This window comes from Actinomycetospora rhizophila (assembly GCF_042657905.1).
Taxonomy (GTDB): Bacteria; Actinomycetota; Actinomycetes; order Mycobacteriales; family Pseudonocardiaceae; genus Actinomycetospora; species Actinomycetospora rhizophila.
This window is the reverse complement of the sequence record NZ_JBHSKG010000006.1, coordinates 1-113944: the sequence shown is the minus strand read 5'-3', so window position 1 is coordinate 113944 and position 113944 is coordinate 1. Positions and strand designations below refer to the sequence as shown.

Sequence of the window (113944 nt, the reverse complement as noted above, 5' to 3'; positions counted from 1 at the left end):
CGAGCCGGCTCGACAGGTACGCCGCGCCGCCCGCGGCGTGGGCGGTGAGCTCGGGGTCGCGCAGGCGCTCGCCCATCACCGAGAGCGCGTAGACGATCCCGGACTGGCCCTCGCCCATCCCGTGGCGGTAGGACGGCGCGCCGCCGCCCCCGACGTCGGCCCACGACCAGCGGCATCGCTGCGGGCAGGGGAGCCCGTCGACGCCCTCGGCGCGGTCGAGCACCCACCGCAGCGACGCGCGAGCGCCCTCGCGGAAGCGCTCCTCGCCGGTGGCCTCGCCGATCCGCCAGAGCACCTCGGCGATGCCGGCCGCGCCGTCGTCGAACGAGGTGTAGGCGCGGTCGGCGGGACCGCCGGGGTCGACGTAGTCGGGGACGCGGCCGTCGCGCGAGGCCGCGAGCAGGAAGTCCCCGGCGCCGCGTGCCCCGCCGAGCCAGCGCTCGCGGGCGGCGGGGTCGGGCGTCGCCGCGGCCAGCGCGAGGAACCCGTGCGCGACCCCGGCGGCGCCGACGTCGCGGTCGGTCTGGCGGTGCGGGGCCTGGATGGAGCTGGTCCACGCCCACGCGCCGGACAGGTCCGCGGGCACGTCGTCGCCGAGCGGGTCGGGCACGGCGTCGTCGAGGAGGCGCTGGGCGAACTCCTCGGGGAGGCCGGACCCCGGGGCCGCGGAGCCCGATCGTGCCGACGACCCCGACGGGAACCGCTCCGCGGCCGGCGCGGGCGCGCACGCCGCGAGCAGCCCGACGGCCAGCACGAACAGCAGCACGCGCATCACGGGACCACGGCCGCGCGCGAGCCCCCGTTGAGGGGGGAGGGCACCGGCGAGGGGGCGACCACGCCGAACACGAAGCCGCGGGCGCGCAGCTCGTCGATCGCGCGCGGCAGGTAGTCCAGCTGCGCGGGCGGGCAGCCGATCGTGTCGCCGGCGTCGTGGAGCAGGATCATCGCCTGGTCGGTGGCCTCGGTGACGACGTAGTCGACCAGGGCGTCGGCGCCCGGGCACTGGAAGTCGCCGGGCTTGTTCGACGTCCACTTCCAGTGGACCCCGTTCGACATGCCCAGGCGGGCGAGCACGGCGTCGCCGTCGGGCGAGGGCTGGCCGAAGGGGTAGCGGAACAGGGTGGGCCGGACGCCGGTGATGTCCTGGAGCACCTCGTTCGTGCGCGTGATCTCCTCCTCCGCCTCGGCCGCCGTGAGGTCGGGGAACCAGGCGTGGTCCCAGGCGTGGTTGGCGACGACGTGTCCCTCCCGGTGGATGCGCTCGACGAGCTCGGGGCGGGCCTCGGTGTTGTCGCCCTGGAGGAAGAAGGTGGCCCGGACCCGCTTGGCGGCCAGCACGTCGAGGATGTACGGCGTGAGCTGCGGCGACGGGCCGTCGTCGAAGGTCAGCGCCACCCGCGGGCCCGGGCGGGCCTCGGGGTTCGGCGGGAGCGCCTGGTCCTGCGCCGTCGGGGAGTAGCGGGGTCCGAGGGCGACGTCGCGGTCCGCGGCGCCGGCGAAGGAGCCGGCGAAGGACAGCACGACGGTGCCCAGGAGGGCCACCAGGAAGAACAGCAACGAGCGGACGTTGCGCCGGCGGTCGTCGAACGACACGCGGTCAGCGACGGAGGCGGGCGCCGCGGCGCACGATCCGCACGAGCAACATCGCGGTGAACAGCACGGTCACCGCCATCAGCACCATCGCCATCGCGTTGATGCCCGTCGCCGCCGCCAGGGCGAGGCCGGTGCTGCCGCCGCCGACCACGCTGGTGAGGTACATCGAGTGCTCGCCGTACATCCCTGCGTCCGTCCCCTTCCGATACGCTCGACTACTCGCGACTACCAGGCCTGGCGCCGTGCGTTGAGGCAGCGCCAGGCCGCCGTCACCGCGCACAGCTCCAGGAAGAACCCGTAGAAGTCCTCGACCACCAGGACCGCCACCAGCGCCACGTCGCGCCAGCTGCGCTCCGGCAATCGCCACATCGACGTCATCCGCTCCAGCCACATCACGGCGAGCGGGATCAGCCCGACCAGCGCGTACCGGAACGGCACCGCGTAGACGATCATCAGCGTGAGCATCGCGAGGAACAGCACGCGGAAGAACACGCTGAACGCGAAGAGCACGTAGGACAGGCAGTCGATCCGCGTGGCGGGCGACCACCCGCGCTTGAGCACCTCGTCCATGCCGCCGCGCCCCCAGCGCAGCCGCTGCTGCCACAGCGAGCGCCAGGTGGTCGGCGGGTCGGTGTAGACGTGCGCACCGCGCGCCGCCGCGACGCGCCAGCCGCGGGCCTTCAGCTCGAGGGTCAGCGCGTAGTCCTCGATGAGAGAGACGCCGTCCCACGGCTCGCCGGCCTCGCGGGCCGCCGCGACCGCCGCCAGCGCCGCCGTTCGGTACATCGCGGCCGCGCCGCTCGCGACGGAGACGCGCCAGCCCCGGAGGTCGCGCAGGTCGTCGTAGCGAGTGTACTCGAGGCGCTGCAGCCGCCAGAGCAGGCCGCGGCCGGACGAGGCCCAGTAGCGCGCGCAGACCGCGCCGAGGACGGCGTTGCCGCGCAGCTCGCCGGCCATCGCCGCGACGGTGTCGGGCAGGAGGACGGTGTCCGCGTCCATCGTGAGCACGAAGTCGGCGTCCTGGGCGGCGACGCGCCAGCCGTGGTTGAGCGCGCCGGCCTTCTTGTCCGGGTTGTCCGGCATCTCCAGGACCGTCACCGGGTAGCGGCGGGCGATCTCGGCGGTGCGGTCGGTGCAGTTGTTGGCGACGACGACGATGCCGGAGATCTCCAGCCACTCGGGGACCTGCTGCTCGAGCAGGCCCTCGACGGTGGCGACGATCCCCTCCTCCTCGTTGTGCGCCGGGACGAGGACCGCGACCGTGGTCGTCTGCGTCCGGGGGCGGCGCGTCGTGGCCGTCGTGCTCCCCGCGCGCCCGGTGCCCGTGGAGCCCGTCGGGCCCACGGCCTGCCGGGCCGCCTCGCGCGCGAGCATCGCCGCGCGCAGCGTGATGGTGGTGGCATCCGGGTCGTGGGAGCGGCGCGCGGCCGGTCGGCGCGGAGCCGGTCGGTGCGGAGCCGATCGGTGCGGGGCCTCGGGACGGGGGCGGGACGGCGTGCGCACGCGACCGGTCGCCGGGTCGGCAGAGGCCAAGGTGTGCGGCGGTGCCCCGCTCGCCTGCCTGCTCCGCACAGCCTGGCTGCTCGCCACGTCACCTCACCTGCGTCGTCGGTCGGTCCCTCGAACGGTCATCACCCGATCGGTGGGCCGCTCGACGGACATACCGTACACAGGCGGGATTTCGTTACACCATCGTGAGAAATCGGGTGTTCCGAGTGACACCGGGATGTCACTCCGTGGTGGCCCCCTGGTCCATCTCCCGGCCCTCGACGAGCACCCGGGTGACGCTCAGTGTGTCCTCCAGGAGGACGAGATCCGCGGAGGCGCCGGGCGTGAGGCGGCCCACGTCGCCGCGGCCGAGGAGCCGGGCGGGCACCGTCGTCGCAGCGCCGACCGCCGCCACGAGGTCCACCCCGGCCGCGACGGCCGTCCGGACCCCGCGGATCAGGGGCGCCGCCGCCCCGGCCAGCCCGCCCGCCGCGTTGCGCACCGCCCCGTCGGCGAGCGTCACCGGCACCCCGGACAGCCGGAACGGGCCCTCGGGCATCCCGGTCGCCGCGGTCGCGTCGGTGACCAGCGCCCAGCGTCCGGGGGCGGCGGCCGCGGCCAGGCGCAGCATCTCGGGGGCGACGTGGTGGCCGTCGGCGATCAGCGTCGCCGTCACCTCGGGGCGGGTCAGGGCGACCGCCGCGAGGCCCGGCGCGCGGTGGGAGAGCCCGCTCATGGCGTTGTACAGGTGCGTCACGGCACGCACGCCGCGGTCGACCGCCGCGTGCGCGGCCGGGGCGTCGGCGTCGCTGTGCCCGGCGGCGACGAGGACACCGCGCGCCCGGAGCCGGTCGACGAGCGTCCCGGCGCCGGGGAGCTCGGGGGCCAGGGTGACGACGTCGACCCGGCCGGCGTCGAGCAGGCGAGTGAGCAGGTCGGGGTCCGGGTCGCGGCGGTGCTCGGGCGGGTGGGTGCCGATCCGGGCCGCGGCGAGGAACGGGCCCTCGAGGTGGGCCCCCAGGAGGCGCGCGCCCAGAGGCCGGGCGTCCAGCGTGTCGATCGCCCGCGCGGCGTCGAGGCGGCCGAGCGCGGCGACCGTCCGCTCGGGGGCGTCGGTGAGCAGCGCCGGGCACAGGGCGGTCGTGCCGTCGCGGGCGGCGGCCGCGCGGACCGTGGCCACGTCCTCGACCGACGCGCCCGCCAGGTCCACCCCGGCGTAGCCGTGGCAGAGCAGGTCGACCAGGCCGGGGACCGCGATCCGCCCGCCCCGCGCGGCCGGGAGGCCGACCGCGGCGACCCGGCCGTCGGCGACGTCCACGTCGCCCGGGCACCAGGCACCGTCGACCACCGCTCCGGAGACGCCCAGCCGCACGGCTCCAGTCCTACCCCGGACCCGCCCTACCCTGGACGCGGTGACCGCCATCGAGATCGTCGGCTTCGTCGTCTCGCCCGCGCACGCGTACGAGGGCCGTCCCTCCGACGGGCCGCGGCCGGTGGCGACGACGACGCCCGACACGATCACGATCCGCGCCGGCCACGGTGTCGTGGGCGACCGCTACGCGGGACGGGCGGCGCACCGGGACGCGGAGGTCACGCTGCTCGCGGTCGAGGCGCTCGAGGCGGTGGCCGCGGAGCTCGGGGTGGCGCCGTTCGACCCGGTCGCCGCGCGGCGCACGATCCTCACGCGCGGTCTCGAGGTCGAGGCCCTGCGCGGGCGGGAGTTCGCGATCGACGCCGGTGACGGGCCCGTGCGCCTCGGCGGCGGCCGCCCGGCCGCACCGTGCGCCTGGATGGACGTGGTCCTCGCGCCCGGCGCCCACGCGGCGCTGCGCGGGCGTGCCGGCATCCGGTGCGCGGCGCTGTCGTCCGGGACCCTGCGCCGCGGGCCGGCGACCGTCACCGTGTCCGACGACCTCGGCGAGCCGGACCCCGCCCGCGCCGGACTGCCGCACCGCCGCCGCACGCGCGCGTGAAGACGGCGTGGGATCCGTCTCGACCATGAGCCCCGGACACCATCGACGGGGCAGGGTCGTGCGGTGAGCGCCGAGACCGGAACCGCGGCCGAGACGTCGCCCCCGACCATCGGGCGCGCCCGCACGCTGCTGCTCGCGGTGCTGTGCGGCGCCGCCGTCGCGAACATCTACTACGCGCAGCCGCTGCTGACCACGATCGGCGAGGCGTTCGGGGTCGGCGACGGCACGGCCGGGCTGCTGGTCACCGCCTCGCAGGTCGGGTACGCCACCGCGCTGGCCCTGCTCGTCCCGCTCGGTGACCTGCTCGAGCGGCGCCGCCTGGTGACGGTGCTGCTCGCGGCGTGCGCCGTCGTCCTCGCGCTCGCCGCGGCCGCGCCCGGCTTCGGGCTGCTCGCCGCCGCGATCGCGCTGGTCGGCGTCACGTCCGCGGTGGCCCAGATCGCTGTGCCGCTGGCCGCGTCGCTGGCCGGCGACCACGAGCGAGGCCAGGTCGTCGGCACCGTCATGAGCGGGCTGCTCATCGGCATCCTCGGCGCCCGCACGGTGGCGGGGTTCGTGGCGGAGGCCGGCGGGTGGCGCTGGGTGTTCGGGGCCGCGGCGGGCGTCATGGTGCTGCTCGCGGTGGTCGTGCGCCTCGGGCTGCCGGTGGTGCCGCCCACCGAGTCCGCGACCTACCCGCGCCTGCTGCGCTCGGTGCTCGGCCTGGTGCGCCGCGAGCCCGAGCTGCGCCGTCGCATGGCGCTGGGCGCGGTCGGCATGGGGTGCTTCACGATCCTGTGGACCTCGATCGACTTCCTTCTCTCGGCCCCGCCGTACGGCTACGGCCCGGCGATCGTGGGCCTCTTCGGGCTCGCGGGCCTCGCCGGGGCGGGCATGGCGGTGCTGGCCGGGAAGCTCGCCGACCGCGGGCACCAGCGGCTGGTGGTCACGCTCGGGCTGCTCGTGCTGGCCGGGAGCTGGGCGCTGCTCGGGCTCGGCGGGGTGTCGCTGCTCGCGCTGATCGCCGGGGTGGTCGCGCTCGACCTCGCCCAGCAGGCGCTGCAGATCAGCCACCAGAGCGTCATCTACGCGCTGGCCCCGCAGGCGCGCAGCCGGGTGACGACGGCGTTCATGGTCTCGACGTTCGCCGGGGGCACGCTGGCCTCCGGCGCGACGGTGCTGGTGTACCCGGCCGGCGGCTGGGCCGGCGTCTGCGTGCTCGGCGGGGTGATCGCGCTGCTCGGCGTCGGGATCTGGTTCCTGCCCCGTACGTGAGCGAACTTCGGGGCAATAGCCCCGAAGTTCGCTCACATGGGGCGGGAGGCGAGCCGGGCGGAGAGGTCGGTGGCCGCCGCGGCCGTGGCGGCGGCGTGCCCGGCGAGGTGGGGGCGCAGGCGCCGCGCCGGCCCGGAGACGGTCAGCGCGGCGACGATGCCGCCGTGGAAGCCGCGCACCGGGGCGGCGGCGCCGGCGAGGTCCGGGTCGAACTCGCCGTCGACCACCGCGTACCCGGCCGCGCGGACCCGCTCGAGCACCCCCGGCTCGGCGCCCACCGCGCGGGCGGCGGCCGCGTCGCGCTCGCTGAGCAGGACCCGCCCGGTGGAGGTCGTCGCGACCGGGATCTCGTCGACGTCGAACCGGGGCCGCGCGGGCCCGCCGCCCCCGTCCGCGGTCAGCACGGTCGCGACCCGGGTGCCGTGCAGCCGGCACAGCGACGCGTTCTCCCCGGTCCGCGCGGCCAGCGACACCAGCGCGGGCCCGGCGACGTGCACCAGGCGGGCCTCGGTGGTGCGCGCGGCCAGGGCGTAGAGCCGCCAGCCCAGGCCGTAGCGCCGGCTCGCGGTGTCCCGCTCGACGAGCCCCTCGGCCTCCAGCGCGGCCAGGGCCCGCGACACCTGGCTGGCCCCGCGCCCGGTGAGGCCGGCCAGGCGCACCACGCCGAGCCCGCCCGCCTGGGCCTCGGGGGAGGCCAGCGCGTCGAGCAGCTCCATGTCGCGGCGCAGCCCCGCGGACAGCGCGGTGCGGGGCCGTGTCACGCCAGCACCAGCATCACCAGCGCGACCACCCCGCCGAGGCTCCACGCCGCCGTCCGCCACCAGTTGGTGCGGGTGAGGCGGGCGAGGACGTCCGGGTCGTAGCCCTGCGCCAGCCGCTCGTGGCACGGCACCGAGATCGCCAGGGTCACGGCCACCGTCGCCGCCCCGCAGACCCCGGCGGCGAGCGCGGCGACGAGGGGGACGCCGGGCGGGCGCCACACCAGCAGCACCGCGCAGGTCAGCCCCTGCACCAGCCACGGCCCGCCGATGATGAGCCCCATGAGGCGGGTGTGGCGCTGGTGGAGCGCGACCCAGCCGGTCCGCTCCATGACCGCGAAGCCCGGGTAGACGAGCAGCTGGATGATCCAGACCAGGCCCGTGCAGAACCACACGGCGGCGATGTGGGTGCCCAGCAGCAGCGTCCCGGCCAGGTCATTTGCGCTCACCGCACGGATTCTTGCCGACCGGTCGCGGCGGCGCCTGTACTGAGCGGGACCGACCCCGGAGAGACGCACCGTGAAGATCACCGACATCCGCCTCGAGCACCGCGAGACCGTGCTCGACCCGCCCTGCCACGCGGCCTGGGACCCCGAGCCGCGCACCCGGTTCGCCGCCACGATCGTCCGCGTCGAGACCGACGAGGGCGTCGTGGGCGTCGGTTCGGGCGACACGATGGCCGGCTTCGACGACCACCGCGAGCTCTTCCTCGGCACCGACCCGCTGGCCACCGAGGTCCAGGTGCGGCGCATCGAGTCGGTCGGCTTCCACGCCGGGCGCTTCTGGCCCCTCGAGGCCGCGATCTGGGACATCGTCGGCCAGGTCGCCGGGCTGCCGGTGGCCACGCTGTTCGGCGGGGTCACCGACCGCCTGCCGGTCTACGCGTCGTGGTGCTCGGAGCAGGCGCCGGGCCGCCGCGCCGAGGACGCCCACCGGCTCGTCGAGCAGGGCATCCGCGCCGTGAAGATCCGCGCGCACCCCCGGCGGCTGCGCCAGGGCGTCGCCGCCGTCGCCGCGGTCCGCGAGGCCGTCGGCGACCGCCTCGACATCATGGTCGACCTCAACCAGGCCTGGCGGATGGCCGGCGACGTCACCGAGCCCCTCGAGCTCGCCGACGTCCGCCGCGTGGTGCGCCGCCTCGCCGAGTACGACGTCGCGTGGGTCGAGGAGCCGCTGCCCTACGCCGACGCCGCGGGCCACCGGATGCTGCGCGCCGACAACCCGGGGCTGCGGATCGCGGCGGGGGAGATGCTCGACTCGCTGCCGCAGACCCTGGCGCTGCTCGAGGCCGACGCGCTCGACGTCTACCAGGCCGACGTGGTGCTCGCGCTGGGCATGACCCGGGCGCGCCAGCTCGCCGAGGCCGCCCGGGCGCGGCACCGCCGCTTCACCCCGCACACCTGGACCAACGGGCTCGGCCTGCTGGCGAACCTGCACGTCGCGGCCGGCGTCGGCGCCGGGCCGTACCTGGAGTTCCCCGACGACCCGGCCGGCGGCTGGACCCCCGAACGCCGTGACTTCCTGCTCGCCGAGCCGCTGCGCCCCGACGCCGACGGCATGCTGGTCGTCCCCGACGCGCCCGGCCTGGGCGCCGTGCTCGCCTGACCACCCCACGATCGCGAGGAGCACCGTGACCGGTCCCGTGACCACCTCTCCGTGCGCCGGCGTCGCCGCCGGCACCTTCCTGTCCGGCTCCGGGCCGGTCGTCGACTTCGGGCCCGGCGCGGTGGTCCGGATTCCCGACCACCTGGCCGCGCAGGGCGCCCGGCGGGTGCTCGTGGTGACCGACCCCGGCCTGCGCGCCGCGGGCGTCGTGGACGCGGCCACGGCCCCCGTGCGCGCGGCCGGGGTCGCGGTCGAGGTGTACGACGCCGTGCGCGGCAACCCCTCGGTCGAGGTCGTCGAGCGGGGCGCCGAGCACGCGCGGGCCCTGGACCTCGACGCCGTCCTGGCGCTGGGCGGCGGGTCGAGCCTCGACGCGGCCAAGGGGATCGCGCTGCTGGCGCCGAGCCCGGGTGCGCGCGCCGACGGCAGCGGGGCGATGCCCGCGCCGGGCCTGCCGGTGGTGGCCGTGCCGACCACCGCCGGCACCGGGGCGGAGACCAACGGGTTCGGCGTGCTGGAGGACGCGGCCACCCGGCAGAAGGTCTACTGCGGCGACGCCAGCGTCGTGCCGCGCGTCGCGGTGCTCGACCCCGAGCTCACCCACGGGCTGCCCGCGGCGCCCACCGCGGCGACGGGCGTCGACGCGCTGGTGCACGGGCTCGAGTCGCTGGCCTCGCGGGGACGCGACCCGATGTCGGAGGCGTTCGCCGCCGAGGCCGTGCGCCGGGCGTGGACCTGGCTGCCCGTCGCCGTCGCCGACGCGGGGGAGACGCAGCGAAGCGGAGCTCGACCCGATGAGACCGGCCGCCGGGCACGCGCCGAGATGCTCGTCGCCGCCCACCTCGCGGGGCAGGCGCTCACGCGCAGCGGCCTGGGGCTGGTGCACGGGCTCGCGCACGCGTTGTCCCTGCACACCGGCGCGGTCCATGGCCTGGCGCTCGCCGCCGTGCTGCCCGAGGTCGTGGGCTGGTCGCTCGACGCCGACCCCGCCGGCTGGGGACGCGCCGCCGAGGCGGCCGGGCTGCCGTCCGCCGCGGCGCTGCCCGACGCGCTGGCCGGGATGCTCGACGCCACCGGCACGCGGGTCTCGGTCGCCGACCTGCACGCCGGGCCCGACCTCCACGCGCCGCTGGCGCGCACGGCGCTGGCCGACCCGGTCAGCCGCAACGCCCCGCGTCACCCGGCATCGGCGGACGAACTGGCCGATCTGCTGGGCCGTTGCTGACTCGCGGGCCCCGTTCGCCCGGTTTTTGGGTTGTGCAACAGGTTTTCGTCCGGAGTCCTCGCTGTGCGCGTAGAGCCGGGGGCAAGGCGGTCCTTACCGTCGGGAGCGTGATCAGTCGAGAGCCCGACCTCCGAGTTGCTCGACACGCTCCCCCGGACTCCTCAGGAGGCCATGTGACCGCCCTCGAGATGATTCCCGAGCACATCACGCGCATCAACGACGCGAAGACGCCGACCGGTCCGGGCCGCCCGGGTGCCAGCACCGCGCACATCACGCCGTCCACCGAGCACCTGAGCACCGACGACATCGAGCGCCTCGGCGCCGAGCTCGAGGCGATCCGCGACCGCGTGATGTCCTCGCTGGGCGACGACGACGCGCGCTACATCCGCCGGGTCATCCGCTCGCAGCGCGGCTTCGAGGCCGCGGGCCGCATCCTGCTGCTCGGCGCGCTCTTCCCGCCGGCGTTCCTCGCGGGCACCGCGTCGCTCGCCCTGGCGAAGATCCTCGAGAACATGGAGATCGGCCACAACGTCCTGCACGGCCAGTGGGACTGGATGCGCGACCCCGAGATCAACTCGACGACGTGGGAGTGGGACCACGTCTCGACGGCCAAGAGCTGGCAGCAGACCCACAACTACCTGCACCACACGTACACCAACGTGCACGGCAAGGACCGGGACATCGGCTACAACGTGCTCCGGGTCGACCCGGAGCAGGAGTGGCACCCGATCTACCTGTTCCAGACCTTCACGAACGCCGGTCTGGCCATGATCTTCGAGTGGGGCATCGCGGCCTTCGACCTCGAGCTGGACGAGATCCAGCGCGGCGAGAAGACCTGGAAGGACAAGCTCCCCGAGCTCAAGAAGATGGGGCGCAAGGCCGGCAAGCAGGCGCTCAAGGACTTCGTGGTGTTCCCGGCGCTGTCCGGGCCCTCGTTCGTCCCGGCCCTGGTCGGCAGCGTGCTGGCCAACATCATCCGCAACGTGTGGTCGCACGCGGTGATCTTCTGCGGGCACTTCCCGGTCGAGGTCGAGACCTTCGACGAGGAGCGCCTCGAGAACGAGTCGCAGGCCGAGTGGTACGTCCGCCAGATGCTCGGCTCGGCCAACATCGACGGCTCGGTCCTGCTGCACGTCATGACCGGGAACCTGTCGCACCAGATCGAGCACCACCTCTTCCCGGACATGCCCTCGCGGCGCTACCGCACCATCGCGCCCGAGATCCGCGACATCTGCCGCCGCTACGGCCTGCCCTACCACTCGGGGCCGATGTGGAAGCAGTACGGCGGGGTCCTCGCGAAGATCGCGCGGCTGTCCTTCCCCGGCGGCCACCAGCGCACGATGAAGCAGCGCCTCAAGGCCCTGCCCTTCGGTCGCCGGCGGGCCGAGTCGCTCGGCGCCACGGCCACCCCGGCGGCCGCCTGACACCCGCTCCGCCTGACACCTGTTCCGGCGGCCCCGACCTCAGCCCTCGGCGAGGGTCGGGCCGCCGGCACGCAGGGCCAGCGCGACCTCGAGGCGCCCGGCCGGGTCGTCCAGGACGCCCGCGAACGCCTCCTTGAGGCGCGCGAGCCGGTAGCGCACGGTCTGCGGGTGCACGTGCAGGGTCGTGGCCGCCTCGGCCACGTCGCCGTGCGCGTCGAGCCACGCGGTCAGCGTGGTGACGGCCCGGTCGCGCGCCGCCGACGTCATGCGCCGCAGTGGCTCGAGGCGCTGGGCGACCAGGTCGGCCGTGAGGGTGACGTCGGCGTGCAGGAGCAGGACGAGCAGGTGGTCCTCGCTGCGCACCAGGCCGTCGCCGGGCAGGTGCCCGTCGAGCTGCAGCGCCCGCGCGGCCCGGGCGCGCGTGACGGTGCGCGGGACCTGGTCGAGCGGCACCGTCGGCCCGAGGACCGCCGGGGTGCCGCGCACGGCGTCGGCGACGGCGTCGACGCGCCCCGGCCCGTCGGGGTCCGGCACGAACACGATCCCGACCCGGTCGACCACCGACGCGGCGACCTCGGGCGGCAGGCGCCGGCACGCGACGCCCAGCGCCTCCTCGGCGATCACCAGCGCGCCCACCGACTTCGGCGCCGTCCACCCCGCCTCGCGGGCGAGGGACTCGAGCTCCGCGGGCTCGGGGGCCGGCGCGCGGCAGAGGCGCTCGACCAGCGCGTGCTGGCGCGCCTGGCGTGACCCGGCCACCAGCGACTGCTCGTAGGCGTAGCCCGAGACCGACGCGGCGGCGAGCTGCTCGATGTAGGCGAACAGGGCCTCGGCGAGCCGGAAGATGTCGTCGGCGCCGAGGCCCAGGTCGTCGGGCCCGCCCGTCCCGTTCGTGGCGCTCCCGTCGCTGGCCGCGGCGATGCGGCGCCACAGCACCCGCGAGCCGATCCGGTAGGCGCTCTGCAGGGCGTCCATCGTGCGCCCGTGGCGGTGCTCGACGCGCCCGAGCTCGAAGTAGACGGTGGTGTCGGGCAGCGCGTCGTCGGTGCCGAGCAGGTCGAGGAACTGGTCGAGCGCGAACCCGACGCCCAGCCGGATGCGGCGCCCGAACTCGCCGTCCATCGACAGCGCGTACTCGGCGATCTCGGCCCGCACCGTCGCGATGATCTCGTCGCCGGTGCCGAGCACCACGGGGCGCAGCCGGTCGCCCGCCGTCGCGGGGACGTCGGCCCACGGATGCCGTCGCGATGCGTCCGTCACCGGGCACACACCGTCGCTCACGAGCCCAGTGTCGCAGGATCGCGGGCAGACGCCAGGTTCCGCGCACGGCGACGGCCGCGACGTGGCGCACGTGACTCGCGTGCGCGGTGGTCGGGGCCACGGTCCACGATGGTCCGGTGCCCGGTGCGTCGCGACGTCCGTTACGACGTCCGTGGCGACGTCCGTGGCGGCGAGTGGCGCACCGCCGTGTGCGCACCCTGCTCGCGGGGCTCCGGGTCCGGCTCGCCGACGGGCTCCGCGCTCCCGGCGCGCGCACGTCGCTGCTGGTGGGGGCCGTGGCCGCCCTGGTCGCCGCGTCCGGGCTGCGGCCGCTGACCCGGCGCTGGCCCGCGGCCGTGGTGGGGAGCCTGCTGTCGTCGACGGCCACCGAGACCCCGCGGGCGACGGCCCTGCTGGTCGGCGCGGGGGCGGGGGTGGCGCTGCGGCGCGGGGCGGCGGGCAACCCGGCGGGGCGCGTCGGGCTCGCCGTCGCGGGCGGGGCGGTCGGCGTGCTGCTGACGCTCGACCACGGCGCGCGGGCCGACGCCGAGAACCTCGCCGAGGCCCTGTCGGCCGAGCTCGGGCCCGTCGAGCTGCCTGCGCGCGGCCGGGTCCTGCCCACGATCCTCGGGCGCAGCCGCTACGCCACCGCCCGCGACATCGCCTACGGCCCCGACCCGGTGGCGAACCTGCTCGACGTCTGGCGCGACCCGCTTCTCGCGCCCGACGCCCGCGCCCCGGTGCTCGTGCAGATCCACGGCGGGGCCTGGTCGTCGGGCAGCAAGGCCGCCGACGCCCACCCGCTGATGGCGCACATGGTCGGGCGGGGGTGGGTGTGCGTCAGCGTCGACTACCGCCTCGGCCCGTCCGAGCGCTGGCCCGCGCAGATCGTCGACATCAAGCGGGCGCTGGCCTGGACCCGCGCCCACATCGCCGGGCACGGCGGCGACCCCGACCGCATCGCGATCACCGGCGGCTCGTCGGGCGCCCACCTCGCCGCCCTCGCCGCGCTCACCCCGGGCGCCTGGCAGCCCGGGTTCGCCGACGCGGACACCTCGGTCGCCGCCGCCGTCTGCCTGTACGGCATCTACGACCTGACCAGCGACGACGGCAGCGGCACCCTCGACGAGCTGCTCGCCGAGACGATGATGCCCACCGCCCTCGACGAGGACGCCCACCCGTACGTGGCCGCCTCCCCGTCGGCGCGCGTGCACGCGGGCGCGCCGCCGTTCATGGTCCTGCACGGCACCGGCGACGCGATCGTCGTGCCCGCCCAGAGCCGTGCCTTCGTCGCGCGGCTGCGGGCGGTGTCGCGCGCCCCGGTGGTGCACGCCGAGCTCGCCCACGCCCAGCACGGCTTCGACCTCGTGCCCACCCCGCGCACCCTGGCCGCGGTCCGGGCGGTCGCGGCGTTCCTGGAGACGGTGGTCGGACGGGGCCACCCGGCGATTCCCGGTCACGGCGATCGATAGGCTGGTGGAGCCCCCTTCCACAGCGCCAGGAGAGCCGTCGTGTCCTCGCTCGCCCCGCCCCAGCCCCTCGTCGCCGACAGCGTGCGGGTGACCGCGGGCACCACCGCGGGGCAGGCGGTCCGCGAGGCGGGCCTGCCGACCAGCGGGCCGCAGACGGTGGTCGTCGTGCGCGACCCCGACGGTGCGCTGAAGGATCTGGCGTGGAGCCCCGCGGAGGACGTCGACGTCACGCCGGTGCCGGCCGACACCGAGGACGGCCGCGCGGTCATCCGCCACTCGGCGGCGCACGTGCTCGCCCAGGCGGTCCAGCAGCTCTTCCCCGAGGCCAAGCTGGGGATCGGCCCGCCGGTCACCGACGGCTTCTACTACGACTTCGCCGTCGACCGCCCCTTCACGCCCGAGGACCTCGAGGCCCTCGAGAAGGCGATGCGCAAGATCATCAAGGCGAAGCAGCGGTTCGTGCGCCGCGAGTACGACTCGCTGGACGCCGCCCGCGAGGAGCTGGCCGGCGAGCCGTTCAAGCTGGAGCTGGTCGACCTCAAGGGCACCGACTCGGAGGACGACTCCGAGATCATGGAGGTCGGGGCGGGGAACCTCACCGCCTACGACAACGTGCACGCCCACACCGGCGAGCGCGTGTGGGGCGACCTCTGCCGCGGCCCGCACATCCCGACCACCGGCTTCATCCCCGCCTTCAAGATCACGCGCAGCGCCGCCGCCTACTGGCGCGGCGACCAGCGCAACGCCCAGCTGCAGCGGATCTACGGCACGGCGTGGGAGTCGCCGGAGGCCCAGGACGCCTACCTCGAGCGGATCGCCGAGGCCGAGCGCCGCGACCACCGCCGCCTGGGCTCCGAGCTCGACCTGTTCAGCTTCCCCGACGAGATCGGCTCGGGCCTGCCGGTCTTCCACCCCAAGGGCGGGATCGTCCGCAAGGAGCTCGAGGACTACAGCCGCCAGCGCCACGCCGAGGCCGGCTACGAGTTCGTCAACACCCCGCACGCCACCAAGGGCGAGCTGTTCCAGGTGTCCGGCCACCTGGACTGGTACCGCGAGGGCATGTTCCCCGCGATGCACCTCGACGCCGAGTACGGCGACGACGGGGAGCTGAAGCGCCAGGGCGTCGACTACTTCCTCAAGCCCATGAACTGCCCGATGCACAACCTCATCTACCGGGCGCGCGGGCGGTCCTACCGCGAGCTGCCGCTGCGCCTGTTCGAGTTCGGGACGGTGTACCGGTACGAGAAGTCCGGCGTGGTGCACGGCCTCACGCGCGCCCGCGGCTTCACCCAGGACGACGCGCACATCTACTGCACGCGCGAGCAGATGCGCGACGAGATCCGCTCGCTGCTGCAGTTCGTGCTGGACCTGCTGCGCGACTACGGCCTCGACGACTTCTACCTCGAGCTCTCCACCCGCAACTCCGAGAAGTCGATCGGGTCGGACGAGGCGTGGGAGGAGGCGACGAACGTGCTGCGCGAGGTCGCCGAGGGCGCGGGGCTCGACCTCGTGCTCGACCCCGGCGGCGCCGCGTTCTACGCCCCGAAGATCTCGGTGCAGGCCAAGGACGCGATCGGGCGGACCTGGCAGATGTCGACGATCCAGGTCGACCTCATGCTCCCCGACCGCTTCGAGCTGGAGTACACGGCGCCCGACGGCTCGCGGCAGCGCCCGGTGATGATCCACCGCGCGCTGTTCGGGTCGATCGAGCGCTTCTTCGGCGTGCTCACCGAGCACTACGCGGGCGCGTTCCCGGCCTGGCTCGCGCCGGTGCAGGTGGTCGGCATCCCGGTCTCGGGCGACCAGAGCGAGTACGTCGCCGAGGTGGCGGCCCGGCTGCGCGCGCAGGGCCTGCGCGTCGAGGTCGACGACTCCGACGACCGGATGCAGAAGAAGATCCGGACCCACACGCTGCAGAAGGTCCCGTTCCTGCTGCTCGCCGGCGGCAAGGACGTCGAGGCCGGCGCGGTGTCGTTCCGGTTCCGCGACGGCTCGCAGCGCAACGCGGTGCCCGTCGACGAGGCGGTCGCGGCCGTCGTCGACTGGGTGCGCCGCCGCGAGAACGCCTCACCGGACGCGGAGAAGTTCACCCCCTGATGACCGGGGACGCGACGGACGAGAGCACCGAGCTCGACGAGCTGTGGGGCGCCGGCACGCCCGACGGGTTCCGGCGGCTGTGGGCGCCCCACCGCATGGCCTACATCGCGGGGGAGACCGGCACCGGTCAGGTCGAGGGCGGCGGCTGCCCGCTGTGCCGGATCCCGACCCTGACCGACGAGGACGGGCTGGTCCTGCACCGGGGCGAGCGGGTGTACGCGGTGCTCAACCTGCACCCGTACAACCCCGGCCACCTCATGGTCGTGCCCTACCGCCACGTCGCCGGGCTCGACGAGCTCGACGCCGGGGAGTCCGCCGAGCTCGTCGGCGTCACCCAGCAGGCGGTGCGGGCGCTGCGCGCGGTCGCCGCGCCGCACGGGTTCAACGTCGGCATCAACCTCGGCCACGTCGCCGGCGGCTCGCTGGCCGACCACCTGCACCAGCACGTCGTGCCGCGCTGGGGCGGGGACGCCAACTTCATCACCGTGGTCGGGCAGACCAAGGTGATCCCGCAGCTGCTGGCGGAGACGCGGTCGCGGCTGGCGGAGGCCTGGCTCCCGTGATCAACGAGTGGGCCCGCGCGGCGATGAAGGGCGGCGTGGAGCCGACCGCGGCGTGGCTGGTCCGCCGCGGGGTGCACCCGGACGTCGTCACCGTGGTCGGCACCGTCGCCTCGACGGCGTCGGCGCTGTGGCTCATCCCCACCGGGCACCTGTTCGCGGCGTCGCTGGTGGTGTGGGCGTTCGCGATGCTCGACGTGCTGGACGGGGCGATGGCCCGCGCGCGGGGGGTGGCGAGCCCCTTCGGGGGCGTGCTCGACTCGGTCGGCGACCGGCTGGTGGACGGCGCGGTGTTCGCCGGCATCACGTGGTGGGCCTTCGGCGTCGACCGGCCCCTGCTGGCGGGGCTCGCGCTCGCGTGCCTCATCACCGGCCAGCTGATCTCCTACATCAAGGCACGCGCCGAGGCCGCCGGGCTGCGCGCCGACGGGGGCCTCGTCGAGCGCGCGGAGCGCCTCATCCTCGGCCTCGCCGGCTGCGGCCTCACCGGCCTCGGGGTGCCCTACGCCCTCGACGTGGCGCTCTGGCTGCTCGCGGTCGGCTCGGTGATCACGGTCGGCCAGCGCGTGCTCGCCGTCTGGCGCAGCGCCCGTGACCAGCACGGCGCGGCGACCGGGCACACGCCCGACCGCACCGAGAGCACGTCGGACAACGGCTCGGGAGCGGCGTGACGACGACGGCGGACGCGCTCTCGGTCGGCGAGCGCGCGAGCGACCTGGGATACGCGGCGGGCTGGCGCCTGGTGCGCGCGGTCCCGGAACCGGCGGCGCGGTGGGCGTTCCGGGCGGGCGCGGACCTCGCGGCCCGACGGGGCGGGCGGGGGACCCGGCGGCTGCGCGCCAACCTCGGTCGCGTGCGCCCCGACCTCGACGCCGACGGGCTCGACGCCCTCACCGTGGACGGGCTGCGCTCCTACGCCCGCTACTGGCGCGAGGCGTTCCGGCTGCCCGCGATGGACCACGGGGCGCTGGCACGCCGGCCGGTGGTCGAGGGCCAGGAGCACCTCGACGAGGCCCTCGCCGCCGGGCGCGGGGTCGTCGTCGCGCTGACGCACTCGGGCAACTGGGACATGGCGGGGCTCTGGCTCGTCGCGCACTCGGGCCCGTTCACCACGGTCGTCGAGCGGCTCAAGCCCGAGTCGCTCTACGAGCGGTTCGTCGCGTACCGGGAGTCGCTGGGCTTCGAGATCCTGCCGATGACCGGCGGCGAGGCCCCGGTCCGCGGGCTCGTGCGCTCGCTGCGCGCGGGGAAGGTCGTGTGCCTGGTCGCCGACCGCGACCTCTCGGCCCACGGCGTCCCGGTGACGTTCTTCGGCGGGCCCGCCTCCCTGCCGCCCGGCCCGGCCTCGCTCGCCGCGAGCACCGGCGCCGCGCTCCTCCCGGTGGGCCTGTGGTTCACCGAGGACCCGGTGACGGGGGAGGAGGGCTGGCACTTCCGCATCCACCCGCCGGTCGCCGTCCCCGACCGCGCCGCCGTCCCCGCCGCCACCCAGCGCGTCGCCGACGCCTTCGCCGTCGACATCGCCGCGCACCCCGAGGACTGGCACATGCTCCAGCGCGTCTGGCACGACCTGCCCTGAGGCGGCCGCCCCTCGGGAGCCGCCGCGCCGCGGGTCAGGGCGCCGGCGTGTGGCCCGCCGCGATGCGGGGCCACTGCGCGGCGGGGCGGCCGTCGAGGCGGAAGTCGCTGCCGTCGACGACGACCGGCTGCGGCCACCCGGCGGGGGAGTCCTCCCACGGCTCGCCGCGCCCGTAGACCGTCATGTCGAGCAGGCCGGTGGTCGGCGCCATGACCTCCACGCCGCGCCCGCGCGTCCGGTACGTCTCGTACACGCGGTCGCCGACCCGCAGGAACACCAGCAGCGCGAACCCGCCGTCCAGTCCGAGCGCCTCCTGCCCGCGGGCGTCGATCGCGTACCAGGGCGCCTCGAGCCCGAGGAAGTCGCGGTAGCGCACGCTCTCCTCGTAGGGCCCCTGGGCGAGGGTCGCGTACGTGACCCCGCGGGCGTGCAGGTAGGCGAGCTCGCGGACCTGGCTGTTGAAGTAGGTGCAGCCCGGGCACTGCTCGGCGGCCGGGTGCCCGGCGTGCCACATGTGGCAGTACGCGACGAGGCGCGCGCGGCCCTCGAACGCGGCGAGCAGCGTCGTCCCCCCGCCCGCGCCGGTCAGCGGGGTGGCGGCGTCGACCTCCACCATCGGCAGCCGGCGCCGGGCGGCGGCGATCGCGTCGCCGGCGCGGGTGTGCGCCTTCTCGCGCGCGAGCAGGGCGTCGCGCTGCTCCTGCCAGGTGGCGCGGTCCACCACGGGCGGCAGGGCGGTGTCCACGGTGTCGATCACGGCGTCGACGGTCATGGCGGTCCTCCGGTGTCGGTGTCTGTGCTGGTGTTGTCGAGGTGGGCGGCGAGGGCGTCGAGCCGGCCGTCCCAGTCGCGGGCGAGGGCGGCGAGGAACTGCTGGGCCACGCGCATCGGCGCCGAGCGCAGCCGGAAGCGCACCCGGCGCCGCTCGCCGGGCTCGGCGGTGACCAGCCCCGCGTCGCCGAGCAGGGCCAGGTGCTTGGCGATCGCCTGCCGCGAGATGGGCAGGCGCGCGGCGAGGTCGGTGGCGGTGGCGGGGCCGTCCGCGGCGAGCGCGGCGAGGACGGCGCGGCGGCTCGGGTCGGCGAGGGCGACGAAGACCTGCTCGGCGACCGCCTCCGGGTCGTCCCCGACGGGGTCAGGCGGCATCGAGGTACGCGACGAGCTCGCCGAGCTCCTGGGTCCAGCCGTCGCTGTGGGACGCGTGGCCGCGGCGGTGGTCCTCGTCGGCGAGCTGGGCGAACCCCGACTCGACGAGGTGGAGCCTGGTGCCCGTCGCCGTCGGCTCGAGGGTGAACTCGACGTAGGTGCGCCGCGGGTCCTCGCGCGCCACCCCGTCGACGCGCCAGGTGAAGCCCAGCACGCGCGGCTCCTCGACCCGCTCGACGCGGATCTCGGCGGTGGTGTCCCCGGTGGCGTCCTCACCGCTCCAGACGACCTCGGCGCGCCCGCCGCGCCGCAGGTCGATCGAGGCCCGGTCGCCGAGCCACGAGCGCAGGCCCTCGGCGGTGGTCAGGGCGCTCCAGACGACCTCGGGCCGGTGGGCGAGGTCCACCGTGCGTTCGATGCGGTCGGGGAATCCCACGGCGGCTCCTTCGGTGGCAACTACTTGGTTGCGAAACTATGGCAACCAAGTAGTTGCGTCAAGCACGGGACTCCGGCCCGCGCGCGGCTGCGTCCGTTCGAGCGGACGTGACGTGGAGCACACAGAGACGCGGTATCGTTCATCTCATGAACACAGCGTCGCGCCCCGGTTCGCCGGCCGGGCTGCGCGACGCGAACCGGCGCCGGGTCCTCGACGCCGTGCGCTCCGCGGGCGCGCCGACGCAGGCCGAGATCGCCGTGACCACCGGTCTCGCGCCCGCCACGGTGTCGAACATCGTGCGCGACCTCGGCGCCACGGGCGTGCTCGTGGCCGGGGACGAGGTGCGCGCGGGGCGCCGCGTGCGGGCCGTGCGTCTGGTCCGGGGCGCGGGGCTCGTCGCCGGCATCGACTTCGGGCACCGGCACGTGCGGGTCGCCCTCGCCGACGTCGCCGACCCGACCGCCGCCGCCGGGCACCCGGCCCCGCCGCAGCGCGCGGAGCTGCGCGCCGACCTCGCCGACGGCCACGGCGTCGCCGACGGCCTAGACACCGCCGCCGGGCTGCTCGACGAGGCCCTCGGGCGCGCCGGCATCGACCGGGCCGCCCTGCGCGGCGCCGTGGTCGGGCTGCCGGCGCCCCTCGACCTCGCGACCGGGGCGGTCGGCGCGTCGGGCGTGCTGCCGGGCTGGGTCGGCGTGCCGCTGGCCGGGCGGGTGTCCGAGCACCTCGGGGTGCCGAGCTCGGTGGACAACGACGCGACCCTCGGCACCCTCGCCGAGCAGCGCTGGGGCGCGCTGCGGGGCATCGACGACGGCATCTTCCTCAAGCTCTCCGACGGCGTCGGCGCCGGGCTGGTCCTCGGCGGCGCGCTCTACCGCGGGCCCGACGGGACGGCGGGCGAGATCGGGCACGTGGTGGTCGACCCGGGCGACCGCTTCGCCGCCGTGTGCCGCTGCGGGCACCGCGGGTGCCTCGAGACCGTGGTGTCCACCCGCACGGTGACCGCGATGCTCGCGCCGCTGCTGGGCGCGCCGCCCACCGTGGCCGAGGTGGTCGCCCGCGCCCGCGACGGCTACGCGCCGGCCTCGCGCATCCTCGCCGACACCGGGCACCACGTCGGGGTCGCGCTCGCCGGGCTCTGCACGGTGCTGACCCCGCGGCGCATCGTCGTCGGCGGCGAGCTGGCCCAGGCCGGCGACCTGCTCCTCGCGCCCCTGCACGCCGCGCTCGCGGCCGCCGCGCTGCCCGGCACCACCCGGACGGCCGAGGTCGTCGTCGCCGAACTGGCCGAGCACGCGCCCGTGCTCGGGGCCCTCGCGCTCGCCCTCGACCGCTGCGCCGCCTGACCTGCCCGAACGGGTGTGGGTCCCGACTGGCGCGCGGCCGCGCGGAGGTCCAAGATCGCGGCGCTGTGTTCATCCGTTGACGACGTCCCGACCGCCGTCCTAGCCTGTGGTTCGCATCACATGACAACGGCGCCGAGATGCGGAGGCCCTGGTGACCGTCCCCGCCGACGACTCCGCGACCACGACGGCGGACAGGTTGCCGCACGCGCTCGACGCCCTCGAGGTGGCGCGGCGCCTCGACGGCCGCCGCCCCGCCGTGTTCCTCGACTACGACGGCGTCCTCACGCCGATCGTGCCGCGCCCCGAGGACGCGATCATGAGCGCCGAGATGCGCGACGTCCTGCGCTCGCTCGCCGCCCGCTGCCCGGTGTGCATCGTCTCGGGGCGCGACCGGGCGGTGGTCGCGGAGCTCTCCGGCGTCGACGACCTCGTGATCGCCGGCAGCCACGGCTTCGACATCTGGGACCCGCAGCGCGGCGCCATCGAGCACGAGGCCTCGCGCGGCTGGGAGGACCTGGTCGCCGAGGTCACCGAGCGGGTGCGCAGCGCGGCCGCGGACATCGAGGGCACCCAGGTCGAGCCCAAGCACGCCTCGGTGGCCCTGCACGACCGCCACGTCGCCCCCCAGGACCGCCCGCGCGTGGCCGCCCTCGTCGAGGAGGTGCTCGCCGAGCACCCCGGCGAGCTGCGCGTGACGCCGGGCAAGTTCGTCCACGAGATCCAGCCGAAGATCGACTGGAACAAGGGCAAGGCCGTCGAGCACCTCATCGGCGTCCTCGACCTCGACCGGGACGACGTCGTGCCGATCTACCTCGGCGACGACATCACCGACGAGGACGCGTTCCGGGCGCTCGCCGAACGGGAAACGCCCGGGCTCGGCATCCTCGTGATCGACCCGTCCGACGCGGCCGGCCGCGAGACCGCCGCGACGGCCGTGCTGGCCACGGTCGAGGAGGTCGGCCGCTTCCTGGACGGCCTCGCGAGATGACCCTCCGATGAACCAGGCCCGATGAACCAGGCCCTCCCTCGAGTACGGAGACGTCAGTGACGAGCACGACCGACCAGCAGACCGCGACCGGCGCCACCGGCACGGGCGACGACACGGGCGACGTCCTGCCCGGCGGCGCCGTGGCCGACGACTTCACCCTGACGTGGACCGGTCTGGAGCCCGACGACGAGGGCCTGCGCGAGGCGCTCACCAGCACCGGCAACGGCTACTTCTGCACCCGCGGCGCCGCGGAGTGGGAGGACACCGACGCGCCGAAGCACTACGCGGGCACCTACGCCCACGGCGCCTACAACCGCGAGACGACGATCCTGGGCGGGCGCCCGGTCCTCAACGAGGACCTCGTCAACCTGCCGAACTGGCTCGTGCTCAAGCTGCGCATCGAGGGCGAGGAGGCCATCCGCCTCGACAACGTCGAGGTGCTGGACTACCGCCACTCGTACGACATCCGGACCGCGATGGTCACCCGCGAGTTCCGCTTCCGCGACCGGGCCGGGCGCGAGACGACGCTGCGGAGCCGGCGCTTCGTGTCGATGGCGCACAGCCACCAGGCCGCCATGGAGTGGACGGTCACCGCCGAGAACTGGTCGGGGCGCATCGGCGTCGTCTCGGCGATCGACGGCCGCGTCGACAACACCATGGTCGCCCGGTACCGCGACCTCGAGGGCCGCCACCTCGACCCCGTCACCCCGCGCACCTTCGGGCCGGAGATCATCGCGCTCAAGGTCCGCACGCGGCAGTCGAACCTCTACGTCTCCGAGGCCGCGCGCACCCGGGTCTACCGCGGCCGCGGGCGCGGCTGGGAGAAGGTGGAGCCGGTCCGCACCCTGCACCAGATGAACGACTACGTGCAGCAGGTGCTCGACCTCGACCTCACCGAGGGCGAGACCGTGCGCGTCGAGAAGATCGTCTCGTTCTTCACCAGCCACGACAACGCGATCACGGAGACGCTGACCGCGGCCGGGCGCCACGTCGAGCGCTACCCCGACTTCGCCGGCTGCCTCGCCGAGCACGTCGACGCCTGGGACGAGTACTGGGACGTCTGCGACCTCGAGGTGCCCGGCGTGCCGCGCGTCCAGCTGCTGCTGCGGTTCCACATGGCCCACGTGCTGCAGGTCTGCTCGCGGCACACGGCCCGCCACGACGCCGGCGTGCCCGCCCGCGGGCTCAACGGCGAGGCCTACCGCGGGCACGTGTTCTGGGACGAGCTCTACGTCTACCCGTTCCTCAACTACCGGCTCCCGGAGATCACCCGCGGGCTGCTGATGTACCGCTACCGGCGCCTCGCCGAGGCCCGCGCGGCCGCCGCCGAGGCGGGCTACCGCGGGGCGATGTTCCCGTGGCAGTCGGGCAGCGACGGCACCGAGGAGACGCAGGTCGTCCACCTCAACCCGCTCTCGGGCCAGTGGGACCCCGACCACTCGCACAACCAGCGCCACGTCAACGCGGCGATCTTCTACAACGTCTGGCAGTACTACCAGGCCACCGACGACCTCGAGTTCCTGCGCGACTACGGCGCCGAGCTCATGCTCGAGATCGCCAGGTTCTGGGCCTCGATCGCGCACAAGAACCCCAACACGGGCCGCTGGGAGATCCACGGCGTGATGGGGCCCGACGAGTTCCACGAGCGCTACCCGGGCTCGGAGCACGGCGGGCTGCGCAACAACGCCTACACCAACGTCATGGTCGCGTGGATCTGCGCGACGGCGCCGAAGGTGCTCGCGCTGCTGCCCAAGAGCCGGCGCCGGGCGCTGCGCAGCCGCCTCGGCATCACCGACGACGAGATCAGCCGCTGGTCGGAGATGTGCACGTCCATGACGGTGCCGACCCACCTCGACGGCGACGGGCACCCGGTGATCACGCAGTTCGAGGGCTACGAGGCGCTCGGCGAGCTCGACTGGGAGGGCTACCGCGCCAAGCACCGCAACATCCAGCGCATGGACCGCATCCTCAAGGCCGAGGGTGACGACCCGGACCGCTACAAGCTCGCCAAGCAGGCCGACGCGGTGATGCTGTTCTTCCTGTTCGGCGACGACGAGCTCCGCGAGATCTTCTCGCGGCTCGGCTACGACGCGATCGCCGACGACGAGGACCTCGCGCGCCGCACCATCGACTACTACGACAAGCGCACCTCGCACGGCTCGACGCTCTCGCTCGTCGCGCACGCCGCGGTGCTGGCCGGCATCGACCCCGAGAGCTCCTGGGAGCGCTTCCTCGTCGCCGTCGAGTCCGACATCGGCGACGTGCAGGGCGGCACCACCAAGGAGGGCATCCACATGGGGGTCATGTCGGGGACCCTCGACCTGCTCCAGCGCGCCTACCTGGGCGCCGGGGCCCGCGACGGCGTGCTGACCTTCTCCCCGCGGCTCACCCTGCGCCTCGACGGGCTCGCGCTCTCGCTGGTGTTCCAGGGCACGACGCTGCGCGTCTCGGTCGCCGGCGGCGCGCTCACCGTCGCCGTGCAGTCCGAGGGCTTCAGCCACCCCGTGCGGATCGGGCTCGGCGACGAGGTCCGCGAGCTCGGGGCCGGCCAGGAGTGGACGGTCGAGCTCGACCGCGACGGGCGGATCAGCCCGCGCTCGACGGACGCCGTCTCCGCGGCGGCGGCACCGGCCTCGGCGGCCTCGGCGACGTCCGCGACCTCGGCGACCTCTGCGACCACCGCCACCGGCGGCCACGACCACGAAGGGAACGGGGCATGAGCGGCACTGAACGGTCCGGATTCGGCGGAGCGATCTTCGACGTGGACGGCGTCCTCGTCGACTCCCCGCACGAGGAGGCCTGGCGTGAGTCGCTGCGCGAGCTCATGGAGGGCCCCTGGTCGGACATCGTCTCGCAGACGAGCTACACGCCCGAGAAGTTCACGCCCGCGCTCTACCACGAGCGGATGTCGGGCAAGCCGCGCAAGGCCGGCGCCACCGCGGCGCTCGAGTACTTCGGCGTCCCCGACATCGACCGCCGCGTGCAGGAGTACGGCGAGTACAAGCAGGAGATGATCATCCGGCTGATCTCGGAGGGGCGCTTCTCGGCCTACGACGACGCCGTGCAGTTCGTCGTCGACGTCAAGCAGTCCGGCATCCCGATCGCCGCGGCGTCCTCGTCGAAGAACGCGAAGCTCTTCCTCGAGCGCGTCGACCTGTCCCGCTTCGGGGCGGAGGGCAACCTCCACGGCTACTTCGACGTCGACGTCTCCGGCCGGGACTTCGCCCAGGGCAAGCCCAACCCGGAGATCTTCCTGACGGCGGCCTCCGAGCTCGGCGTCGACCCGGCGAACGCGTTCGTCGCCGAGGACGCCGTCAACGGCATCCAGGCCGCGAAGGCCGGGGGCTTCGGCGCGCTCGGGGTGTCCCGGGCCGACGACGTCGACGCACTCGCCGCCGAGGGCGCCGACGTCGTCGTCACCGACATGGGCACCATCGACCTGTCGGCGCTCGCCCGGGGTGAGCTGGTGACGAAGTCATGAGCGGGCTGACCGTCGGCGTGGACGTCGGCGGCACCAAGATCGCCGCGGGGGTCGTCGACGAGAGCGGCAAGCTCATCGCCTCGACCCGCCGCGAGACGCCGGCGACCGACACCCACATGGTCCTGGAGGCCATCGCCGACGGGGTCGGCGAGCTGCGCACCCACCACGACGTCGTCGGGGTCGGCATCGGCGCGGCGGGCTTCGTCGACGCGGCCCGGGCCACGGTCATGTTCGCGCCCAACCTCGCGTGGCGCGACGAGGACCTGCGGGGCGAGCTGTCGCGGGCGCTCGACCTGCCGGTCGTGGTCGAGAACGACGCCAACGCCGTGGCGTGGGCCGAGTCCCGCTTCGGCGCCGGCCGCGACCACGACGACCTCGTCGCCATCACGATCGGGACGGGCGTCGGCGGCGGCATCGTCACCAACGGGCGGCTGCTGCGCGGCGGCTACGGCGTCGCCGCCGAGATCGGCCACATCACGATGGTCCCGTACGGGCGCCGCTGCGGCTGCGGGCTGCAGGGCTGCTGGGAGCAGTACGGCTCCGGGCGCGCGCTGGTCGGCGAGGCCCGGGAGATCGCGCGGCACTCGCCGGCGTTCGCGGCCGGCCTGCTCGCGGCCGCCGGCGGCGACGCCGAGGCGATCACCGGGGAGATGGTGACCGCCGCGGCCCAGCAGGGCGACGTGGGCGGGCTGCACTGCTTCGACGAGATCGGCCGCTGGATCGGCCTCGGTCTCGCCCAGCTGGCGGCCGTGCTGGACCCGAGCCTGTTCGTCATCGGCGGCGGCGTGTCCGCGGCCGGCGAGGTCCTGCGGGGCCGGGTCGAGGAGACCTTCCGAGCGAATCTCACGGGACGCGGCCACCGGCCGGTCGCCGAGGTGCGGCTCGCGGAGTTGGGGTGGGAGTCCGGGATGGTCGGCGCCGCCGACCTCGCCCGGACCAGTGACGACAGTGCCGTTCCCGGGAGTGACCGATGACCGATCCAGCGCCGGGGGCACCCGGTTCCAGGGAGAAGACGACCGCCAAGGCGATCCTCATCTCCGTCGTGGCCGCCGTGGGCGGCTTCCTGTTCGGCTTCGACTCGAGCGTCATCAACGGCGCGGTCGACGCCCTCAACGACCAGTTCGGGCTCCAGGACAGCCCGCTGCTGTCCGGCTTCGCGGTGGCCGTGGCCCTGCTGGGGTCGGCGGTGGGCGCCTGGTTCGCCGGCCCGGTCGCCGACCGGTACGGCCGCGTGCGCGTCATGCTGATCGCGGCCGCGCTGTTCGCCATCAGCTCGATCGGCTCCGGCCTCGCGTTCGCGGTCTGGGACCTCATCATCTGGCGGTTCCTCGCCGGCGTCGGCATCGGCATCGCCTCGGTGATCGCCCCCGCCTACATCGCCGAGATCGCGCCGGCGCACATCCGCGGGCGGCTCGCGTCGCTGCAGCAGATGGCGATCGTGCTCGGCATCTTCGTCGCCCTGCTCTCCGACGCCCTGCTCGCGGGCGTGGCCGGCGGTGCGGCCAACACGTTCTGGCTGGGCCTCGAGGCGTGGCGCTGGATGTTCCTCGTCGGGCTCATCCCGTCGGTCATCTACGCGATCCTCGCCCTGCGGATCCCCGAGTCGCCCCGCTACCTGGTGGCCAAGGGCCGGCTGGACGAGGCGGCCCGCGTGCTCGCGAACGTCCTGGGCTCGACGGTCGAGGGTGTCCAGGAGAAGGTCCACGAGATCCGCGAGACCCTGCGCCGCGAGGAGAAGCCCAGCCTGCGCGACCTGCGGGGGAGCGCGGCGGGCCTGCGCCCGATCGTCTGGGTCGGCATCCTGCTGTCGGTCTTCCAGCAGTTCGTCGGCATCAACGTGATCTTCTACTACTCGACGACGCTGTGGCAGGCCGTCGGGTTCTCCGAGAGCGACTCGTTCCTCGCGTCGGTCATCAACTCGCTGGTCAACGTGCTCGCCACCGTCGTCGCGATCCTCATCGTCGACAAGGTGGGCCGCAAGCCGATGCTGCTCGGCGGCTCGGCCGGCATGGTCGTCACGCTCGCGGTCATGGCCGTCGCGTTCTCGCAGGCGGTCATCACGGTGGTCGACGGCGAGGAGACGCCGAACCTGCCCGGCCCGTGGGGCCCGATCGCGCTCGTCGCGGCGAACCTCTACGTGGTCGCGTTCGCGGTCTCGTGGGGCCCGGTCGTGTGGGTGCTGCTCGGTGAGATGTTCCCGAACTGGTTGCGTGCCGCGGCGCTCTCCGTCGCGGCCGCCGCGCAGTGGATCGCGAACTTCCTCATCACCGTGTCGTTCCAGTCGCTCGCCGACATCGGCCTGACCCTGGCGTACGGGCTCTACGCGCTGTTCGCGCTGCTGTCGTTCTTCTTCGTCAGCCGCTTCGTGCAGGAGACGAAGGGCAAGGAACTGGAGGAGATGGTCGGCTGACCCCCGTCGCGAGCGGCACGTTCCGCATGATCGTCGGGCCTCCGTGCCTGCCGAACGTGCCGCTCGCCGAAGGGGAGCACTGGCTCGTCGGCGCGGGGCGTCACGGCCGCACCACGGGGCGCCGATACGCTGGCGACCGCCATGCGCATCGGGATCGTGTGTCCGTACTCGCTGGACGTCGCCGGCGGGGTCCAGGCGCACGTCCTCGATCTCGCGCACGCCCTGACGGGGCTGGGCCACCACGTCGACGTGCTCGCCCCGGCGGGCCGGGACACCACGGTGCCCGCGGGCGTCACGCGGGCGGGGCGCTCGCTGGGCATCCCGTACAACGGCTCGGTCGCGCGCCTGACCTTCGGGCCGGTGTCGCTCGCCCGGGTCCGGCGCTGGCTGCGCGACGGCGATTTCGACGTCCTGCACGTCCACGAGCCGACCGCGCCGAGCCTGTCGTTCCTGGCGCTCGTCGTCGCCGAGGGCCCGGTGGTGGCGACGTTCCACACGTCGACCCCGCGCTCGCGCACGATGACGTTCTTCGAGCCGGTGCTGCGCCCGCTGCTGGAGCGGGTGACCGCGCGGATCGCGGTGTCGCCGCTGGCGCGCCAGGTCTACGTCGAGCACCTCGGCGGCGACGCGGTGGAGATCCCGAACGGGGTGGACGTCGCGGCGTTCGCGGACGCGCCCCCGCTGCCCGGCCACGCGCACCACGGCCGCGGCGCCACCGTCGGCTTCGTCGGGCGCTACACCGAACCGCGCAAGGGCATGCCGCTGCTGCTCGAGGCCCTGCGCCCGCTCGCCGCCGGGCGCCCGGACCTGCGGCTGGTCGTGGTCGGGCGGGGCGACGAGGACGAGCTGCGCGAGCAGGCGGGGCCGGGGCTCGCCGACCGGATCGAGCTGCTCGGCGCCGTCGACGAGCCCACCAAGGCCTCGATGCTCGCGTCGATCGACCTGCTCGCCACCCCCAACACCGGCGGCGAGAGCTTCGGCGTCGTGCTCGCCGAGGGCATGGCGGCCGGGGCCCCGGTGGTCGCGAGCGACATCGACGCCTTCCGCCGCGTGCTCGGCGACCCGCCGGCGGGCGTGGCGGTGCCGAGCGGCGACGCCGCCGCCTGGAGCGGGGCGATCGCGGCGCTGCTCGACGACCCCGCCCGCCGGGACGCCCTGCGCGCCGCCGGACGCCGGCGGGTGGCCGCGTTCGACTGGTCGGTGGTGGCCGCCGCCGTCCTGCGGGTGTACGAGGTCGCCGTGGCGGCCGATCCCCGGCGGGTCGGCGCGAACGGTCGCCTCTCGGCGCCCGTGCCGACGGGATCCCGCGGGCAGGACCGTCGGGAGCACGACCTACCGTCATCGCCGTGACCCTCCTCGGCCCCACCGGCGTGCTGGTGGTCATCGTCGCGACCGCGGTGCTCCTGTTGGTGATCGTCACCGGGGCGGTGCTGATCGCTCGCGCGCGGCGCCTCGACCGGCTGCACGTGCGCACCGACGCCGCGGCCGCGGGGCTCGCGGCCGTGCTCGACCGCCGGGCCGCGGTCGTGCGGGCCATCGCCGCGACGGCGGGTCCGGTCGCGCTCGCCGACGCCGACCGGCGCGCCCTGCGCGCCGCCGCCCGCGCGGCCACCGCGACCCGCGCGGCGGGCGAGGGTGACCTGGACGCCGAGCGCGAGGCGGCCGAGAACGACCTGACCCGCGCGCTGGGGGCGCTGGACACCGCCGCGCTCCCGGCCGACCTCGCCGCCGAGCTCGCCGACGCCCACGCGCGGGTGTCGGTGGCCCGGCGCATCCACAACGACGCCGTCCGCGACACCCGGGCCCTGCGCGGCCGGCGGATGGTGCGCTGGCTGCGCCTGGCCGGCACCGCACCGGTGCCGCGCTACTTCGAGATCGCCGAGCCGGGACCCGACGGCCTGCCCGTCGAGCCCGCGGTGCGGGTCGCCCAGGACGCCGTGCGCGCGGTGGTCATCGACGACGGCGGGCGGGTGCTGCTCTTCGAGGGCGTCGACCCGGCGCGGCCCGCCGAGACGTTCTGGTTCGCCCCGGGCGGCGGCGTCCGCCCGGGGGAGGAGCCCGTGGCGGCCGTCCTGCGCACGGTGGGGGAGGAGACGGGCCTGGTGGTGCGCGCCGACCAGGTGCGCGGTCCGCTGTGGGTGCGCGAGGTCGTGTTCGAGTCCGACGGCACGACCTACGCCGGCCGCGAGCTCTTCCACGCCGTGCACGTGCCGAACGGCGACGTCGACGCCAGCACGTTCACCGAGCACGAGGCGCGCACCGTCACGGGCCACCGCTGGTGGACCCCCGCCGAGCTGGCCGTGACGCTCGACGTCGTCCACCCCCACCAGCTGCCCGGCCTGCTCGCCGACCCCCGCACGCTCGAGCCGGGGCCGGTCCCGCTGGCGATCCACTAGACCACGGCGCCCTCGTACTCGGCGCCGACCGGGATCTCGGTGATGACGTCGACGAGCACGCCCGCGGGGTCGGCGACGATGAAGTGGCGCTGGCCGAACTCCTCCGAGCGCAGCTCGAGCTCGGGGCGCAGGCCCCCGCGCACGACGAGGCGCTCGTACTGCGCGTCGACGTCGGGCACCTCGACGTTGAGCAGCAGGCCGCGCGCCGGGGTGCGGAAGCCCGCGGGGACCGTCGGGTGGTCGGCCGCGACGAAGGCGAGCTCGTGCGCGCCGCGGCGCAGGCTCACGTACCAGTCGACCTCGAAGACCACCTCGAACCCGAAGTGCTCGACCCAGAAGGCCCGGGAGGAGGCGACGTCGGTGACGCCGAGGACGGGGTAGAAGCCGGTCGGTTCCATGGCGAGGTCCTTTCGCGTACCGTTGGTACGTCAATGGTGCTGGCGTACCATCGGTACGTCAAGAGGGAGGTCGCCGTGGCCGGTGTGCGGGCCGAGCAGCGCGAGCGGACGCGGCGCGCGCTCGTCGAGCAGGCGCGGGCGCTGTTCGCCACGCGCGGCTACGGCGACGTCGGCCTCGCCGAGATCGTGGCCGCGGCCGGCGTCACCAAGGGCGCGCTGTACCACCAGTTCGACGGCAAGACCGACCTGTTCCGCGCCGTGCTGGCCGACGTCGCCGCCGAGGTCGCCGCGGCGGTCGTCGCGGCCGCGCAGGCGCAGGGGGACACCCCCTGGGCGCAGTTCACGGCCGGCAGCCGGGCCTGGCTGGAGGCGAGCACCGACCCCGCGGTGGCCCGGATCGCGCTCGTCGACGGGCCCGCCGTGCTCGGGTGGTCCGAGTGGCGCGCGATCGACGAGGCCACGTCGGGGCGCCACCTCGTGGCGGCGCTGGAGACGCTCGTGGCGCGCGGCGTGCTCGCCCCGCGGCCGGTCGAGCCGCTGGCCCACCTGCTCGGCGGGGCGATGAACGAGGCGGCCCTGTGGCTCGCGGTCACCGACGAGCCCGACGCCCTGGAGCGGGTGTGGGCCGAGCTGCTGGCGATGATGGAGGCGCTGCGCTGACCCGGGCGTGCACCGCGTCACGCCTCACGCCCGCGTGACGGACGTACGATCGCCTGCAGACCCAGCAGCCGACACCGCCGTCGAGCGCACCACCGGAGGGACACCGTGACCAGGCCCGACACCAGCCCCGCCACCGGCACCGGAGGGGTCAAGCGCGGCCTCGCCGACATGCTCAAGGGCGGCGTGATCATGGACGTCGTCACGCCGGAGCAGGCGAAGATCGCGGAGGACGCGGGCGCCGTCGCCGTCATGGCGCTCGAGCGGGTGCCGGCCGACATCCGCGCCGACGGGGGCGTGGCCCGCATGTCCGACCCCGACATGATCACCGGGATCGTCGACGCCGTCTCCATCCCCGTGATGGCGAAGGCACGCATCGGGCACTTCGTCGAGGCCCAGGTGCTGCAGTCCCTCGGCGTCGACTACGTCGACGAGTCCGAGGTGCTCACCCCGGCCGACGAGGCCCACCACATCGACAAGTGGGCGTTCACCGTGCCGTTCGTCTGCGGCGCGACCAACCTCGGCGAGGCGCTGCGCCGGCTCGGCGAGGGCGCGGCGATGATCCGTTCGAAGGGCGAGGCCGGCACCGGCAACGTCGTCGAGGCCACCCGCCACATGCGCGCGATCCGCGCGGAGATCCGGGCGCTGTCGCGCATGGACCCGCAGGAGCTCTACGCTGCGGCGAAGGAGCTGCGGGCACCGGTGACGCTGGTCCAGGAGGTGGCCGAGGCGGGGCGCCTGCCGGTCGTCCTGTTCACCGCGGGCGGCATCGCCACCCCGGCCGACGCGGCGATGATGATGCAGCTCGGCGCCGAGGGCGTGTTCGTCGGCTCGGGGATCTTCAAGTCCGGCGACCCGGCCCGGCGCGCCGAGGCGATCGTGCGGGCCACGACCTTCCACGACGACCCCGACGTCATCGCCAAGGTGTCGGCGGGCCTCGGCGAGGCGATGGTCGGGCGCACGACCGCCGACATGCCCGAGAGCGAGCGCCTGGCCACGCGCGGCTGGTGAGATCCGCGGGCGCGCGTGGGACGATGAGGGCGATGACCACGTCGCACGGCTCCCCGGTCGACCCCGAGGCGCGGACCGAGACGATGCGCGCCGTCGGGCCGGACGCGCCCGCGCCCCGCGCTCCCCGCCGCCGGCCGGTGGAGCAGGAGCCGGTGGAGGAGCCCGCCCGCCGCAACGGCATGGGCACCCCGGCCCTGGTGCTGGGGCTGCTCGCCGCCGCGACGTGCTGGACGGGCTGGGCGGGCGTGGTGCTCGGCCTGCCCGCCGTGGTCGCGGGCTACCTGGGCGCGCGCCGCGCGTTCCACGACCTCGCGACCGACGGCGCCGCGTCGCTCGGCGGCCTCGTCACCGGGTTCATCGGGCTGGTGGTCGGCGCGGTCATCGTCTGGCCGACGCTGTTCGGCTCCGGCGGCTTCGGCGACGGGCTCACCCTCGACCAGTGCATGGAGCAGTCGACGACGGCCCGCGAGATGCACATGTGCAAGTCGCAGCACCTCGCCGAGTTCAACGAGCGGTACCCGAACGCCGCCGAGTGAGCGCCTGGCACGATCGCGCCATGACGTCCGCTCCGCAGCCCCCCGCCCGGCAGGGTCGCCGCGACGACGGTGAGCGCGACCGGCGCGACCGCGACGGGGGTCTCGGCACCGCCGCGCTGGCGCTGGGCCTGCTCGCGGTCGGCACGTGCTGGCTGGGCTGGCCCGGCGTCGGGCTGGGGCTGGTCGGCCTGGTCGTCGGCTTCATCGGCTCGCGGCGCGCCTTCCACGACCCGCAGCGCAGCGGCGCCATGTCGCTCAGCGGCTTCGTGCTCGCCCTGATCGGGTTCGTGGTCGGCGCGTGGATCGTGGTGCCGGCCCTGCTGGGCATCGGCACGTTCGGCGAGGGCCTCACGCTCGACGAGTGCATGGCGCAGGCCCAGGGCCAGCACGAGGAGCGGATGTGCGCCTCGCAGCACGTCGACGAGTACCGCGCCCGCTACGGGGACCCCGGCACGGGGTGACCCGGTCGGTCGGGGCCCGCCGCATGCGCGGCGCCCCGATCGGTGACCCCTCCCGGTGACGCAGTCCCGATCGGGAGGAGTCGCCGTGAGCGGCCACCAGCAGGAGCACCCCGGCCACGAGCACCTCATGTCGCCGCCGGCCGACTGCGGCGAGGAGACCTACCGGGGCCACGGGCGCCTGGCGGGCAAGACCGCGCTGATCACGGGGGGCGACAGCGGCATCGGGCGGGCCGTCGCGATCGCGTTCGCGCGCGAGGGCGCCGACGTGGCGATCGCCCACCTCCCCGACGAGGAGTCCGACGGGCGCGAGGTCGAGCGACTGGTCACCGAGGCGGGCCGCACGGCGGTGCGCGTGCCCGGCGACCTGTCGGACCCGCAGGCCTGCCGCGACCTGGTCGCCCGCGCCGTCGAGGCGTTCGGGCGCCTCGACGTGCTGGTCAACAACGCGGCGTTCCAGATGGTGCGGCCCAGCCTCGAGGACGTCCCGGACGAGGAGTGGGACCGCACGATCGCGGTGAACCTCGACGCCCTCTTCCACGTCACGAAGGCGGCCCTGCCCCACATGGGCGCGGGCGGGTCGATCATCAACACCACGTCGGTGAACTCCGATAACCCGCCGCCCGGTCTCATCGCCTACGACGCGACCAAGGCCGGGATCGCCAACTTCACCGCCGCGCTGGCCCGGCAGTACGGCGCGCGGGGCATCCGGGCGAACAGCGTGGCCCCCGGGCCGATCTGGACGCCGCTGATCCCGGCGACGATGCCCGCCGAGGACGTCGAGGGCTTCGGCAAGGACACCCCGCTGGGCCGCGCCGGCCAGCCCGCCGAGCTCGCGCCGGTGTACGTGCTGCTGGCCTCCGACGAGGCCAGCTACGTCTCGGGCGCCCGGATCGCCGTCACCGGCGGGACGCCGATCCTGTGAGCGGCTGGCTCCCGCTGCACCTCACCACGCCGGTCGCGTCGCACGTGTTCGGCGGCCGGGCGATCGTCGAGCGTCTCGGGCGCGACGACCTGCCCCCGGGCCGCGTGGCCGAGACGTGGGAGGTCAGCGACGTCGACGGGATGGCGTCGGTGGTCGTCGCCGGGCCGCTGACCGGGCGCTCGCTGCGCGACGTGGTCACGACCTGGCCCGACGAGGTGCTGGGGCCGGGCCGGCGCGACGGCGCCTTCCCGTTCCTGACCAAGACCATCGACGCGCACGGCACCCTGCCCGTGCACCTGCACGCCGACGACGCCACCGCGCAGCGCCTCGAGGGCACCCCGACCGGCAAGACCGAGGCGTGGCACGTCCTCGAGGCGGCCCCCGGGGCGACCGCGCTGTGCGGCACGCACCCCGGTGTCGACACCGACACGCTGCGCACGGCGCTGCTCGACGGCGACTTCGACGCGGTGCTGCGCCGCCTGCCGGTGCGGGCCGGGGAGACGATCTACGTGCCGGGCGGGACGCTGCACTCGTTCGGCCCGGACACGCTCGTGCACGAGATCGAGCAGACCTCCGACGTCGTGCAGCACGCGATGCCCTGGCACATGGAGGACGGCTCGCCCGTCCCGCCCGCGCAGCAGCGGGCGAACGTCGAGGCGCTGCTCGCGCAGTGGGACCCCGCGCCCCGCCCCGAGTTCCGCCCCGGGCTCGCCGTCGACGTCGACGACGGCGTCTCGCGGGTGGTGCTCACCGCCGGGCCGTACTTCGCGCTCGACCGCTGGCGCGTCGCGCGCCGCGCGACGATCGGGGTCCGCTCGGCCACGGTGCTGACCAACGTCGGCGCGCCGGTGTGCCTGCGGGTCGGCCAGCACGCCGAGAGCCTGGGGCGCGGGCGCTCGGTGCTGCTCCCGGCGGCGCTCGGGAGCCTCACCGTCGACGGGCCCGCGGACCTCCTCGCGGGGCACCGCGCCGACCTCGAGCACGACGTGTGGGCGCCCCTGCTCGCCGCGGGCCACGGGGCGGGCGCCATCGGCCGGCTGGGTCCGGGCCCGGAGGTTCCTAGACTGGAGGCGTGAGCGCACCCGTCGGCGTCCTGGCCCTGCAGGGCAACGTCCCCGAGCACCTCGACGCCCTGCGGGCGTGCGGGGCGGACGCGCGGCCGGTGCGCCGGCCCTCGGAGCTCGCCGAGGTGGCGGGGCTCGTGCTGCCCGGCGGCGAGTCGACGACGCTGTCGAAGCTGCTCGAGGCGTTCGAGCTGCTCGAGCCCCTGCGCGAGCGCCTCGCGGCCGGGATGCCCGCGTTCGGCTCGTGCGCCGGGATGATCCTGCTGGCGCGCGAGGCCGTCGACGCCCGCCCCGACCAGCACCAGCTCGGCGCGCTGGACATCACGGTGCGCCGCAACGCGTTCGGCCGCCAGGTGCAGTCGTTCGAGACCGACCTCGCGGTCACCGGGGTGGCGGGCGGCCCGGTACGGGCGGTGTTCATCCGCGCCCCCTGGGTCGAGTCGACGGGGCGCGGCGTCGAGGTGCTCGCCCGCGTCCCCGGCGGGGCACCGGGCCCGGCGTCGGGCAAGGTCGTCGCCGTCCGCCAGGGGCCGGTGATCGCCACCGCGTTCCACCCCGAGCAGACCGGCGACGCCCGCCTGCACGACCTGTTCCTGCGCCAGGTGCGCGCTAGCAGTCCCGGAGTTCCGGCGACTGGTTGAGCAGCTGGCCGCGCGGCGAGGTGAACTCGCGGTAGGTGGCCCCGTCCACCGCCGCCGGGCGGAACGCGGCGACGCGGTGGCAGTTCTGGAAGGCGAGCGTGACGCCGAAGTGGCGCTCGAGGCCGCCGCGGATGGCGTCCGAGGCGAGCGCGCGCAGCAGCTGGCCGCGCTCGGCCTCGCTCGGCGGCGGGACCTCGTGGTCGGCGAGCTCGCCGCCGGAGAGCTCGAGGTCGGCCACGGTCGAGGAGATGACCGTCCACGCGTAGGGCAGCGAGGTCCGCACGCAGTCGACGAACTCGGCGTCGGTCACCTCGCCGCGCGCGGCGCTGTCGAGCAGCTCGGGGGAGACGTCCAGGGACATGGTCTGACCTCCAGGGGAGACGTGGGCGGAGCCGGAGCTCGACCGTGGGGGGTGTGTGTCGTGTTCAGAGCGTGACGGGTGCGGGGACGAAGTCCGGATCGATCTGGTCGGCGAGGGCGGAGCCGGCCCAGGCGTGGGCGTTGCGCAGGTGCATGGCGACGGCGTCGGCCTGGTACCGCTCCCGGTCCCGGGGCACCGCGTCGACGGCGGCGCGCAGGTCGTCGAGCACGGCGGCGTGGGCCGGCTCGAGGCCCGCGACGTCGCGGGAGGCGCCGCGGTCGCCGGCGCGGACGTGGGCGGAGTGGCCGAGGACGCCGACGAGGTCGTCGCCGACCTCGTCGCGCAGGAACGCGGCGTCGCCCTCGTCGGCGACCTTGTTGCCGACGACGGCCAGGCGCACGCCGAAGTCGCGGGCGTAGCCGGCGTACTGGCGGTACACGCCGACCGAGCGCAGGGTCGGCTCGCAGACCAGGAAGGTCAGGTCGAAGCGGGTGAACAGGCCCGAGGCGAAGGCGTCGGCGCCGGCGGTCATGTCGACGACGACGTACTCGCCGGGCCCGTCGACGAGGTGGTTGAGCAACAGCTCCACCGCCCCGGTCTTGGCGTGGAAGCAGGCGACGCCCAGGTCGGCGTCCTCGAACGCGCCCGCCAGGCCGACCCGCACGCCGGGGACGACCTCGCGCACGGCGGCATCCCAGATCGGGTTGTCCTCGACGACGCGCAGCAGCCGCGAGCCGCGCCCGGGCGGCGTGGTCTTGATCATCTGGTCGGCCGACGGGATGCGCGGGTTCTCCCCGCGCAGCCACTCCTTGATCAGCCCCAGGTGCCCGGGCAGCGTCGGGAGCCCGGCCGCGTCCTCCTCGGAGGCGCCGAGGGCGACCGCGAGGTTCTGGTTGATGTCGGCGTCCAGCGCCAGCACGGGGGCGCCGGTGGCGGCCGCCCGGAGCGCGAACAGCGAGGCGCAGGTGGTCTTCCCGCTCCCGCCCTTGCCGACGAACGCGACCTTCACCCGGGACCCCTCTCGTGACGCTGCGCCGAACGAGTGGTTACTCTAAGTCATGCACGGTGCTGCATGGCTGGGTGGGCACCGTCGGGCAGGGTGCGTGCCCGTGCGCCTCGGTCTGTTCCTGATCTCGCCGCAGTGGCCCGGCCGCACCCACGGCGAGGCGCTCGCGGAGACCGTGCGGCTGGCGGCGCTGGCCGACCGCCTCGGCCTCGACGACGTCTGGCTCGCCGAGCACCATTTCGTCTCCTACGGCGTCTGCCCGTCGGCGACGACGCTCGCGGGGCACCTGCTCGGCGCCACGGCCCGGATCGGCGTGGGGACGGCCGTGAGCGTGCTGCCCGTGGGTCACCCGGTGGCGCTCGCCGAGCAGGCGGCGATGCTCGACCAGCTCGCGCCGGGGCGCTTCACGCTCGGGGTCGGGCGGGGCGGGCCGTGGCGCGAGCTCGTGGTGCAGGGCGGGGGCGTCGCGCGGTACGAGGGCGGCCTCGCCGAGGAGCTGGACGCGCTGCTCGGGACGTGGCGGCGCGAGACGGTGAGCGCCTCCGGGCCGACGTTGACCTTCCCCGAGGTCGGCGTCGTGCCGCGCCCGGCGACACCCGGCGGGCCGCCGGTGCGGGTGGCGGCGACGTCCGGGGCGACCGTCGACCTTGCCGCCGACCGGGACCTGCTCCTGCTGCTCGGGATGCACGCCGACGACGCCGAGCGGGGCGCGATGGTGCGGCGCTGGGACGACCGGGCCGGGCGCGCCGGGGCGCACGTCGGCGTCGGGATCGCGCACGTCGCCGACACGCGGGCGCAGGCGCAGCGGGCGGTGCGCGAGGCCCTGCCGACCTGGCTCGGGCCGGGGCTCGCGGGCCACGTGCGCGCCGACGGCGCCTCGCGCACCCTGCGCGACCCCGTCGCCTACACCGACCTGCTGTGCGACCGGCACCCGGTCGGCACGGTCGACGACCTCGCCGAGCACCTCGCGCGCACGGCCGCCGCGACGGGCCTGCGCCACCTCGCGCTCATGGTGCAGACCACCGCCGACCCCGCCCGCACCACCGAGACGGTCGAGGCCCTCGCCTCCCTCCGTGAGCACCTTCCGGCCCTCTAGGGCCGGAAAGTGCTCACATGGGCCGGTCGGTCGCCTCGAGGCGGTAGCGGATCAGGCGGGAGGAGTTGGCCACGACGGCCACCGACGAGGCGTTGTGCAGGATCGCCGCGACGACCGGTGAGAGCGCCCCGCCGGCCGAGACCACCAGGCCCACGGCGTTCACCGCGATCGACATCCCGTAGTTCTGCCGGATCAGCGCGATGGAGTGCCGGCCGAGGTCGCGCAGGTCGAGCAGGCGGGCGAGGTCGTCGCCGGCCAGCGCCACGTCCGCGGTCTCGACGGCGACGTCGGTGCCGCCCACGCCCATCGCGATGCCGATGTCGGCGAGCGCCAGGGCCGGCGCGTCGTTGGTGCCGTCGCCCACCACGGCCACGGTGTGCCCGGCGGCCTGCAGGTCGCGCACCACGTCCTGCTTGTCCTCGGGCAGGACCTGCGCGCGCCACTCGTCGACGCCCAGCTCCCCGGCCACGGCAGCGGCCGTCTCGGGGTGGTCGCCGGTGAGCATGACGATCCGCTCCACGCCGTCGGCCCGCAGCGCCGCGAGCACCGCGGTGGCCTCCGGGCGCACGGTGTCGCGCAGGCTGATCAGCCCCGTGAGCCGGCCGTCGACCGCCAGCAGCAGCGGGGTCTCCGCCGCGCGCTGGAGCCTGCGCACCCAGCCGTGGGCCTTGCGCGAGATCGCGACCTTCTGCGCCTTGAGCAGCTCCCGCGACCCCAGCAGCAGGGTGCGCCCGTCGGCCTGCACCCGCATGCCCTGGCCGAGCAGCACCTCGCACTCCTCGTGCGGCGGGATCTCGATGCGCCGCTCCTCGGTCGAGCGGATCACTGCCTGCGCCAGCGGGTGCCGCGAGTGGATCTCCGAGCTCGCCGCCAGCGCCAGGACCTGCTCCGGGGTGACGTCGTCGTCGAACGACACCACGTTCGTCACCACGGGCCGCCCGACGGTCAGCGTCCCGGTCTTGTCGAACACCACCGCGTCGACGCGCCCCGCCGCCTCGAGGTGCGACCCGCCCTTGACGAGGATGCCCCGGCGCGCGCCGTTGCCGATCTCCGCGCTGATCGCCGTCGGGGTCGCCAGCCCCACCGCGCACGGGCACGCCACCAGCAGCATCGTCATCGCGCGCCGCACGTCGCGGGTGACGACGAGCGTGGCCAGCGACAGCGCGAACGAGGTCGGGACGAAGCGCCGCGAGAACGTCTCGCCGACGGTCTGGATCGGCGCGCGGTCGGCCTGGGCGGACTCGACGCGCTCCACGATGCGCCCGAGCGCGGTCTCGGTGCCGACGCGCTCGGCGCGCACGACGATCCGCCCGCGCAGCAGCACCGAGCCGGCCGGCAGCGCCGCGCCCACCTCGACCTGCACCGGGAGGTTCTCGCCGGTGATCGCCGCCTGGTCGGCCACCCCCGAGCCCTCCACCACGACGCCGTCGACGGGCAGCACCACCTGTTCGTGCACCACCACCTCGTCGCCCACGGCGAGGCGGGCGATGTCGACCTCCACCTCGATCCCGTCGTCGGCCCGCACCCAGATCCGGGTCCGCGCGCCCGAGAGCAGGTCCGAGATCGCCCGCCGGCTGCGGCGCAGCGTCAGGTCCTGCAGGTACTCGCCGATGTTGAGCAGCCACAGGACGGTGAGCGCGACGACGTTCTCGCGCAGCGCCAGCGACGCGATGGTGGCCGCGGAGACGAGCGCGTCGGTGCCTGCGCCGCGCCCACCGGCCAGCGAGCGCAGGGCCCCGCGCAGGAAGGGGTAGCCGGTGACGATCGTGACGCCGGTGGCGGCGAGCCGGCTCGTGGGCCCGAGCACCGGGGGCCGGCGCAGGACGTAGCGGCGGCCGCCGAGCAGCAGCAGGGCGACGCCGCCGAGGGCCATGCGCAGCAGGTCGCCGTTGCCGACGTCGGCCGAGCGGGGCGCGCGGCGAGCCGGGGTGGACGCGGTGGTCCCGGCGATGACGGACGGCAGCGCGGACCGCGCGTCCGAGCCCGGGTCGTACCAGACGACGACCGCCCCGGTCCGGGGGTGTGCGTGCGCCTGCCGGACACCCGGCAGCGCGTCGAGCGCGTCCTCCACCGCGACGGCGAGGGCGACGCGGTCGCGCAGCCAGGGCGTCGCGAACCGGACGCGTCCGGCGGCGTCGGAGACGACGAGTGGCTCCACGGGGTCAGTGCTCGTGGTCGTGCCCGTTCGCCCCGGCCCCGGGCGCCGGTGCCTCCTCGCCGAGCCGGCCCCGCGCCTCGGCCACGATGTCGCCCGCGGAGAGTCGGACGCGCTCGGCGCCGGCCTCGGCCGCCCGCGCGCCGCGCAGGCCCGCCGTCGTCACGGTCACCGCCGCGTCGTGCAGGCGCGCCCCGGTGGCGATCTTCCGGACGCCCTCGACCACGGCCACGCCCACCACCCCGGTCGCGATCGTGCCCGCCGCCCGTGCCGCCAGTCCGGCCCACGCCGTCATGCCCACCGCCCTCTCGGATTCGATCTCCGGCGGCAGGCTAGCCGGGGCGGCGCGCCGCGTCATGGCAGGTCATGCGCGTGAGTGCATGGGTGGTCAGCTGGATATCGCGGAGCGACCCAGCGGGGGCTACGCTGCCACGATGCGCTACGCGGACCGCCCCACCGTCGAGGCCGTCGTCCACGTCGCGGCCCCGCCCGCGCGGGTGTGGCCGCTGGTGCGGGACATCGGCGTCGTCGCCGACACCTCCGAGGAGCTGCAGGAGGCGCACTGGCTCCCGGCGCCCGAGGGCCCGGGCGAGGGGGACGCGCCGGCGGTCGGGCACCGGTTCCGCGGCCGCAACGCGCACCCCCAGGCCGGCGAGTGGGAGACCGTCTCGACCGTCGTCGAGTGTGACGAGGAGCGCGCCTTCGCCTGGGCCGTCATGGACACCGCGAACCCCTCGGCGCTGTGGCGCTTCACGCTCACGCCCGCCGACGGGGGGACCGAGCTGCGTCAGTGGGCCCAGATGGGGCCCGGCCCGTCCAACCTGACCACGGTGATCGAGAAGATGCCCGACAAGGAGGAGCGCATCGTCGCGGGGCGGCTGCGCGAGTTCAAGGCCGGCATCGAGCGCACGCTGGCCGGGATCAAGGAACGCGCCGAGACGTGAGGGCCGCGACGACGATCGAGGCCTCCGGCGCGCCGTGGGCCGAGACCGTCGACTTCGTCGTCGAGGCCGAACGGCTCGGGCTCGACGTGTGCTGGGTCGCCGAGGCGTGGGGATCCGATGCGCCGTCGCCGCTGGGCTACCTCGCCGCGCGCACCGCGCGGATGCTGCTCGGGTCCGGCGTCGTGCAGGTGGGCACGCGCTCGGCGGCCCTGGTCGCGCAGACCGCCCTGACCCTGCAGACGATGTCGCAGGGCCGCTTCCTGCTGGGGCTCGGCAGCTCCGGGCCGCAGGTGCTCGAGGGCCTGCACGGGGTGCCGTTCGCCCACCCGCTGGGCCGGATGCGCGAGACCGTCGAGGTCGTGCGCCGCGTCATGGCGGGGGAGAAGGTCACCTACGAGGGACGTCACGTGAGCCTCCCGCTGCCCGGCGGGGAGGCGCGCCCGATGCGGGTGTCGGTCGCCGCGGACACGCGCGTCCCGGTCTACCTGGCCACCCTGTCGCCGCGGATGCTGCGCCTGACCGGCGAGGTCGCCGACGGCTGGCTGGGCACCAGCTTCGTCCCCGAGGGCGCCGCGACCTCGCTCGAGCCCCTCGCCGAGGGTGCCGCCGCGGCCGGGCGCACGCTCGCCGACCTCGACCTCTGCCAGGGGGCGGAGATCGCGTTCGCGCGCGACGAGGACGAGCTCGCCACGATGCTCGACGAGCGCCGGGCCGGGCTCGCGTTCAGCCTCGGGGGCATGGGCTCGGCGAGCCGGAACTTCTACCACGACGCCTACGCCCGCCAGGGCTTCGCCGACGTCGCCGCCGAGGTCCGCGCGCTCTGGCAGGACGGCCGTCGCGACGACGCCGCGGCCGCGGTGCCGCGGGAGATGGTCGCCGCGACCACCCTCATCGGCACCGAGGACGGCGTGCGCGAGCGCCTCGCGGTGTGGCGCGACGCCGGGATCACCACCGTGCGGCTCTACCCGGCGGGCGCGGACCTCGGGCGGCGCCTCGACACCCTGGCGCGCGGCATCGAGCTCGTGAAGGAGATCGGATGAGCACGGAGACCCTGCGCTGGCGCGACATCGACAGCGGCGCGTGCTCGATCGCGCGCACGATGGCCGTGCTCGGCGAGCCGTGGACGATGCTCGTGGTGCGCGACCTGCTGCACGGCGTGCGCCGCTTCGACGACCTCGTCGCGCACCTCGGCATCGCGCGGACCGTGCTCACGCGGCGCCTCGCGGTGCTGGCGGAGGCGGGCCTGGTGGAGACCGCGGAGTACCGCGAGCCCGGCCGCCGGACCCGGCGCGAGTACCGGCTCACCGAGGCCGGGCAGGACCTGCGGCCCGTGCTGCTCGCGCTCATGGCCTACGGCGACCGGCACCGCGCCGACGGGCCGCCGGTGGTGGTGCGCCACGAGGGCTGCGGGGAGCCGGTGGCGCTGGTGGCGGAGTGCGCGGCCGGTCACCGCCTCGCCGCGGACGACCGGATGCGCAGCACGCCGGGGCCGGGGGCGCGCAGCTCCGCGCCCCCGGCGTGACGACTACTGCGCCGCGTCGGCGACCTTGTCGATCGTCTGCGTCATCTGGTCCTCGGTGACCATCGGGAAGAAGCCCTTGAACTGGTCGTCCTGCACGCCGCTCCAGTCGTAGACCTGGGTGACCTCGGTGCCGCTGCCCGAGGGCGCGAGCTTCCAGGTCCAGACGTGGCCCTTGGCGGTGACGTCGCCGAGCTTGTCGGTGTAGCCGTCGAGCGGGTGGAGCTGGGGCGACCAGCCGATCTCGCGGTCCTGCTCGAAGGACGTGACGGTGTTGAGCATCTGGTAGTCGCCGAGCGCGTCGTTGTGCATGTTCATGACGAACTGGTCGCCGACGCCGCTGATCGACGCGCTGCCGTCGACGCCCTTCAGCATGCCCGCGCCGTCGAACTCGTGGTGCCGCTCCGGCGAGGCCAGCAGCGCGAACAGCTGGTCCGGCTTGGCGTCGACGGTGCGGGTCACGGTGATCTGCTCGCTCATGTCAGGTGTCGTGCCCGTCACGATCGCCGACCAAACGGTTGGGCACGATCGACGAGCCGCTCAGCGTCCGGGCGGAGCCAGGCGGTACACCGCGTTCGCCCCGTCGTCGGTGACGTAGACGGCACCGTCGGGACCGGGCACCGCCGCGACGGGGCGGCCCCACCGCGAGCCGTCCGGGGCCTGGAAGCCGCCGACGAGGGTGCGCTGGCCGTCGAGGCCGCCGTTGCGCCACGGGTAGAACGACACCTCGGGGGCGCGCGGGGTCTGCCGGTTCCACGACCCGTGCACCCCGACCAGCGCGCCCTGCCCGTACGGCGCGGGCAGCGTGCCGAACGCCAGGCCCAGCGGCGCGGAGTGCGCGCCCATCGTCTGCTCGACCGGGGTCAACGTCGCGCAGTCGAGGGCGCGGCCGTCCGGGTTCGTCTCGGCGTCGGCGACGAAGGGCACGTCGGACGGGTCGAGGGCGCTGTTCGGGACGCCGGGCTGCACGTCGGGGTCCGGGTTGCAGTACGGCCAGCCCACGTCCCGGCCGGGGTAGAGGCGCGCGAGCTCCTCGGGCGGGTGGTCGTCGACGTAGTCGGGGATGACCTGGCCGCGCGCCGAGCCGTCGTTCTCGCCGTAGGGCCGGTCGTAGGGGAACGGGATGTTGTCGCGGTTGTTGACCGCGGTCCACACCGCGCCGTCCGGGGCGACCGCGAGGCCCGTGCCGTTGCGGACGCCGCGCGCGTAGGGCTCGGCGGGCCCGCCGCCCGGCGGCACGCGCAGGATCGCCGCGCGCTGCGGGGTCGACTCGCGGTCCTGCGGGGACACGTTGCCCGTCGAGCCGACCGAGATGTAGACCGCGCCGTCCGGCCCGACCGCGACGCTCTTGAGCGCGTGCGCGTAGGCCCCGCGCAGGTCGGGGCTGCGCGCGTCGGGCAGGCCGTCGACGACCGTGGTGGGCGTCCCGAGCCGGCCGTCCGCGTACGGGTAGGAGCGCACCGCGTCGCTCTCGGCGACGTAGAGCGTCGAGCCGGAGAACCACAGCCCGTGCGGCTGGGTCAGGTCGCCGACGAGCGTCGTGCTCGTCGTCCCGCCCGGACCCGCGACGAGCCGCACCACCTCGCCCGCGCCGGGCCGCGAGACCAGCAGCGCCCCGTCGGGGGCGAACGCCGCCATGCGGGCGCCGTCGACGCGCGCCCACACCGACATCGACCAGCCCGCGGGCACCAGCGCCCGGCGCGCCGTGTCGAACGGCTCCGCGCCGAGCCCGGGCGGGACCGTGACGGGGGTCGGGACCAGCGCCTGGGTGGCGGCGCCGGCGGGCGCGGGCTCCTGCTCACCGACCGGGCCGGCCGACGCCGTGCGGGCCGGGTCGGGCGGGCCCGCGGGGGGCGCGGGGTCGGGCGCGCCGCCGCCGCACGCGGCGAGGAGAGCGAGGAGAGCGAGGAGCGCAGCGGTCACCGCGACCCGTCTGCCGGCCATGTACGAACCCCTCGTCCTCGACGGCCCGACCGCGACGAGCCCACCACACGTCCGGGAGAGACGTGCGGGGGGTCGGCCTAGCCGCGGAGGATCAAACAGCTCGACGTCGCCTCGGCCACCAGGCGGCCCTGCCCGTCGACGAGCTCGGCGCGGGCGAGCGCGGTGCTGCGCCCGGCGTGCACGACGTATCCGGTGGCGCGGCTGGTGCCCGAGCCTGCGGTGAGGCGGCGCAGGAACTTCACCGAGAGGTCGAGGCTGGTGTAGGCCACGCCGGCGGGCAGCGTGCTGTGCACGGCGCACCCGGCCGCGGAGTCGAGCAGCGTCGCGTAGATGCCGCCGTGCACCGAGCCGATGGGGTTGTAGTGGTACTCGGCGGGCTCGACGGTGAAGACGACCCGGCCGGGCTCCACCGACTCCACCCCGGCGCCGACCAGCGTCATGATCGGCGGGGGCGGGAGCGTCCCGTCGGCCATGGCCTGCAGGAACGCCAGCCCGTCGCGGCCGGCCGCCGCGGCGGCGAGCGTGCGGGGGTCGGACCAGGTGTGGGTGCGCTCGCGCGTCGTGACGTCCACGGGACTCCTGTCGTCGACGGTCTGGGTATCTGTTCGAAACCCAGATGTGCGAGCACCGTACCGTCCCGCCGCCCCGATGAGGACCTCGGTAGACTGGACCGTCGGAAAGCGTGCGCGGCACGAGCTGCCGTTCGTGCCGCCGGTGTTCGAGCCGGCAGTGCCGCACCCGGATCGACCGCGAGGCACGCGCGAGGCGAAGGGGAGACGATGAGCGGCCACTCCAAGTGGGCGACCACCAAGCACAAGAAGGCCGCGATCGACGCCAAGCGCGGCAAGATGTTCGCGAAGCTGATCAAGAACATCGAGGTGGCGGCGCGGACCGGCGGCGGCGACCCGGCCGCCAACCCGACGCTGTACGACGCCATCCAGAAGGCGAAGAAGACGTCGGTCCCCAACGACAACATCGACCGCGCGGTCAAGCGCGGCTCGGGGGCGGAGGCCGGCGGGGCCGACTACCAGGCGATCACCTACGAGGGCTACGCCCCGGGCGGCGTCGCGGTGCTCGTCGAGTGCCTCACCGACAACAAGAACCGCGCCGCGGGCGAGGTCCGCACGGCCATGAACCGCAACGGCGGCGCGATGGCCGACCCGGGCTCGGTGGCCTACCTGTTCAACCGCAAGGGCGTCATCATCGTCCCCAAGGAGCAGGGCGGCGGCGAGCTCGCCGAGGACGACCTGCTGCTCGCGGTGCTCGAGGCGGGCGCCGAGGAGGTCAACGACTACGGCGAGAACTTCGAGGTGCTCACCGACCCGTCGGACCTCGTCACCGTCCGCACCGCGCTGCAGGAGGCGGGCGTCGACTACGACTCCTCCGAGGTGTCGTTCGTGCCGTCGATGAACGTCGAGGTCGACGCCGACGGCGCCCGCAAGGTGCTGCGGATCATCGACGCGCTCGAGGACTCCGACGACGTGCAGAACGTCTACTCGAACTTCGACGCGTCCGACGAGGTCATGGCCGAGGTCGGCTGAGCATGACGGCCCCGCCGTGCGTCGTGGCCGTCCTCGGGGCGGGCGACGCCGGCGAGGCGCTGACCGTGCAGTACGCCGCCTACCTGTCCGAGGCGCGCCGCTACGGCACGACGGAGATCCCGCCGCTGCGCGAGACGGTCGCCGGGCTCGCCGCCGACCTGGGGCGCCCGGACGTGCGGGGGTTCGGCGCGTGGGCGGGACAGCGGCTGATCGGGTCGGTGCGCCTGCGCGGGGACGGCATCGGCACCGGCTCGGGGTGCGCCGAGCTCGCCCGGTACTCGGTCGCCCCGGACGCCCAGGGCCACGGCGTGGGACGCGCGCTCATGGAGCGTGCCCACGCCGAGCTGGCCGCGGGCGACGTCAGCTGGCTCGTCACCGGCGCCCGCAGCGACGAGAACCTGCGCCTGTACCGGCGCGCCGGCTACGAGGAGACCGGCCGGCTCGTCGACAGCGCGGGCGTCGAGCTGCTGCGCCTCGAGCGGCTCGCCGCGCGGTGAGCCCCGCCCGCCGCTCCCGCGTGGTCGGCCTCCTGCTGGGCGTCGCCGCGGCGCTCGTCGCCCTGTGGGTGCCGTTCTGGTGGTGGGCCCCGGTCGGCTCGCCGCTCGTCTTCGGGCTGCTGGCGCTCACCCCGGTCGTCGCCGCGGTCGCCGTCGTCGTGGCGGCCGTCTGCTTCCTGGCGCGCCGCCGGGCCGTCGGCGCGGTGGCCCTGGTGGCCGCGCTCGCGCTGCTGGCGGTGGTCGTGCCCCGGGCCACCGACGACGGCGACCCCACCGTCACGCCCGGCCCGGACAGTGCGCCGGTCACCGTCGCCACGGTCAACATGAAGTTCGGGCAGGCACGGCCCGACGCCGTGGTGGGGCTGGTCCGCGAGCAGCAGGTGGACGTCCTGGGGCTGCAGGAGGTCACCCCGGAGGCCGAGCAGGCCCTCGCGGCGGCGGGCCTGCGCGGCGAGCTGCCGTTCGTGGTGTCGCGGGCGCGCGAGGGCGCGGGCGGCACCGCGCTGCTCGCCCGCCACCCGCTCGCCCCGTCCGGCCTTGTGCTGCGCGAGGGCGTGTTCTCGCAGGTCACGGCCCGGGTGCTGGCGCCCAGCGGGCCCGTCGACGTCGTCGTCGCCCACCCCGCCGCGCCGGTGTTCCGCGACGACGCCGCGGGCTGGGCGCGTGAGATCACGAACCTGCCGGGGCCCGCGCCGCTCGAGGGCCCGCCGCGCCTGGTGATCGGCGACCTCAACGCGACGCTCGATCACCGTCCGCTGCGCGAGCTGTTGTCGAGCACCTGGAGCGACTCGGCCGCCGCGATCGGCGCGGGCCTGCAGGGCACCTGGCCGACCGACTCGACGCTGCCGCCGTTCGCGGCCATCGACCACGTGCTCGTGTCCGGACCGGTCGCGCCGGTGGACCTGACCACCCGCGTCCTGCCCGGCACCGACCACGCCGGCGTGGTGGTGCGGCTGCTCGTCCGCGACGCGCGGGTGCCGGTCACCCCGGGGGCGTGAGCGGGCGGCCCAGGACGCGGGACCAGGTCTCGGCCTCGGACCCGACGTCCACCGGGCCGTCGAACGGGGTCACGGCGAGGCGGTCGTCCTCGGCGCTCCAGGTGCCCACCACGCGGCCGTCGTCCACGACCACCGGCGCGATCCACCCCGCGGCGCGGCTGACGTCCTTGCGGCGGTCGGCGGGGACGAGGTCGGGGTCGGCGGTGCCGGCGCCGAGCACGTAGGGGTCGAAGGGGCCGAGGAGCCGCGTCCCCACGGGGGGCGCGACCTCGAGGTCGTCGAGGTCCTCGGTGCGGGCGTACCGGGCCTCGCCGTCGACCGTCACCTCGGTCAGCGTCCCGTCGGCGACCAGGTCGGCGAACCAGCGCCGCAGCCGCGCCTTGGGCGTCATGCCGCGCAGGAGCCAGGCGTCGACGGCGGTCGGCGTCGCGGGCCCGTGTGCGGCGAGGAAGGCGGGCACGATCGTGCGGGCGGCCTCGTCGGCGTCGGGCAGGCCCGGCCAGCCGGGGCGGGTGAAGGTCACCCGCGCACCCGCCGGCGGCCCGTGGCAGATCAGGCCCTGCCAGGCCAGCGGCTTGAGTACGGTGCCCCACCCCGAGCGGAGGGCCTCGGCGAGCCCCTCGTCCCCGCTGTGGGCGACGAGGGCGGCGGTGAGCTCCTCGCGGGTGAGGACGGCGCCGTCGGCGAGGACGTCGACGACCGCGGCCTCGAGGGCGGTCATCTGCGCGGCGGTGGCGAACTCCCGCTGCCAGGAGCCCTTGTCCCACGAGCGGGCGGCGGCCAGCAGGGCCAGCAGGGACGGCGCCTGGTCGGTGGCGAGCAGGTGCAGGGTCCCGCGCGCCGCCCACGTGCGCACGAGCGTCCCCGCGGTCAGCGCGGCCTCGACGGTGCCGTCGTCGGCGGTGCCCTCCGGCGTCCGGACCGCGACCGCCTGCGCGGCGGCCGAGGGCACCTGCGCCTGCACGCCGAGCAGGCGGCGGGCGACGGCGACGGGGTCGGTGCCGTCGTGCGCGGCGATGTGCTGGCGGCGCAGGCGGAAGCGGCGGACCTGCTCCGCGGCCAGCCTCACGTCTGCTCGAAGGTCCGGTGACCCTGCGGCTCGGTGTCGGTGACGTCGACGCCGCTGACCCGCGCCTGCGACGAGCCCTCGCGGGCCCAGGCGACCATCTGCTCGACGGCGTCGTCCTCGCCCTCGACGACCATCTCGACGGTGCCGTCGTCCCGGTTGCGCACCCAGCCGCCGACGCCGAGCCGGCGCGCCTCCTCCTCGGCGGCCGCGCGGAAGAAGACGCTCTGCACGCGCCCGTGGACGACGATGTGCTTGCTCTGCACGCTCGCGCTCCGTTCGAACATGTGTTCTACTGACCTCGATGACGACAGCCTGGACGCCCTCGCTCTTCGGCGGGGGCGAGACCGCGCAGGACCCTGCGGTGGATCCGGCCGTCGTCCCGCGCCGCATCGTCCTCGACGAGCGCTCGTGGGTCGACCTGGCCCCCGCCTGGATCACGGGCGCCGACGCGTGGTTCGACGCGATCGTGGCGCAGGCGCCGTGGGACCAGCGGCGGCGCCGCATGTACGACCAGGACGTCATGGAGCCGCGGCTGACCTGCGGGTGGCGCATCGACGACGCGCCGGATCCCATGCCGGCCGTCGCCGACGCCCTCTCGCGGCGCTACGGGGTCCGCTTCGACCGGGTCGGCGCCAACTACTACCGCCACGGCGACGACTCGGTGGCCTGGCACGGCGACCGGGTGCGCTTCACCCACGAGGCACCGATCGTCGCGATCGTGTCGCTGGGTGCGCCGCGGCGGTTCGGGCTGCGCCCCCTGGGCGGCGGTTCGTCGACGCGGCTGACCGTGGCGGGCGGCGACCTGCTGGTCATGGGCGGGCGCTGCCAGCACGAGTGGCAGCACACGGTGCCCAAGTGGCCCGGCGCCGGCCCGCGGGTCAGCGTCACCTTCCGGCACGACGACCCGGGGCCGCGACCTTAGAGCTCCCAGACGGCCACCGGCCCGCCGAGCGCGTCCTCGTCCACCGTCGCGCCCAGGCCCGGCGACCGGCCGGGCAGCACGCCGTCGGCGGTCACGACGGTGTCGAGGGCGGCGACCTTGCGGGTCACCATGTCCTCGCTGTTCAGCACGCCGCGCAGCGTGCGCGGGGGCACGGTGGCGCCGAGGTGCAGGATCGCGGCGTAGGACAGCGAGGAGCCGACGGTGTCCTGCACGCTGACCGTCAGCCCGGCGGCACGGGCGAGGTCGCGGTGCCGGCGCCCCGGGGTGAGCCCGCCGGCCTTCGAGATCTTCAGGTTGATGCCGTCGGCGAGGTCGCTCGCGACGACGTGCGCGATGTCCGCGTCGAGCAGGCCCAGCTCGTCGACCACGATCGGGTACGGGCAGCGCCGGCGCAGCGAGGCGGTCTCGCGCCACGTCGCGCACGGGGCCTCGAGGGCGAAGTCCAGCCCGGGCGGCAGCAGCGTGATCATGCGCAGGGCGTGCTCGGGGAGCAGGCCGCCGTTGGCGTCGACGAGGAAGGTCTCGCCGGGCCGGCGGTCGGCCAGGCTCGCCGCGATCCGCTCGGCGTCCAGCGCCGGGCCGCCCTCCGCGTCGAGGGCGCCGATCTTCACCGAGTGCGCGCGGTAGCCGCGGTCCCGGTACGCGGCCACCCGGGCGCGCATCTCCTCCGGGTCGCCCGCGCCGATCGACGACGTCGGCGCCATGGGGACCTCGGTGGAGCCGCCGAGCAGGTCGCACACCGGCAGGCCCACCGACCGGCCGAACGCGTCCCAGCAGGCGACGTCGAGCGCGGTGCGCGCGTCGTGGTGGCCGGTCAGCGTGCGGTCCATGGCGTCGCCGACCCGCTCGGTGTGCCGGGGGTCGAGGCCGAGCAGGGCGGGCGCCAGCAGCGCGATCCCGGCGCGCGTGCCCGCGGGGTGCGCAGCCACGTAGGTCGAGCCGAACGGCGTGCTCTCGCCCCAGCCGTCGGTGCCGTCGTCGCAGGTGAGGCGGACGATCGAGGCGTCGAACGACGTGTAGGACCGGCCCCCCGAGAGCCGGTAGACCCCGCCCGCGTACGGCAGCTCGACCTCATGGAGCGCGATGCGCGTGATCCTCACGGGTGCACGATCCTCGCTCCGCTCACCGTGCACGTCCATCGCCGCGTCCGACACGTGACCGTGTACGGACGCTCAACGATCAGATCGGGATCTCGCTCGTGTCCCCGTCCGGTCGCGGGCCCTGCAGCCGGCGCTCCTCCTCGGCGATGCGCACGTCGTTGATGCTGGCCTCGCGGCGCGCCATGAGCCCGTTGTCGGCGAACTCCCAGTTCTCGTTGCCGTAGCTGCGCCACCACTGCCCGGCGGCGTCGCGGCACTCGTACTGGAAGCGCACGGCGATCCGGTGCCCGCCGAAGGTCCACAGCGACTTGCGCAGCACGTAGTCGCGCTCGCGCTCCCACTTGCGCGTCAGGAACTCCACGACCTGGTCGCGCCCGGTGACCCATTCGTCCCGGTTCCGCCACACCGTGTCCAGCGTGTAGGCGAGCGCGACCTTCTCCGGGTCGCGTGTGTTCCACGCGTTCTCCGCGGCGAGCACCTTCGCCCGCGCCGACTCCTCGTCGAACGGCGGGAACGGCGGACGGGGCTCCTCGGCCGGGCTCGTGCTCACGGTGTCCTCCTCGGGTCGGCGGGGGTGGTGCATGGGCGCCGGCGGTCAGCATGCCGCGCCCGGAGATCACGGGCACGTCATCGACGGGGACCCGCGCCCGCGGGTGGACGGCGTGCCCGTGATCACGTGGGTGGCGCCGGCTCGGTGGGTAGCGCCGGCCTGGTCGTCGCCGGGTGGAGATCACGGGCACCTCATCGACGGGGACCCGGGTCCCGGGGTGGACCACGTGCTCCTGATCTCCGGCGCGGGTGGGTGGCGCCGATGGGGCCGTCGCCGGGTGGAGATCACGGGCACCTCATCGACGGGGACCCGGGTCCCGGGGTGGACCACGTGCTCCTGATCTCCGCAGCACGCCCGCCGGCGGGAAGTCCGAGGGCGCGCCAGCTCCGGTGAGATCGCCGGACCGGGAGCGCCGCGACACACCGGCAGCGGGGGACGAGCGCCGGTTCGCCGGCCCGTGCCGCGTAGCGTCCCGGCCATGCGGGTGCTGGGCGTCGACCCCGGGCTGACGCGCTGCGGCCTCGGCGTGGTCGAGGGCGGCGGCGGGCGTGCGGTGCGCGCGGTCGCCGTCGACGTCGTCCGGACCCCGCCCGAGGCCGAGGTGGCCGACCGGCTCGGCGCGGTCGCCGACGCCGTCGAGGCGTGGATCGCCGAGCACCGGCCCGACGTGGTCGCCGTGGAGCGGGTGTTCGCGCAGCACAACGTGCGCACGGTGATGGGCACCGCCCAGGTCGGCGGTGTCGTGGCCCTGGTCGCCGGGCGCGCCGGGCTGCCCGTCGCGTTCCACACGCCCAGCGAGGTCAAGGCCGCCGTCACGGGCTCCGGGCGCGCCGACAAGGAGCAGGTCACGGCCATGGTGACGCGGGTGCTCGCGCTCGAGACCGCCCCGCGTCCCGCGGACGCCGCGGACGCCCTCGCGCTCGCGGTCTGCCACTGCTGGCGCGCCCCGATGATGGCGCGGATGGCCGAGGCGGAGGCGCGCGCGGCCGAGGCGACGAAGCGTCACCGCGCGCGCCTGAAGGCGGCCCAGAAGGCCACGCAACGGGCCGCTGCGCCGAAGGCCGGACGCTGAGCACCACCGTCACCTCGTCCGACGGCACGCCGATCGCGGTCGAGACGGTGGGCGCGGGGCCGCCGCTCGTGGTCACCACCGGCGCGCTGCAGGCCCGGGCCAGCGTCCGCCTGCTCGCCGAGGCCCTCGCCGACCGGTTCACCGTCACCACCTGGGACCGCCGGGGCCGCGGCGACAGCGGGGGAGTGCCCGACCCCGGCCGCGACCCGCTCGGTGCCGAGGGCGCGGACCTGGTGGCCGAGGAGGTCGCCGACCTCGCGGCCGTGGTCGCCGCCACCGGCGGGACGCCCGTCCACTACGCGCACTCGGCCGGGGCGATGCTGGTGCTGACCGCGGTGCTGGCCGGCCTGCCGGCCGCACGGGTCGTCGCCCACGAGCCCCCGTGGCCCCTCGCCGGCGACGACCCCGCCTCCCGCCGCGACCTCGGCGCGGCGACCATGTCCGCCCTGCGCGCCGGCGACCCCGACGACGCCGCGGCCGCGTTCCTCGGCGGCTTCCCGGCGGCCGCGCCCGCCCCGGTCGAGCGCCTGCGCCGGACCCCGTTCTGGGCCGGCACGGTCGCGCTGGCGCCCTCGCTGCCGCACGACGTCGCGCTCGTGGTGGGGGAGCCGCTCCCCGCCGGGCGCCTCGCCGGCCTGGCCGTGCCGCTGCTCGCCCTCGACGGCGAGCACAGCCCCGCCTGGGTACGTCGGGCGGTGGCGGCGCTGGCCGCCGCGGTGCCCGGCGCGGAGCACCGGACGCTGCCCGGGCAGGTGCACATCGTCACCCCCGCGGTGCTCGCCCCGGTGATCGCGGCGTTCGCGGGCGGGTGAGCGGGCGCGCCGGTCCACGGCACCGTCGGGGGCGGCCGGTAGCCTTCGAACGCCTGTTCGCCACACCAGCCAGGAGGATCGTGCCGTGATCTCGTCGGTGCGCGGGGAGGTCCTCGCGGTCGGGCTGGACCACACGGTGGTCGAGGTCGGCGGGGTCGGGCTGGCCGTGCAGGCCACGCCGTCCACGCTCGCGCGCCTGCGCCGCGGGCAGCCCGCCCGGCTCGACACCGCGCTCGTGGTCCGCGAGGACTCGCTGACCCTCTACGGGTTCGCCGACGCCGCCGAGCGCGAGCTGTTCCTGCTGCTGCAGACCGTGTCGGGGGTGGGGCCACGGCTGGCGCTGGCCGCCCTCGCCGTGCTCGACCCGGCGGCGCTGAGCCACGCGCTCGCCGACGGCAACATCACGACGCTGACGAGCGTGCCGGGCATCGGGCGCAAGGGCGCCGAGCGGTTGATCATCGAGCTGCGCGACAAGGTCGCCCCGCCGGCGCCCGCCGGGAGCACCGACGAGGACGCCCCGGCCTCCCCGGTCGCCGCCGGCACGCTGCGCGACCAGGTCGTCGAGGCGCTCGTCGGCCTCGGGTTCGCCGCCAAGCCCGCCGAGAAGGCCGTCGACGAGGTGCTGGGCGCGGGCGGCCCGTCCGACTCCTCCGGGGTCCTGCGCGCGGCGCTGACGCGGCTCGGGCCGTCGCGGTGAGCGAGCCGGGAGACGAAGCGCAGCGGAGCTCGACCATGGAGAACGAGCTGGAGGAGAGCCTCCAGCGCGCCCTCGACGCCACGCCCGAGGACGGCGAGTCCGACCTCGAGAACCGCCTGCGCCCGGCCCGGCTCGCCGAGTTCATCGGCCAGCCCCGCGTCCGCGAGCAGCTCGACCTGGTGCTCCAGGGCGCGCTGCGCCGCGGCCGCCCGCCCGACCACGTGCTGCTCTCCGGCCCGCCGGGCCTGGGCAAGACGAGCCTCGCGATGATCATCGGCACCGAGCTCGGCAGCGCCGTGCGCATCACGTCGGGCCCGGCGCTGGAGCGGGCGGGCGATCTCGCGGCGATGCTGTCGAACCTTCTCGAGGGCGACGTCCTGTTCATCGACGAGATCCACCGCATGGCGCGGCCCGCCGAGGAGATGCTCTACCTCGCGATGGAGGACTTCCGGGTCGACGTCGTCGTGGGCAAGGGCCCCGGGGCGACGTCGATCCCGCTCGACGTCGCGCCGTTCACGCTGGTGGGGGCCACGACGCGGGCCGGTTCGCTCACCGGCCCGCTGCGCGACCGCTTCGGCTTCACCGGCCACATGGAGTTCTACGAGCCGTCCGACCTCGAGTACGTGGTCGCGCGCAGCGCCCGCATCCTCGACGTCGACCTGCGCCCCGACGGGGGCCGCGAGATCGCCCGGCGCTCGCGGGGCACCCCGCGCATCGCCAACCGCCTGCTGCGCCGGGTGCGCGACTACGCGGAGGTCCGCGCCGACGGCGCGGTCACCCAGGAGGTCGCCCGGGCCGCGCTGGCGGTCTACGACGTCGACGAGCTCGGGCTCGACCGCCTCGACCGGGCCGTGCTCGCCGCCCTCGTGCGCTCGTTCGGCGGCGGTCCGGTGGGGGTGTCGACGCTGGCCGTGGCCGTCGGCGAGGAGCCCGGGACCGTCGAGGAGGTGTGCGAGCCCTACCTCGTGCGGGCCGGGATGCTGGCCCGTACGCCACGCGGACGCGTCGCCACACCCCTGGCGTGGCGCCATCTGGGGCAGGAGCCCCCCGCCGACCGGCCGGACGAGGACCGGGGCCAGGGGACCCTGTTCACCTGAGCTGGCAGACTCGGAATCGGACAGTGCGGGGTGCGGAGACCGACGCGCCCGCCCGGTGAACGGAGAACGATGGACCTGATCTTCCCCCTGCTCATCCTGTTCATGATCGGGCTGGTGTTCATGTCCAGCCGTCAGCGCAAGAAGCAGGAGAACCAGCAGAAGGACCTGCAGAACAGCATCGCCGTCGGCGACGTGGTCGTCATGACCTCGGGCATCAGCGGCACCGTCGTCGACGTCGACGACGAGCGCACCATCGACCTCGAGATCGCCCCCGACGTCGTCACCACGTGGCTGCGGGCGGCGGTGCGCGAGAAGCTCGTGGCCGAGGACGCCGTGACCGACGTCGTCGAGGATGACGCCGACGACGTGGTCGCGGCCGACGCGACCCCGGTCGTCGAGCCCGCCGACACCACGCCGAAGGCGGACACGAAGGACGCCGCGGACACCGCGACCACCAGCAAGGCGGACACGACGGACAACGTGTCCTCGCCGCGCTCCTCCTGACGCTCCTCCCGACGCGGAGAAGGCGGGGCGGCGCGGGGAGCGCCGGGCCCGCCGCCTACCCTCGCGACGAGCCCCTCCCCGGCTGAACCCACCCGATCATCTGGAGCAACGCAGCGTGGCCCCTCCGACCGTCCGCTTCCGGCCCGGGCGCTACCTCGCCGCCTTCCTGGTGATCGTGGCCGCGCTCTACGGGCTGGTGTTCTTCACCGGGGACGGGTCGCCGACGCCGAAGCTCGGCATCGACCTGCAGGGTGGCACGCGGGTGACGCTGACGGCCCGCACCGAGACCGGTGCGGCGCCGACGCCCGACCAGCTCAACCTGGCGCGCACCATCATCGAGCAGCGCGTCAACGGGCTGGGCGTCAGCGGCGCCGAGGTGGTCCTGGACGGCAGCAACCTGGTCATCACCGTGCCCGGGCAGGAGGGCGACCAGGCTCGGTCGCTGGGGCAGACGGCGCGGCTGTACTTCCGTCCGGTGCTCGGCGGCCCGATCCCGGCGGGCCCGCAGCCCGGCCAACCGGGGACGCCGGGACAGCCGGGCGCGCCCCCGGGCCAGGGCGGGGTCGAGCAGGGCGGCGCGACCGGCGCCGGCACGCCCGGGCAGGCGCCGGCCGGCCAGAGTGCCCCGATCGCGGCGCCGGCTCAGCCGGCGCCGCCGGTGCCGACGCCCCCGGGCGGCGGCGGGGACACCTCGCAGGACCCGCGCCAGGCCCAGGCGATCGCCGAGGCGAAGGCGACCCGCCAGAGCGAGGACCCGGCGGTCCAGGAGCAGGCGGCCCTGGCGCTGAACTGTGCGGTCGAGGACCCCTTGCGCGGGTACGACGACCCGACCCGGCCGCTGATCGCCTGCAACCGCGAGGGCACCGAGAAGTACCTGCTCGGGCCCGCGATCCTCTCGGGCACCGACGTCGCGAGCGCGACCCCCAACCCGAACCCGCAGGGCGTCGGCTGGGTCATCAACCTGGCCTTCAAGGGCGGCCAGCCCGCGGAGACGTGGGCTGACTACACGAGCGCGAACGTCAACAACTCGAACGCGGTCGTGCTCGACACGCAGGTGGTCTCGGCGCTGCGCATCCAGCAGCCGCTGCTCGACGGCAACGCGATGATCTCGGGGCAGTTCAACCAGGGCTCGGCCACCGACTTCGCGAACGTCCTGCGCTACGGCTCGCTGCCGCTGTCGTTCGACATCTCCGAGGCGCAGACCGTCTCGGCGACGCTCGGCTACGCCTCCCTGCAGGCCGGCCTCATCGCGGGCCTCGTCGGCCTCGCCCTGGTGTTCGTCTACTCGCTGTTCTACTACCGCGCGCTCGGCGTGCTCACGATCCTGTCGCTGATCCTGTCCGGGCTCGTCGTCTACGCGGTGCTGATCCTGCTCGGGCGCACGATCGGCTTCACGCTCGACCTCGCCGGCGTCGCCGGGTTCATCGTGGCCATCGGCATCACCGCCGACTCGTTCGTGATCTTCTTCGAGAGGATCAAGGACGAGGTCCGCGACGGGCGAAGTTTCCGCTCGGCGGTACCCCGGGGCTGGACACGCGCGCGACGCACGATCCTCTCCGGCGACGCCGTCAGCTTCCTCGCGGCCGTGGTGCTCTACGTGCTCGCCGTCGGCCAGGTCAAGGGCTTCGCCTTCACCCTGGGCATGTCCACCGTCCTCGACCTCATCGTGGTCTTCCTCGTGACGCACCCGCTGCTCGCCCTCGCCTCGAACTCGAAGCTCTTCTCCAGCCCCGCGTGGTCCGGGCTCGGCCAGGTGGTGCACAACGCGCCCCGCTCCGGCGGCACCGGCCCGCGCCCGGGCGCGCGCGGGACACCGCGCAGCGGGGGCTGGGACGGGGCCCGCGAGGGCACCCGGACCGGGACCGGCGCGCGCAACGGCTCCGGGGGCTCCGGTGGCTCCGGCGCCTCCCGCACGCGCGCGGGCCGCGGAGGTGACCGATGACCCGCTCCACCGGACAGCCGGGCGGACGCCGCCGCGTCGAGCGACTGACCGACGAGATGGCCGAGGACCGTCTCGAGCACCGCGACGACGAGCTCGACGACGTCACCGCGGACGAGGACGCCGAGGAGGCCGCGGAGTCCGACGAGCCGCGCCCCCGTCCCGGCAAGAAGCGCAGCCGCCTCGACATGCTCTACCGGGGCAACGGCGGGCTCGACATCGTCGGGCGCGGGAAGACCTGGTACGCGGTCTTCGGCGCCGCGCTGGTGATCTGCATCCTCTCGATGGTCATCCGGGGCTTCAACTTCGGCATCGACTTCGAGGGCGGCACGAGCGTCCAGATGCCGGCGAACGGGGCGACCGGCGTCGCGCAGACCAGCCAGGTCGAGCAGGTCTACGCCGAGGCGCTGGGCTTCCCGGCCACGTCGGTGCAGAGCGCGGGCCAGGGCGCGACGGCGACGATCATCATCCGGTCCGAGCGGCTGGACATCGCCCAGGTCATCACCCTGCGCCAGGCGCTGTTCGACCGGTTCCAGCCGATCGGCACCAGCGGCGCCCCGGACCGGGCCGCGATCTCCGACAGCGCCGTCAGCGCGAGCTGGGGCGGCGAGATCACCCAGCAGGCGCTCATCGCCCTCGCGGTGTTCCTGGTGCTCGTCACGGTCTATCTCTCGTTCTACTTCGAGAGACGGATGGCGCTCGCGGCGATGATCGCCCTGGCCAACGACATCATCATCACCGCCGGCGTGTACTCGCTGGTCGGATTCGAGGTCTCCCCGGCCACCGTGATCGGCCTGCTGACGATCCTCGGGTTCTCGCTCTACGACACGGTCGTCGTGTTCGACAAGGTCCGCGAGAACACCCGCGGCCTGCTCGGGCTCACGCGCCGGACCTACGCCGAGGCCGCGAACCTCGCGGTCAACCAGACCCTGATGCGGTCGCTGAACACCTCGCTGATCGCGGCGCTCCCGCTGATCGGGCTGTTCGTGGTGGGCGTGGTGCTGCTCGGCGTCGGCGTGCTCGGCGACCTGGCGCTCGTGCAGCTGGTGGGCACCATCGTCGGCGCGGCGTCGTCGGTGCTGCTCGCGACGCCGATCGTCGTGGACCTCGCCATGCGCGACAAGCGCTGGATGGCCCAGGCCGAGAAGGTCCGGGCGCGGCGGGCGAAGGCGGCGCGCCGGTCGGCGGCCGCGGCGGGCACGGGCGAGGCCGGCGACGCGGGGAGCACCGCGGGCCCGTCCACCGACGTCCTCGACACCCGCGAGGTCGCCGCGGCCGGCGCGGGCCGTTCCCGGGGTGGCGGCGGCGAGTCCCGGGCGGCGGCGCCACGGCCGGGCGCGCGCCCGGCGGGCAAGGCGGGCCGGCCCTCGGGCAAGCGGCGCAAGTGAGCGCGGAGAGCGTGGCCACGGACCTCGACGTGGTCGCCGGGCTGCTGCGCGACGTCCCCGACTTCCCGAGCCCCGGGATCCGGTTCTGGGACCTCAGCGCGCTGCTCGCCGACGGTGCGGGCCTCGCGGCGACGACACGCCTGCTCGCCGCGCACGACGGGCCCGCGCCCGAGGTGGTCGTCGGCATCGAGGCGCGGGGCTTCCTGCTCGGCGCGGCGGTGGCGCACTCGCTGGGCGTCGGCGTCGTCGCGGTCCGCAAGCAGGGCAAGCTGCCGATCGTCGCGGCGAGCGAGTCCTACGACCTGGAGTACGGGTCGGCGACGCTCGAACTGCCCGCCGACGTGCTGCGCCCGGGCGCGCGGGCGCTGCTCGTCGACGACGTCCTCGCCACCGGGGGCACGGTGGCGGCCGCCGCCGCGCTGGTCGAGGGCGCGGGGGCCACGGTGGCGGCGGTGTCGGTCGTGCTCGAGCTGCCGGCCCTCCACGGCCGCGAGCGCCTCGACGGGCGCCCCGTGCACGCCCTGCTCGCCCGCTGACCGCCCCTCCGCTGACCGCATCCGGCCGTGCCGCCCGTCGCACGCCGGGGACAGCCCGTCCGCGTCCGGACGGCGATCGTCCACGCGTACCGATCGTGGACGACCGATGACCCGATCGGCGCGCGACCGTCCGGACACATCGCCACCTCGGACGTATCCTGGATGGATTCCGGGCACGACGGCTCCCAGGACGGACACCCCGTGACGACGGGGGCCGCTCGCCCGCCCGGCGGGAAGGGGACGACGCGTGAGCCAGGACGTCGACGCCGCGGGCACGCCGATCGCCCCTGACCAGGGCACGGCCCCGGACACCCCGGCCGAGGAGGCCGTCCTCGACGCCGTCGGCCTCTCGCCGACGCCGCCCGTCAGCGCCACCCGGCCCCCGTCGGCCACCCGCCGCGTCCGCGCGCGGATCGCCCGGCGCATCACCGCGCAGCGCTCCGGCGCCGTCAAGCCGGTGCTCGAGCCGCTGGCCGCCGTCCACCGCGAGCTGCACCCCTCGGCGGACATGGGCACGCTGCAGCGCGCCTACGACACCGCCGAGCGCTTCCACGACGGGCAGATGCGCAAGAGCGGCGACCCGTACATCACCCACCCGCTGGCCGTGGCGACGATCCTCGGCGAGCTCGGGATGGACACGACGACGCTGGTCGCGGCCCTGCTGCACGACACCGTCGAGGACACCGCCTACTCGCTGGACAAGCTGTCGGCCGACTTCGGCGCCGAGGTCGCCCACCTCGTCGACGGCGTCACCAAGCTCGACAAGGTCCAGCTGGGCGCGGCCGCCGAGGCCGAGACGATCCGCAAGATGGTCGTCGCGATGGCGCGCGACCCGCGCGTGCTGGTCATCAAGCTGGCCGACCGGCTGCACAACATGCGCACGATGCGCTTCCTCAAGCCCGAGAAGCAGGCGAAGAAGGCCCGCGAGACGCTCGAGGTGCTCGCCCCGCTGGCCCACCGGCTCGGGATGTCGACGGTCAAGTGGGAGCTCGAGGACCTCGCGTTCGCGATCCTGCACCCCAAGCGCTACGACGAGATCGTCCGCCTCGTCGCCGACCGCGCGCCGTCCCGCGACACCTACCTGCGCACGGTGATCGACGAGGTGTCCGGGCAGCTCACCGAGGCGCGGGTGAAGGCCGAGGTGCTCGGCCGCCCGAAGCACTACTACTCGATCTACCAGAAGATGATCGTCAAGGGTAAGGACTTCGACGACATCCACGACCTGGTGGGCGTGCGGGTGCTGGTCGAGGACGTCCGCGACTGCTACGCCGCGATGGGCATGGTCCACGCCCTCTGGCAGCCGATGCCGGGCCGGTTCAAGGACTACATCGCCCAGCCGCGGTTCGGCGTGTACCAGTCGCTGCACACCACGGTGATCGGGCCGGACGGGCAGCCGCTCGAGGTGCAGATCCGCACCCACGAGATGCACCGCACCGCCGAGTACGGCATCGCCGCGCACTGGCGGTACAAGGAGCTCAAGGGCGCCCACAAGGGCGGCGGCACCTCCGGGGACGGCACCCTCGAGCTCGACGAGATGGCGTGGATGCGCCAGCTGCTCGACTGGCAGCGCGAGGCGGCGGACCCCGGCGAGTTCCTGGAGTCGCTGCGCTACGACCTCGCCACCCGCGAGATCTTCGTGTTCACGCCGAAGGGCGACGTCATCACGCTGCCCAGCGGGTCGACGCCGGTCGACCTCGCCTACGCCGTGCACACCGAGGTCGGCAACAAGTGCATCGGCAGCCGGGTCAACGGCCGTCTCGTGGCGCTGGAGCGCGAGCTCGAGAACGGCGAGGTCGTCGAGATCTTCACGTCGAAGGCCGAGGGCGCCGGGCCGTCGCGCGACTGGCTGTCGTTCGTCGCGTCGCCGCGGGCCAAGCAGAAGATCAAGCAGTGGTTCGCCAAGGAGCGCCGCGAGGAGGCGATCGAGGCCGGCAAGGAGGCGATCACGCGCGAGGCGCGGCGCACCGGCCTGCCGCTGCAGCGCCTCGTGTCCGCCGACTCGATGACCGCGCTGGCCCACGAGCTGCGCTACCAGGACGTCTCCGCGCTCTACGCCGCGGTCGGCGAGCACCACGTCTCGGCCCGGCACGTCGTGCAGCGTCTGGTCGCGCTGCTCGGCGGGGTGGAGCAGAACGAGGAGGACCTCGCCGACCGCGCGACGCCCTCCACCGTGCAGCGCCGCCGCGGCACCGGCGACGTCGGCGTCGTCATCGACGACATGGACGGCGACGGCGACGGCTCCTCGGACGTGTGGATCAAGCTCGCCCGCTGCTGCACCCCGGTGCCCGGCGACGGCATCCTCGGCTTCATCACCCGCGGCGGCGGGGTCAGCGTGCACCGCACCGACTGCACCAACGCCGACGAGCTGCGCAGCGAGCCGGAGCGCCTGGTCAACGTCCACTGGGCGTCCTCGTCGAGCGCGCTGTTCCTCGTCGCGATCCAGGCCGAGGCGCTCGACCGGCACCGCCTGCTCTCCGACATCACCAAGGTCCTCGCCGACGAGAAGGTCAACATCCTGTCCGCGTCGGTGACGACGTCGCGCGACCGCGTGGCGGTGAGCCGGTTCTCCTTCGAGATGGGCGACCCGAAGCACCTCGGGCACGTGCTCAAGGCGGTCCGCAACGTCGAGGGCGTCTACGACGTCTACCGGGTCACCTCGGCGAGCTGACCCCCACCGGCGTCACCGTCGCTCAGGAGCCGGCGCGGCGGTGCCGGAACAGCCCTCGCACGCTCGTGCGGGACGGGCCGGCGTCGTGCCACTCGGGGCGCCCGGAGCGGGGGTCGAGCGGGTTGACGGTGGCCGGGTCGAGCGCGCCGTCCGAGGGACGCACGAGCGAGCGGACGCCGGCGTCGACCACCGTGACCAGCGGGACGGCCAGCAGCGCGCCCGGGATGCCGAAGAGGACGAGGCCGCAGGCGATCGGCAGCACCACCGCCAGCGGGTGCAGCTTGATCGACCGGCCGAGCAGCAGGGGCTGGAGGATGTAGCCCTCGAGGTTCTGCACGGCGACGAGGAGCAGGACCACGAGCAGGGCGTCGGTGAGCCCCCCGCTGACCAGGGCCACCAGGACGGCGACGACGCCGGTGACGACGGCGCCGAGGGTGGGGACGAAGGCGCCGAAGAAGATCAGCGCGGCCAGCGGGACGGCCAGGGGCACCCCGATGAGCCACAGCCCCACGCCGGCGGTGACGGCGTCGGCCGCGGCGACCAGGACCGTCGCCCGCGTGTAGCCGACCAGCGACGCGAACGCCCGCCGCCCGGCGATGTCGGCCCGGTCGCGCGCCGCCTTCGGGACCCCGGAGAGCACGAAGCGCCAGACCAGGCCGCCGTCGTAGACCAGGAAGATCAGGGTGAACAGGGTCAGCAGCATCTCGGTGAAGAGCTCGCCGACCGTCCCGACGGCGCCGAGCGCGCTCGTGGCGAGGGTGGCCTGGCTGGACTGCAGGTAGGCGATGGCCTGGTTGCCGATCGCGGTGAACTGCTCGTTGTTCAGCCCGAGCGGGCCGGTGCGCAGCCACTCCTGGATGCCGGTGAGGCTCGCGGTCAGCTGCGTGGTCAGGTCCGGCAGCCCGGAGATGAACGCGAGCACCACGCCGTAGAAGACGGCGCTGACGATCGCGATGCCCGCGAGCAGGACCAGGGCGGTGGCCAGCGCGTGCGGCACGTGGCGCCAGCGCCGGGACAGGGCGTGGGCCTCCGGCGCGAGCAGCGACGCGGCGATGATGGCGAGCACCACCGGGACGAGGACCGCGGAGAGCAGCCCCATCACGTAGAGGATCGCGTAGCCGGCCGCGGCGAGCAGCAGCACCCGCCACGCGAGACCGCTGGCGATCTCGAGCGCGACCGGGACCTCCCACCGCCGGGCGGGCCGGACGACGGCCTCGGGGCCGCGGTCGACCGTCCTCGCGCCCGGGAGGTCGCCGATGTCCTGGGGCGGGCCGGGGCCCGGGCCGGGGTCGTCGGCCGGACCGGGATCCCCGCGGGGATCCGGCGAGGGCGACGACATGGTCATCGGTTCACCGTAGTCCGGGCCACGGAACGGCGGGTCGCGGTCGCGCCGCGGCTGCTGGATCGGTGCAGAACCGACTACCATGGCCGCGTGAGCCGACGAGCCAAGATCGTGTGCACGCTGGGGCCGGCGACGTCCTCACCGGAGGCCGTCCGCGACCTCGTCCGCGCCGGGATGGATGTCGCCCGTCTCAACTTCAGCCACGGCACCCACGCCGAGCACGAACGGGTCTACCGCCTGGTGCGCGAGGCGGCCGACTCCGAGGGGCGCGCGGTCGGCATCCTCGCCGACCTGCAGGGTCCGAAGATCCGGCTGGGGACGTTCGCCGACGGCCCGCAGATGTGGGCGACGGGCGAGACCGTGCGCATCACCACCGAGGACGTCGAGGGCACCCACGACCGCGTCTCCACCACCTACTCCGGTCTCGCCGACGACGTCCGCCCCGGCGAGTCCCTGCTGGTCGACGACGGCAACGTGGCCCTCGAGGTCACCGCCGTCGAGGGCCGCGACGTCGTCGCCCAGGTCGTCGAGGGCGGCCGCGTCTCCGATCACAAGGGCATCTCGCTGCCCAACACCGCGGTCTCCGTGCCCGCGATGAGCGAGAAGGACGAGGCCGACCTGCGCTTCGCGCTGGGGCTGCGCGTCGACATGATCGCCCTGTCGTTCGTGCGCTCGCCCGCCGACGCCGAGCTCGTCCACAAGATCATGGACGAGGTGGGCGCGCGCCTGCCGGTGATCGCGAAGCTCGAGAAGCCCGAGGCGGTCGACGCGCTCGAGGCCATCGTGCTGGCGTTCGACGCGATCATGGTGGCGCGCGGGGACCTCGGCGTGGAGCTGGCGCTCGAGGACGTGCCGCTGGTGCAGAAGCGGGCGGTGCAGATCGCCCGCGAGAACGCCAAGCCGGTGGTCGTCGCGACGCAGATGCTCGAGTCGATGATCCACAACTTCCGGCCGACCCGGGCCGAGGCCTCGGACGTCGCCAACGCGGTGCTCGACGGAGCCGACGCGGTGATGCTCTCGGGCGAGACGAGCGTCGGCTCCTATCCCATCGAGACGGTGTCGACGATGTCCCGGATCGTCTCGGCGGTCGAGGTCGGGCCGGCGTCGGTGCCCCCGATCCAGCACGTCCCGCGCACCCAGCGCGGCGTCGTCACCACCGCCGCGCGCGACATCGGCGAGCGCCTCAACGCCCGCGCCCTGGTGGCGTTCACCCGCACCGGCGACACGGTCCGCCGCCTCGCCCGGCTGCACACGCGGCTGCCTGTGCTGGCGTTCACCCCGATCCCCGAGGTCCGCAGCCAGCTCTCGCTGAGCTGGGGCGTGGAGACGTTCCTCGTGGACTGGGCCGACACCACCGACGCGATGATCCGGCAGGTCGACGCGTGCCTGCTCGAGATCGGGCGCTTCGCCGCCGGCGAGCTGGTGGTCATCGTGTCCGGCTCGCCGCCCGGCACCGTCGGCAAGACCAACCTGCTCCGGGTCCACAAGATCGGCGAGGACACCCGCTAGGTGCCCCACCGCTTCGACGCCCTCACCGCCGAGCACATGCGCGCCGGCGGCTCCTGGAAGTGGTCGACGCCCGGCGAGTCGCACGGGCGCGGGCTGATCGGCGCGTTCGTGGCCGAGATGGACTACCCGGTCGCCGACGCCGTGGCCGACGCGGTGCGGGCGTCGGCCGACGGGTCGCGGTTCGGCTACCTGCCCGACGGGTGGGTCGCCGACATGGCCGCGGCCTGCTCGGCGTTCTGGGGCGACCGGTTCGGGTGGGCGCCGGACCCGGCGTGGGTGCGCCCGGTGCCCGACGTGCTGACCGCGTTCACGGCCACGGTCCGGCACTTCACGCGGCCCGGCAGCGCGATCCTGCTGCCGACCCCGGCGTACATGCCGTTCCTGACCGTGCCCGCGATGCTCGGCCGCGAGCTCGTGCAGGTGCCGATGGCGCGGTCCGGTGAGCGTTTCGTCCTGGACCTCGACGCGATCGACCGCGGGTTCGCCGGGGGCGCGGGGCTGCTCGTGCTCACCACGCCGCACAACCCCACCGGGCGGGTGTTCGACGCGTCCGAGCTGGCCGCGGTCGCCGAGGTCGTCGAGCGCCACGGCGCGCGGGTGTTCAGCGACGAGATCCACGCGCCGCTGACCTTCGGCGACGCGCGCCACCGTCCGTACGTGACGACGTCCGGGGCCGCCCCGGGGCACACGATCACGGCGACCTCCGCGTCGAAGGCCTGGAACCTGCCGGGGCTCAAGGCGGGGCAGGTGGTGCTGTCGAACGCCGCCGACGCGGCGCACTGGACGGCGACCGGCTACCTCGCCGAGCACGGCACGGCGACCCCCGGCGTGCTCGCGTCCACCGCGGCCTACCGGGATGCGCGCGGCTGGCTCGACGAGGTGCTCGCGTACCTGGAGGGCAACCGCGCACACCTCGCGGCCGCCGACCTGCCCGGCATCGACGTGACCGTGCCCGACGGGACCTACCTGGCGTGGCTGGACGCGCGGGGCCTGGGGCTCGCCGAGCCCCCGTCGGCGTTCTTCACCCGCGAGGCCGGCGTCGTGATGACCGACGGCGCGGCGTGCGGCGAGGCCGGGCGCGGCGGCATGCGCCTCAACCTCGCCGTGTCCCACCCCGTCCTCACCGACGCCCTCGACCGCATCCGCTCGGCCATCCGGAGCATGTGAGCGAACTTCGGGGCTATAGCCCCGAAGTTCGCTCACATGGGCCAGGGGAGGGGTTCGTCGGGGAGGCCGGCGGCGAGGAGCGAGGCCAGGTGGTCGCCGCGGCGGTCGGTGAGCTGGTCGATCTGCGTGCGGCACGAGAACCCGTCGGCGACGACCGCCGTGTCGCCCGACGCCGCCCGCACCCGCGGGAGCAGCACCTGCTCCCCGCACGCCACCGACACCTCGTAGTGTCCCTGCTCGAACCCGAAGTTGCCCGCCAGCCCGCAGCAGCCCGAGTCGAGCATCTCCACGTCGGCGCCGCCGCGGCGCAGCACCGCGGTCTCCGTGCCGTAGCCGCCGGTCGCGTGCTGGTGGCAGTGCTGCTGCACGATCACCTCACGGCCGGCGATCCCGGGCGGCGTCCAGTCGGGCGCCCGCTCGGCGAGCAGGCGCCCGAGCGTCGTGGTGGCCGCGGCGATCGCGTCGGCGCGGGGCCCGGGCAGCAGGTTGGGCGCGTCGTCGGTGAACACCGCGGTGCAGCTGGGCTCGAGCCCGACGATCGGCATCCCGGCGCCGACCGCGGGCGCCAGCGCGTCGAGCGTGCGCCCGAGGACGCGCGCGGCGACGCCGAGCTGGCCCGTCGTCACCCAGGTCAGCCCGCAGCACAGCTCGCGGTCGGGCAGCCGGACCGTGAACCCCGCCGCCTCCAGCACGCGCACCGCGTCGGCCCCGGCCCGCGGGTGCAGGAACTCGGTGAACGTGTCGGGCCAGAGCAGCACCTCGCCGCGCTCACCGCTGCCCCGCGGCCCGCGCTCCCGGTACCAGTGCGAGAACCGCGGGGTGGCGAACGCGGGGATCGCGCGGCGCTCGTCGATCCCGCCGGCGCGCTTGAGCAGCCCGGCCACCCGCGACGACGTCACCCGGTTCACCAGCGGCGCCAGCGGTGACGCGACCCGGGCGAGCGCGGGCAGCCAGCCCATCGACAGGTGCGAGCGCGGGCGGCGCCACTGCCGGCCCTCGTAGTGGTGGTGCAGGAACTCGGCCTTGTAGGTGGCCATGTCGACGTTGACCGGGCAGTCGGACAGGCAGCCCTTGCAGGCGAGGCAGAGGTCGAGGGCGTCGCGGACCTCGGTGGAGCGCCAGCCGTCGCGGATCGGCGAGTCGGCGTGGCCGCGCAGCATCTCCCAGAGCAGCCGCGAGCGCCCGCGGGTGGAGTGGTGCTCCTCGCCAGTGACGCGGTACGACGGGCACATGACGTCGCCGTCGGTGCGCCGGCACCGCCCGACGCCGATGCAGCGCTCGATCGCGCGGGTGAAGCGCCCGTCGTCCGAGGGGTAGGCGAACGCCGACGCCGGCTCGGCCGGGTCGTAGTCGGCGCCGACGTGCAGGTGCTCGTCGAGGCGGTAGGGGTGCACGACCTTGCCGGGGTTCATCCGGTGGCGGGGGTCGAAGAGCGCCTTGACGGACTCGAACGCCGCCACCAGCTCCGGGCCGTACATCCGCTCGAGCAGCTCGCCGCGCGACTGCCCGTCGCCGTGCTCCCCGGACAGCGACCCGCCGTACTTCACGCACAGGTCCGCCGAGCGCTCCATGAACGTCCGGTAGTCCGCGACACCGGCGGGCGTGCGCAGGTCGAACGGGATGCGGGTGTGGATGCAGCCGTGCCCGAAGTGGCCGTAGATCGCGGTGCTGCCGGTGAAGCCGTACTCCTCGAGCAGCGCCACCCACTCGGCGAGGTAGTCCCCGAGCCGGTCGGTGGGCAGCGCCGCGTCCTCCCAGCCCTCGTAGTTGTCGACGCCGGTGCGCGGGTCGCGGGCCGACACCGCCAGCGCCGACTCGCGGATCGCGAACAGCTCGGCCTGCTCGGCGCGGTCGGTGACGGTGAGGATCGAGGGGGCCCGGTCGCCGAGCTGGTCGGCGAGGGCGGTGGCCAGCGCCTCGGCGCGGGCCACCGCCCGCCCGGCGTCCTCGTCGCGCATCTGGGCCATCAGCCAGCTGTGGCCCTCGGGCATCGCGGCCATCGCGCGCTGGTGCACGCCCTTGGCCCGCTCGAACTCGACGATGTTGCGGTCGATGCACTCCAGGAAGTGCGGGGCGTGGGGGAGGATCGCGTCGACGCAGCGCGCCGCGGCGACCACGTCGGGGAAGCCGAGCACCACCAGCGCGGTCTCCGGCGCCTCGGTGACGAGGTCGAGCTCGGCGTGCAGCACCGTGACCAGCGTCGACTCCGAGCCGACCAGCGCGCGGGCGAGGTCGAAGTCCGATCCCGGCACCAGATCGTCGAGGTTGTAGCCCGAGACGCGCCGCGGGATGTCGGGGAAGCGCTCGGCGACGAGCGCCGCGTGGTCCTCGGCGATCGCCCGCAACCCGCGGTAGATCTCCGCGCGCCGGCCGCCCTGCGCCTGGATCGCCGCGTACTCCTCCGGCGACGTCGGCCCGACCCACATGCGCAGCCCGTCGTAGGTGAGCACCTCGAGGCGCCGGACGTTGTCGGCGACCTTGCCGAACACCTGCGCGGTCGACCCGCAGGAGTTGTTGCCGATCATCCCGCCGAGCGTGCAGCTCACGTGCGTCGCGGGCTTGGGGCCGTAGATCAGGCGGCCGGGCAGGGCCGCGTTGAGGTCGTCGAGCTTGATGCCGGGCTCGACGACGCAGGTGCGGGCGTCCTCGTCGACGGAGACGATCCGCGTGCAGTACTTCGACCAGTCGATCACCACGGCCGCGTTGCAGCACTGCCCGGCGAGGCTCGTGCCGCCGCCGCGGGACAGCACGGGGACGTCGTGCTCGCGGCACACGGCGAGCGCGGCCACGCCGGCGTCGATCGAGCGCGGGACGACCACGCCGATCGGGACCTGGCGGTAGTTCGAGGCGTCGACCGCGTACGCGGCCCGGGAGCCGGCGTCGAAGCGGACCTCGCCGTCGACCCGCGCGGCGAGCGCCGCGGCGAGCGCCTCCTCGGGGGCGAGCGGACGCGTGCGCGGTGGGGGCAGGTCGACCGTGGCCACCGGACGACTCTGTGCGCGGCCCCGGGCGGACGCAAGTTCTCCGTCATGTGAGCACTTTCCGGGCCCATGGGCCCGGAAAGTGCTCACATGGGTGCGGGAAGATGGTGACGTGGAAGCCGGGCTCGTGGACGACGCCGCCGTGGGCGCGCTGCTGACCGGCGTGCGCCGGGTCGCGGTGCTCGGCGTCTCCGATCGCTTCAACCGGCCCAGCTTCCGGCTCGCCGCCTACCTGCTCGACCGCACGGCGTGGACGGTGGACCTCGTCAACCCGCACGTCGTGGAGACGCTCGGCCGGCTCTGCGCCCCGCTGCTCGCCGACGTCCCGCCCCCCGACCTCGTCGTCGTCTTCCGCGCCCCCGGCGCCTGGGACGCGGTGGTGGACGAGGTCGCCGCGGCCGGCGGGCGCGCGGTGTGGCTGCCCTGCGGGGTCGCCGACGCGGACACCACCGCCCGCACCGTCGCCCGCGCGCAGGGGGCCGGCGTGGCGGCCGTCGCCGACCGCGACCTGCGCGCCGAGCACAAGAGGTGGTGCCCGTGAGCGCCGGCGTCACCCGCGAGCCCGACCGTGTCGAGGTCCGCGCGCCCCGCACCGCGCCGGTCGTCGCGCTGGTCACCGGCGTCATCGGCCTCGCGGCGGGTGTCTGGCTGCTGCTCGCCGGCGGCACCGCGAACCTCGTCCTCGGCGCCGTGCTCGTCCTGTTCTTCGGGGTCGGCGCCGTGCGGGCGGTGCTGCGCCTGGTCCGCGGGAAGCCACTGCTGATCGCGACGCCCGAGGGCATCGACGACGGCGGCTCGATCGTCGCCGCCGGGTTCCTGCCCTGGTCGGAGCTCGGCACGATCGACGTCCTGCCCGCCCGCGGCGGTGCGATGCTCGTCATCGGGGTCCGCGACCCCGAGGCGGTGCTCGCCCGCACGACCCCGGGCCGGGCGCGGGTGGGGCGCGCCCAGGCCGGGCGTCTCGGGAGCCCGGTGGTGCTGCCGCCGACGGTCCTGCCGGTGCCCGCCGAGGAGCTCGCCGCCGACCTGGAGCGGCTGCGACCGGGGCCGTGATGACCGTCCACGAGCGGCGCCGCCGCGCGATGGTCGCCGCCCTGCGCGAGCAGGGGATCACCGACGAGCGGGTCCTCGAGGCCATGGGCCGGGTGCCGCGGCACCGGTTCGTCCCCGCGCACCGGGCCGACCAGGCCTACGGTGCCGGCCCGCTGCCGATCGCGTGCGGCCAGACGATCTCGGCACCGGCGATGGTGGCCGCGATGGCGGCGCTGCTGGAGCTCACGGGACGCGAGCGCGTGCTCGAGGTCGGGGCGGGCAGCGGCTACGCGGCCGCGGTGCTCTCCTGCCTCGCCCGCGAGGTGGTCGCCGTCGAGTACCACCCCTCGCTCGCCGCGTCCGCCCGCGCCGCGCTCGCCGCGACCGGCCACGACGTCGAGGTCCGCCACGGCGACGGGCGCCTCGGTGCGCCCGACCGCGCGCCGTTCGACGCCATCTCGGTGGCCGCGATGGCCGAGGGCGAGGTGCCCGCCGCCCTGCTCGAGCAGCTCACCGACGACGGCGTGCTCGTCTGCCCCGTCGGGCACGGGCGTCACGGCGACCTCGTGCGCGTACGGCGCGACGGCCACGAGGAGCGCATCCTGCCCGTCTCGTTCGTGCCGCTGCTGTGAGGGCCTCCGGCCACGTGAGTGATACGGGGCGTCCTGGCGACCCGGATCACTCACGCGGGCCGCAGGCCCCTCGACCGGGCACTCGGTCGCCATGAGCGATGTCGTTGCGCCCCCGCCCCACCTGGCGCGCTCGGCGAACGTGTCGGCGGCGCAGGCGGACGCCCTGCGCGAGCGCGCCGCCGCCGACCCCGAGGGGTTCTGGCACGAGCAGACCGGGCGCCTCGAGTGGGCGACGCCGCCGGCGCAGGCCTACGACGGCAGCGACTTCCCGTTCGTCCGCTGGTTCGCCGACGGGACCCTCAACGTGGCGCGCAACTGCGTCGACCGGCACGTCGAGGCCGGGCACGGCGACAGGGCCGCGTTGCTCTGGGAGGGCGAGCCCGGCGACGAGCGCCGCCTGACCTACGCCGACCTGCAGGAGGAGGTCGCCCGCGCCGCGCACGCGCTCACCTCGCTGGGCGTCGGGCGCGGCGACGTCGTCGTGGTCTACCTGCCCGTGCTCGTCGAGACGGTCGTCGTGATGCTGGCCTGCGCCCGGATCGGGGCGGTCCACTCGATGGTCTTCGGCGGCTTCTCGGCGGAGGCGCTGCGCTTCCGGGTGCAGGACGGGGCGGCGAAGCTCGTCGTCACCACCGACGGGCAGTACCGGCGGGGGAAGGCCGTGCCGGTCAAGGAGAACGCCGACGCCGCCGTCGACGGTGTCGGCTCCGTCGAGCACGTCCTCGTCGTCCGGCGCACCGGGCAGGACGTGCCGTGGACGGCGGCCCGCGACGTGTGGTGGGACGAGCTGCTCGCCGACCAGCCGGTCACGCACACCGCCGAGGCCTTCCCGGCCGAGACCCCGCTCTTCCTGATCTACACCTCCGGGACGACCGGGAAGCCCAAGGGCCTCGTGCACACCATGGGCGGCTACCTCACCCAGACCGTCTGGACCGCCTGGGCGTGCTTCGACCACCGCCCCGACGACGTCTACTGGTGCCAGGCCGACCTCGCCTGGGTCACCGCCCACACGTACGAGGTGTACGGGCCGCTCGCCAACGGCGTCACCCAGGTGCTCTACGAGGGCACCCCCGACACCCCGCACCGGGGACGCCACTTCGAGATCATCGCGAAGTACGGCGTCTCCGTGTACTACACGGCCCCGACCCTGGTGCGCACGTTCATGCAGTGGGGCGAGGACCTCCCGGCGGCCCACGACCTGTCGTCGCTGCGCCTGCTCGGCTCGGTCGGGGAGGCCATCAACCCCGAGGCGTGGCGCTGGCTGCACCACCACGTCGGGGGCGACCGGTGCCCGATCGTCGACACGTGGTGGCAGTCGGAGACCGGCGCGGCGATGGTGGCGCCCCTGCCCGGGGCCACGCCGCTGAAGGCCGGCTCGGCGACCCTGCCGCTGCCGGGCATCTCGGCGCGGGTGGTCCGCCCGGACGGCGCGCCGTGCTCCCCGGACGAGGGCGGCCTGCTCGTCGTCGACCGCCCGTGGCCGGCGATGGCGCGGACCGTCTGGGGCGACCCCGAGCGGTTCGTGTCGTCGTACTTCGCCGACTTCCCCGATCCCGGCTGGTACGTCGCGGGGGACGGCGCGCGGATCGACGGCGACGGCTACGTCTGGCTCGAGGGCCGCGTCGACGACGTCATGAACGTCTCCGGTCACCGCCTCTCGTCGATCGAGGTGGAGTCCGCCCTGGTCAGCCACCCGCGCGTCGCCGAAGCCGGCGTCGTCGGCGCCCCGGACGACACCACCGGGCAGACGATCGTGGCGTTCGTGGTGCTGCGCGACGGTGACACGAGCGACCCCACCGACGACCTCAGGGCGCACGTGACACGCGAGCTGGGCCCCGTGGCCCGCCCCTCGCGGGTGGTCGTCGTCGACACCCTGCCGAAGACCCGCAGCGGCAAGATCCTGCGCCGGCTGCTGCTCGGCGTGACCCGCGGCGAGGATGCCGGGGACACGACCTCGCTCGTCGACCCCGACGGTTTCGCCGCGCTCGCGGCCGACTACCGGGAGCTCAGCGGTACCCGGTGACGTCCGCCGGCTTCCCCGCGTCCTGCACCTCGACGATGTAGCGCCAGGCGTCGGGCCGCGAGCCGTCGAGGTCGTCGACGCCGTACACCTGCGCCAGCTCGCCCGACGACGTCGACGCCGCGTTCCACCGGTGCCGCGCCGGGTCCGCGGCCAGCGCGGCGATGCCGCGGCCCACGAAGCGCGGGGTCTCCGAGATCGCGAAGTGGGGCTCGGCGGTGAGGGCGTCGCGCCAGGTCTCCTCGGTGACCCCGAAGTGCTCGAGCATCATCTCCGAGCGCAGCCACCCGGGCGTGACCGCGACGGCGGTGCCGCCGTGGTCGGCCAGCTCGTGCGCCCAGGAGCGGGCCAGCCGGATGGGCGCGATCTTCGCGAGGTCGTAGTACACGTTGAGCCGGTACTGCTCGGTGTTGTACTCCGCGGTCCCGTCGGTGACCTCGACGACGAGCCCGCCCGGCCGGCGCGCGAGCAGCCGCAGCGCGTGGTGGGCGGTGATCAGGTGGGTGTCGATCGCCAGCCGCAGCGTGCGCAGCCCGTTCGCCAGGTCGTGCTCCCAGACCGGGACGTCCCACTCCACGAGGAGCTCGCCGCCCCAGATGTCGTTGACGAGCACGTCGAGGCGGCCCCGCTCGCGCTCGATGCGCGCCACGAGCGCGGCGACGGCGTCCGGGTCGAGGTGGTCGGTCGGGACGGCGATCCCCGTCCCGCCCGCCGCCGTGACGAGGTCCGCGGTGTCCTCGACGGTCTCGTCGCGCTGGTACTCCGAGCGCTGCGCGCGCGTGCTGCGTCCCGTCGCGTAGACGGTGGCGCCCGCGGCGCCGAGCTCCACGGCGATCCCGCGTCCCGCGCCCCGCGTGGCGCCGGCGACGAGCGCGACGCATCCGGTCAGATCGGTCATGCGACGCACCGTCGCACGGCCCCCCGACAACCCCATGTGAGCGAACTTCGGGGCTATAGCCCCGAAGTTCGCTCACATACGGACCAGGGCGAACGACTCCGGGCCGAGGGTCAGGGAGGAGCCGGACACGTCGACGTCCGACGGCGCGTACAGCACCTCGGACGCGGCCACGGGCAGGGAGACGGACGCCCCGCCCAGGTTCACCGCCAGCCGCAGCGCGCCCCGGTACACGACGAGCGTGCGCGCGTCGGCGTCGTGGTCGACGCGGACCGGGTCGAGGTGCGGGTCGGTGAGCTCCGGGTGCGCGCGGCGCAGGGCGATGAGCTCCCGGTAGATCCCCAGGAGCTGCGCGTGCGGCTCCCGGGACGGCTCCGACCAGTCCAGTCGCGACGCCTCGAACGTCGACAGGGCCGTCGGGTCGGGCACCTCCTCGGCGCCCCAGCCGTGCTCGGCGAACTCCTTCGTGCGCCCCTCCCGCACGGCGGTCTGCAGCTCCGGGTCCTCGAAGCCCACGAAGAACGCCCAGGGCGTGCGGGCGCCCCACTCCTCGCCCATGAAGATCATCGTCGTGTAGGGCGAGCAGAGCACCAGCGCCGCGCCGCACCCCAGCAGCCCGGGGGAGACGGTGGCCGAGAGCCGGTCGCCGCCCGCCCGGTTGCCGACCTGGTCGTGGTCCTGGAGGTAGGCGAGGAACCGGTGGCCGGGGGTGTGCAGCAGGTCGACCGGGCGCCCGTGGGTGCGGCCGCGGAACGTCGACCAGGTGCCGGCGTGGTGGAAGGGGTGGTGCAGGACCTCGGCGAGCGTCGCGAGGTCCCCGAAGTCCACGTAGTAGCCCTGCGTCTCGCCGGTGAGGGTCGAGTGCAGGGCGTGGTGGATGTCGTCGCACCACTGCGCGTCCAGCCCGTAGCCGCCGGCCTCGCGCGGCGTGATCAGCCGCGGGTCGTTGAGGTCGGACTCGGCGATGAGCGACAGCGGGCGGCGCAGGTGCGCCGAGAGCGACGCGACGTGGGCGGCCATCTCCTCGAGCAGGTGCGTCGCGCGGGCGTCGCGCAGCGCGTGCACGGCGTCGAGGCGCAGCGCGTCGACGCCGTAGTCGCGCAGCCACATCGTGACGTTGTCGAGGATGTAGGCCCGCACCGTGTCCGAGCCGGGGCCGTCGAGGTTCAGCGAGGGGCCCCAGACGTTCTCGCCGAGGAAGTAGGGCCCGAAGCGGTCGAGGTAGGCGCCCGAGGGCCCGAGGTGGTTGTAGACGACGTCGAGCACGACGCCCAGGCCGCGCGCGTGGCACGCGTCGACGAACCGGCGGAACGCGGCGGGCCCGCCGTAGTTCTCGGTCACCGCGTACCAGAGCACGCCGTCGTAGCCCCAGCCCCGCGTGCCGTCGAACGCGTTGACCGGCAGCACCTCAACGAGGTCGACGCCCAGTTCGACGAGGTGGTCGAGCCGTTCCTCGGCGGAGGCGAACGTGCCGCCCGGCGTGAAGGTCCCGACGTGCATCTCGTAGATCACCGATCCCGGCAGCGACCGGCCCGTCCACGCGGCGTCGGCGGGGGAGGGCTCGACCTCGACCACCCGCGACGGCGCGTGGACCCCGTGCGGCTGCCAGCGCGACCGCGGGTCGGGCAGCGGCTCGCCGCCGTCGAGGGAGAACGCGTAGTCGGTGCCGGGGCCGGCCTCCGGCACCGTCAGGCGCCACCAGCCCTGCGCCCCGGCGACCATCGGCTCGGTCCGGTCGTGCAGGACGAGGCCCACCGACGTGCTGTCGGGCGCCCATACCGCGAACTCGTGTGCCACGGCAGCGATGCTTCCCGACGAGCCCCGCGCGCATGCGTGGTGCGCGACCGGAAAGATGGGCCCGGATCGCGACGGGCATCACGACGGGGATCACGACGAGGTGGGACGATCCGGTCGTCCAGAGGCGCACGGGGGCGGTGACATGGGGACGGACGTCTCACCCGGCACGCAGGCGCTGGTCGCGGGCGGCGGGCGGGTCGGCGCGGACATGGCCACCGTCGACTGGGCCACGACGCCCCTCGGCGCGCCCGAGCAGTGGCCCACGCCCCTGCGCACCGTCGTGCGCATGCTGCTGACCTCCCGCTTCTCCATGTGGATGGCGTGGGGCCCGGAGCTCACCGTCTTCTACAACGACGCCTACTGGCGCGACACGCTCCAGTCGAAGCACCCGTGGGCGCTGGGCAAGCCCGCGCAGGTCGTGTGGTCGGAGATCTGGCCCGACATCGGCCCCCGGATCGCCTCGGTGCTCGAGAGCGGGGTCGCCACCTGGGACGAGGACCTGCTGCTCTTCCTCGAGCGCAGCGGCTACTCCGAGGAGACCTACCACACCTTCTCCTACAGCCCGCTCGCCGACGCCGAGGGCGGCATCGCCGGGATGCTGTGCGTGGTCACCGAGACCACCGAGCGCGTCATCGGCGACCGGCGGCTGGCGACGATGCGCGACCTCGGGACGGCGACGGGCCCGGCCCGCTCCCGCGAGGACGTCCTGGGCGCGGTGGAGCGGACGCTGGGCGAGAACGACCGCGACCTGCCGTTCTCGCTGGTCTACCTGCTCGACGAGGACGCGGGCGTCGCCCGGCTCGCCGCGAGCGCCGGGGTCGCCCCGGGCTCGCCGGTGGCCCCGGAGACGGTCGCCCGCGGCGGGGCCTGGCCCGCGGAGCAGCTGACGACGGGGGCGCCGGTGCTCGTCGACGACCTCGCCGCGCGCTGGGGCGACGCGGTGCCCCGCGGGGCGTGGGACCGTCCCGCCACCCAGGCCGTCATGGTCCCGCTCGCCGCCCCGCCCGGCGAGGAGGGCGCCGCGGGGATCGCGGGGTTCCTCGTCGCGGGCGTCAACCCGCACCGCCGCCACGACGACCGGATGGCGAGCTTCTTCGAGCTGCTCGGCGGCCAGATCACCGCGGGCCTGGCGAACGCCGGCGGCTTCGAGGCCGAGCGGCGGCGCGCGGAGGCGCTCGCCGAGCTCGACCGCGCCAAGACGGAATTCTTCTCCAACGTCAGCCACGAGTTCCGCACCCCGCTGACCCTGATCATGGGCCCGGTCGAGGAGCTGCGCGGGGCGCCGGAGGTCGACCCGGAGCACTGGCGCCACGAGATCGAGATCGTCTACCGCAACGGCCGGCGGCTCGGGCGGCTCGTCAACAGCCTGCTCGACTTCTCGCGCCTCGACGCCGGTCACCGGCAGGCGCACTACGTGCCGACCGACCTCGGGCAGGCCACCGGAGAGCTCGCCGGCATGTTCGGTTCGGCGATGGAGCGCGCCGGCCTCGACTACGTCGTCGACTGCCCCCCGCTGGGGCGCCCGGTCCTGCTCGACCGCGACGCCTGGGAGAAGATCGTCCTCAACCTGCTGTCGAACGCGCTGAAGTTCACCACCGCCGGGTCGGTGTCGATCAGCGTCGAGGCCACCGACGACGCGGCCGTCCTGCACGTCGCCGACACCGGCGTCGGGGTGCCCGCCGCCGAACTGCCGCGGCTGTTCGAGCGCTTCCACCGCGTGCAGGGTGAGGGCGCCCGGTCGGGCGAGGGCAGCGGGATCGGGCTGGCCCTCGTGCGCGAGCTGGTCGGCCTGCACGGCGGCGAGGTCGGCGCGGCGAGCGAGTTCGGCGTCGGCACCACCATGACGGTCACGCTGCCGTTCGCGCGCGCCGACGCCGGGCCGGTGGCCGACGAGCCGGCCGGGTCGCGCGCGCCGTCCGACGACGCGGAGTCGTTCGTGGCCGAGGCGATGCGCTGGCTGCCCGACACCGAGGACGGCGACGAGCCCCCGGTCCCCGACGACCGGGACGCGCGCCCGGAGGTCGCCCGCGGCCGCATCCTCGTCGCCGACGACAACGCCGACATGCGGTCCTACCTGCACCGCCTGCTCGCGGCGCACCACGACGTGCGGCTCGTCGCCGACGGCGAGGAGGCCCTGTCCGCGGCGCTGGAGGACCCGCCCGAGCTCGTCGTCTCCGACGTCATGATGCCGCGCCGCGACGGGCTCGCCCTGCTCACGGCCCTGCGCGCCGACGAGCGCACCGCGCGGGTGCCCGTGCTGCTGCTCTCCGCGCGCGCCGGTCAGGAGGCGGCGGTCGAGGGCCTGGCCGCGCAGGCCGACGACTACCTCGTCAAACCGTTCACCGCCTCCGAGCTGCGCGCCCGCGTCGACGCGCACCTGCAGCTGGGCCGGGCCCGCCGCCGCGCCGAGGTCCGGTTCACCGCGATGGCCGACCTGGCGCCGGCGATGATCTGGGTGGCCGACGCGGACGGCGCCCGCACCTTCCACAACGCGGGCTGGCGGCGCTTCACCGGCCGCTCGGACGCGCAGGAGCGGGGCGAGGGCTGGTTCGCCGGGATGCACCCCGACGACCGCGAGCGCTACCGCGACGTGCGGGCCGCGGCGATGGCCGTCGGGCGGGGCTGGGAGATCGAGTACCGGCTGCGCCGCGACGACGGCGCGTACCACCGGGTCGCCGAGCACGCCGTCCCCGTGCCCGGCGAGACCGGGGTCTCCGGGTGGGTCGGCAGCGGCATCGACGTCCACGCGCGCTGGCTCGAGGCCGAGCGCCAGCGGCTGCTCGCCCGGGTCGGCGCCGAGCTGGACGGCGAGCCCGAGGTCGTCGACCGTCTCGAGAGCCTCGTGCGTCTGCTCGTCGAGGTGGGGCTCGCCGCCCGCGTCGCGGCCCGGGCCGTCGACGACGAGGGCGCGCCCGGGGCCGGCCGGGCGGCCGCCACGACGATCGGGGCCGAGGGCGACGTCGTGACCACCGTGCCGCTGTCCGCCGACGGGATCGTCGAGGGCGAGCGGCGGGCGCTCGAGGCGCGGGCGCCGGTCACCGCGTCGGGCGTGCTGCACCTCCCGCTGACCGTGCGGGACCACCCCGTCGCCCTGCTGTCGCTGACGCGCGCCGACGGCGCCCCGGGCTGGAGCGAGGACGACCTCGACCTCGTCGAGGAGATCGCGGCCCGGGCCGCCCTCGCCCTGGACAACGCCCTGCTGCTGGCCGAGGAGCGCGCCACCGCCGCGCGGCTCTCGCTGCTCCAGCGCGCGACCACCGAGCTCTCCGCCGCGGCCACCCCGGCCGAGGTCGCCGACGTCACCGTCGGGCACCTCCGGTCGCTGTTCGGGCCGGCGGCGCGCGTCGCGGTCTTCGAGTACGACCCGCGCAGCGGCGCCCTGTCCCCGCTCGCCGCCGTGAACGTCGACCCGCCCGTCGTCACCCCCGAGCGCGAGACCCCGACGATGGTGGGGGCGGCGGTGGACGGCGGGGAACCGCTGTGGCTGGTCGCCGGGGGTCCCGTGACGCCCGACGCCGAGCGCCTCCGCGCGACCCTGCGGGAGAGCGGCATCCAGGGGGCGATGGCGCTGCCGCTCGTGGCGGCGGGGGTCACCGTCGGGGCGATCGGCGTCGGCCTGCCCGACCGCGTCCGCGTGCCGCGCACCGAGCGCATCACCCTCGTCGCGCTCGCCGAGCCGTGCGCGATCGCCCTCGACCGCGCCCGGCTCTACCGCGCCGAGCACCAGATCGCCGACACCCTGCAGCGCAGCCTGCTCCCGCAGGCCCTGCCGTCGCTCGACCGGCTCGGGCTCGCCGTGCGCTACCTCCCCGGCGCGACCGGCACCCAGGCCGGCGGCGACTGGTACGACGTGGTCGAGCTCGAGGAGCACCGCGTCGCGATCGCCGTCGGCGACGTCGTCGGGCAGGGCACGGCGGCGGCCGCGGTGATGGGCCAGCTGCGCACGGCCCTGTCGGGCTACCTGCTCGCCGGCCACGGGCCCGCCGAGGCCCTCGCCCTGCTCGACGGCCTGACCTCGCGCATCCCGGGCTCGCAGGCGTCGACGGCCATGTGCCTGACGCTGGACACGAGCACCGGCGAGCTGCGCCACGCGCGCGCCGGGCACCTGCCCGCCCTGCTCGTCCCGGCCGACGGCGGGCCGCCGCACTTCCTCGACGACCCCGCGGGACACGGCCCGCTGCTGGGCCTGCCGCCCGGGCTGCGCGACCACCGCGAGGCCGTCACCACCCTCGAGTCGGGCGGGGTCCTGCTGCTCTACACCGACGGGCTGGTCGAGCGCCGCAGCGAGACCCTCGACGAGGGCTTCGAGCGGCTCGTGGCCGCCGCCGACCGCCACCGCGTCGCGGCCCCCGACGCGCTCGCCGGGGCCCTGCTCGCCGACCTCGGCACCCGCTCGGACGACGTGGCCCTCGTCGTCGCCCGGCTCGCGCCGCCGCCCCTGGAGCTCACGCTGCCCGCGCGGCCGGACGCGCTCGCGGTGCTGCGGCGCCGGACCGCGCGCTGGGCGCGGGCGGCGGGCGTCTCCGAGGTCGTGCTCGGCGACCTGCAGCTGGCGCTGGGGGAGGCCGCCACCAACGCGGTCGAGCACGGCTACCGCAACGGCGACGGGTCCGGCGACGTCGAGGTGCGGCTCGCGCGCCGCGCCGACGGCTCGACGCAGGCCGCCGTCGTCGACCACGGCAGCTGGCGCCCGGCGCCCGCCGACCCCGGGTTCCGCGGCCGGGGCCTGACGCTCCTGCGCGAGGTCAGCCGCGACGCGACGGTGACCACCTCGCCCGACGGCGGCACCCGGGTCGAGTTCCGGGTCGAGCCGGGCGAGGACGAGCAGGTCCCGGTGACCGCCACCGAGCACGAGCGCCGGCCGGGCACCCCGGCGGCGGTCGCGGTGCACGACGACGGGGCCGGGCGGCGGATCGTGCTCTCCGGCGACCTCGACCTCGGGGGCGCGGCGTCCTGCCACGAGGCGCTCCTGGGAGCGGTCGACGGCACCGCGGGCGCCGGACCGCTCGAGATCGACCTGCGCGACGTCGGCCACCTGGCCAGCGCGGGCGTCGGCCTGGTGCTCGAGGCGCTGCAGGCGGCGCGGCGCGGCGGCCGCGAGGCCCGGCTGACGACGGCGCCCGGGAGCCCCGCCGCGCGGGTGCTCGCGCTGGCCCTGCCCGCCCGGCCCTGATCCCGGCCCGGCAGGACCTGCCCAGGACCTGGCTCCGGACCTGCTCAGGCCCGGCCCAGCCCGGCCTCGCGGGCCCGCACGATCGCCTCCGCGCGGTCGGCGACGTGCAGCTTGGTGAAGATCGCCGAGACGATGTTGCGGACGGTCTTGGGCGACAGGAAGAGCGCCGAGGCGATCTGCGGGTTCGCCCGCCCGGCGGCGACGAGGTCGAGCACCTCGCGCTCGCGGGCGGTGAGCTCGGGGAAGACGTCGACGGTGGCCCGGCGCGGCGCGAGGAACTCGACCACCCGCCGGGCCAGCGCCGGGCCGAAGATCGCGTCCCCCTCGGCGACCGCGGTCACCGCCCGCACGATCTCGTCCTTGGTCGCCCCCTTGAGCAGGTAGCCCCGCGCCCCGGCGCGCAGCGCGGCGAAGACCGTCTCGTCCTCCTCGCTCATCGTCAGCACGACGACCCCGACCGACGGGTCGGCGTCGACGACGCGTCGCGTGGCGGCGATCCCGTCGAGCACGGGCATCTGCACGTCCATGACGACGACGTCCGGGCGCAGCGCCGCGACCGTCTCGACGGCGGCCGCGCCGTCGGTCGCCGTGCCCACCACGTCGATGCCGTCGACGGTGGCCAGCAGGCCGGCCAGGCCGTCGAGGTAGACGGGGTGGTCGTCGGCCAGCACGACCCGGATCTCGCTCACGGACCCTCCAGGGGCAGCTCGGCGGTGACGACGGTGCCGCCCCCGGGCGGGCAGGTGACGCTCGTGCGCCCGCCGAGCTCGGCGGCACGCTCGCGCAGCGACAGCGTCCCGACCCCCGCGACGACGTCGGTGCCGATCCCGCGGCCGTCGTCGGCGACGGTGACGACGAGCCGCTCGGGGCGGCGGTCGAGGGTGACGGTGGCGTGGGTCGCGCCGGCGTGGCGGACGACGTTGGTCAGCGCCTCCGATGCGATCCGGAACGCGGCGACCTCGGCGGCGGCGGGCAGCTCGCCGGGCTCGCCGTCGACGGTGATCGCGAGGCCGTCGCCGGAGAGCCTGCGGGCCTGGGCGCGCAGCGCGCCGAGCAGGCCGAGCTCGTCGAGGGCGGGCGGGCGCAGGTCGTGCACGAGCCGCCGGACGTCGGTGAGCAGCGCGCCCACGTCGGTGACGGCCTGCGCGAGGGTGGCGTCCGCCGCCGCGGCGTCCCGGGCGGCGAGGCCGCGGGCGGTCTCGATGCGCAGGGTCACCGCGCCGAGCCCGGGGCCGAGGCTGTCGTGCAGGTCGCGCCGCAGCCGCCGGCGCTCCTCCTCGCGGGCGGTGACCAGGTCGACACGGGCCTGCTGCAGCGACGCGGACAGCGCGCCGGCGCGGGCGGCGGCCGCGGCCTGGCGCAGGAGGTCGCCGAGCAGGCGCTGGTCGTCGTCGGCGAGCCGGCGGCCCTCCGCGACCGCGACGCGCCCGATCGTCTCGTCGCGGTAGCGGATGGGGAGCTCGACGGTCGGCCGGTCGGTGTGGCCGTGCTCGACGACCGCCCGCGCGCCGTCCGCCCGGTCGATCTCCACGCGCACGTAGGGCAGGCGGAACGCCTCGGCCACCGACCGGGCCAGCGCGGCGAGCTGCTCCCCGGGCGCCACCGCCGTCTCCAGCCGCCCGGCGAGGGTGGCGACCGCGGCGTGGGGGTCGTCGCGGGACCCGCGGGTCAGGCGACGGGCGGCGCGCCACAGCCGGGAGCGCAGCGGCGTGTAGAGCACGGCGACGATCGCCACTGCGAGCAGGCCCGCGTCGCGGCCCCCGAACGCCGTCCCGGCGACGAGCAGGACCAGGCCGTCGACGGCGAGCACGAGCAGCCCGAGGGCGACCGCGACGATCGTCGTCGGCAGCAGGCGGTCGATGTCGTAGAGGCGGTGGCGGGTGATCGCGACGACGACGGCGGAGCTCGTGACCGCGATGCTCGCGATCAGCCCGACCATGAGCCACGCGGGCGGGAGCGCCTGGACGATGGCCAGGGCCAGCGCCGAGACCGCCCCGGCCCACACCAGCCAGCGCATCTGCAGGCGGCGGCGACCGCGCGCGGCCCGGTGGCGCGCGGCCACCACGACCAGCGCCGCGAGGAGCCCGACCGCCGGCAGGAAGCGCGCGATGCTGAAGATCGTCGGCCACCACGGCAGGTCGAGCGTCAGCTGGTCGAAGGGCAGGGCGGCGATCGGGGCGGGTGTGTCGCCGCCGGAGAAGGCGCGCGCGACGTCGGCGGGGACGAGCACGGCGACCACCGGCATGACCGCCGTCGCCGCCACCCCGACCACGGCCACGGCCCGCCAGAGCCGCCGGCGCGGGAGCCGCCCGTCGGGGAACAGCACCATGAGCAGCGGGAGCCCGACGATCGCGAAGGCGCCCCAGCGGTAGCCGAGGTGCAGGCCGAGGACCGCGCCCGGGAGCCCGGGGTGCTGGTAGACGACGAACACCGTCCACGCCGACGCGAGCCCGCCGACGATCCACACGACGCCGGACGCGACGAGGACCCAGCCGATCGGGTGCCGGGGACGGTCCCGCAGCACCAGCAGGCCCGGCAGCAGCTGCGCGAGACCCGCGACCGCGTTGGGCCAGCCCGCGGCCGTGTCGATGGATCCGGGCAGCGTGAGCCCGCGGCCCGAGACGTCGAGGACGACCGCCAGCACCCCCAGCGCGACGGCCAGCACCCCGACGGCGAGGACCGTCGCCGTGCGGCGGCGGGGCGAGGTCCGGTCGGGCCGGTCGGACGGGTCGCTCCCGGCGGGGTCCGGCGGGCCGGGGTGCGCCTCCGCGCGCGCGACCGACTCCCCGACCCCCATCGCCATGGGGTGATCGTGGCAGCTCGACGCGCCGGGTGTCTCCGGACCGGCGTCCCGTCGTGTGTCCCGGGCGCCCGGGACAACGACGGGACCGCGGCGGGGCCCGCGGCCCTGCCGTCGGGGACGGCCCGGAGCCGAGAGTTCTCCCCGTGCCGCAGGCCGACCCGATGCCGAGCCCGACCCGCCGTCGGGCCGGCCTGACCGACCGACTCCTCGCCGACCCCTTCCTCCGGGAGCCCGCCGTGACCACCATGCGCACCACGCCCGCCCGCGTCCGCACCGACGCCCCCAGCACCGACGCTCCGGTCGCCCGGCCCGCGGAGTCCGGCGCCGGGACGCCGGAGGCCCCCTCGACGCGGTCGCTGCGTCTGCTCGGCGCCGGGCTCGCCGCCGGCGCCACGGCCTACGGCGCCGCGTTCATCGGCCTCGGGGTCACCCGTGGCGCGGCGGCCACCGACGGCAGCTTCGCCTCGGACCTCTGCGGGCTGTTCTTCCAGCTCGGCGTCTTCTGCCTGCTCGCCGCGATGTGGCGCACCCGGGCGGCCGGCACGTCACGGCTCGCCCGGATCATGATCGTCGTCGAGTCGGTGATCCTGGCGGTCGCGACGGTGCAGTCGGCGCTGACCCTGCCCTCGATGGGCGGCGAGTGGAGCCCGCTGGCCACCGCGCTCGACCCGTTCTGGCCGCTGTCGATGCTCGGCATGGCGGTCCTGGGCGTGAAGGTCGCCGTCGCCGGCCGCCGGCGTGGGGCGCTGCGGGCGTGGCCGGTGGTCGCCGAGACGTGGTTCTTCGTCGCGATGCCCGCCCTGCTCGTCCTCGGCCCGGCCCTCGGCGCGATCGTCGCCGGCGCCCACTTCCTCGTCGGCTACGCGGTCCTCGGTGTCCTGCTCGCCGTGCGCCCCGACCTCACCCGCCGCTGACGCCACGCCTGTCCCGAGGAGATCACGATGACCACGATCGACGCCCGCACCCCGGCCGCCCCGGCCCCGACCGCTGCCCCGACCGCTGCGCCGAGCCGCGGAGCGATCCGCGCGGCCGGCCTGGTGCTCGCCGCCTGCTCCCTGCCCTGGGCGGTGACCTCCCTCGTCGCCGGGATCGACATCGGCTACCCGACGCACGTCGTCTGCGCCGTTTTCCAGCTCGGCATCTGGGCCCTGCTGCTGACGATGTGGCGCACCGGGGCGACGGGCACGTCCCGCGTGGCGCGGGCGATGCTGGGGGTCGAGGCCACCCTGCTCGCGCTCGCCTCCGCGGCCTCGGTCCTGCTGCTCCTGGGCGAGCCGATCGCCTCCAGCACGCCCACGCTCGTCCTCGACGTCTTCTGGCCGTTGTCGATGCTGGGCATGGCGGTGATCGGGATCAAGGTCGCCCTCGCCGGCCGGTGGCGCGGCGTCCTGCGCGCCTGGCCGGTCGTGGCCGAGACCTGGGTGCTCGTCGTGCTGCCGTCGATGGCCCTGTTCGGCCCCGCGGGGGCGTCCTGGGCGTGCGGCCTGCACCTCCTGCTCGGCTACACCACCCTCGGTGTCCTGCTCGCCGTGCGCCCCGACCTGACGCGGCGCTGACCCGCCCCGTCCGTCCCGGCCTGACCGAAGGGGCCCCCTCGCTCGGACAGACCGAGCGAGGGGGCCCTTCGCTCATGTCACGTTCCCGGGGCAACGGTCGCGGGCAACCGTCCGGCATGGAGTACCGCACTCTCGGACGGTCGGGCCTGAAGGTCTCGACGATGACCATGGGCACGATGACCTTCGGCGGGAAGGGCGGGTTCGAGAAGCTCGGCGCCACCGACGTCGAGGGCGCCACCCGCCAGATCGACCTGTGCGTCGACCACGGCGTCAACCTCGTCGACACCGCCGACATGTACTCGGCGGGCGTGTCCGAGGAGATCGTCGGCCAGGCCACCAAGAACCACCGCGACGACCTGTTCCTCGCCACCAAGTGCCGCTTCCCGATGGGGGAGGGCCCGAACGACGGCGGGGCCTCGCGCCAGCACATCGTCAAGAGCGTCGAGGACAGTCTGCGCCGTCTCGACGTCTCGCACATCGACCTCTACCAGCTGCACGGCTGGGACGGCGTGACGCCGCTGGAGGAGACGCTCGAGGCGCTGGACACGCTGGTCAGCAAGGGCAAGATCCGCTACATCGGCTGCTCGAACTACTCGGCCTGGCACGTCATGAAGGCGCTGGGCGTCTCGGAGCGCGAGCACTACGAGCGGTTCGTGTCCCAGCAGATCCACTACACGCTGCAGGCCCGCGAGGCCGAGAACGAGCTGGTGCCGGTGTCGGTCGACCAGGGCCTCGGCATCCTCGTCTGGAGCCCGATCGCCGGCGGCCTGCTCTCGGGCAAGTTCCGCCGCGGCCAGGACGACCCGGAGACCTCGCGCCACCTCGGCGAGTGGTCCGAGCCGCCGGTCCACGACCGCGAGCGCCTCTACGACATCATCGAGGTCGCCGCGGAGGTCGCCGACGCGCACGGGGTCTCGGTGGCCCAGGTGGCCAATGCCTGGCTGCTGCGCAAGCCGGGCGTGACCTCGCTGGTCGTCGGCGCCCGTACCGAGGAGCAGCTCGCCGACAACCTCGCGGCCGCCGAGCTCGCGCTCACCGACGACGAGGTCGCCCGCCTCGACGACGTCAGCGCGACGCCGCTGCTCTACCCGTACTGGCACCAGCAGAACACGATCACCGACCGCCTCTCGCCCGCGGACGCGACGCTGCTGGGCTGACCCGCTGGTCACGGCCCCGGCCGTCCGCGACACTGGCCGCGGGTTCCGGGGGAGGGGTCGGTCGTGCTGCACCACGTGACGTCGCCCGACGGGACGGTGCTCGCGGTCGAGCGTGTCACCGACGGACCGCGACCGCTCGTGACGTTCAGCGGCGGACCGACAGGGCGCCACAACTGGGCGGCGGTGGGCCAGGCCCTCGACGGCGAGTTCGAGGTCTGGCTCGCCGACCGGCGGGGTCGTGGTGACTCGGGGGACACCGCGCCCTACTCGTTCGAACGCGAGTACGAGGACATCGCGGCGATCGGCTCGTGGTTCGGCGGTGAGGCGGTGCTGGCCGCCCACTCGTCGGGCGCGCTGTGCCTGCTCGGTGCCGCAGCCCGCGAGGTGCCCGCGGCCTCGCTCGTGGTCTACGAGCCCCCGTGGCCGCTGCCCGGCCGGGCGGACCCGACGGCGGCGCTCGACGCGATGGAGGAACGGCTCGCGGCGGGCGACCCGGCCGGCTCCTTCGAGATCGGGCTGCTCCGGCTCGTCGAGCTGCCGGCCCCCGCGGTGGAGGGCATGAAGCAGGCGCCGGGGTGGGCGCAGCGCGTGTCGTACGCCCACACCTGGCCGCGGGAGGTGCGCGAGGTCGAGCGCCTGCCCGCGGACACCGACGTCCTGCGCGGCATCCGGCTGCGCACGGTGCTGCTGATCGGCGAGCAGAGCCCCGAGCACCTGCGCAGGTCGACCGCCGCGGTGGCCGACGTCCTGCCCGACGCCACCGTCGTCGAGCTGCCCGGGCAGGGGCACACCGCGCTGCAGACCGCACCGGCCCTCGTCGCCGAGGCGATCCGGCGTCACGCGGGCTGAGCCCTTCCCCGCCCGGTGCGGGCGCGGGATGCTCCGGCGGGTGGGCACCGAGGGTGCGCTGCTGGGGCGGCGGACGGAGCTCGCGCTGCTCGGGGACTGGCTCGACGGGGCGCGCGCCGGTGCCGGGCGCCTCGTGCTCTGCGCCGGGGAGCCGGGGATCGGCAAGACCCGGCTGGCGCGCGAGGTCGCCGGCCGCGCGCTCGCCCTGGGCGTGACCGCCGTGTGGGGCCGCTGCGCCGAGGCCGGGGAGGCGCCGCCCCTGTGGCCGTGGCGCCAGGTGCTGCGCGGCCTCGGCGCGGACGTCGGCGTGCTGCGCGGCGAGCACGCGTCGACCGAGGAGCGCTTCCGCGTCGTCGAGGACGTCGCCGCCACGCTGGAGACGGCCGGCGACGGAGCGGGGCTGCTGGTCGTCGTCGACGACGTGCACCGTGCCGACGCGGCGTCGTTGCAGGTCCTGCGCCACGCCGCGACGGTCGCGACCGGGGCCCGGGTGCTGCTGCTGGCCACCTACCGCGACGTCGAGCCCGGCGGGGCGCTGCCGGCCGTGCTGCCGGACCTCCTCGGCGCCCCGGGCGCCGAGCGCCTCGACCTGCGCGGTCTCGGCCCCGACGAGGTCCGCGCCCAGCTCGGTGAGGACACCCCGGCGGCGACCGCCCGCGACGTCCTCGACCTCACGGGCGGCAACCCGCTGTTCGTCCGCGAGATCGCGCGGGCGAGGGCGGACGGCGCGTGGGAGCCGGGGCGGACACCCCGCTCGGTGGTCGACGTCGTCGCGGCCCGGCTCGCGCGGCTCGACGCCGGCACGCGCCGCGTCGTCCTGACCGCTGCCGTCGCCGGACGCGACTTCTCGGTCGCGGTGGTCGCGGCGGCGCTCGGCGACCCGCCCGCGGCCTGCGTCCCGGTGCTCGACGAGGCCCGCGCGCACGGGCTGGTCGAGGAGACGGGACCGGGCGCCTACCGGTTCGTGCACGCGGTGATCCGCGACGGGGTGGAGTCGGCCGCCCCGACCGGCGAGCGGCTCGCGCGGCACCGGGCCGTCGCGGAGGCGCTCGAGGCGGGCGTGCGCGACGGGCACACCCACGCCCTCGCCGACATCGCCCGCCACTGGCGCGAGCTGGCACCGCACGGCGAGGCGGCGCGGGCGCGCGCCTGGACCGTGCGAGCCGCCGCCGACGCCGTCGACCGGCTCGCCCCCGAGGAGGGCGTCCGGCTCTACCGTGCCGCGCTCGCCATCGACCCGGGCGGCATCGAGGAGGCGCAGCGCAGCGCCTGGTGCGCCGCCCTCGGCCGGGCCGCCCAGGCGGCCGGGGACGTCGCCGCTGCGTGCGAGGCCGCGCGCCGCGCCGGGGACGCCGCCCGTGCCGCCGGCCGCCCCGACCTCCTCGCCGACGCCGCGCTCGTCCTGGACGCGGTCCCCGACCCGGCCGTGAACGCGGTCGCGACGGCGCTGGTCGAGGAGGCGCTCGCGGGCCCGGCGACCGGTCCGCTGCGGGCCCGCCTGCTCGCCGCGCGCAGCCAGCTCGCGTTCTACGACGGCGAGCAGGACCGCGTGACCTCGCTCAGCGCGGAAGCCCTCGCGCTGGCCCGGAGCACCGGCGACGACGGGGCGCTGGCCGCGGCGCTGCGGGCGCGCCACGAGGCCTGCCCCGGCCCGGCCGGCCGGGACGAGCGGGCGGGCCTCGCCACGGAGCTGATCGCGCTCGCCCGCCGGACCGGCAGCGCCCGCAGCGCGATGTGGGGCGAGCTCTGGCGACTCGACACGCTGGTCGAGGCCGGGCGGCTGCGCGAGGGCGCCGACGTCCTCGCCGCCCTGCAGGTCGCGGTCGCCCGGATCGGCGGACCCGTGCCGGCGTGGCACCTCCACCGGGCCACCGCCTGCCTCGCCCAGGCCCAGGGGCGGTTCGACGACGCCGCGGCGTCCGCCCACGCGGGGTTCGAGCGGATGCGCCCAGTCGAGCCGGCGCCCGCCGCGGGGGCCTACCTCGGCCTGCACATCGCCCTGGCCCGCCACGTCGGCGTGCGACCCGAGGCGCAGTGGCTCCTCGAGCAGGTGTTCGAGCCCCCGCCGCGCTTCCGCACCCAGTTCCACATCGCCCGCGCGGCACTGTTCCTCGCCGCCGGGCGTGCGGACGAGGCCGCCGCGTCGTACCGGCGGGCGGGCGCGGTCGACACGTGGTCGCTGCCGGTGTTCTTCGTGGTGCCCGTGCAGGCGTCGGCGGCCGCGATCTGCGGCGAGCTCGGCCTCCACGACGACCTCGCCGTCCTGCTCGAGCGCCTCGCCCCGCGGCGCGGCGGCTTCGCGGCGGGCACCGGGGTGTTCTTCCTCGGCCCCGTCGAGCTTGCGCTCGGGCGCGGGGCGCTCGACCTGGGGCGGCTCGACGAGGCCGTCGCGGACCTCGACGCGGCGGTCGACGCCGCGGACCGGGCCGGTGCCGCGGGCTTCGTCGCCGAGGCGCAGTACCACCGGGCGGCCGCCTACCGGGCGCGCGGCGGGCCGGGCGACCACGACCGCGCCGTCGCCGCGGTCGGCGACGCCGAGCGGCTGGTCGGCGCACTCGGGATGACGCCCTGGATCGGGCGCGTGACGGCGCTGCGCGAGCGGCTGCGCCCGGCGCGCCCCGACCTCAGCCCGCGGGAGGCGGAGGTCGCCGCGCTCATCGCGGAGGGCCTGACCAACCGGCAGATCGCCGCCCGGCTCGTCCTGTCCGAGCGCACGGTCGAGAGCCACGTCCAGCACGTGCTGACCAAGCTCGGTTTCGGCTCGCGCAGCCAGGTGGCGGCGTGGGTGGTGCGGGCCGGGAGTCCGTGACGCGTTCCGTGGTTCCGCGGATGGCGGAGGCTCCCCGTCTCCCTAGCGTCGTCCCCGCGGCCACCCCGGCCGCGAGGACCCCGAGGAGGACGCCATGTCGTACATCCTGATCGCGATCCCGCCGACGTCGTCGGTCGAGGGCTTCGACGCCATCACCGCCGCGGCGGGCGACGGCGAGGGGCTCGAGGGTCGCTGGCTCGGTCGCACCGAGAGCGGCGAGCTCCGCGTCGTCACCCTGTGGACGTCGAAGGAGCACGCGGAGCGCTTCCTCGCCGAGCACCTCGCCCCGGCGTTCGCCCGCGTGCTGGGCCCGGACGTCGCGGGCCGGCCCGAGGCGACGGGCCTCGAGGTGCTGCGCAGCTGGACGCCGGTGCCGGTCGCCTGAGCGCTCGATCACGCCGACCCCTGACCCGGGTCACACTGCGCGATCGTCCATCCTGGGCACCGGGGAACGAGGAGGGAGACGCCGGTGCCCGGTCGCCGCACGGCGAAGGCCGCACAGCACGAGCAGAACAAGCGCACGATCGTCGAGCTGACCGCCTGGATCACGGTGGCGGCCGCGATGCTGGTCGTCGCGCTGCACGCGGGCATCTCGGCGTCGTCGACGGCCGCGGACGTCCCGCGCGTCACCACCGCCGAGTACCGCTGAGCCGAGCCCGTGATCGAGCTCTGGAACATCTCGCGGGCGCTCGGCCTCGTCGCGCTGCTGCTCATGGGCGTGGTGCTGGCCCTCGGCGCGCTGCACAACACCTCGCTGACCAGGGTGATCGGGCAGGCGCTGCCGCGCTTCGTGCTCGTCGCGCTGCACCGCAACCTCGCGCTGATCAGCGTGGTGTTCGTGCTGCTGCACGTGGTCACGGTGCTGGTCACGCCCTACCTGCCGCTGCGCTGGTACCACCTCCTCGTCCCGTTCACGGCGTCGTTCAACCCGTGGCCGGTCGCGCTCGGGGCGATCGCGTTCGACCTGCTGCTCGCCGTCGTGATCTCGTCCGCCCTGCGCACGTACCTGTCCAAGCGCGCCTGGCTCGTCGTGCACTGGACCAGCTACGTCTGCTTCCCGGTGGCCGTCGCGCACGCGGTGGCCAACGCGTCGTTCCGCGGCGGGACGTGGTGGACGCTGCTCGTGCCGCTCCTCGCCACGGGGATGGTCGTCGCGGCCCTGCTCTACCGGCGCGCCACCCGCCGCCGCCCGGCCCTCCCGCTCGCCGACCGCGGGCGCACCGACCCCGCCGAGGCGCGCCGCGCCGCGGACGTCGCGACGGGGTCGCAGCCGGTCGTGCCCGCAGACGAGCCCGACGCAGACCCCGGGGAGACGCCGGCGCCGCGCCGGGCGGTGCGCGAGCTGCGGGTCGTCGCGCGTCCGGAGGCCCGCGCCGACGAGGACCGCGCGCCCGACCGGGACCGCGCGCCCGACCGGCCCCGGCGCTCCCGGCACGCCGCCGACCCCGACGACGACGCGGGCGCCGACGCGCAGACCGACACGATGGCCGGTACCGAGGCGCCGACCGTCGCCCTGCCGCCCCGTCCGCGCCGGCGCTGACCCGGCCGCGCACTCCGGTTACTGGCTGGTATCTCTCGCGTGGCGAGAGATACCAGCCAGTAACCGTCCGTCGGGGATGCCGCACGGGCCGGTGCGGAGATCACGAGCGTGCCGTCCACCCCGTGGTCGCCGGTCCGGGCGATGACGTGCCCCTGATCATCAGGAGCACCCCGGACCCCCACCGCGCCGCCCCGCGAACGGGGACTTCGCGCGCCCAGAAGCAGCGAGTCAGAGGAGCACGCCGATAGGGCGTTCGCTGCCACCACCAGGAAAGCGCCTACCGCGGGTCGGCGACGTCGGTGTCGGACGTCGCCGCCGTGCTCGCGCGCATCCGCTCGAGCTCGCCGATGAGGGTCTTGGCGTCGTACGGGCCGTGGTGGCGTTGCGGGGTCGCGTCGCCGACGCCGAGGTAGAAGGTCGGCGTGCCGGGCAGGTCGCTGCTGCGGGCGTCGATCTCGTCGTCCTCGACGTGGTTCTCGGGGTCGCCGTCGCGCAGGTCCTCCTCGAGGCGGTCGACGTCGAGCCCGAGGTCGGCGCAGTAGGCGATGAGGTCGTCGCGCTCGAGGGCGTCGGCGTGGGCGAAGAACGTGTCGTGCACGTCCCAGAAGCGGCCCTGCTCGGCGGCGGCCTCGGCGACCTCGGCGGCGCCGCGGGCGTGCGGGTGATACTCGTCGAGCGGGAAGTGCCGGAACACGTAGCGCATCTCGTCGCCGAAGTGCTCGCGGACCTGTCGGATGTTGCCGGTGGCCTTGCCGCAGAAGGGGCACTCGAAGTCGCCGTACTCGACGATCGTCAGCGGCGCGTCGGCCGGGCCGCGGACGTGGTCGCGGCGCACGTCGACGGGGCGCAGCAGGTCGCGCGAGGGCTCCTCGGGCAGCAGCGACCGGCCCGCCCGGAACACCGCGGCGCCGAGCCCCAGCGCGATCACCGACCCCGCGAGCACGCCCACGCGGGCCGTGTCGGCGAGGGCGTCGTCGTCGAGCGCCAGGTCGACGATGAACAGCGAGATCGTGAACCCGATGCCCGAGAGCGCCGCGCCGCCGGCGATCTGCGGCATCGTCAGCCCCGGCGCGAGGCTGCCCGGGCGCAGGCGCGCCAGCACGGCGGTCGCGCCCGTGATGCCGACGAACTTGCCGACCACGAGCCCGAGCACGATGCCCCAGAACAGCGGCGAGACGATCGCGGCCCGCAGCGTCTCGGCCGTCAGCGGGACGCCCGCGTTGGCCAGCGCGAAGATCGGCACGATGATGAACGCCGTGTAGGGCTGCCAGAGCCGCATGAGGCGCTCGTTGACCGACACCGCGCGCTCCAGCCCGAGCCGTGCGTTGCGCGCGTACTCGGGGTTGGGCGACTGCCGGAACGCGCGGGCGAGCGCCGCCGCGCGCTCGACCTCCTTGCGCTTGGGCGGGTAGACCGGCAGCAGGAGCGCGATCAGCACCCCGGCGAGCGTCGCGTGCACCCCGGACTCGTAGAGCGCCAGCCACGTGACCAGCGAGACGACGAGGTAGCCGCCGCCGCGCCAGACCCGCAGCCGCCGCAGCTGCCAGATCACCAGCAGCCCGCCGACCGCCACGAGCAGCGGCACGAAGCGCAGCTCGTCGGTGTAGACCAGCGCGATGATCGCCAGCGCGCCGACGTCGTCGGCGACGGCCAGGGTGAGCAGGAAGATCCGGAGCCGCTCGGCGCGGCCCGGCCCGATCACCGCCAGCGCGCCCAGCAGGAACGCCGTGTCGGTGGAGATCACGACGCCCCAGGCGGTGGCCGCCGGCCCCGACGGGTTGAGCAGCAGGAACAGCACCGCGGGCAGCGCGAGCCCGGCGACGGCCGCGGTGAGCGGGACGGCGGCCTTCGACCGGTCGCGCAGCTCGCCCATCGCGAACTCGCGCTTGACCTCGAGCCCGATGACGAAGAAGAACAGCGCCATCAGGCCGTCGTTGACCCAGTGCTGCAGGTCGAGGTCGATCGACCAGCCGCCCAGCGAGATCGCCAGCGGGGTGTGCCAGAACGCGTCGTAGGTCGAGCCCCACGGCGAGTTCGCCCAGACCAGCGCGAGGACCGTCGCCGCCAGCATGAACACGGCGGCGAGCGACTCGCTCGCGTCACCCCGACGTGCCTGGGAGATCCGTTCGAGGACCCCGTGCCAGCGGGGACGGCTGTCCGTCACGTCGGCCATGGGCGAATTCAAGCAGGGCGGACCAGCAGTGCCACCGGGTAGCGGTCGAGGAGTTGCGTGAGCTGTGGCGCACCGCTCTCGACGGGGCGTCCGGTGACCACGTCGGTCCAGTCGTCGGCGCCCCCGGGCAGCGGCAGCACGGTGTCGCGCCACCCGCCGGCCGCCTCGAGGCCCACCGGCAGGCGCGTGGCGACGGCGACGAGGCGCTCGCGCCCCGCGGGGCCGCCGCGGGCGAAGGCGAGCGCGTGGTCCGCGGCGACACCCGAGGCCGGCACGGCGGCGTAGCCCCGGAACAGCTCGGGCCGGAACCGGCGCAGCCGCAGGGCCGCGGAGACGACCGCGAGCTTCGCGGCGGCGATCTCGTCGGGGTCGGTGGCGCCGTGGAAGGCCGGCGCCCACCCGCCGTCGAGGCGCTCGAGCAGCCGGCGGCGGACGTCGAAGTCGACCGGGCGCCGGTTGTCGGGGTCGACCAGCGAGTACTCGAAGCACTCGGTGCCCTGGTAGACGTCCGGCACGCCCGGGCCGGCGAGCTGCAGCAGCTTCTGGCCCAGCGAGTTCGCGCGTCCCGGGGCGTCGAGCCGCGCGACGAACGCCTCGATCTCGGCGACGGCCTCCGGATCGGCCAGGACCTGCCCGGGCCACGCCGCGACCGCCTCGTCCACCTCGGGCACCGCGTCGACGTGCGCGGTGACGAGCTTGGCCTCCTTGGACGCCTTCGTCAGGTAGCCCGCGAGGCGCTCCTCGGTGATCGGCCACGCCCCGAGCACCGACTGCCAGGCCAGCAGCTCCAGCGACGGCGACGGCAGCGGGTGCCGGGCCGACGCCGAGCGCAGGAAGACCCCCCACTCGGCGGTGAGCTCGCTGAGCACGGACAGGCGTGCGCGCACGTCCTCGGAGCGCTTGGTGTCGTGGGTGGACAGCGTCGTCATCGTCGCGGGCGACGCGGCCTCGCGGGCGGCGGCGCGGGAGTGGAACTCGGCGGGGGAGACCCCGAAGCGGTCGGGCGCCCCGCCGACCTCGTTGAGCGCGACGAAGCGGTTCCACCGGTAGAACGTGGTGTCCTCCACGCCCTTGGCGGTGACCATCCCGCTGGTCTGCTCGACCCGCCGGGCCAGCGCGCCGTCGGGCTCCGCGGTCATCCCCGCATGGATGCTGCGGACGATGTCGGCGAGCTCCGGGCGCGCGGTGGCCGCGGTGTCCACCGCGCGGTCGAGCGCCTCGCGCCCCTCGGGCAGGTACGAGCGGTACACGGGGAACGAGCACAGGAGCTCGGCGACGGCGTCGCGCACCTTGTGGTCATCGCCGCCACCGGGAACGAGCGCGGCGATCCGGCGGACCTCGGCGACGAGGATCTCGTCGGTGACCAGGCGCCGGGCGGCGTGCTCGGTGACCGACAGGCCCTCCCGCGCGCCGGTGTGCTGCGCGGCGACGGCGTCGACGAGGGCCTCGCCGCGCGGGTCGACGAACAGGCCGCCGACCTCGCGCAGGGCCTCGTAGCCCGTGGTGCCGTCGACGGGCCAGGAGCGGGGGAGCGCCTCGTCCGGGCCGAGGATCTTCTCGACCAGCAGCCAGGCCTCGTCGCCGAGCGCCTCGCGCAGGCGCCGCACGTAGGCCCCGGGCGCGGTGAGACCGTCGGGGTGGTCGATGCGCAGGCCGTCCAGCTCGCCGGCCGCGCGCCAGCGCAGCACCTCGGCGTGGACGGCGTCGAAGACCGCGGGGTCGTCGACGCGGACCGCGGCGAGGTCGGAGACGTCGAAGAAGCGCCGGTAGGTCAGCTCGGCGTTGCCCCGGCGCCAGTGCACCAGCTCGTAGTGCTGCCGGTCGTGCACCTCCTGCGGCGTACCGGTGTCCCCGGTGCCCGGCGCCACCGGGTAGCGGTGCTCGTAGTACGAGAGCTCGCTGCGGTCGTCGGAGAGCGTCAGCGCCTCGACGTCCCCGGGCGACCCGAGCACCGGGATGAGGATGCGCCGCGTGAGGTCGACGTCGTACCACGACGCGTACGGCGACTCGGCGCCCTCGCGCAGCAGCGACCACCACGAGGGGTTGGCCGCGGGGACCGCCACGCCCATGTGGTTGGGCACCAGGTCGACGAGCACGCCGAGCCCGGCCTCGCGCAGCGCGGCGACCAGCTCGCGCCGGCCCTGCTCGCCGCCGAGCTCGTCGTTCGCGTGGGTGGGGTCGACGACGTCGTAGCCGTGGCTCGACCCCGGCGCGGCCTGCAGGATCGGCGAGCAGTAGAGCGTGCCGACCCCGAGCGCGTCGAGGTAGCCGACCAGGTCGCGCGCGGCGGCGAAGGGCTGCGCGGGCGAGAGCTGGAGCCGGTAGGTCGAGGTCACTCGAGGGGTCACGCGTGCTCCGTCTGGTCGGTGCGCTGGAGCAGGAGCATCGAGCGCGACGTGACGGTGAGGACGTCACCGCCCACCCGGTCGGGGAGGCCGTCGTCCAGCGGCGGGGTGTTCCACGTCTGGGTGGTGCGGGTGGTGCCGACGGCGACCTCGCCGGTGGTGGTGTCGAGCACCGTGGCCCACCGGTGGGGGAAGCCCTCGCCGGGCAGCGTGACCTCGACGTCCTCGTGGTGGGCGTTGAAGATCATGAGGAAGGTGTCGTCGACGACCCGCTGGCCGCGCGGGTCGCTCTCGAGGATGCCGTCGCCGTTGAGGAACACGGTGAGCACGGCGGCCTCGCCGGACTCCCAGTCCTGGTCGGTCATCTCCTCGCCCGACGAGGTGAACCAGGCGATGTCGCGCTGGACCTCGGCGTCGGGGGCACCCGCGGCCGGCCGGATCGGCCGGCCGTTGAAGAAGCGGCGGCGCCGGAACACCGGGTGCGAGGCACGCAGCTCGGAGACCTTGGCGGTGAAGTCCATCAGCTCCGAGTCGGACTTCTCCGGCGACCACTCCATCCAGGAGATCTCGGAGTCCTGGCAGTAGCCGTTGTTGTTGCCGTACTGGGTGCGGCCCATCTCGTCGCCGTGCAGCACCATCGGCACGCCCTGCGAGAGGAACAGCGTGGTGAGGAAGTTGCGGCGCTGGCGCTGGCGCAGCTCGAGGATCTCCGCGTCGTCGGTGGGGCCCTCGACGCCGTGGTTCCAGGAGTTGTTGTCGTCGGCGCCGTCCTGGCCGCCCTCGCCGTTGGCCTCGTTGTGCTTCTCGTTGTACGACACGAGGTCGTTGAGGGTGAAGCCGTCGTGCGCGGTGACGAAGTTGATCGACGCGTACGGACGCCGCCCGTCGTCCTGGTAGAGGTCCGACGAGCCGGTGAGCCGCGCGGCGAACTCGCCCAGGGTGCCGGGGGTGCCGCGCCAGAAGTCGCGCACCGTGTCGCGGTACTTGCCGTTCCACTCGGTCCAGCCGGGCGGGAAGTTGCCCACCTGGTAGCCGCCGGGGCCGACGTCCCAGGGCTCGGCGATGAGCTTGACCTGCGAGATCACCGGGTCCTGCTGGACGAGGTCGAAGAACGTGGACAGCCGGTCGACGTCGTAGAACTCGCGGGCCAGCGTCGAGGCGAGGTCGAACCGGAAGCCGTCGACGTGCATCTCGGTGACCCAGTACCGCAGCGAGTCCATGATCAGCTGCAGGGTGTGCGGCTGACGGACGTTCAGCGAGTTCCCGGTGCCCGTGTAGTCCATGTAGTACTGCGGCTGGTCGTCGACGAGGCGGTAGTACGCCTGGTTGTCGATGCCGCGCATCGAGAGCGTCGGGCCCTGGTGGTTGCCCTCGGCGGTGTGGTTGTAGACGACGTCGAGGATCACCTCGATGCCCGCGGCGTGCAGGTCGCGCACCATCGCCTTGAACTCCTGCACGTGCGCCCCCGGCGCCGGCCGGCCGGTGATGCCGCGGCTCGCGTAGCCGTAGTGCGGGGCGAAGAAGGCGATCGTGTTGTAGCCCCAGTAGTTGCGCAGCTCGCGCTGCACGAGGGCGTCGTCGTGCACGAACTGGTGCACCGGCATGAGCTCGATCGCGGTGATGCCCAGACGCTGCAGGTGGGCGATGACCGCCGGGTGCGCGACGCCGGAGTAGGTGCCGCGCATTTCTTCGGGGACCTCGGGGTGCAGGTAGGTCAGGCCCTTGACGTGCGCCTCGTAGACCACGGTGTCGTGGTACGGCGTGCGGGGCGGGCGGTCCTCGTGCCAGTCGAAGAACGGGTTGACCACCACGGACTTCGGCACGTACGGCGCCGAGTCGTCGTGGTTGGTCTCGTCGGGGTCCTCGAAGTGGTAGCCGAACAGGGCCTCGTCCCACGCGTACGTGGTGCCCAGCGTGCCGTCGAGGGCCTTGGCGTACGGGTCGATGAGGAGCTTGTGCGGGTTGCAGCGCTGGCCCTGCGCGGGGTCGAGCGGCCCGTCGACGCGGTAGCCGTAGCGCTGGCCGGGGACGACGCCGGGCAGGTAGCCGTGCCAGACGAACCCGTCGCGCTCGGGCAGCGGGATCCGGGTCTCCTCGCCGGCCTCGTCGAACAGGCACAGCTCGACGGCGTCGGCGACCTCGCTGAAGAGCGCGAAGTTGGTCCCGGCGCCGTCGTAGGTCGCGCCCAGGGGATAGGACGTGCCGGGCCAGGGCTGCATCGGGTTTCCTCCGCGGGGTGGGGAACGACGAACTCGGACGGAGTGCCCGATCGCGCCCCGCGAGAATACGGGCCGGAGCGACGACACGGGATCGATGCAGGACGGGGCCGCGGGGCGCCGCGGCGATCGCTACGATCCCCGCCGTGGCGACGGTCTTCACCAAGATCATCAACGGCGAGATCCCGGGACGCTTCGTCTGGTCCGACGACCAGGTGGTCGGGTTCCTGTCGATCAACCCCCTCGGGCCCGGCCACGTGCTGGTGGTGCCGCGGGAGGAGGTCGACCAGTGGCTCGACGCGCCGGACGGCCTGTTCGAGCACGCCATGGCGGTGGCGAAGGGCATCGGGTCGGTGATCCGCGACACCTGGTCGCCGCCGCGCGTGGCGCTGATGATCGCGGGCTTCGAGGTGCCGCACCTCCACATCCACGTCCACCCCGCGTGGGGCCTCGAGGCGTTCGACTTCTCCCGGGCCGAGAGCGACCCGGACCAGGACGCGATGGACCGGCACGTCGAGGCGATCCGCGCCGGGCTGCGGGCGGCCGGCCACGGGGCCTCGGTCCCCGCGTCGTGACCCCGGCCCCGTGACCCAGCTCCTGCTCGTCCGCCACGCGGAGCCCCTGGCCGCCAGCGCGGGGCCCGGCGAGGCGGGCGGCGCCGATCCCGCGCTGTCCGCGCGGGGGGAGGAGCAGGCCGACCGCTTCGCGAAGTGGCTCGCCGGCGCGCCCGAGCGCGAGGACGTCGCCGAGATCGTGACCTCGACGATGCGGCGCGCCCGCCAGAGCGCGGCACCGTCGGTGCGGCTGCTCGGGACCCCGGAGCCGGTGACCGTCGAGGACCTGTGCGAGTTCGACCGCGGCCGGGCGAGCTACCGCCCCGTGCACCTGCGCGACGACGCCGACGAGGACTGGCAGGCCATCCGCTCCGGCGTCTTCCCGTCCTACGTCGACGGCCCGGCGTTCACGGCCCGGGTGACCGGCGCCCTCGACGCGATCGCGGCGCGCCAGGAGCCGCGGGCCACCGCGGTGGTCGTCTGCCACGCCGGGGTGGTCAACACCTACGTCACGTCGATCCTGGGCATCGCGCGGCCGCTGGTGTTCCCGCTCCACCACACCTCGGTGACGCGGGTGCTGATCTCCCGGTCGGGGGCGCGGCGGGTCAGATCGGTGAACGAGACGCAGCACCTGGCGGGGATGCTGTGACCGCGGGGGAGCCGGCGCCGCAGCGGGACTGGCTCGGCCCCGAACGCCTGCTCGCCTTCAGCGACGGCGTCGTCGCCATCGGGCTGACGCTGCTCGTGCTCCCGCTGGCCGAGCTCGTCCCGGACGCCGAGGAGCCCCACGGCTCCGGTCTGGAGATCATCACCGAGAACCTCGCGCCCATCGGCAGCTTCGCGCTGAGCTTCGCGGTGATCGCGCGGTTCTGGGCGGCGCACCACCGGGTCTTCGACGACGCGCCGCGGGTGAGCCCGCTGCTCGTCTGGGTCAACACCGTCTGGCTCTTCACGATCGTCGTGATGCCGTTCCCCACCGAGATGGTCGGGACGTTCCCCGACGACGCGTTCACGCTGCGGTTCTACGTGGGGACGCTGTTCGCGAGCAGCGCCCTGCTGACGGTGATGACGTTCCTCGTCCAGCGCTCGCGCGCCCCCGCCGACCGGGGGTTGAAGCACGGGTCGGGAGGCACCGGCGCCGTGCTCCTGCTGATCTTCCTCGTGACGCTGGTGGCGCCGCAGCTCGGGTACTGGCCGCTCCTGCTGCTGTTCCTCAGCGGGCCCGCGGAGGCGCTGCTGGCCCCGCGCGTCGAGCGGCTCCTGCGGCGCGCGCGGAACTAGATCCTTGAACCCCGCGCGGGCGTGCACGACGCTGCGACCATGACCACGTCGGCGACCCCGCGCGCCGGGCAGCGGATGGTCCTCGCGGCGATGACGCTCGCCAACGCGATGATCCTGGTCGACCAGACGGCGGTCCCGCTGGCGCTGCCCGACATCGCCCGGGACTTCGGGGTGAGCTCGCTGCTGGTGCAGTGGGTGCTCACCGCGAGCCTCCTCCCGCTGGCCGGCCTGCTCGTGCTGGGCGGGCGGCTCGGCGACCTGCTCGGACGCCGGCGGGTGTTCCTGCTCGGCTCGGTGGTGTTCGCGGGCGCGTCCGCCGTCGGTGGCGTGGCCCCGGACTTCACCGTCCTCATCATCGCACGGGTCCTGCAGGGGGCGGGCGGCGCGATGATGCTGCCCGCGACCGTGGCCATCCTGAGCAGCGCGTTCGACGCCGACCAGCGGGGCCGCGCGCTCGGCGCGATGGGCGGGATCGCGGCGACCGCGGGCGCCCTCGGCCCCACGCTCGGCGGGGTGCTGACCTCGGCGCTGAGCTGGCGCGCCGTGCTGCTGATCAACCTGCCCCTGCTCGCGGTGACCCTGTGGGCGACGCTGCGGTCGGTGCCGCCGGACCCGCCGCGGCGCCGGGGCGTCCACGTCGACCTGCCGGGCGCGGCCCTGCTCGGCCTGGTGCTCGTCGGCCTCGTGTTCGGGCTCGCGCAGACGACCACCGAGGGCTGGACCGCGCCCGACGTCGTCGTCTCGCTGGTCGTGGCCGTGCTCGCCGCGGTGCTGTTCGTGGTCCGGGAGCGCCGCGTCGACGACCCCCTGCTCGACCTCGGCCTGCTGGCCCGCAGCCGGGACTACCGGGGGGCGACGATCGCGCAGGCCCTCGCCGGCATGGCGGAGATGGGCCTCGGGCTGATCCTGCCGCTCGCGCTCGTGCTCAACCTGCGGATGGACCCGGCCGTCGCGGGCCTCGCGCTGCTGGCCACCACGGTGCCGATGGTCGCCATCGCCCCGCTGGTGGGCCGCTGGTACGACCGCGCCGGCGGGCGTCCGCCGCTGGTGGTGGGGTTCTCGCTGCTCGCGGTCTCCGGGGTCCTGCTCGCGCTCGGCATCCCGGGCAACGACTTCTGGTCGCTGCTGCCGGGGCTCGTCGTCTACGGGATCGGGCTCGCGGTGGTGCTCACCGTCAACGACCCGGTCAGCCTCGACACCGTGCCCGAGGGCGACCACGGGCAGGCCTCCGGGGTGTCCGCGACGGCGGAGCAGGGCGGCGGGGCCGTCGGGATCGCGCTGCTCTACGCCCTGCTCCACCTCACCTACATCTCGTCGCTGGTCGACGGCGTCGCCGAGCGCGGGCTCCCGCCGCTGACGCCCGAGCGCGGCATCGAGCTGCGCGACGCGCTCGCGGACGCCCAGCAGACCGGCCTGGTGCCGCGCACGTTCGACCCCCGGGTCGCCGAGTACCTCGAGGTCGCCGAACGGGCCTCCGACCAGGGCTACGTCGCCGCGTTCCTCGCGGTCACCGTCCTCGCGGTGATCGGCGCCGTGACCTCGGCCTGGCTCGTCCGCCGGCCGCAGGGCCCCGCCACCGAGGCCGCCGGGACCGCGGTGCCCGAGACGGAGTGGGGCGCGGACGCCCCGGAGCCGGGCACCGGACGCGCGCACCGGCACCCGGTCCGCCCCGCCCGCATCCCGTCGACGGCGGCCCGGACGCCGACGGTGCCCGACTGATCGCCACCGTCACCCGCTCGTGACCCGCGGGGCCCCGGCCGTCCCTACGGTGGGTCTCCCGCCACCGCCGCTCCCGACCCCGAGGAGACGCCGTGCCCGTCACGCCACCCACCCCCGAAGAGCTCGCCGCCCTCGCCGAGCGCGACCGCCTGGGCCTCGACCCCGAAGGGCTGGCGGCGTTCGCCCCGCTGGTCGGCGGGTCCTTCGGCGCGTACGACCGCGTCGAGGAGCTGTGGGCGGCGCAGGCACCGGTGGCCCCGCAGCGGGAGTGGTCGTGGCCCGCGGCGGGCGAGAACCCGTGGGGCGCCTGGTACGCGCGCTGCCGGGTCGAGGGCGCGCCCGAGGGCCCGCTGGCCGGGCGCACCGTCGCGGTGAAGGACAACACCGCGGTGGCCGGCGTGCCGATGGCCAACGGCTCGCGGCTCGTCGACGGCTTCGTCCCGGCGCGCGACGCGACCGTCGTGACGCGCCTGCTCGAGGCCGGCGCCACCGTCACCGGCAAGTCGGTCTGCGAGGACCTCTGCTTCTCCGGCGGCAGCCACACCTCTCACACCGGTCCCGTGCGCAACCCCTGGGACCCGAGCCGGACCACCGGCGGCTCGTCCAGCGGGAGCGCGGCCCTGCTCGCGGCGGGCGAGGTCGACCTCGCGACCGGCGGCGACCAGGGCGGCTCGGTGCGCATGCCGGCCGCGATGAGCGGGATCGTCGGCCACAAGCCCACCCACGGCCTCGTGCCCTACACCGGAGCCTTCCCCATCGAGGCGACCATCGACCACCTCGGCCCCATGACCCGCACGGTCACCGACGCCGCGCTCGCCCTCGGGATCATGGCGGGCCCCGACGGCCTCGACCCCCGCCAGCCCGACGCCGTGGTGCCCGTCGACTACCTCGCCGAGATCGCCCGCGGGGCCGAGGGCCTGCGCGTCGGCGTCGTCACCGAGGGCTTCGGGATCGAGGGGCTCTCCGCGCCGGGCGTCGACGCGAGCGTGCGCGCGGCCATCGAGGTCCTCGCCGGCCTGGGGCTCGCCGTCGACGAGATCTCGGTGCCCTGGCACCGGCACGCGTTCGACGTGTGGACGGTCGTCGCCACCGACGGCGTCGTCGCCCAGATGATCGAGGGCAACGGCTACGGCCTGAACTGGGACGGGCTCTACGACCCGGACCTCATCGCGCACTACGGGCGGCGCCGTGCCGACGGCGGGCACCTCTTCTCGCCGACGGTGAAGATGGTGACGATGGCCGGGCGCCACGCCCTGACCCGCGAGCACGGCCGGCACTACGCCATGGCGCGCAACCTGCTGCCCACCGCCCGCGCGGCCTACGACACGGCCCTGGCCGACCACGACGTGCTGGTCATGCCGACCGTGCCGATCCTGCCGAGCGTGATCCCCGCAGACGACGCCCCGGTCGGCGAGAGCATCGCCCGCGCGCTCGAGATGATCGTCAACACGGCGCCCACCGACGTCACCGGCCACCCCGCGACGTCCGTGCCCGCGTCCCTCGCCGACGGCCTGCCGGTCGGCATGATGATCATCGGTCGGCGCTTCGACGACGCCACCTGCCTGCGCGTCGCCCACGCCTTCGAGCAGGCGGTCGGCGGGTTCCCCTCGCCGCACGTGGCGTCGGCGGTGCCGACGGGCTGAGCCGCCCGGCCCCGAGGTTCTGAGCGAAGGACACCTTCGGTCGGATAGACGGGCGAGGGGCACCCTTCGCCGGAATGCGGAGCCGGCGAGGCCCCGCGAGCGGCACGTCCGGCCCGATCGACGGGCTCGGCGACCTACCCCCGTGAGTCCCCGACCCCTCCGCCCTGCGCGAACACCGCTCGTGCGGAGGGAGGCCTACTGCAGGTAGTCGTGCACCTGCTTCGCGGTCGCCTCGCCCGGGTCGCCACCGAAGTCGCGGCCCGCGCGCCGGCGGCGCAGGGCGTCCCAGCACTGGTCGAGCTGCTCCTCGATCTGCGCCAGGCGCGCCCGGTCGTCGTCGTTGATCGCCTCCCCGTGGCCCCGCAGCCGGTGCTCCTCGTCGACCAGCGCGTGGATGGTGCCCAGGGTGTCGTCGTCCGCCATGACGCCGAGCCTAGCTCCGGACCAGGGCGACGAGATCGCGGACGCGGGCGTCGGGCAGGTAGGCGCGCCCGATGCCGATCCCGACGCGGGGGAGGTCCGCCTCGTCGCGGTAGACGAGGAACATCGGCGCGTAGCGCGGCTGGAACTTCGCCTTGAACGTGTGCAGCGAGCGGAAGCCGTAGTAGGGCTCGAGCAGCTCGCCCATGCGGTCGAGCACGCGGTCGAGGACGTGCTCGCCCTCCACCTCGTCCCCGGCCCGGGCCAGCGGCGCGCCCGACAGCGACAGGAACCGGGCGCCCTCGGCCTGGAAGGTCAGGCACGCCGACGCGATGAGGTACTCGACGACCGCGCGGAACCCCTCCTGGCGGCGGCGCATGACGTCGAGGGTCCAGCCCACGACGACGTCGTCCGGCCCGTACACCGGCAGCCACGAGGTGACGCCGTGGACGGTGCCCTCGGCGTCGACCGCGAGGCCGGTGCGCACCTCCGGGTCGAGGGCCTCCTCGACGCCGCCGAGGGTGAAGCCCATCTCGGGCAGGCCCTTGTCGCCGACCCACTCCTCGGAGATCGCCCGGACCTGCGCGACGATCGCCCGCGGCTCCTCGGCGAGGTGCACCATCCGGTGGGAGATCCCCGCCTTGCCGGCGCGGTTGAAGGCGCTGCGCACGTTCTGCCAGGGCTTGCCCTTGAACTCGAGGCCCTCGAGGTCGATCAGCGTGTCCTCGGCGACCTGCAGCGAGCGCCAGCCGTCGGCGCGGGCGGCGTCGGCGAGCGCCTCGGTGGTCGAGAACAGGCACGGCACCCAGCCCGACCGCTCCGCGAGGGCCCGGAAGTCCTCGAGCGCCGCGGTGCGGTCGGCCGGGGCGACGATCGGGTCGCCGAGCGCCACGGCGACGCCGGCGTGCACCCGGTACGCCGTGACGCCGTCGGCGTGCTCGAGGTACCGGTTCTCCGGCCACGTCGTCATCCACGACAGCGTCGACCCGCCGTGGCGGTGCAGGGCGTCGCGCGCGACCTCGGGGCCGGTCGCGGCCCCGCCGCCGCGCCGGCGCAGGCGCCGCCGCGACGGGACGGCGAACGCGTGCCGCCCGGCGACCAGCCACACGAGCAGCGCCGACCACAGCACGGCGTTCGGCACGAAGACCGCGAGGCCGACGAGCTCGACCTGGTCCATCTGGCCGGTGAGCTGCGCCCAGATCACCACACCGATCACGAACAGCCCGACCAGCAGGTAGAAGCCGCCGAGCACGAGCCCCGCCAGCCACGCGAGCCGGCGCCCGCGCCGCAGCCCGGCGGCGAGCAGCAGCGAGATCACGACCGACACCAGGGTCTCGACCGGCGTCGAGTCCGACGCCGTGTCGCCCAGCGGCCCGGCGACGGGCACCAGGAGGGTCAGCACGCGGATCACCGCGATGGCGACGAGCCCCGCCGCGGCCACGAGCCGCCACTCGCGGCGTCCCGGCCGGCCCGACGGCGCGGCGCCCGCGCCCGCGATGCGGTGGCCCAGCGGCAGCGCGACGGCGAGCGCGAGCGTGTGCGCCGTGTCGGCGAGGTGCCCGAGGAACAGCAGCCCGACCAGCGCGACCCCGACGAGCGCCAGCCGCAGCCGCAGGCGCCACGGCGCGCCCAGCGTCGCGGAGGCGACCGCGAGCACGGCGAGCACGCCGGTCGACAGGCCGCCGGTCAGCGCGCCCGCGAGCCCGACCGCCCACACCCAGCCGGTGGCGGCCAGCGCGACGACGATCCCGAGCGCCACGAGCACGGCCGCGAGCTGGGCGACCACGAGCACGACCGCGGTGCGGCCCGACCCCAGCCGGCCCTCGGCCCACCCCAGGCCGACGACGGCGAGGAGGAGCCCGAGCAGCGCGCCCACCGGGTGGGCGCCGACGAGCGCCGCCGACAGGGGCGTCCACCAGTGGCCCTCGGCGAGCGCGGGCACCCCGGTGGCGACCGCGGACGCCCACGAGCGCTCCGCCAGCGGGGTCCAGAACGCGCCGGTCGCGATGCCGCCGACGAGCATCAGCAGCGTCGTCACCGTGGTCACCGGCCGCCAGCGGGCGATCCCGGCGGCGCGCGCCCGGACGGCCGCGAGCCGCTCGTCGCCCGCCTCGTCCCCGGTGCTCTCCGTGAGCTCCTGGTCGACCGGGTCCGTCGGCTCGGGCGGGGCGGTCGCCGTCATGGGTTCTCCTGGACTGTCACGTTGCGCTGTCGAGCGACGGCATCGTGCGGCTGAACGGGTGAGCTTCGCGACGAGTGTCCGTCCCGTCGACCCCGAAGACAATCCTCTGGGTGATCGAAAGTCTCGACGTGGCGGCCCGTGGCAGGCCACGATCAACGCCGTGGGGACCGAGACGGGCGAGGACGCGCGTGACCGGCGCCTGCTGCTCCTGTCGGTGTGGGCGTCCGCCGCGTTCGCCGTGCTGGCCTCGGTGTGGGGCGTGCTCAGCGACTCCTCGATGATCGTCTTCGACGGCCTCTCGTCGTTCGCGAGCATCGGGCTCTCGATGCTGGCCGTCGTCGCGCTGCGGACCTCCCGGCGCGGGCCCGACGAGCGCTACCCGTGGGGCCGCGAGGTCTGGGAGCCGCTGGTCGTGGTGATCAAGGCGGTCGCGCTCGCCGCGCTGTGCGTCTACGCCGTGGTCGGGGGGATCACCGACCTCCTCAACGGCGGGCGCGAGGTCTCGACGGGCTGGGCGCTCGGCTACGCGGTCCTCGCCACGGTCGCGGGCACCGTCGTCACCCTGATCATGCGCCGCGGGGGGCGCTCGGACCTCGTGCGGGCCGAGGCCGCGGAGTGGGTCGGCGACACCCTGCTCTCGGTCGGGGTGCTCATCGGCTTCGTCATCGCGGTCGTGCTGGTCTCCGCCGGCCGCCCCGACCTCGCCGCCTACGTCGACCCGGCGATGGTCGTGGTGGTGTCGCTGCTGTTCCTGCGCATCCCGGCGCGGCTGGTCGGCACCGGGATGCGGGAGATCCTCTCGATGTCGCCGCCCGCGGACACGCAGGCCGACCTCGGCGCGGCGGTCGAGGCGGTCCGCGAGCAGTTCGGGCTCGCCGAGGCGTTCCTGCGGGCGTCGAAGGTGGGCGGCCGCGTCGACGTCGAGGTCGACTACGTGGTGGGGGAGGGATCGTCCGTGGTCACGGTGGCCGACGGGGACGTCGTGCGGCAGGCCCTGCACGACCGGCTGGAGGCGCTCGGCCACGAGCGCTCGGTGGTCGTCGCGTTCACGGCCGATCGGCGGTGGGCCCAGTGAGCCGGGCCGAGGAGCTGGTGGTGCACCTGGGCCGGCCCGAGGACCTGCTGACCGTCGAGCCGACCGACCTGTTCGACGACGACGTCGCGCGGACCGTCCCGGGCGCCGAGGAGCTGTTCGAGGTGCTCCTCGCCCGCCGCCGGCCCGGGCGCGCCGGTGGCCGCGTCGTCGTGACCCTGCCGGCCGCCGACCTGGGGACCGAGCCGGACGCGGTCGCCGCGCGGCTGGCCGCGGGGCTGCGGCGGTGGTGCACGCGGCGCCTCGAGAGCGTCGGGCGCGACTCCGGGCTCCAGCGACGGCTGGCGGTCGCCGCCCTGCGCCCGGGGATCCCGCTCTTCCTCGTCGGGCTGCTCTTCTCGACCGACTTCCTCGCCCCCGACGTCCCGGAGTTCTTCCAGGAGCTGCTCGGCAACGGCGTCTTCCTCGTGATCGCCTGGATCGGGCTCTGGTACCCGCTGGACTCGCTGTTCTTCGCGCGCCTGCCCCTGAAGCGCCAGCGGCGCGCGCTCGAGGTGCTGCGGGCGATGCCGCTGGAGGCCCACCCCCGCCCCTCGGCCGAACGAGTGGTTGCGCGCGACGCTTCGGGTGACGGCGGGTAGCGACCACCCCGCCGACCGGAGGACCCTTCTCGCGCGCGAGGGTCACAGGGGGACGGGGTCGGCGATGGAGACCATCCAGCGTGAAGGGGAGTGGCTGGACCTCGTCGCGGACCTCATCACGCGCCCGCTGACCTGCTGGCCGGTCGACCGCATCCTGCCTCTGCTCGGGCGGTCGTTCGGCGCCCCGGCGAGCACGTACTACGCCCAGGAGCCGGGCGGGCCGATCGAGCAGCGGGGATGGCCCCCCGACCTGTACGTCGACCGGCTCGACGACGCGCTGCGGTGGGGCCGGGAGCGGGCGCCCTTCGACCACCCGCTCCTGCGCTACTACCTCGCGACCGGCCGCGGCGAGGCCATGCAGATCGCCGAGGTGCCCGAGCGGTTCGCCGACCGCCACGTCCACGAGCGCTGGCGCGCCGCCTGCGAGGACGTCTTCGGCGTCGACGTCGTCGCGCAGGTGTCCCTGCCCGTGTGCCTGGACGAGGGCACCAACCGGTCGTTCCTGGTCGGGCGGGTCGACGCGTACTCGCCGGAGGAGATGGACCTGCTGCGGCGCCTGCAGCGCGTGTTCGTGGGGCTGGACCGCCAGATCGCCGCGCACGCCCGGTGGTCGGCACGGACCGGGGCCGGCGCCGTCCCCACCGCCGAGGCGGTCGGGCTCACGCCGCGGGAGAGCGTCGTGCTCGACATGCTGGCGACCGGCGCCACCGCCCGGGCGATCGCCCGCCGCCTCACCGTGGGGGAGCGGACCGTCCAGAAGCACCTGCAGCGGGTGTACGCGAAGCTCGGTGTCGCCGACCGCCTGGCCGCCGTGCAGCGCGCCCAGCTCCTGGGCCTGCTGCCGGCGCCGCTCGCGGGGCGTACGTAGATCCCGCCCCTGTCGCGCCCGTCACGTCCCGTCGCCAATGGGGGCCACCACCACATCCCGGCCCCGGGAGGCCCCCGTGCTCGCCACCACCGACATCCGCGCCCGCCTCGACGACTGCCGCGCCAAGACCGCCACCGCCATGCGCGACACCGAGGGCGACCGAGGAGCCTCGGTCGTCACCGTCGCCGTGGTGCGGGAGTTCCTCAGCAAGGCCGACAAGGCGGGTCTGACCCCGGACGAGGGGACCCGCGACGCGGTGATCGAGCTCGAGCAGGCCGCCGACAGCGCGAAGGCGGCCGCCGCGGCGGACCCGGGCCTCGGTGGGGCGGCCCGGGAATCCGTCGAGGCCGCGCACCTCGCGATCTGCATCCTCAAGACCGAGGTGTGAGGCACCTCAGCGGTCCAGCATCGCCTCCTCGTAGTCCAGCTCGCGCAGCATGTCGCGCAGGATGCCCTCGTCGATGCGGCCCATGTCGCGGAAGCGCACGAACGTCTCGCGCTCGGCGCCCAGCATCGCGCGGCGCAGCCGGGTGAACGCGACCGAGGGCGCCTCGCCGATCTCCTCGTCGGGGCGCCCGAGGCGTTCCCACGCGCCGTTGGAGCGGTGCTGGGCCCAGGTCCGCAGCTGCTCGGTGACGTGCTGCGGGGTGTGCTCGTCGGTGAGCTCGTCGAGCCGGCCCAGCGCGGCCTCGGCGGCCGCCTGCTTCGCCGCGGCCTCGTCGAGCACGTCGCGCTGCGCGCCCTTGTCGCGGACGTGCAGGCGCCGGATGAGCGTCGGCAGCGTCAGCCCCTGCAGCAGCAGGGTGCCGACGGTGACGACGAACGCGGCGAACACCACGACGTTGTAGCCGGGCATGGCCGGGTCGCCGCCGATGCCGTGCGGGATCGCGAACGCCGCGGCCAGCGTCACCACCCCGCGCATGCCGGCCCAGGAGATGACGAACGGGACCCGCCAGGACACCGGGGGACCGCGCCGCCGGACCTTCGGCAGCACGCGCGGGAGGTAGATCGTCGGGAAGACCCAGGCGAAGCGGGCGAGCACGGTCACCGCGAGCAGGGCCAGCGACACCAGCACGATACGCAGGCTGTCGGCGCCGAGGCCGTCGTAGACGATCCGCAGCTGCAGCCCGATCAGCGCGAACACCAGCGCCTCGAGCAGCGTGTCCAGCGCCTTCCAGACCGCCTGGTCCTGCAGGCGGGTGGCGTAGCCGGCCTCGGTGGCCTTGTGCCCGAGGTAGAGCCCGGCGATGACCACCGCGAGCACGCCGGAGGTGTGCAGCTCCTCGGCGAGCAGGTAGATCGCGAACGGGACGAGCAGGCCGACCGAGCTCTCGAGTACGCCGTCGTCGAGCATCATCCGCACGCGGTGCAGCAGCCAGCCCGCCGCGCCGCCGATCGCGACGCCGCCGACCGCCGCCAGGGCGAACTCGCCCAGACCGGCGAGGACCGTCGCGCCGGTGCTGACGGCCGTCGGCGCGATCGCGGCGGCCAGCAGGACCCGGAACAGGGTGAGCGCCGTCGCGTCGTTGAGCAGGCTCTCGCCCTCGAGGATCGTCATGATCCGGCGCTGGAGCCCCAGGCGGCGCCCGATCGACGCGGCGGCGACGGCGTCCGGCGGGGCCACCACCGCGCCCAGCACCAGCGCGCTCGCCAGCGGCAGCTCGGGCACCAGCAGCCACGCCGCGACCCCGACGACCGCCGTCGTGAAGACGACCAGCCCGACCGCGAGCTGGCTGATCCGCCGCAGGTTCTCGCGCAGGCGCAGCGTCGAGCTCTCCAGCGCCGCCGAGTACAGCAGCGGCGGGAGCACGAGGAACAGCACGAGGTCGGGGTCGAGGGGCACGGTCGGGACGCCCGGGACGAACGACATCGCGAGCCCGAGCACGACGAGCACCAGCGGCGCCGAGAACGAGAACCGGCGCGCGAGCGCCGTCACCCCGAGGGCGACGACGAAGACGACGAGCAGGGTCGGTCCGGTGTGCTCGCTCACGACACGGATCGCCGGTGCACGCTGACGGCGTAGCCGCCGCCCTCGTAGGGCTCGTCGCCGTCCCAGTCGGCGGTGCGCGCCTGCAGGGCGAGGCCGGCGGCGGCGCACGCCTCGTCGTAGGCGTCGAGGCCCGGGAACGGCACGTCGTCGGGCAGCGTGAAGGGCACGTGGTCGGCGTCGAGACCGAACCCGGCGACGAGCAGGCCGCCCGGGCGCAGGTGCCCCGCGAGGTTCGCGACGACCGCGGCGTGGGTGCCGGGCGTGAGCAGCGGCCACAGGTTGCCGGCGGCCACGACGGCGTCGACGGGGTGGTCGAGGTGCAGGGCGTCCGGGTCGGCGAGGTCGACGAGGCGCCAGTCGAGGTCCGGAGCCGCCGCGCGGGCCTCCGCGAGCATCGACGCGTCGAGGTCGACGCCGACCACCCGGTGCCCGAGGCGGGCGAGGTGGATCGCGACGCGCCCGGTGCCGCACCCGGCGTCGACGACGTCGGCGCTGCGCCCGCCGAGCAGCGCGTGCACGCGGCGCGCCTCCCCGTGCAGGTCGACGCCCTGCTCCTCGAGCGCCGCGAAGCGCGCGGCGTAGCCGGGACCGGCCGTCCCGCCGGTGACGGCGAGCCAGGGGTTGACGTCCACCGGCACACTCTAGGACCGGTGTGAGCCCACGGTGAGGCCTGCGGCACGTCGTGTGTCCCATGCGAAACCGTGCATGTATCGTCGGCGGCGTGGGACACGGCCATGGTCACGGCAGCGGCGGCGACGACCGCCGGCGCCTCGGCCTCGCGCTCGGCGTCACCGCCCTCGTCGCGCTCGTCGGCGCCGTCGGGGCGGTCCTCACCGGCTCGCTCGCGCTGCTCGCCGACCTGGGCCACGTCGCCACCGACGTCGTCGCCCTCGCCACCGCCCTCGTCGCCTCCGCGCTCGCCGTGCGCCCCCCGAGCCGCCGGCGGACCTTCGGGCTCGGCCGGGCCGAGGTGCTCGGCGCCGCGGTCAACGCCGTGCTGCTGCTGGGCGTCACGGTGTGGGTCGCGATCGAGGCCGTCGAGCGGATCGCCGTGCCCACCGAGGTGCCCGGCGGCGGCCTGCTCTTCTACGGCGTCGTCGGCCTGGTCGGCAACATCGTGTCGCTCGTGGTCCTGCAGCGCGGCAGCGGCGGGATGAACGTCCGCGGCGCGGCGCTGCACGTGCTCGGCGACGCGCTGGGCTCGGTGGCGGTGCTGGCCGCGGCGGTGGTCGTGCTGACCACGGGCTGGGCGTACGCCGACACCGTCGCCTCCCTGGTGATCGTGGCGATCCTCCTGCCGCGCACCGTCGCGCTGCTGCGCGAGACCGGGCACGTCCTGCTCGAGGGCGCGCCGGCGGGCATCGACGTCGACGACGTGCACGCCGCCCTGCTGGGCGTCGAGGACGTCGCCGAGGTCCACGACCTGCACGTCTGGGCCATCAACGACCGCAGCCCCGCCGTCTCGGCGCACCTCGTGATCTCCGCGGACGGCTGCGCGACCGCCGACTGCGGCGAGCACGGCGTGCTCGACCGGGCGACCACGGTGCTGCGCGACCGCTTCGGCCTGCACCACAGCACGCTGCAGATCGAGGCCGTCGAGCACGCCGACCACGAGGAGTCGTGCACCCCGCTGCCCCCCGTGGAGGCCGTCCGGGAGCGGTAGCTGGTTGGCTGGACGTCGTGACCGTCACGCACACGGTGCTCGACAGCCCGCTCGGTCCGCTGACGCTGCGCGCGCACGACGGCGTGCTGTCCGGGCTGTACATGACCGAGCACCGGCACGGGCCCGCCGCCGACACCCTCGGCGCCCGCGACGACGACGGCCTGCCCGCCGCGCGCGAGCAGCTCGCCGCGTACTTCGCCGGCGACCTCGTCGACTTCGACCTCGCGACGACCGCGAGCGGCACCGCCTTCCAGCAGCGCGTGTGGGCGGCGCTGCGCGAGATCCCCTACGGCGCGACCGTGAGCTACGGCGAGCTCGCCACCGCGATCGGGCAGCCGACCGCGGTGCGTGCGGTGGGCCTCGCCAACGGCCGCAACCCGATCAGCATCGTCGTGCCCTGCCACCGCGTCGTCGGCGCGACCGGGTCGCTGACCGGCTACGGCGGCGGCGTCGAGCGCAAGCGCGCCCTGCTCGACCTCGAGGCCCGCGGGGCTCAGCTGCGCTCGGGCTGAGTCCGCTCGTCTTGGGACCGGGCTTCCTGGGACCGGGCCGCCTCGCCGTCCGGGTCGAACCACGGGTGGCCGGCCGACGCCGCGACGCCGTTGCCGGCGGGGACCACCTCGGCGGGGTCCTCGGCGGGGTCGTCGGTCTGGTCCTCGACGGGCTCGTCGGCAGGCTCGTCGACGGCCTCGTCGGCGGGCTCGTCGTCCGTCTCCTCCGTCCCCTCCAGGACCTCGGGGTCCGCGTCGGCCACGGGCTCCTCGTCGACGTCCTCACCGGGCGGGGGCGCCGGCTCCTCGGCTGCCGCCTCGTCGTCGATCGCTGGGGCTTCCGGGGCTTCCGGGGCTTCCGGGGCCTCCGGGGGCTCCGGGGGCTCCGGGGGCTCGGCGGGCTCGGCGGGCTCGGCGACGCCCTCCAGGTAGCCCGGGTACTCGGTGGTCTCCGTGTCCGCGCCGTCGTCGGGCTCGCCGGCGCCGTCCGGGGCGTCCTGCAGGTAGCCCGGGTAGTGCTCGTCCTCCGGGTCGGCGGCGGCCTCGGGGGTCTGCTCGGGGGTCTCCTCGGCCTGCTCGTCCGGGGCCGGGGCCGGGGGCGTGCCGTAGGCGGCGAAGGTCTCGGTGTCGGCGGGCTCGTCCCCGTCCGGTGCGCCCGCGTCCTGGACGGGCAGCGGGACCGAGGGGAGCGGCGGGCCGGAGGGATCGGGGCCGGGCGGCATCCCGGGCGGCGGGGGACCGGCCGGACGGGCGGGCGGAGGACCGACCGCGGGCCGCGGGCCGGTGGGCGGGCCACCGCGCGGCGGCGCAGCGGGCGCGGGCGCGGCGGCCGCGCCGAGCCCCACG

104 protein-coding genes and 1 pseudogene (1 of these 105 cut by a window edge) are annotated in these 113944 nt (G+C 75.3%); 68 read left to right on the top strand and 37 right to left on the bottom strand.

What is annotated here, in order from left to right:
- The 5 genes from ACFPK1_RS13490 to ACFPK1_RS13470 all read right to left on the bottom strand — a co-directional run.
- Positions 1-772, bottom strand: partial view of a lanthionine synthetase LanC family protein gene (locus ACFPK1_RS13490; protein WP_378021450.1) — the 5' portion only. The gene continues 749 nt to the left of window position 1, outside the view; the window shows 772 of its 1521 coding nt (coding positions 1-772); the start codon lies at positions 770-772; the stop codon falls past the left edge of the window.
- A complete protein-coding gene (locus ACFPK1_RS13485) occupies positions 772-1593 on the bottom strand; it encodes a polysaccharide deacetylase family protein (protein WP_378021449.1) in 822 nt (273 codons plus the stop codon). The genes ACFPK1_RS13490 and ACFPK1_RS13485 overlap by 1 nt, the downstream gene beginning before the upstream one ends.
- A gap of 4 nt (positions 1594-1597) precedes the next feature.
- Positions 1598-1777, bottom strand: coding sequence for a hypothetical protein (locus ACFPK1_RS13480; protein ID WP_274203612.1), 180 nt, complete (start codon positions 1775-1777; stop codon positions 1598-1600).
- 41 nt (positions 1778-1818) lie between these two features.
- Positions 1819-2967, bottom strand: coding sequence for a glycosyltransferase family 2 protein (locus tag ACFPK1_RS13475; protein ID WP_378021448.1), 1149 nt, complete (start codon positions 2965-2967; stop codon positions 1819-1821).
- A gap of 355 nt (positions 2968-3322) precedes the next feature.
- On the bottom strand, positions 3323-4453 hold the full coding sequence (locus ACFPK1_RS13470; protein ID WP_378021447.1) for an N-acetylglucosamine-6-phosphate deacetylase: 1131 nt from the start codon (positions 4451-4453) through the stop codon (positions 3323-3325).
- A gap of 40 nt (positions 4454-4493) precedes the next feature.
- Between ACFPK1_RS13470 and ACFPK1_RS13465 the strand changes: the two genes are divergently transcribed.
- Complete coding sequence (locus ACFPK1_RS13465; protein ID WP_378021446.1) at positions 4494-5054, top strand: molybdenum cofactor biosysynthesis protein; 561 nt, start codon at positions 4494-4496, stop codon at positions 5052-5054.
- Between the two features lie 63 nt (positions 5055-5117).
- On the top strand, positions 5118-6308 hold the full coding sequence (locus tag ACFPK1_RS13460; protein ID WP_378021445.1) for an MFS transporter: 1191 nt from the start codon (positions 5118-5120) through the stop codon (positions 6306-6308).
- A 32-nt stretch (positions 6309-6340) separates the two neighbouring features.
- Here ACFPK1_RS13460 and ACFPK1_RS13455 read toward each other — a convergent pair whose 3' ends face one another.
- Positions 6341-7069 carry an IclR family transcriptional regulator gene (locus ACFPK1_RS13455; protein WP_378021444.1) on the bottom strand — a complete coding sequence of 243 codons (729 nt, stop codon included), beginning with the start codon at positions 7067-7069 and terminating at the stop codon, positions 6341-6343.
- Positions 7066-7515, bottom strand: a complete 450-nt coding sequence (locus ACFPK1_RS13450; protein ID WP_378021443.1) for a hypothetical protein — start codon at positions 7513-7515, stop codon at positions 7066-7068. The genes ACFPK1_RS13455 and ACFPK1_RS13450 overlap by 4 nt, the downstream gene beginning before the upstream one ends.
- Positions 7516-7585: 70 nt before the next feature.
- On the opposite strand from ACFPK1_RS13450, the gene ACFPK1_RS13445 reads away from it, so the two are divergent.
- The 3 genes from ACFPK1_RS13445 (at position 7586) to ACFPK1_RS13435 (ending at position 11320) form a co-directional block, all read left to right on the top strand.
- Positions 7586-8671 carry a mandelate racemase/muconate lactonizing enzyme family protein gene (locus ACFPK1_RS13445; RefSeq protein WP_378021442.1) on the top strand — a complete coding sequence of 362 codons (1086 nt, stop codon included), beginning with the start codon at positions 7586-7588 and terminating at the stop codon, positions 8669-8671.
- 37 nt (positions 8672-8708) lie between these two features.
- A complete protein-coding gene (locus ACFPK1_RS13440) occupies positions 8709-9896 on the top strand; it encodes an iron-containing alcohol dehydrogenase family protein (protein WP_378021441.1) in 1188 nt (395 codons plus the stop codon).
- A 269-nt stretch (positions 9897-10165) separates the two neighbouring features.
- Positions 10166-11320, top strand: a complete 1155-nt coding sequence (locus ACFPK1_RS13435) for a fatty acid desaturase family protein (protein WP_378021644.1) — start codon at positions 10166-10168, stop codon at positions 11318-11320.
- Positions 11321-11359: 39 nt separating this feature from the next.
- On the opposite strand, the gene ACFPK1_RS13430 is transcribed toward ACFPK1_RS13435, so the two are convergent.
- The gene (locus ACFPK1_RS13430) at positions 11360-12601 is read right to left on the bottom strand and encodes a PucR family transcriptional regulator (protein ID WP_378021440.1); all 1242 of its coding nucleotides are present in this window, start codon (positions 12599-12601) and stop codon (positions 11360-11362) included.
- A gap of 173 nt (positions 12602-12774) precedes the next feature.
- On the opposite strand from ACFPK1_RS13430, the gene ACFPK1_RS13425 reads away from it, so the two are divergent.
- The 5 genes from ACFPK1_RS13425 to ACFPK1_RS13405 are packed head-to-tail and all read left to right on the top strand — an operon-like array spanning position 12775 to position 18288.
- Positions 12775-14052 (top strand): alpha/beta hydrolase fold domain-containing protein, encoded by a 1278-nt coding sequence (locus ACFPK1_RS13425; RefSeq protein WP_378021439.1) that lies wholly within the window; start codon positions 12775-12777, stop codon positions 14050-14052.
- 39 nt (positions 14053-14091) lie between these two features.
- Positions 14092-16149 carry a threonine--tRNA ligase gene (gene thrS / locus ACFPK1_RS13420; RefSeq protein WP_378021438.1) on the top strand — a complete coding sequence of 686 codons (2058 nt, stop codon included), beginning with the start codon at positions 14092-14094 and terminating at the stop codon, positions 16147-16149.
- Positions 16149-16712 carry an HIT family protein gene (locus ACFPK1_RS13415; RefSeq protein ID WP_378021437.1) on the top strand — a complete coding sequence of 188 codons (564 nt, stop codon included), beginning with the start codon at positions 16149-16151 and terminating at the stop codon, positions 16710-16712. The genes thrS and ACFPK1_RS13415 overlap by 1 nt, the downstream gene beginning before the upstream one ends.
- Complete coding sequence (gene pgsA / locus ACFPK1_RS13410; RefSeq protein ID WP_378021436.1) at positions 16709-17380, top strand: phosphatidylinositol phosphate synthase; 672 nt, start codon at positions 16709-16711, stop codon at positions 17378-17380. Before ACFPK1_RS13415 ends, pgsA begins: the two co-directional genes overlap by 4 nt.
- Positions 17377-18288: a phosphatidylinositol mannoside acyltransferase gene (locus ACFPK1_RS13405; protein ID WP_378021435.1), complete on the top strand. Its 912-nt coding sequence runs from the start codon at positions 17377-17379 to the stop codon at positions 18286-18288. The genes pgsA and ACFPK1_RS13405 overlap by 4 nt, the downstream gene beginning before the upstream one ends.
- 34 nt (positions 18289-18322) lie before the next feature.
- Here ACFPK1_RS13405 and ACFPK1_RS13400 read toward each other — a convergent pair whose 3' ends face one another.
- The 3 genes from ACFPK1_RS13400 to ACFPK1_RS13390 are packed head-to-tail and all read right to left on the bottom strand — an operon-like array spanning position 18323 to position 19870.
- Positions 18323-19060 (bottom strand): DUF899 family protein, encoded by a 738-nt coding sequence (locus tag ACFPK1_RS13400; RefSeq protein WP_378021434.1) that lies wholly within the window; start codon positions 19058-19060, stop codon positions 18323-18325.
- Positions 19057-19434, bottom strand: coding sequence for an ArsR/SmtB family transcription factor (locus ACFPK1_RS13395; RefSeq protein ID WP_378021433.1), 378 nt, complete (start codon positions 19432-19434; stop codon positions 19057-19059). The genes ACFPK1_RS13400 and ACFPK1_RS13395 overlap by 4 nt, the downstream gene beginning before the upstream one ends.
- Complete coding sequence (locus tag ACFPK1_RS13390; RefSeq protein ID WP_378021432.1) at positions 19424-19870, bottom strand: SRPBCC domain-containing protein; 447 nt, start codon at positions 19868-19870, stop codon at positions 19424-19426. The genes ACFPK1_RS13395 and ACFPK1_RS13390 overlap by 11 nt, the downstream gene beginning before the upstream one ends.
- Positions 19871-20016: 146 nt before the next feature.
- Between ACFPK1_RS13390 and ACFPK1_RS13385 the strand changes: the two genes are divergently transcribed.
- The 8 genes from ACFPK1_RS13385 (at position 20017) to ACFPK1_RS13350 (ending at position 30491) form a co-directional block, all read left to right on the top strand.
- Positions 20017-21216: an ROK family transcriptional regulator gene (locus ACFPK1_RS13385; RefSeq protein WP_378021431.1), complete on the top strand. Its 1200-nt coding sequence runs from the start codon at positions 20017-20019 to the stop codon at positions 21214-21216.
- A gap of 151 nt (positions 21217-21367) precedes the next feature.
- On the top strand, positions 21368-22204 hold the full coding sequence (gene otsB, locus ACFPK1_RS13380) for a trehalose-phosphatase (protein WP_378021430.1): 837 nt from the start codon (positions 21368-21370) through the stop codon (positions 22202-22204).
- A gap of 56 nt (positions 22205-22260) precedes the next feature.
- Entirely contained in the window at positions 22261-24924 is a 2664-nt protein-coding gene (locus ACFPK1_RS13375; RefSeq protein ID WP_378021429.1) for a glycoside hydrolase family 65 protein, read from the top strand.
- Positions 24921-25685 (top strand): HAD family hydrolase, encoded by a 765-nt coding sequence (locus tag ACFPK1_RS13370; RefSeq protein WP_378021428.1) that lies wholly within the window; start codon positions 24921-24923, stop codon positions 25683-25685. The genes ACFPK1_RS13375 and ACFPK1_RS13370 overlap by 4 nt, the downstream gene beginning before the upstream one ends.
- The gene (locus tag ACFPK1_RS13365) at positions 25682-26659 is read left to right on the top strand and encodes an ROK family glucokinase (protein WP_378021427.1); all 978 of its coding nucleotides are present in this window, start codon (positions 25682-25684) and stop codon (positions 26657-26659) included. Before ACFPK1_RS13370 ends, ACFPK1_RS13365 begins: the two co-directional genes overlap by 4 nt.
- Positions 26656-28095, top strand: a complete 1440-nt coding sequence (locus ACFPK1_RS13360) for a sugar porter family MFS transporter (protein ID WP_378021426.1) — start codon at positions 26656-26658, stop codon at positions 28093-28095. Before ACFPK1_RS13365 ends, ACFPK1_RS13360 begins: the two co-directional genes overlap by 4 nt.
- A 141-nt stretch (positions 28096-28236) precedes the next feature.
- Positions 28237-29445, top strand: coding sequence for a glycosyltransferase family 4 protein (locus ACFPK1_RS13355; RefSeq protein ID WP_378021425.1), 1209 nt, complete (start codon positions 28237-28239; stop codon positions 29443-29445).
- The gene (locus ACFPK1_RS13350; protein ID WP_378021424.1) at positions 29442-30491 is read left to right on the top strand and encodes an NUDIX hydrolase; all 1050 of its coding nucleotides are present in this window, start codon (positions 29442-29444) and stop codon (positions 30489-30491) included. The genes ACFPK1_RS13355 and ACFPK1_RS13350 overlap by 4 nt, the downstream gene beginning before the upstream one ends.
- On the opposite strand, the gene ACFPK1_RS13345 is transcribed toward ACFPK1_RS13350, so the two are convergent.
- Positions 30488-30889 (bottom strand): VOC family protein, encoded by a 402-nt coding sequence (locus tag ACFPK1_RS13345; RefSeq protein ID WP_378021423.1) that lies wholly within the window; start codon positions 30887-30889, stop codon positions 30488-30490. The two genes, ACFPK1_RS13350 and ACFPK1_RS13345, sit on opposite strands and share 4 nt — an antisense overlap.
- A gap of 75 nt (positions 30890-30964) precedes the next feature.
- On the opposite strand from ACFPK1_RS13345, the gene ACFPK1_RS13340 reads away from it, so the two are divergent.
- The 7 genes from ACFPK1_RS13340 (at position 30965) to pdxT (ending at position 36181) form a co-directional block, all read left to right on the top strand.
- Positions 30965-31549 carry a TetR/AcrR family transcriptional regulator gene (locus tag ACFPK1_RS13340; RefSeq protein ID WP_378021422.1) on the top strand — a complete coding sequence of 195 codons (585 nt, stop codon included), beginning with the start codon at positions 30965-30967 and terminating at the stop codon, positions 31547-31549.
- Positions 31550-31654: 105 nt separating this feature from the next.
- The gene (gene pdxS / locus ACFPK1_RS13335) at positions 31655-32557 is read left to right on the top strand and encodes a pyridoxal 5'-phosphate synthase lyase subunit PdxS (protein WP_378021421.1); all 903 of its coding nucleotides are present in this window, start codon (positions 31655-31657) and stop codon (positions 32555-32557) included.
- A gap of 32 nt (positions 32558-32589) precedes the next feature.
- On the top strand, positions 32590-33093 hold the full coding sequence (locus ACFPK1_RS13330) for a hypothetical protein (RefSeq protein WP_378021420.1): 504 nt from the start codon (positions 32590-32592) through the stop codon (positions 33091-33093).
- Between the two features lie 20 nt (positions 33094-33113).
- Positions 33114-33554, top strand: a complete 441-nt coding sequence (locus ACFPK1_RS13325; RefSeq protein ID WP_378021419.1) for a hypothetical protein — start codon at positions 33114-33116, stop codon at positions 33552-33554.
- 127 nt (positions 33555-33681) lie between these two features.
- Positions 33682-34476, top strand: coding sequence for a glucose 1-dehydrogenase (locus tag ACFPK1_RS13320; RefSeq protein WP_378021643.1), 795 nt, complete (start codon positions 33682-33684; stop codon positions 34474-34476).
- Positions 34473-35552: a class I mannose-6-phosphate isomerase gene (locus tag ACFPK1_RS13315; protein ID WP_378021418.1), complete on the top strand. Its 1080-nt coding sequence runs from the start codon at positions 34473-34475 to the stop codon at positions 35550-35552. Before ACFPK1_RS13320 ends, ACFPK1_RS13315 begins: the two co-directional genes overlap by 4 nt.
- A complete protein-coding gene (gene pdxT, locus ACFPK1_RS13310) occupies positions 35549-36181 on the top strand; it encodes a pyridoxal 5'-phosphate synthase glutaminase subunit PdxT (protein WP_378021417.1) in 633 nt (210 codons plus the stop codon). Before ACFPK1_RS13315 ends, pdxT begins: the two co-directional genes overlap by 4 nt.
- Here pdxT and ACFPK1_RS13305 read toward each other — a convergent pair.
- Both ACFPK1_RS13305 and ACFPK1_RS13300 read right to left on the bottom strand, forming a co-directional pair.
- Positions 36150-36542, bottom strand: a complete 393-nt coding sequence (locus ACFPK1_RS13305) for an SCO5389 family protein (protein ID WP_378021416.1) — start codon at positions 36540-36542, stop codon at positions 36150-36152. The genes pdxT and ACFPK1_RS13305 overlap by 32 nt on opposite strands.
- A 64-nt stretch (positions 36543-36606) precedes the next feature.
- A complete protein-coding gene (locus ACFPK1_RS13300; protein WP_378021415.1) occupies positions 36607-37551 on the bottom strand; it encodes an ATP-binding protein in 945 nt (314 codons plus the stop codon).
- A 100-nt stretch (positions 37552-37651) separates the two neighbouring features.
- Here ACFPK1_RS13300 and ACFPK1_RS13295 point away from each other — a divergent pair, with 100 nt between their 5' ends.
- On the top strand, positions 37652-38644 hold the full coding sequence (locus ACFPK1_RS13295) for an LLM class flavin-dependent oxidoreductase (RefSeq protein ID WP_378021414.1): 993 nt from the start codon (positions 37652-37654) through the stop codon (positions 38642-38644).
- Positions 38645-38657: 13 nt separating this feature from the next.
- On the opposite strand, the gene ACFPK1_RS13290 is transcribed toward ACFPK1_RS13295, so the two are convergent.
- Positions 38658-40802: a heavy metal translocating P-type ATPase gene (locus tag ACFPK1_RS13290; RefSeq protein ID WP_378021413.1), complete on the bottom strand. Its 2145-nt coding sequence runs from the start codon at positions 40800-40802 to the stop codon at positions 38658-38660.
- A 4-nt stretch (positions 40803-40806) separates the two neighbouring features.
- On the bottom strand, positions 40807-41094 hold the full coding sequence (locus tag ACFPK1_RS13285) for a DUF1490 family protein (protein WP_378021412.1): 288 nt from the start codon (positions 41092-41094) through the stop codon (positions 40807-40809).
- A gap of 139 nt (positions 41095-41233) precedes the next feature.
- Between ACFPK1_RS13285 and ACFPK1_RS13280 the strand changes: the two genes are divergently transcribed.
- The 3 genes from ACFPK1_RS13280 to ACFPK1_RS13270 are packed head-to-tail and all read left to right on the top strand — an operon-like array spanning position 41234 to position 43265.
- The gene (locus ACFPK1_RS13280; RefSeq protein ID WP_378021411.1) at positions 41234-41743 is read left to right on the top strand and encodes an SRPBCC family protein; all 510 of its coding nucleotides are present in this window, start codon (positions 41234-41236) and stop codon (positions 41741-41743) included.
- A complete protein-coding gene (locus tag ACFPK1_RS13275; RefSeq protein WP_378021410.1) occupies positions 41740-42783 on the top strand; it encodes an LLM class flavin-dependent oxidoreductase in 1044 nt (347 codons plus the stop codon). The genes ACFPK1_RS13280 and ACFPK1_RS13275 overlap by 4 nt, the downstream gene beginning before the upstream one ends.
- The gene (locus ACFPK1_RS13270) at positions 42780-43265 is read left to right on the top strand and encodes a winged helix-turn-helix transcriptional regulator (RefSeq protein WP_378021409.1); all 486 of its coding nucleotides are present in this window, start codon (positions 42780-42782) and stop codon (positions 43263-43265) included. Before ACFPK1_RS13275 ends, ACFPK1_RS13270 begins: the two co-directional genes overlap by 4 nt.
- 3 nt (positions 43266-43268) lie before the next feature.
- On the opposite strand, the gene ACFPK1_RS13265 is transcribed toward ACFPK1_RS13270, so the two are convergent.
- From ACFPK1_RS13265 to ACFPK1_RS13255, 3 genes are all read right to left on the bottom strand, one after another.
- The gene (locus ACFPK1_RS13265; protein ID WP_378021408.1) at positions 43269-43742 is read right to left on the bottom strand and encodes an SRPBCC family protein; all 474 of its coding nucleotides are present in this window, start codon (positions 43740-43742) and stop codon (positions 43269-43271) included.
- A gap of 60 nt (positions 43743-43802) precedes the next feature.
- Positions 43803-45206, bottom strand: coding sequence for a PQQ-dependent sugar dehydrogenase (locus ACFPK1_RS13260; RefSeq protein WP_378021407.1), 1404 nt, complete (start codon positions 45204-45206; stop codon positions 43803-43805).
- A gap of 77 nt (positions 45207-45283) precedes the next feature.
- Positions 45284-45778, bottom strand: a complete 495-nt coding sequence (locus ACFPK1_RS13255) for a PaaI family thioesterase (protein WP_378021406.1) — start codon at positions 45776-45778, stop codon at positions 45284-45286.
- Between the two features lie 207 nt (positions 45779-45985).
- Between ACFPK1_RS13255 and ACFPK1_RS13250 the strand changes: the two genes are divergently transcribed.
- Genes ACFPK1_RS13250 through ACFPK1_RS13240 form a run of 3 tightly spaced genes read left to right on the top strand, consistent with a single transcriptional unit; the run spans position 45986 to position 48242 of the window.
- Positions 45986-46747, top strand: coding sequence for a YebC/PmpR family DNA-binding transcriptional regulator (locus ACFPK1_RS13250; RefSeq protein ID WP_378021405.1), 762 nt, complete (start codon positions 45986-45988; stop codon positions 46745-46747).
- A 2-nt stretch (positions 46748-46749) separates the two neighbouring features.
- Positions 46750-47244: a GNAT family N-acetyltransferase gene (locus tag ACFPK1_RS13245; RefSeq protein ID WP_378021404.1), complete on the top strand. Its 495-nt coding sequence runs from the start codon at positions 46750-46752 to the stop codon at positions 47242-47244.
- Positions 47241-48242: an endonuclease/exonuclease/phosphatase family protein gene (locus ACFPK1_RS13240; RefSeq protein ID WP_378021403.1), complete on the top strand. Its 1002-nt coding sequence runs from the start codon at positions 47241-47243 to the stop codon at positions 48240-48242. The genes ACFPK1_RS13245 and ACFPK1_RS13240 overlap by 4 nt, the downstream gene beginning before the upstream one ends.
- On the opposite strand, the gene ACFPK1_RS13235 is transcribed toward ACFPK1_RS13240, so the two are convergent.
- Both ACFPK1_RS13235 and ACFPK1_RS13230 read right to left on the bottom strand, forming a co-directional pair.
- On the bottom strand, positions 48226-49311 hold the full coding sequence (locus ACFPK1_RS13235) for a DNA glycosylase AlkZ-like family protein (RefSeq protein WP_378021402.1): 1086 nt from the start codon (positions 49309-49311) through the stop codon (positions 48226-48228). The genes ACFPK1_RS13240 and ACFPK1_RS13235 overlap by 17 nt on opposite strands.
- Complete coding sequence (locus ACFPK1_RS13230) at positions 49308-49574, bottom strand: acylphosphatase (protein WP_378021401.1); 267 nt, start codon at positions 49572-49574, stop codon at positions 49308-49310. The genes ACFPK1_RS13235 and ACFPK1_RS13230 overlap by 4 nt, the downstream gene beginning before the upstream one ends.
- A 38-nt stretch (positions 49575-49612) precedes the next feature.
- Here ACFPK1_RS13230 and ACFPK1_RS13225 point away from each other — a divergent pair, with 38 nt between their 5' ends.
- On the top strand, positions 49613-50233 hold the full coding sequence (locus ACFPK1_RS13225; protein WP_378021400.1) for an alpha-ketoglutarate-dependent dioxygenase AlkB: 621 nt from the start codon (positions 49613-49615) through the stop codon (positions 50231-50233).
- Here ACFPK1_RS13225 and ACFPK1_RS13220 read toward each other — a convergent pair.
- A complete protein-coding gene (locus ACFPK1_RS13220) occupies positions 50230-51354 on the bottom strand; it encodes a mandelate racemase/muconate lactonizing enzyme family protein (RefSeq protein ID WP_378021399.1) in 1125 nt (374 codons plus the stop codon). The genes ACFPK1_RS13225 and ACFPK1_RS13220 overlap by 4 nt on opposite strands.
- A gap of 79 nt (positions 51355-51433) precedes the next feature.
- Positions 51434-51937, bottom strand: coding sequence for a nuclear transport factor 2 family protein (locus ACFPK1_RS13215; protein WP_378021398.1), 504 nt, complete (start codon positions 51935-51937; stop codon positions 51434-51436).
- A 445-nt stretch (positions 51938-52382) separates the two neighbouring features.
- Between ACFPK1_RS13215 and ruvC the strand changes: the two genes are divergently transcribed.
- The 9 genes from ruvC to ACFPK1_RS13170 all read left to right on the top strand — a co-directional run bounded on the left by ruvC (position 52383) and on the right by ACFPK1_RS13170 (position 62617).
- A complete protein-coding gene (ruvC, locus tag ACFPK1_RS13210; RefSeq protein WP_378021397.1) occupies positions 52383-52976 on the top strand; it encodes a crossover junction endodeoxyribonuclease RuvC in 594 nt (197 codons plus the stop codon).
- A 47-nt stretch (positions 52977-53023) separates the two neighbouring features.
- Positions 53024-53788, top strand: coding sequence for an alpha/beta fold hydrolase (locus ACFPK1_RS13205; RefSeq protein WP_378021396.1), 765 nt, complete (start codon positions 53024-53026; stop codon positions 53786-53788).
- 85 nt (positions 53789-53873) lie between these two features.
- Positions 53874-54485, top strand: coding sequence for a Holliday junction branch migration protein RuvA (ruvA, locus tag ACFPK1_RS13200; protein WP_378021395.1), 612 nt, complete (start codon positions 53874-53876; stop codon positions 54483-54485).
- Positions 54486-54520: 35 nt separating this feature from the next.
- A complete protein-coding gene (ruvB, locus tag ACFPK1_RS13195) occupies positions 54521-55582 on the top strand; it encodes a Holliday junction branch migration DNA helicase RuvB (RefSeq protein ID WP_378021394.1) in 1062 nt (353 codons plus the stop codon).
- Between the two features lie 69 nt (positions 55583-55651).
- Positions 55652-56086: a preprotein translocase subunit YajC gene (gene yajC / locus ACFPK1_RS13190; RefSeq protein ID WP_378021393.1), complete on the top strand. Its 435-nt coding sequence runs from the start codon at positions 55652-55654 to the stop codon at positions 56084-56086.
- 115 nt (positions 56087-56201) lie between these two features.
- Positions 56202-58028 (top strand): protein translocase subunit SecD, encoded by a 1827-nt coding sequence (secD, locus tag ACFPK1_RS13185; RefSeq protein WP_378021392.1) that lies wholly within the window; start codon positions 56202-56204, stop codon positions 58026-58028.
- Positions 58025-59413, top strand: coding sequence for a protein translocase subunit SecF (gene secF / locus ACFPK1_RS13180; RefSeq protein ID WP_378021391.1), 1389 nt, complete (start codon positions 58025-58027; stop codon positions 59411-59413). Before secD ends, secF begins: the two co-directional genes overlap by 4 nt.
- Positions 59414-59424: 11 nt before the next feature.
- Positions 59425-59949 carry an adenine phosphoribosyltransferase gene (locus ACFPK1_RS13175; protein WP_378021390.1) on the top strand — a complete coding sequence of 175 codons (525 nt, stop codon included), beginning with the start codon at positions 59425-59427 and terminating at the stop codon, positions 59947-59949.
- A 247-nt stretch (positions 59950-60196) separates the two neighbouring features.
- The gene (locus tag ACFPK1_RS13170; protein ID WP_378021389.1) at positions 60197-62617 is read left to right on the top strand and encodes a RelA/SpoT family protein; all 2421 of its coding nucleotides are present in this window, start codon (positions 60197-60199) and stop codon (positions 62615-62617) included.
- 22 nt (positions 62618-62639) lie between these two features.
- Here ACFPK1_RS13170 and ACFPK1_RS13165 read toward each other — a convergent pair whose 3' ends face one another.
- Entirely contained in the window at positions 62640-63962 is a 1323-nt protein-coding gene (locus tag ACFPK1_RS13165; protein ID WP_378021388.1) for an AI-2E family transporter, read from the bottom strand.
- An 87-nt stretch (positions 63963-64049) separates the two neighbouring features.
- Here ACFPK1_RS13165 and pyk point away from each other — a divergent pair, with 87 nt between their 5' ends.
- Positions 64050-65468: a pyruvate kinase gene (gene pyk / locus ACFPK1_RS13160; RefSeq protein WP_378021387.1), complete on the top strand. Its 1419-nt coding sequence runs from the start codon at positions 64050-64052 to the stop codon at positions 65466-65468.
- Positions 65469-66635, top strand: coding sequence for a MalY/PatB family protein (locus ACFPK1_RS13155; protein WP_378021386.1), 1167 nt, complete (start codon positions 65469-65471; stop codon positions 66633-66635). It abuts the gene before it with no gap.
- Between the two features lie 32 nt (positions 66636-66667).
- Here ACFPK1_RS13155 and ACFPK1_RS13150 read toward each other — a convergent pair whose 3' ends face one another.
- Positions 66668-69619 carry an FAD-binding and (Fe-S)-binding domain-containing protein gene (locus ACFPK1_RS13150; RefSeq protein WP_378021385.1) on the bottom strand — a complete coding sequence of 984 codons (2952 nt, stop codon included), beginning with the start codon at positions 69617-69619 and terminating at the stop codon, positions 66668-66670.
- Positions 69620-69728: 109 nt separating this feature from the next.
- On the opposite strand from ACFPK1_RS13150, the gene ACFPK1_RS13145 reads away from it, so the two are divergent.
- The 4 genes from ACFPK1_RS13145 (at position 69729) to acs (ending at position 73303) form a co-directional block, all read left to right on the top strand.
- Complete coding sequence (locus ACFPK1_RS13145; protein WP_378021384.1) at positions 69729-70157, top strand: CoA-binding protein; 429 nt, start codon at positions 69729-69731, stop codon at positions 70155-70157.
- Entirely contained in the window at positions 70154-70669 is a 516-nt protein-coding gene (locus tag ACFPK1_RS13140) for an STM3941 family protein (RefSeq protein WP_378021383.1), read from the top strand. Before ACFPK1_RS13145 ends, ACFPK1_RS13140 begins: the two co-directional genes overlap by 4 nt.
- Positions 70669-71280: a protein-L-isoaspartate(D-aspartate) O-methyltransferase gene (locus ACFPK1_RS13135; RefSeq protein ID WP_378021382.1), complete on the top strand. Its 612-nt coding sequence runs from the start codon at positions 70669-70671 to the stop codon at positions 71278-71280. Before ACFPK1_RS13140 ends, ACFPK1_RS13135 begins: the two co-directional genes overlap by 1 nt.
- A 91-nt stretch (positions 71281-71371) precedes the next feature.
- Entirely contained in the window at positions 71372-73303 is a 1932-nt protein-coding gene (acs, locus tag ACFPK1_RS13130; RefSeq protein WP_378021381.1) for an acetate--CoA ligase, read from the top strand.
- On the opposite strand, the gene ACFPK1_RS13125 is transcribed toward acs, so the two are convergent.
- Both ACFPK1_RS13125 and treZ read right to left on the bottom strand, forming a co-directional pair.
- Complete coding sequence (locus ACFPK1_RS13125; RefSeq protein ID WP_378021380.1) at positions 73287-74198, bottom strand: SDR family oxidoreductase; 912 nt, start codon at positions 74196-74198, stop codon at positions 73287-73289. The genes acs and ACFPK1_RS13125 overlap by 17 nt on opposite strands.
- 72 nt (positions 74199-74270) lie before the next feature.
- Entirely contained in the window at positions 74271-75992 is a 1722-nt protein-coding gene (gene treZ, locus ACFPK1_RS13120; protein ID WP_378021379.1) for a malto-oligosyltrehalose trehalohydrolase, read from the bottom strand.
- A 142-nt stretch (positions 75993-76134) separates the two neighbouring features.
- Between treZ and ACFPK1_RS13115 the strand changes: the two genes are divergently transcribed.
- Positions 76135-81165, top strand: a complete 5031-nt coding sequence (locus tag ACFPK1_RS13115) for a SpoIIE family protein phosphatase (protein WP_378021378.1) — start codon at positions 76135-76137, stop codon at positions 81163-81165.
- A 44-nt stretch (positions 81166-81209) separates the two neighbouring features.
- Here ACFPK1_RS13115 and ACFPK1_RS13110 read toward each other — a convergent pair whose 3' ends face one another.
- Both ACFPK1_RS13110 and ACFPK1_RS13105 read right to left on the bottom strand, forming a co-directional pair.
- Complete coding sequence (locus ACFPK1_RS13110; protein WP_378021377.1) at positions 81210-81854, bottom strand: response regulator transcription factor; 645 nt, start codon at positions 81852-81854, stop codon at positions 81210-81212.
- Entirely contained in the window at positions 81851-83968 is a 2118-nt protein-coding gene (locus ACFPK1_RS13105) for a sensor histidine kinase (protein WP_378021376.1), read from the bottom strand. The genes ACFPK1_RS13110 and ACFPK1_RS13105 overlap by 4 nt, the downstream gene beginning before the upstream one ends.
- 143 nt (positions 83969-84111) lie before the next feature.
- On the opposite strand from ACFPK1_RS13105, the gene ACFPK1_RS13100 reads away from it, so the two are divergent.
- The 8 genes from ACFPK1_RS13100 to ACFPK1_RS13065 all read left to right on the top strand — a co-directional run bounded on the left by ACFPK1_RS13100 (position 84112) and on the right by ACFPK1_RS13065 (position 91879).
- Positions 84112-84882: a hypothetical protein gene (locus ACFPK1_RS13100; protein ID WP_378021375.1), complete on the top strand. Its 771-nt coding sequence runs from the start codon at positions 84112-84114 to the stop codon at positions 84880-84882.
- A 27-nt stretch (positions 84883-84909) separates the two neighbouring features.
- Entirely contained in the window at positions 84910-85524 is a 615-nt protein-coding gene (locus ACFPK1_RS13095; RefSeq protein WP_378021374.1) for a hypothetical protein, read from the top strand.
- Positions 85525-85685: 161 nt separating this feature from the next.
- The gene (locus tag ACFPK1_RS13090) at positions 85686-86681 is read left to right on the top strand and encodes an aldo/keto reductase (protein ID WP_378021373.1); all 996 of its coding nucleotides are present in this window, start codon (positions 85686-85688) and stop codon (positions 86679-86681) included.
- Between the two features lie 63 nt (positions 86682-86744).
- Positions 86745-87530 carry an alpha/beta fold hydrolase gene (locus ACFPK1_RS13085; protein ID WP_378021372.1) on the top strand — a complete coding sequence of 262 codons (786 nt, stop codon included), beginning with the start codon at positions 86745-86747 and terminating at the stop codon, positions 87528-87530.
- Between the two features lie 40 nt (positions 87531-87570).
- Positions 87571-90339, top strand: a complete 2769-nt coding sequence (locus tag ACFPK1_RS13080) for an ATP-binding protein (protein ID WP_378021371.1) — start codon at positions 87571-87573, stop codon at positions 90337-90339.
- Between the two features lie 94 nt (positions 90340-90433).
- Positions 90434-90724 (top strand): hypothetical protein, encoded by a 291-nt coding sequence (locus ACFPK1_RS13075; protein WP_378021370.1) that lies wholly within the window; start codon positions 90434-90436, stop codon positions 90722-90724.
- A gap of 84 nt (positions 90725-90808) precedes the next feature.
- Positions 90809-90988, top strand: a complete 180-nt coding sequence (locus tag ACFPK1_RS13070) for a hypothetical protein (RefSeq protein ID WP_274279185.1) — start codon at positions 90809-90811, stop codon at positions 90986-90988.
- A gap of 9 nt (positions 90989-90997) precedes the next feature.
- Positions 90998-91879 (top strand): ferric reductase-like transmembrane domain-containing protein, encoded by an 882-nt coding sequence (locus tag ACFPK1_RS13065; RefSeq protein ID WP_378021369.1) that lies wholly within the window; start codon positions 90998-91000, stop codon positions 91877-91879.
- A 277-nt stretch (positions 91880-92156) separates the two neighbouring features.
- On the opposite strand, the gene nhaA is transcribed toward ACFPK1_RS13065, so the two are convergent.
- From nhaA to glgX, 3 genes are read right to left on the bottom strand one after another with little or no spacing between them, the layout of a single operon-like run.
- The gene (nhaA, locus tag ACFPK1_RS13060; RefSeq protein WP_378021368.1) at positions 92157-94052 is read right to left on the bottom strand and encodes a Na+/H+ antiporter NhaA; all 1896 of its coding nucleotides are present in this window, start codon (positions 94050-94052) and stop codon (positions 92157-92159) included.
- Between the two features lie 8 nt (positions 94053-94060).
- Entirely contained in the window at positions 94061-96400 is a 2340-nt protein-coding gene (gene treY / locus ACFPK1_RS13055) for a malto-oligosyltrehalose synthase (RefSeq protein ID WP_378021367.1), read from the bottom strand.
- Positions 96397-98616: a glycogen debranching protein GlgX gene (gene glgX, locus ACFPK1_RS13050; RefSeq protein WP_378021366.1), complete on the bottom strand. Its 2220-nt coding sequence runs from the start codon at positions 98614-98616 to the stop codon at positions 96397-96399. The genes treY and glgX overlap by 4 nt, the downstream gene beginning before the upstream one ends.
- A gap of 143 nt (positions 98617-98759) precedes the next feature.
- Here glgX and ACFPK1_RS13045 point away from each other — a divergent pair, with 143 nt between their 5' ends.
- From ACFPK1_RS13045 to ACFPK1_RS13025, 5 genes are all read left to right on the top strand, one after another.
- Positions 98760-99188 (top strand): HIT family protein, encoded by a 429-nt coding sequence (locus tag ACFPK1_RS13045; RefSeq protein WP_378021365.1) that lies wholly within the window; start codon positions 98760-98762, stop codon positions 99186-99188.
- Between the two features lie 10 nt (positions 99189-99198).
- On the top strand, positions 99199-99816 hold the full coding sequence (locus tag ACFPK1_RS13040; protein WP_378021364.1) for a histidine phosphatase family protein: 618 nt from the start codon (positions 99199-99201) through the stop codon (positions 99814-99816).
- Positions 99813-100448 carry a TMEM175 family protein gene (locus ACFPK1_RS13035; protein ID WP_378021363.1) on the top strand — a complete coding sequence of 212 codons (636 nt, stop codon included), beginning with the start codon at positions 99813-99815 and terminating at the stop codon, positions 100446-100448. Before ACFPK1_RS13040 ends, ACFPK1_RS13035 begins: the two co-directional genes overlap by 4 nt.
- 39 nt (positions 100449-100487) lie before the next feature.
- Positions 100488-102167: an MFS transporter gene (locus ACFPK1_RS13030; protein ID WP_378021362.1), complete on the top strand. Its 1680-nt coding sequence runs from the start codon at positions 100488-100490 to the stop codon at positions 102165-102167.
- Positions 102168-102259: 92 nt separating this feature from the next.
- A complete protein-coding gene (locus ACFPK1_RS13025; RefSeq protein WP_378021361.1) occupies positions 102260-103810 on the top strand; it encodes an amidase in 1551 nt (516 codons plus the stop codon).
- Between the two features lie 195 nt (positions 103811-104005).
- Here ACFPK1_RS13025 and ACFPK1_RS13020 read toward each other — a convergent pair whose 3' ends face one another.
- Positions 104006-104233, bottom strand: a complete 228-nt coding sequence (locus ACFPK1_RS13020; protein ID WP_378021360.1) for a DUF2630 family protein — start codon at positions 104231-104233, stop codon at positions 104006-104008.
- A 10-nt stretch (positions 104234-104243) separates the two neighbouring features.
- A complete protein-coding gene (locus tag ACFPK1_RS13015; RefSeq protein WP_378021359.1) occupies positions 104244-106412 on the bottom strand; it encodes a bifunctional lysylphosphatidylglycerol flippase/synthetase MprF in 2169 nt (722 codons plus the stop codon).
- 160 nt (positions 106413-106572) lie between these two features.
- On the opposite strand from ACFPK1_RS13015, the gene ACFPK1_RS13010 reads away from it, so the two are divergent.
- The 4 genes from ACFPK1_RS13010 to ACFPK1_RS12995 all read left to right on the top strand — a co-directional run bounded on the left by ACFPK1_RS13010 (position 106573) and on the right by ACFPK1_RS12995 (position 109342).
- Positions 106573-107487 carry a cation diffusion facilitator family transporter gene (locus ACFPK1_RS13010; protein ID WP_378021358.1) on the top strand — a complete coding sequence of 305 codons (915 nt, stop codon included), beginning with the start codon at positions 106573-106575 and terminating at the stop codon, positions 107485-107487.
- Positions 107484-108086 carry a hypothetical protein gene (locus ACFPK1_RS13005; protein ID WP_378021357.1) on the top strand — a complete coding sequence of 201 codons (603 nt, stop codon included), beginning with the start codon at positions 107484-107486 and terminating at the stop codon, positions 108084-108086. Before ACFPK1_RS13010 ends, ACFPK1_RS13005 begins: the two co-directional genes overlap by 4 nt.
- Positions 108087-108150: 64 nt before the next feature.
- Positions 108151-108954, top strand: coding sequence for a helix-turn-helix transcriptional regulator (locus ACFPK1_RS13000; RefSeq protein ID WP_378021356.1), 804 nt, complete (start codon positions 108151-108153; stop codon positions 108952-108954).
- Positions 108955-109030: 76 nt separating this feature from the next.
- The gene (locus ACFPK1_RS12995) at positions 109031-109342 is read left to right on the top strand and encodes a hypothetical protein (RefSeq protein ID WP_378021355.1); all 312 of its coding nucleotides are present in this window, start codon (positions 109031-109033) and stop codon (positions 109340-109342) included.
- A 6-nt stretch (positions 109343-109348) separates the two neighbouring features.
- Here ACFPK1_RS12995 and ACFPK1_RS12990 read toward each other — a convergent pair whose 3' ends face one another.
- Positions 109349-110944, bottom strand: coding sequence for a Na+/H+ antiporter (locus ACFPK1_RS12990; protein ID WP_378021354.1), 1596 nt, complete (start codon positions 110942-110944; stop codon positions 109349-109351).
- Positions 110941-111576, bottom strand: coding sequence for a methyltransferase domain-containing protein (locus ACFPK1_RS12985; RefSeq protein ID WP_378021353.1), 636 nt, complete (start codon positions 111574-111576; stop codon positions 110941-110943). The genes ACFPK1_RS12990 and ACFPK1_RS12985 overlap by 4 nt, the downstream gene beginning before the upstream one ends.
- 89 nt (positions 111577-111665) lie before the next feature.
- On the opposite strand from ACFPK1_RS12985, the gene ACFPK1_RS12980 reads away from it, so the two are divergent.
- Entirely contained in the window at positions 111666-112607 is a 942-nt protein-coding gene (locus ACFPK1_RS12980) for a cation diffusion facilitator family transporter (protein ID WP_378021352.1), read from the top strand.
- Positions 112608-112624: 17 nt separating this feature from the next.
- Positions 112625-113119, top strand: coding sequence for a methylated-DNA--[protein]-cysteine S-methyltransferase (locus ACFPK1_RS12975; RefSeq protein ID WP_378021351.1), 495 nt, complete (start codon positions 112625-112627; stop codon positions 113117-113119).
- On the opposite strand, the pseudogene ACFPK1_RS12970 reads toward ACFPK1_RS12975, so the two are convergent.
- Positions 113101-113944: pseudogene (locus tag ACFPK1_RS12970) on the bottom strand (hypothetical protein); the annotation flags it as partial. The gene ACFPK1_RS12975 and the pseudogene ACFPK1_RS12970 overlap by 19 nt on opposite strands.

Coding starts and splice junctions, on each gene's coding strand:
- ACFPK1_RS13480 (WP_274203612.1), bottom strand. CDS start 1,777: ATGTACGGCGAGCACTCGATGTACCTCACCAGCGTGGTCGGCGGCGGC.
- ACFPK1_RS13475 (WP_378021448.1), bottom strand. CDS start 2,967: ATGCTCGCGCGCGAGGCGGCCCGGCAGGCCGTGGGCCCGACGGGCTCC.
- ACFPK1_RS13415 (WP_378021437.1), top strand. CDS start 16,149: ATGACCGGGGACGCGACGGACGAGAGCACCGAGCTCGACGAGCTGTGG.
- ACFPK1_RS13400 (WP_378021434.1), bottom strand. CDS start 19,060: ATGACCGTCGACGCCGTGATCGACACCGTGGACACCGCCCTGCCGCCC.
- ACFPK1_RS13395 (WP_378021433.1), bottom strand. CDS start 19,434: ATGCCGCCTGACCCCGTCGGGGACGACCCGGAGGCGGTCGCCGAGCAG.
- ACFPK1_RS13385 (WP_378021431.1), top strand. CDS start 20,017: ATGAACACAGCGTCGCGCCCCGGTTCGCCGGCCGGGCTGCGCGACGCG.
- ACFPK1_RS13370 (WP_378021428.1), top strand. CDS start 24,921: ATGAGCGGCACTGAACGGTCCGGATTCGGCGGAGCGATCTTCGACGTG.
- ACFPK1_RS13365 (WP_378021427.1), top strand. CDS start 25,682: ATGAGCGGGCTGACCGTCGGCGTGGACGTCGGCGGCACCAAGATCGCC.
- ACFPK1_RS13360 (WP_378021426.1), top strand. CDS start 26,656: ATGACCGATCCAGCGCCGGGGGCACCCGGTTCCAGGGAGAAGACGACC.
- ACFPK1_RS13355 (WP_378021425.1), top strand. CDS start 28,237: ATGCGCATCGGGATCGTGTGTCCGTACTCGCTGGACGTCGCCGGCGGG.
- ACFPK1_RS13345 (WP_378021423.1), bottom strand. CDS start 30,889: ATGGAACCGACCGGCTTCTACCCCGTCCTCGGCGTCACCGACGTCGCC.
- ACFPK1_RS13330 (WP_378021420.1), top strand. CDS start 32,590: ATGACCACGTCGCACGGCTCCCCGGTCGACCCCGAGGCGCGGACCGAG.
- ACFPK1_RS13325 (WP_378021419.1), top strand. CDS start 33,114: ATGACGTCCGCTCCGCAGCCCCCCGCCCGGCAGGGTCGCCGCGACGAC.
- ACFPK1_RS13320 (WP_378021643.1), top strand. CDS start 33,682: ATGTCGCCGCCGGCCGACTGCGGCGAGGAGACCTACCGGGGCCACGGG.
- ACFPK1_RS13305 (WP_378021416.1), bottom strand. CDS start 36,542: ATGTCCCTGGACGTCTCCCCCGAGCTGCTCGACAGCGCCGCGCGCGGC.
- ACFPK1_RS13285 (WP_378021412.1), bottom strand. CDS start 41,094: ATGACGGCGTGGGCCGGACTGGCGGCACGGGCGGCGGGCACGATCGCG.
- ACFPK1_RS13280 (WP_378021411.1), top strand. CDS start 41,234: ATGCGCTACGCGGACCGCCCCACCGTCGAGGCCGTCGTCCACGTCGCG.
- ACFPK1_RS13270 (WP_378021409.1), top strand. CDS start 42,780: ATGAGCACGGAGACCCTGCGCTGGCGCGACATCGACAGCGGCGCGTGC.
- ACFPK1_RS13265 (WP_378021408.1), bottom strand. CDS start 43,742: ATGAGCGAGCAGATCACCGTGACCCGCACCGTCGACGCCAAGCCGGAC.
- ACFPK1_RS13260 (WP_378021407.1), bottom strand. CDS start 45,206: ATGGCCGGCAGACGGGTCGCGGTGACCGCTGCGCTCCTCGCTCTCCTC.
- ACFPK1_RS13250 (WP_378021405.1), top strand. CDS start 45,986: ATGAGCGGCCACTCCAAGTGGGCGACCACCAAGCACAAGAAGGCCGCG.
- ACFPK1_RS13245 (WP_378021404.1), top strand. CDS start 46,750: ATGACGGCCCCGCCGTGCGTCGTGGCCGTCCTCGGGGCGGGCGACGCC.
- ACFPK1_RS13225 (WP_378021400.1), top strand. CDS start 49,613: ATGACGACAGCCTGGACGCCCTCGCTCTTCGGCGGGGGCGAGACCGCG.
- ACFPK1_RS13215 (WP_378021398.1), bottom strand. CDS start 51,937: ATGCACCACCCCCGCCGACCCGAGGAGGACACCGTGAGCACGAGCCCG.
- ruvC (WP_378021397.1), top strand. CDS start 52,383: ATGCGGGTGCTGGGCGTCGACCCCGGGCTGACGCGCTGCGGCCTCGGC.
- ruvB (WP_378021394.1), top strand. CDS start 54,521: ATGGAGAACGAGCTGGAGGAGAGCCTCCAGCGCGCCCTCGACGCCACG.
- yajC (WP_378021393.1), top strand. CDS start 55,652: ATGGACCTGATCTTCCCCCTGCTCATCCTGTTCATGATCGGGCTGGTG.
- secF (WP_378021391.1), top strand. CDS start 58,025: ATGACCCGCTCCACCGGACAGCCGGGCGGACGCCGCCGCGTCGAGCGA.
- ACFPK1_RS13165 (WP_378021388.1), bottom strand. CDS start 63,962: ATGACCATGTCGTCGCCCTCGCCGGATCCCCGCGGGGATCCCGGTCCG.
- ACFPK1_RS13135 (WP_378021382.1), top strand. CDS start 70,669: ATGACCGTCCACGAGCGGCGCCGCCGCGCGATGGTCGCCGCCCTGCGC.
- acs (WP_378021381.1), top strand. CDS start 71,372: ATGAGCGATGTCGTTGCGCCCCCGCCCCACCTGGCGCGCTCGGCGAAC.
- ACFPK1_RS13125 (WP_378021380.1), bottom strand. CDS start 74,198: ATGACCGATCTGACCGGATGCGTCGCGCTCGTCGCCGGCGCCACGCGG.
- ACFPK1_RS13115 (WP_378021378.1), top strand. CDS start 76,135: ATGGGGACGGACGTCTCACCCGGCACGCAGGCGCTGGTCGCGGGCGGC.
- ACFPK1_RS13105 (WP_378021376.1), bottom strand. CDS start 83,968: ATGGCGATGGGGGTCGGGGAGTCGGTCGCGCGCGCGGAGGCGCACCCC.
- ACFPK1_RS13095 (WP_378021374.1), top strand. CDS start 84,910: ATGACCACGATCGACGCCCGCACCCCGGCCGCCCCGGCCCCGACCGCT.
- ACFPK1_RS13090 (WP_378021373.1), top strand. CDS start 85,686: ATGACCATGGGCACGATGACCTTCGGCGGGAAGGGCGGGTTCGAGAAG.
- ACFPK1_RS13075 (WP_378021370.1), top strand. CDS start 90,434: ATGTCGTACATCCTGATCGCGATCCCGCCGACGTCGTCGGTCGAGGGC.
- nhaA (WP_378021368.1), bottom strand. CDS start 94,052: ATGGCCGACGTGACGGACAGCCGTCCCCGCTGGCACGGGGTCCTCGAA.
- glgX (WP_378021366.1), bottom strand. CDS start 98,616: ATGCAGCCCTGGCCCGGCACGTCCTATCCCCTGGGCGCGACCTACGAC.
- ACFPK1_RS13030 (WP_378021362.1), top strand. CDS start 100,488: ATGACCACGTCGGCGACCCCGCGCGCCGGGCAGCGGATGGTCCTCGCG.
- ACFPK1_RS13020 (WP_378021360.1), bottom strand. CDS start 104,233: ATGGCGGACGACGACACCCTGGGCACCATCCACGCGCTGGTCGACGAG.
- ACFPK1_RS13015 (WP_378021359.1), bottom strand. CDS start 106,412: ATGACGGCGACCGCCCCGCCCGAGCCGACGGACCCGGTCGACCAGGAG.
- ACFPK1_RS13000 (WP_378021356.1), top strand. CDS start 108,151: ATGGAGACCATCCAGCGTGAAGGGGAGTGGCTGGACCTCGTCGCGGAC.